The following is a 111,496-nucleotide window of genomic DNA, read 5'->3' as shown; positions in this document are numbered from 1 at the left end:
ACACATGGTCCAGCAGCTGGGTGCGGGTATACACGCGCTCAGGGTGGGTCATGAAGAAGTGCAGCAGGCGGTATTCGGTCGGGCCGATCGGCACCGGCTGGTCGTTGGCGAACACGCGGTGCGCGGCGCCGTCGATACGGATCACCCCAACCGCCACGCTGCCGTCTTCGTCATCGTCGCGGGCCCGGCGCATCACGGCCCGGATACGCGCCAGCAGCTCGCGCGCGGAGAACGGCTTGACCACATAGTCATCGACGCCGGCTTCCAGCCCACCCACCCGATCATTTTCCTCACCGCGCGCGGTCAGCATGATGATCGGTACTTCGCGGGTCAGCGCTTCTTTGCGCCAGCGGCGGGCAAGGTCCAGGCCGCTGGTGCCAGGCAGCATCCAGTCCAGCAGGATCAGGTCCGGCACACGGTCGGCAATGGCCGTCTGTGCTTCGCGGGCATCGCCCGCATGGATCGGCTCGTAATCCCCTTTGCGCAGCGCAAAGGCGACCATTTCGCGGATCGCGGGTTCGTCGTCGACGATCAGGATGCGTTTCTGCACAGGGCCACCGTAATGCTCATCAGATCGGGAATGACGTCAGTAGACTACGATTTGATGACAGGTTTGTGACCCACGGCGCGCAGATGTCATACAAACCCCCAAAGGGGTAGAGCCGACTTCAGTCGGCTCCCCAAATCCCGCCCCAATAAACCCACTCAGCGCCGTTCCAGCTCCGGATCATTCACCCCCTGCCGCCGCATCTCCAGCACCGTGGGGGTGATCGTCTCGATACGCGCATCCACCCGCGCCCGGCTGACATAGTCCAGCTCCGGCTGCCGCTTCAGTGCCTGCAGTTGCATCAGCGCCTGCTCCGGACGGCCGTTGAGATAGGCCGCCTCCGCATACGCCTCACTGGCCCGGTGGCCATCGCCCGCCAGTTCACTGGCCCGCGCGAAACGCTGTTGGAAGACCGGATCGTTGCCGCTTTGTGACAGCAGCGGCCGCAGCATCGCCTGTGCACGCTGGCCCGCCACCTGGCCGCCCTGTTCATTGAGGATCTGCGCGAAGGTCAGGGCGACCGGACGGCTGCCCGGATGCTGCCGCAGCAACTGTTCGAACCGCTCGTTGGCCTGGGCCGGATGCCCCGAACGCGATTCGGCTTCGCCCAGCGCCAGGCTTACCCACAGATTGGCCGGATCGGCATCGTGCAGCTCCGCCAGGGCGCGCGCTGCGCCGGCCGCCCCGCCGGTCCCGGTGGTCAGCTGGGCCAGCGCCTGCCCATACCGCTGCGCCGGGGTCAGGCCGCCTTTCTGGCTGCGTGACAGCGATTCGTACTCCCGCGTCAGCTCGGAAGGCGTGGGCGCACTGAGCACCCGCAGGCGCTCGCGGGCCCAGTCGAACTGGCCGCTGGCTCCGCGGCTGAGCGAGCCGACCGCTACCTGCATGCCTGGCGGCAGCAGCAGGTTCTGCCGGCGCGAGATCGGATCAGACAGCCCCGGGTCGCTGGGATTCACCCGTTCCTGGCGCACGCCACCGGGAACTTCGGTGGTCAGCACCACCGTGTCCTTCTTCATCTGCTCGGCGCGCAGCTTGGCCTCGCTGATGCGGGTGGTGTTGACCGGGTGGGTGCGCAGGAAGTCCGGCACGGTGTAGCCGCCGTCGTTGCCGCGCATCGAAGCGCTCATGCGCTCGAAGAAGCCGGCCATCGCATCCACGTCGTAGCCACTGCGGGCCAGGGTGCGGATGCCCAAGCGATCGGCTTCGGATTCATTGGAGCGCGTGTAGTCGATCTGCCGCTGCTGCATCAGGCCCATGCCCGAGGCGATACTGGCCATGGTCGCGTTGCCGGCCGAATTGCCGCCGGCCTGCTGCGCGGCCACCACGGCGGCCAGCATGCCCAGCAGGATCGGGATCTGGTCGCGCTGGGCCCGTTCAACACCGCGCAGCACGTGCTGCTGGGTCACATGGGCGATTTCGTGGGACAGCACGGCCGCCACTTCATCCTCGCGCTCGGCGGTCAGCACCAGGCCCGCGTTGACCCCGATATAGCCGCCCAGCGTGGCGAAGGCATTGATCTGCCGGTCCTTCATCATGAAGAACGTGTAGGACTGACGCGGCTGCGCGCTGTTGGAGCCCAGCCGGGTGCCCATGGTCTGCAGCCACTCGGTGACCAGCGGGTCGTCCAGCAGGTAGCCGTAGTTGCGCAGCTCCCGCAGCATCATCCCGCCGTACTCGGCCTGCCGTGCAGGGGTCAGCAGTTCACCCGCCGACGAGCCGATGTCGGGCAGCGATTCCTGCGCCTGCGCCAGCGGCATGGCCAGCGCGAGGGTCAGGGCGGCGGAAAGCAGCAACAGTCGCAAGCGGTCAGTCCTCGGGCAGCGTCCCACAGCGTGGCAGGCCGGGGGGAAACCTATCGTTAATCCACAGTGTTGCGGCCGTGGCGTGGATTTTCCATCAGGCCGCTACCATATACAGACAGTCGAACCGTCGTGGAGTTTCCCGTGAGCCAAGTTGAACAGCCTACCGGTGGCGCGCCCACCATCACCATTTATTCCACCGCCGTGTGCCCGTACTGCGTGGCCGCCAAGAACTTCCTCAAGAGCAAGGGCGCGCAGTGGACCGAGGTGCGCATCGACCTCGATTCAGTCGAGCGCGAGAAGATGATGGCCAAGACCCGCCGCACCAGCGTGCCGCAGATCTTCGTCGGCGACGTCCACGTGGGCGGCTACGACGACATGATGGCCTTGCACCGCGAAGGCAAGTTGGAACCGCTGCTGGCCGGGCAGGCGCAGGCATGAGCACGGCCGACGACAGCGCGGACAAGCTGGCCGAGTTCACCGCCTACCGCAAGAAGATGAACGAACGCATCCTGGCCGAGCCCAACCAGGTGGTGCGCCGCTTCTTCGCGCTGGACACGCAGACCTACCAGGCCGGCGCGTTGGATGTGAAGACGAAAGAGCTGCTGGGTCTGGTCGCCTCGATGGTGCTGCGATGCGATGACTGCATCAGCTACCACGTCGCCCAGTGCAAGGAAGCCGGTGTCAGTCGCGAAGAGTTCTTCGAGACCTTCTCGGTGGGCCTGGTGGTGGGTGGATCGATCGTGATCCCGCACCTGCGCCGCGCGGTGGACTTCCTGGACCAACTGGAAGCAGGCGCCGACGCCCCCGCCGCGCACGAGCACTGAGCCACGCCGCGGCGGGCCGCGTCCTTCCGCCCGGATCCGGTAGCGCCGAGCCACGCTCGGCGGCTTTCCGCTGCGCTCGCCGATCATGGATCGGCGCTACCAGACCCCGCAATGCGTCTGGTGACACAGCCCCTTCTGTTGAAGGGGCGCGCCGACAGGCGGGGGTAGAGGAAGAATGCGCGGGCAATTGTGCCTCTGCCGGCCTCACACTTTGGTCTATTTGGGGCCTTCGACCCGGCTGAGGCATAATTGCGGGTGAAACTTACCTGCGCCGGTGCACCGGGCACCCCCGGACGGCGTTTTTCCCCCAGTTCGGAATATCGATCAATGACGCAGAAAATCACGGTCATCCGCGGCGATGGCATCGGCCCGGAGATCATGGACGCTACGCTGTACGTCCTGGACAAGCTCAACGCCGGCCTGGAATACGAAGACGCCGACGCAGGCCTGGTCGCGCTGGAAAAGCACGGCGACCTGATGCCGGCGTCCACGCTGGAGTCGATCGCGCGCAACAAGATCGCCCTGAAGAGCCCGCTCAGCACGCCGATCGGTGGTGGCTTCACCTCGATCAATGTCAGCCTGCGCCGCCACTTCGACCTGTACGCGAACGTCCGCCCGGCGCATACCTTCCCGAACACCAAGTCGCGTTTCGAGAACGTCAACCTGGTGACCGTGCGCGAGAACACCGAAGGCGCCTACCTGGCCGAAGGCCAGGAAGTGTCGGCCGATGGCGAGACCGCGTTCTCGGGCACCCGCATCACCCGCAAGGGCTCCGAGCGCATCGTGCGCTATGCCTTCGAGCTGGCCCGCGCGACCGGCCGCAAGAAGGTCACCGCGGTGCACAAGGCCAACATCATCAAGTCGACCTCGGGCCTGTTCCTGGCCGTGGCGCGCGAAGTGGCGGCCAAGTACCCGGACATCGAGTTCCAGGAAATGATCGTCGACAACTGCTGCATGCAGTTGGTGATGCGTCCGGAACAGTTCGATGTGATCGTCACCACCAACCTGTTCGGCGACATCATTTCCGACCTGTGCGCCGGTCTGGTCGGCGGCTTGGGCCTGGCCCCGGGCGCCAACATCGGTGAGAACGCGGCCATCTTCGAAGCCGTGCACGGCACCGCGCCGGACATCGCCGGCCAGGGCAAGGCCAATCCCTGCGCCCTGCTGCTGGCAGCGGCACAGATGCTCGACCATATCGGCCAGCCCGAAAATGCCGAGCGCCTGCGCAAGGCCATCGTCGCCACGATGGAAGCCAAGGATTCGCTGACCGGCGACCTCGGCGGCACCGGCAACACCATGGGCTTCGCCCAGGCCATCGCCAGCCGCCTGTAAGCGGCCTGCGTCATCGGCTCGAGCGGGATCAGCGGGGCGCCTTCGGGCGCCTCGCTGCGTTTGCAGGGCAGGGCACTCATCTGTGCGCATTCCGCACAGATGGGGTGCGTTCAAGGGGCTGTTTGGTGCGTGGCCGCAGGGTCACCATGGCCGCACTTCCTCCCCATCCAGGTACACCCTCATGAACATTGCAGCATTCGGCCTGGCCAGCCTGATCGGCATGGCCGCCGTAGCCCCGGTCGCCGCCGCCGAGCCGGCCCATCCCACCATCCGCCAGATGGCCGGTGCCACCGCCATTGATGCCCTGCAGGCAGACAAGACGGCCATCGTCGTCATCGATTTCCAGAACGAATACTTCCCGGGCGGCCGCATGGTCATCCCGGATGGCACCACGGCCCTGAAGAACACCCGCCGCCTGATCGACGCCGCCGATGCCAAAGGCATCCGGGTGATCCACGTACAGCATGTGTTGCCGGCCGGTGCGCCGTTGTTCGCTGAAGGCGGCAAGACCGTGCAGTTCCACCCCGACATGCAGCCGCGCGCGGGCGAAACGGTCGTGCAGAAGGACAACGTCAGCGTGTTCGCCGGCCATTCGGCCGCGGTGATGGACAAGACCCTGAAGGATGCCGGCATCGACACCCTGATCATCACCGGCCTGCAGACCCACGCCTGTGTGTCTGGCGCGACCCGTGATGCCGCGGCCGCCCCGCGCGGTTACCGCGTGATCGTGTCGTCCGACGCCACGGCCACCCGTGACCTGGACCTGGCCACCGGCGCCAAGGTGGACCACAAGACCCTGCACGCAGCCAGTCTGGCCACGCTGGAAGATACCTATGGCGATGTCATGACCACCGACGCCATCATCGGTCTGGTCAACAAGGCCAGCGCCGTCGCGCGCTGATAAGCTGGCCGCGCCCGCAGCACGCGGGCGCTGGCCGGAGCCTGGCTGAGATGGACCATTTCGCCGCCCTGCGCGCGCTGCGTTCGATCGTGGAAGCGGGCAGCTTCACCGCCGCCGCCGAGCGCCTGGGCACCACCCACTCGGCGATGTCACGGCAGCTGCGGCAGTTGGAAGAGCACCTGCAGGCCCGCCTGCTGGATCGCAACAGCCGCCGTTTCTCGTTGACCGAGGCCGGCCGGCAGTATTACGCCGAGGCGGTCGAGCTGCTTGATCGACTGGAACTTGCCGACAATCGGGCGCGGGCCGGCCAGGTACAGCCCAGTGGGCGCCTGCGCATCAGCGTGCCCCAAGTGGTGGCCAGCCAGGAATTGCCGCACTGGCTGCCCGCGTTCCTGACCCGTTATCCGGATGTCGCGCTGGACCTGTGCGCCGATGACCAACTGGTGGATGTGGTGGGCGGTGGCTTCGATCTTGCCCTGCGCATTGCCCACGAACTGCCCGACAGCCAGATGGTGGCGCGCGAGCTGGCGCGGTGCGATCTCGTGCTGGTCGCCGCACCGGCGTACATCGCCCGGCACGGACTACCGCGGCAGGCTGCCGAACTGGAACAGCATGCCTTGTTGGCGTTCAGCCCGACCGCAGCGCGTGCGGCGTGGCAGCTGCACGGACCGCGCGGCGTGTCGCTGACGGTTGAACCCGGCCAACGGCTGTGCGTGGATGCCACCCCGGCCCTGTATGCCGCCACGCTGGCGGGCATGGGCATCACCCTGCTCACCGCCCTGACCGTGCAGGAAGACCTGCGCGCCGGACGGTTGATCCGCATCCTGCCGGCCTGGAACGGCGGCCGCCGCCACTACTTCGCACTGTATCCCCATGCACGCGCCATGGCCGCCAAAGTGCGCGTCCTGGTAGAGCACCTGCAGACCCACTACGCCGCACTGCAGGCCTCCCTCGACGCCCGCTGACGAATGGGCAGGTCGACATTGACGGTGAATGGGTGGGTAGCGCCGAGCCACGCTCGGCGAGCGCGCAGCGCGGCGCCTTTGCCTTCCCGCCGAGCACGGCTCGGCGCTACCGAAGCAGCATCACGAACACCCGAAGCCCGGTAGCGCCGAGCCACGCTCGGCGAGCGCGCAGCGCGGCGCCTTTGCCTTTCCGCCGAGCACGGCTCGGCGCTACCAAAGCAGCATCACGCAGACCCGAAGCCGGGTAGCGCCGAGCCACGCTCGGCGAGCGCACAGCGCGGCGCCTCTGCCCTTCCGCCGAGCACAGCTCGGCGTTACAAAAGCAGCATCACGCAGAACCCAACGCGCGCGATCAGCGCTGCTGGATCTTCGACAGCAGGCGCAGGAACTCCACGTACAGCCACACCAGCGTCACCATCAGGCCAAACGCGCCGTACCACTCCATGAACTTCGGTGCGCCCTGCTCAACACCGCTTTCAATGAAGTCGAAATCCAGCACCAGGTTCAACGCCGCCACGATCACCACGAACACGCTGAACGCGATGCCCAGGCCGCTGGCTTCATGAATCACCGGCACGTTGATGCCGAACAGGCCCAGCACGATCGAGGCCAGATACAGCAGCGCGATCCCGCCGGTCGCGGCCACCACGCCCAGCTTGAAGTTCTCGGTGGCCTTGATCAGCCCACTGCGATACGCGACCAGCAGCGCAACCAGCGTGCCGAACGTCGCCAGCACAGCCTGGAACACGATGCCCGGGAAGCGCTGCTCGAACACAGCGGAGATGGCGCCCAGGAACAGGCCCTCCACCAGCGCATACATCGGCGCGGTCACCGGCGCCCAGGTCTTCTTGAACACGGTGATCAGGGCCAGGATCAGGCCACCGACCGCGCCGCCGATGGCGTAGCCCATGCCCGCCGACGACAGCGTGCCGGCCATCTCGCCGCTGGTGACCAGCGCCTGGCTCCACGCAAACGACGCGGTCAGCACGGTCAGCAGCAGCAGCACGCCGGTCTTGTTGACCGTGCCATTGAGGGTCATCACCTGATCGCCGCGCGCCGAAACGGTGCCGCTGCCAAGGTCGAGGAAGGTGGACTCGGAAAGAGCCGGGTTGCCGCTGCGCATGTGCGTTCTCCGTGCGTGAAGGGGGTAGGGGGCCATCCGGCCGCTGCGCACGATCATAACGGACACGCTGCGCCCACGGCGTTGAGGGGCCCCGGCGCCTTGCAGATAAGGGGCTGAACCGACCGTTCTGTTTGACAGATCAACGCACGGTTGTTCACAATCCCCGTCTGCTCGTGGGCCCGGCCCCAGGCAGGATGCATCGCCGGGGTATAGCGCAGTCTGGTAGCGCGCCTGCTTTGGGAGCAGGATGTCGGGGGTTCGAATCCCTCTACCCCGACCAACCCATCGCCCTCGATAGAGCGGGTTGGTTAACCGGTTCGGGCGCCCGTAGCTCAACTGGATAGAGCACCGGCCTTCTAAGCCGGCGGTTACAGGTTCGATTCCTGTCGGGCGCACCATTTATCTCACCCTGCGTCTCCCGCATGTCCGTGCGTTGGCCCTGATGAAGGGGGAGCAAGTGACGAAGTTCCGCGCGTTCGCATTCGCAGTGGCCATGGCGCTGACGACCTCCAGCGTAGCCGCAGCCGCACCACGCGCGAACGCGGAAGCACAGCAGCGTCTGTGGGATCTTGTAGAGCTGCATGCGCAGAGTCGACATCAGCCCCGCCGATGCCACCCTCTCCCGGCTCACTCTGGACTGATCGCACGTCCCGGCAGCACTTTCTCCATCCGCACGTCACCGTCGGCCAGTTCTGCAACCTGGACCCAGCCGCGTCTCTCATAGAATTCCCGCGCTCGGCTCGCGTAGGCGGTCTCCAGCCAGATCCGCTCGTGATGCTGGAACAGGAACGCCTCTGCGGCGGCCATCAACACGCTGCCTAGTCCGCGTCCCTCCTGATCGGGACGCACGAACGCGGCGAACACGCAGGCGTCCTCGGCGTCCGCCATGGAAAAGCCGACGACCTCGCGTTCAACCTCGACGACCCACACGCAGGACGCTGCTCCGATCATCGCGAGCACCGCGTCGCGGGTAATGCCCCGCTCGGTAAGCTCGGCACGCGTCAGTATGTTCTCGCGCACGCCGACCCTCACGTCGAAGATCGCGTCCACATCGTGCGCCGTTGCCAGTCGAACAGCGCCCATTCCGTCAGTCATTGAAATCGCCTTTCCCTGTTGCAAGCAGCCAAGCATAGCGAATGACGCATTGTCGCTTTGCAACTTCCCTGATGGATGCCGCTGAGCCGCCACTGCCACGATAGCGGTGCTGATCCGCAACGATCAGCCGGGATTGCAGTCCTGATTTCAGAATGGCCGATCAAGCTCTGTTGTCGCCCTCGGGCACGGCGGAGAATGCATCACCCTGCCAGTTCCATGGCGGGCGATGCGCGGGGATGTCTCTCGATCCGCCGGTTTGTTCGGTCATTCTTGCCGGTACTGCAACCCGCATCGCCCGCCACCTCGTGCCTCGGTACAGGTGGCTTCATGCCATGCGAGGTCATCATGCCAGCGAAGATCGATGCGTTTGATCGCGTGTCCACGTTGATGGACGTCGCAGCGGGCCAGCCCGGCATCGCGCCGGCGCCGCAGATGCTGCTGTCCTGTCCTCGATGCGCCACCCTGGCGCTCAGTCACGCGCGCTGGTCCGAAGCGCGCATTGCGCACGCCTGTGGCTGCTCGCAATCCACCGTGCACCGTTTCAAGTGCGGCGTGCAGGCGACCGTGACCTACGAAGTCGGTGCTGCACTGGTCATGACAGCCCACCACCTGGGCCTGCAGGTGCCCACGTCTGGTTGCTGCGGCGGGCACCTGTGCGCACCTCGCAACGCCACGAAGGGGTCACACACTCCGCCGCGATTGCGGTGATCGCCAGCAGCGAAGTGGCCATGCACTCACAGACCGCCCGCGCCCCGGCGATCGATCACGCGTCCAACGATCACCACTTTCTCCAAGTCCCCCGCATCCAGCAGGTCATCGGGATAGCGCGACGCGTCCGGGTTGTCGCACACCACACGCACCTTGCCGTCCGGGGTCTTGAACAGGCGCCGGACCATCAGCTCCGGTTCTCCGCCGCCGCTGATCAGCAGATGCACGCGTCCGTCATGGATGCGCGTATCCGCCAGGTTGATCGCGATCTGATCGCCTTCGAACAGCGTCGGCGTCATCGCTGCGCCGGATATCGACAGCACGCGCACATTCACCGGCGCGGCGTTCTGCTGGGTGAACCAGTCGGCAGGATAGGGGTGATGCCTGCCCGTAGCGGCCAGCTCCACCGCAGGCCGATTGCCCTCGGTGGTGACGCGTCCGACCACTTCAATCACCGCGACATCCGGTTCGCGGTCGCGCAGCATCAGCGCGGCTTTGGCAGGCCGGATGCGATACAGCCCACCATCCTTGCTTGGGATTTCCATCTCCGGCAGATCGGTGCGCAGCTGTTCAACGGACACGCCGAACCAGGTGGCCAGCGGCCGCAGGGTCTTGTCCCGTGGGTCGGCAACCCCTCCTGCCAGCACGCGGTGGACGGTGGGTTGCGGCACCTCCACGTGGCGCGCAAGGGCGTTCTCGCTCAGTCCGTGGGCCTTCATCAGTTGGCGAAGGTTGATGGCCACTTTATGCATATATGAATTGTTTCGATGGCCCTGTAATTGAGATAGTTCGTTTATGTATTGAAAATGATATTCCCCAACGAATAGCATCTCCTGATGGTTATTCATTCCCCCCGCCACGCCGCCGTTGCGTTAGGCAACGCCTTGTGGAGCGAGGCTCGCATCGCCGCTGCGTGCGGCACATCACAGTCGACGATTCATCGCATCAAGCGCGGAACCCAGAAAACCGTCTCGTTCGAAGTAGGCACGGCACTGGTCTTTCTGGCGCAGCAGCAGGGCATCACCGTGGCGACTACGACACTCGATGTGCCGCTGTCGCTGCTGCCGCGTTCGCTCGCCGTCAGTTCGCACGCGGCGCCGAATCGCTAGGCGACGATGATCGATGTCACCGCAGACGGCACCGGCCCGCCGTTTGCCAAGGCGTTCATCAGCGGCAGGTAAGTGCGCCCCAGCTCGGCGCGCCGGGCGCTCAGTGTCTGGATCAACGCGTCGTATTCGCTCCGCATCAGTCGCGGCGACAGCGAGGCCTCAAGCCAGCAGGGAGGACGCAATGGCGGTCGGGATCTGTCGAGGGTCAGCATTCGCTGCTGGATGCGGAGGTCGGATATCAATCCGTCCAGTTCCCGCGATTGCATCAGCATGCGGGTGAGCCACCAGCCTGCGACAGCAGCATGGAAGCCCTCCGTCAGGTCGGACCGTGACCGCCGGGCAGGCGCGTCGAAGTGTGGAGTCAGGGGTAGGGAAGCGACCTGCTGCGATCGAATGCGGATTGGACGGAACGTGTTCATGCGTGGCTAAGTCAGATCATGGAAGTTCCACGCTGACACGGTCCACGGCGATGCTCCAGCCATGCACGGTGCCAAGACGCTAGAACGTCATTTCTGCTGCTGACAGCACCGGCGGGGCACGCGCGGGGAAGAGATGCAAAGCCTTGGGAGCCCTTGATCGTGTAGCTGGGCGGGCGGGGACATGGACAAGCGCGTCAACGCAGTCGATGCCCGTCGATGACCGGCAGTCAGGGGCGGATGGCGACAAGTGCCAGCGGGCGTGGTTGACGCCGCCTGAAGGTCGCTCCGCGACCTCGGATGTGCACGCGTGAATTGCCATCAAGAAAAGCTTGCAATTCCCGGGCGACTTCGTAAAAATAGCGGACTTGCTTCAGCACTCGTCGCTTTCGGGCACAGTCTGCAGCAGAGTTTCTGGTCTGGTGGCAGGCATCAACGCAACCAGATCAAACGTTTCAGTGGTGGCTGTAGCTCAGTTGGTTAGAGTTCCGGATTGTGATTCCGGTGGTCGGGGGTTCGAATCCCCTCAGCCACCCCACTGTTACAGGATCGTCCCTGCCGAAAGCAGGTCGATCATTGCAGTAAGGCGGGATGCAGGGTAAAGTATCCGTCTAGTTTTTCGGGCCGTTAGCTCAGTTGGTAGAGCAGTTGACTCTTAATCAATAGGTCCAAGGTTCGAATCCTTGACGGCCCACCAGACAGAAGCCACCAAGTTCGCTTGGTGGCTTTTTTCTTGGCTATCGAAATTAGTACTTGCAGGCCGTGTAGCGAACACGTCATAATTCGCCTCCCGATTTTCGGGCCGTTAGCTCAGTTGGTAGAGCAGTTGACTCTTAATCAATAGGTCCAAGGTTCGAATCCTTGACGGCCCACCAGACGAAAGCCACCAGGTCATCCTGGTGGCTTTTTTCTTGCGCGGCGTTCAGTGGCCGTCGTCAGGCGGGCAGGGCGAGCGTCTCGTGCGCCAGCGCCGGCATCTGGAACGTGAAGCGGGTGCCGTGCTCGGCATCGGACTTCACCGAAAGCGTCCCGCCGTGCGCCTTGGCGATCTCTGCGGCGATGTACAGCCCCAGGCCAAGGCCGGGGCGCGGCTCCGTCCCGATCTCTCGCGAGAACGGGGTAAACAGCTTGTCCACCTTGTCCGCGGCGATCACCCCGCCGTTGTGAACCTGTAGAACGAACTCCTCATCATCCGCATCGATGCTCAGCGTGATGGGTTCGTCGGCGGCGCCGTGCAGGGCCGCATTGGTCAGCAGGTTGGCCAGCAGTTGCGCCAGACGGTTGGCATCGCACAGCAGCGGACCGCCGAGCACGATGTTCGTCTGGATGTCGGTACGCCCGGTGGCGGCTGCGACTTCCTGCACCACCTGCATCAGCTGCGCGACGAGATCGGCGTTGGACGACAGCGTGACCGGAATGCCGCCGCCCAGTCGGCCGCGGGCAAAATCCAGCACGTCGTTCACCAAACCATCGATGCGCCCAAGGCTGCCGCGAATGCGTGCGAGAAACCGTTGCGCGCGCTCGGACAAGGGTTCCAGCTCCAGCAGCTCGGTGGCGACACTGGCCGCCTGCAGGGGGCTGCGCAGGTCGTGGCCGAGCACGGCGATGAACTGGTCGCGCAGCCCGGCGATGTCCTGCGCAGCGGACAGATCGGCAACGGCCTGCTGCAGTTTCAGCTCGTTGTGCAGGTAATTTCCGATCATCTCGGCGAACAGTTCCAGCGACCGGACCACATGCGCCTCATCGAAGGTGGCGGGCACCGAGTCGATGGCGCACAAGGTGCCGAAGAAGCTGCCGTCCGGCCGGTAGATAGGCACCGAGACGTAGCTTTCCAGCCCGTACATGCGCGGGGTGTGGTGCGTGGAAAAATGCGGATGTGCGCTCGCGTGCCCGAAGATCACCGGCTGCGGCACTTGGCGGATCTCGTTGCAGATCGTCGTTTCCAACACCAGCTGCCCGCCGACGCCCAGGCCGAAACCGAGCGTGTCGTAGGTCGCGCAGGCGATCCACTTGCTGTCGGTGACGCGGGCCACGGCCGCGAAGCGCGAACCGGTGATATGCGCCACGGTTTCAAGGATGCGGGGCACGGCGGCGATCGTGCCGATCTGCGCAATGTCCTTGAGGATGTCCTCGCCCAGCGATGATGCGTCCAGCTGCTGCATGGGAACGCTCGCCTCCTCGGCGGGCAGGTAGGGCTACGGAGAAGTAGGGGGGGCGGGATGCGGTCTGCGACTACGGGCCCATTCTAGAGCATGCCGTGCACGGCACCGGTGTGCCGGCCCCGGCGTGTCGCGGAAAGCCGGGCCCGCACAGGCTCTACCCAAGAAGGCCCTCGGGCTGCGACAATATCCGGCTGGACATTGCGAAAGTGGCGGAATTGGTAGACGCCCTGGATTTAGGTTCCAGTGCCGCAAGGCGTGGGGGTTCGAGTCCCCCCTTTCGCACCACCATACTGCTGGCCCCGCACGGGGGCCGGCGCGGCGCCTGTCAGGGCTGGCCGCCTCCCTGACTGGCCCCCGCTGGCAGTGCCGCCCGATATCGTCCAAACTAAAGGGCTGCGGCGGACGAGCGCCTTCAAACGCCGCGTCCGAACAACCCGTATTCGTCCATCACATCGAACCGGGGGCCAGAAGGGCCACCGGTGGCAGGAGTCAACATGCAAGCTTCGATCGAATCCACCGGCAACCTGGAACGCCGCCTGAGCTTCTCGCTGCCGGAAGATCGCCTGAACACCCACGTCAGTGGTCGTCTGGGCGAAATCGCGCGCACCACCCGCATCAAGGGCTTCCGCCCGGGCAAGGTGCCGGCCAAGGTGATCGAGCAGCGCTTCGGCGCGCAGGTCCGTGGCGAAGCCGTTGACGGCCTGCTGCGCGAAACCTTCGACGCGGCCATCCGCGAGCACGACCTGCGGGTCGTTGGCAGCCCGCGCATCGACAAGGGTGAGCAGGGCGAACTGTCGTTCGTGGCCACCGTCGAGCTGCTGCCGGAGTTCGGCAAAATCGACGTGACCAAGCTGAGCGTGGTCCGCCACGTGGCCGAGATCGGCGATGCCGACATCGACCAGATGATCGAAAACCTGCGCCAGCAGCGCCGTACCTGGGCCCCGGTCAGCCGTGGCGCACAGGAAGGCGACCTGGTCGCGCTGGAGACCTTCTCGCAGGCGGGCGACGAGCGCCTGCCGGCCGAAGGCACCGAGAAGGGCACCATCATCATCGGCCAGAACATGATGTTCGAGGCCATCGAGAAGGGCCTGGTCGGCTTGGCCAAGGGCGAAGAGAAGACCCTGGACGTCGATTTCCCGGCTGACTGGCGCGTCGAGGCCCTGGCGGGCAAGACCGTGCAGGTCACCGTGAAGGTCACCGAGGTGTCCGAAGAGTCGCTGCCGGTGGTGGACGATGCGTTCATCAAGAGCTTCGGCGTGAAGGCGGGTGATGTGGAGCAGTTCCGCAGCGACATCCGCGCCAACCTGGAGCGCGAGCTCAAGGGCGCGCTGATGAACCGCCTGCGTCGCGAAGTCGGTGAGCAGCTGATCGCCGCCTACAGCTCGGTCGAAATGCCGCCGCGCCTGGTCGAGAACGAAGCCCGCGCCATGCTGGCCCAGCAGGTGGACCAGATCCGCCGCAGCGGCCGCGATCCGGGCCAGGTGCCGGCCGATGCGCACGAAAACTTCAAGGACGCTGCTGGCAAGCGCGTGCTGGTCGGCCTGCTGGTCGGCGAAGTGGCCCGCATCAACGACCTGAAGCTGGAGCCGAAGCGTCTGAATGAAACCATGCGCCTGATCGCTTCGACCTACGAAGAGCCGGAGCAGGTCATTGAGATGTACCGCAACGACCCCCAGCTCATGTCGGGTCTGCAGAACCGCGTGATGGAAGAGCAGGTGATCGATTGGATCGCCGAGCGCGCCCAGCACACCGAGGAAACGCTGTCCTTCCAGGACGCGATCCGCGGCTGAGTTCTGCGCAAGCCAGGCCCCGCGCTGCAAGGCGCGGGGTAGTTCCCCCCAACACAGGTGCCTCACGATATGGACAACCGAACCAAAGCCCTCAATCTGGTTCCGATGGTGGTCGAGCAGACCGCCCGCGGCGAGCGCGCCTATGACATCTACTCGCGCCTGTTGAAAGAGCGCCTGATCTTCCTCGTGGGCCCGATCGACGATCACATGGCCAACGTGGTGGTGGCGCAGCTGCTGTTCCTGGAAGCGGAAAACCCGGAAAAGGACATCAGCATCTACATCAACTCGCCCGGTGGCGTGGTAACGGCCGGCATGGCGATCTACGACACCATGCAGTACATCAAGCCGGACGTGGCGACCATCTGCGTCGGTCAGGCTGCCTCGATGGGGGCCTTGCTGCTTGCATCGGGCGCCCCGGGCAAGCGGTATGCGCTGCCGAACTCGCGTGTGATGATCCATCAGCCGCTGGGCGGCTACCAGGGTCAGGCCACGGACATCGACATCCACGCCCGCGAAATCCTGACCCTGCGCGCCCGCCTGAATGAGATCCTGGCCAAGCACACCGGCCAGTCGCTGGAGACCATCGCGCGCGACACCGAGCGCGACAACTTCAAGAGCGCGGTCGAGGCAGCAGCGTACGGTCTGGTGGATCAGGTGCTGGAACGTCGTCCGGAAGACTCGATCCAGGCTGGTTGATCACAGCGCAACGGTCGGTTTTCCGACTGGACATGCAGGGTCGGGCAGGGCTGGTGCCCTCTCGACCCTGTGTTATTCTCGAATTGAACCCCCGTCGCACGGGTGGGGTAACTGGGTAAGCGAAGCATGAGCGAAGACCGCCAAGGTCGTTCCACGGACAGCGGCAAGATTCTTTACTGCTCGTTCTGCGGCAAGAGCCAGCACGAGGTGCGTAAGCTCATTGCCGGCCCGAGCGTGTTCATCTGCGATGAATGCGTAGAGCTGTGCAACGACATCATCCGTGAAGAACTCGAAGAGAAAGCGCAGTCGGCCCGCAGTTCGCTGCCCAAGCCGCGCGAGATCCTCGAGGTCCTGGACCAGTACGTGATCGGCCAGAAGCGCGCCAAGCGCACGCTTGCCGTGGCCGTGTACAACCACTACAAGCGCATCGAGAGCCGGCAGAAGAACGACGAGGTCGAACTGGCCAAGTCGAACATCCTGCTGGTCGGCCCGACCGGTTCGGGCAAGACGCTGCTGGCCGAAACGCTGGCCCGGCTGTTGAATGTGCCGTTCACCATGGCCGACGCCACTACGCTGACCGAAGCCGGTTACGTGGGCGAGGATGTGGAGAACATCATCCAGAAGCTGCTGCAGAAGTGCGACTACGACGTCGAGAAGGCGCAGCAGGGCATCGTCTACATCGATGAAATCGACAAGATCTCGCGCAAGAGCGAGAACCCGTCGATCACCCGCGATGTGTCCGGCGAAGGCGTGCAGCAGGCCCTGCTGAAGCTGATCGAAGGCACCGTTGCCAGTGTTCCGCCACAGGGTGGTCGCAAGCATCCGCAGCAGGAATTCCTGCAGGTCGACACCAAGAACATCCTGTTCATCTGTGGCGGCGCGTTTGCCGGCCTGGACAAGGTGATCCAGCAGCGTTCCACCGAAGCGGGCGGCATCGGCTTCGGGGCGAAGGTGAAGAGCAGCGAGCGCAAGCAGGAAATCGGCAAGCTGCTGGCTGAAGTCGAGCCGGAAGATCTGATCAAGTTCGGCCTCATTCCGGAGTTCGTCGGCCGCCTGCCGGTGGTTGCTACCCTGGAAGAGCTGGACGAGACGGCGCTGATCACCATCCTGACCGAGCCGAAGAACGCCATCACCAAGCAGTTCAAGAAGCTGTTCGAGATGGAGAACGTCGAGCTGGAGTTCCGCCCCGATGCACTGGCGGCGATCGCCCGCAAGGCGCTCAAGCGCAAGACCGGTGCCCGCGGCCTGCGCACCATCGTCGAATCGGTCCTGCTGGACACCATGTACGAACTCCCTTCGCAGGAGAACGTGACCAAGGTGGTAGTGGACGAATCGGTGATCGAGCACAAGTCCGAGCCGTACCTGATCTATCAGACGCCGCCTGCACCTGAACAGAAGGCAGCGGGCGCTGAGTGATTCTTTCAATCGATTGATTTGAAAGTTGTTTTTCGGAGCATCTTGCATCCGCACGCCGATGGCCCCATAACGGGGCCATCGGCTTTTTTGTCTCTGGCCCAGTGTGGACCGGAGATGGCATTCCCCCCTTCCTGGAGCCCCCATGGCCCGTTCCCCAACTGAGACTCTCGACCTGCCGGTACTGCCGCTGCGTGACGTGGTGGTGTTCCCGCACATGGTCATCCCGCTGTTCGTCGGCCGTGACAAGTCCATGCACGCGCTGGAAAAGGCGATGGAAGCGGACAAGCGCATCCTGCTGCTGGCGCAGAAGTCGGCCGAGACCGACGATCCGCAGGAGTCGGATCTGTACCAGGTAGGCACGCTGGCGCAGGTGCTGCAGCTGCTGAAGCTGCCCGACGGCACCATCAAGGTGCTGGTCGAAGGGTTGTCGCGCGTGCAGGTCAGCCATGTGGGCGAGCTGGACGGCGCGCTGCAGGGCCAGGCTGTGGAGATCCAGGCCGAGGACCCGCGCGAGGCACGTGAGATCGAAGCGATCGCACGCTCGCTGATGTCGTTGTTCGAGCAGTACGTGAAGACCAACCGCAAGCTGCCGCCGGAGCTGCTGCAGACGCTGGCGGGCATCGAAGAGCCGGCGCGTCTGGCCGACACCATCGCCGCGCACATCAGCGTGCGCCTGGCCGACAAGCAGCGCCTGCTGGAAGTGCTGCCGGTGGGCGAGCGCCTGGAAATGCTGGTCGGTCTGGTCGATGGCGAAATCGACGTGCAGCAGATGGAAAAGCGCATCCGCGGCCGTGTGAAGTCGCAGATGGAAAAGAGCCAGCGCGAGTACTACCTCAACGAGCAGATGAAGGCCATCCAGAAAGAACTGGGTGACCTGGATGATGCGCCGGGCGAGCTGGAAGAGCTGGCCCGCAAGATCGCCGAAGCCGGCATGCCCAAGCCGGTGGAGACCAAGGCCAAGGCCGAGCTGACCAAGCTCAAGCAGATGTCGCCGATGTCCGCCGAAGCGGCCGTGGTGCGCAACTACCTGGATTGGATCCTGGGCGTGCCGTGGAAGAAGCGCACCAAGGTGCGCAAGGACCTCAAGGCCGCGCAGGACACGCTCGATGCCGACCATTACGGCCTGGAGAAGGTCAAGGACCGCATCCTGGAATACCTGGCGGTGCAGTCGCGGGTCAAGCAGATGCGCGGCCCCATCCTGTGCCTGGTGGGACCGCCCGGTGTGGGCAAGACCTCGCTCGGCCAGTCCATCGCCAAGGCGACCAACCGCAAGTTCGTGCGCATGAGCCTGGGTGGCGTGCGTGACGAGGCCGAGATCCGTGGCCACCGTCGCACCTATGTCGGCTCCATGCCGGGCCGCATCGTGCAGAACCTCAACAAGTGCGGCAGCAAGAACCCGCTGTTCGTGCTCGATGAGATCGACAAGATGTCGATGGATTTCCGCGGCGATCCGTCGTCCGCGCTGCTGGAAGTGTTGGATCCCGAGCAGAACAATGCGTTCAACGACCACTACCTCGAAGTGGACCTGGACCTGTCCGAAGTGATGTTCGTAGCGACCTCCAATTCGCTGAACATTCCGGGCCCGCTGCTGGACCGCATGGAAGTGATCCGCATCCCCGGCTACACCGAGGAAGAGAAGCTCAACATCGCCATGCGCTACCTGGTGCCCAAGCAGATCAAGGCCAATGGCCTGAAGGCTGAGGAACTGGAGATCGATGCAGCCGCCATCCAGGACATCGTGCGCTACTACACGCGCGAATCCGGCGTGCGCAGCCTTGAGCGCGAGATCGCCAAGATCTGTCGCAAGGTGGTCAAGGAGATCGCGCTGGCCGGTCCGGGCGGCATGCCGAAGCCGGCCAAGCTGGCCAAGGGCAAGAAGTCGAAGAAGACCGCGCTGGTCAACGTCGACGGCAGCAACGTGGATACCTACCTGGGCGTGCGTCGCTTCGACTTCGGCCGTGCCGAAGAAGAGAACGAGATCGGCCTGGTGACGGGTCTGGCATGGACGGAAGTCGGCGGTGATCTGCTGCAGATCGAATCCACGCTGGTCCCGGGCAAGGGTCAGTTGATCCTGACCGGCCAGCTCGGCAACGTGATGAAGGAGTCCGCATCGGCTGCGTTGTCGGTGGTGCGCTCGCGTGCCGTGCAGCTGGGCATCGATGCCGGCTTCCTGCAGAAGCAGGACGTCCACGTGCACGTGCCGGATGGCGCGACGCCGAAGGATGGCCCCAGTGCCGGCGCTGCGATGGTGACCTCGCTGGTGTCCATCCTGACCAAGGTGCCGGTGCGCGCCGATGTGGCGATGACGGGTGAAATCACCCTGCGTGGCCGTGTCACTGCGATCGGCGGGCTGAAAGAGAAGCTGCTGGCCGCGCTGCGCGGTGGCATCCGGACGGTCATCATCCCGGAAGAGAATCGCAAGGACCTGGCGGATATCCCGGCCAACGTCACCCGCGACATCAAGATCATCCCGGTGAAGTACATCGAGGAAGTGCTGGAGCTGGCGCTGGAGCGTCCTCTCGCGCCGAAGAAGGCACGCAAGACCGCGCAGCGTGTCACGGTTCGCAGCAAGGGCAAGACAGCTTCCACCACGCGAGTCAAGCACTGATTGGTGCATTGTAATCGGCCGAAACCCGCGTCATTGCTGGGTTTCGGCTTGCGTGGGTGTAGGGCCACTGGTATAAAAGCAACACTCGCGAATCAGCTTGACCGAATTGAGCGAACCGATCCAACGCCCGCGTTCCAGTTGCATCGAACGTTGGCTTCCCTGGCTAATCCGCGGACCCCCGCATAAGGAGTTGTAGAGAATGAACAAGACCGAATTGATCGACGCCGTTGCCGAGACCGCCGACCTGACCAAGGCCGAGTCCGCCCGCGCCGTCGACGCCGTCGTTGCTGCCGTCACCAAGGCACTGAAGAGCGGTGATGCTGTGACGCTGGTCGGCTTTGGCACCTTCCAGGTCCGTGACCGCGCTGCGCGCACCGGCCGCAACCCGAAGACCGGCGACACCATCGCCATCGCGGCTTCGAAGAATCCGTCGTTCAAGGCTGGTAAGGCCCTGAAGGATGCTGTAAACTAAGCGGCTCGCTGGGGTGCTTAGCTCAGTGGTAGAGCGTCTCCTTTACACGGAGAGGGTCGGGGGTTCGAAACCCTCAGCACCCACCACAGCACCGCAGTAAAAGTTTGAAATGTGGAGCGGTAGTTCAGCTGGTTAGAATGCTGGCCTGTCACGCCGGAGGTCGCGGGTTCGAGTCCCGTCCGCTCCGCCAGTTTCAACGAGGCCTCCGGGTACATCCTGGGGGCTTTGTTTTCTCACCGGCCTGGCCGATGCGGAAACACGGTTTTGCAGTATGGAGCGGTAGTTCAGCTGGTTAGAATGCTGGCCTGTCACGCCGGAGGTCGCGGGTTCGAGTCCCGTCCGCTCCGCCACTGCATCGAAGTAAGGCCTTGTGAAAAACTTCTGAAAAAAGTGTTCATCGGGCTGGGCAATCAGATTATCTTCGGATAGAATGAGCGCCTGCAAAGTTTCAACGCGGAGCGGTAGTTCAGCTGGTTAGAATGCTGGCCTGTCACGCCGGAGGTCGCGGGTTCGAGTCCCGTCCGCTCCGCCACGAATGGAAAGCCCCTGGTGAAAGCCAGGGGCTTTTTTTATGCTTTTTGCGATGGGAGCCGATCCCTTTCGCCCGACGTGACGGATCTGGCCCCCATGCCGTGTGCGCGCCTCTTTTGGAGCCTGCCCTGAAGCGGGTTACACTGCCCGGCTCGCCACTCAGGCCATGATTTTTCCCATGCTGCAGAAACTTCGCGACAAGACCTCGGGCTGGATCGTCACCGTGATCCTGGGGCTGCTGATGATCCCGTTCCTGTTCGTCATCGACTCCAGCTATCTGGGTGGTGTCGGCGCACAGAACGTGGCCAAGGTATCCGCACCGCCATCCTGGTGGTCATCCGCTCCGTCCTGGTGGCCGGCCCGCCTGTTCTGGAAGCACAACGAAATCACCTCGCAGGAATTCCGCGAACGCTTTGAACAAGAGCGTGCCCGCGTGCGCCAGCAGCAGGGTGATGATTTCGATCCGCGTGCGTTCGAAAGCGTGGAGAACAAGCTCGCCGTGCTCGACCAGCTGGTCGACGAACAGGTCGTCCGTCTGGCGGGTGAGCAGGCTGGCGTGGTGATCGGTGACGTGGCCGTGCGCGAGTACATCGCAACGATCCCGGCCTTCCTGGGTGCCGATGGCAAGTTCAACGGCGACCAGTACCGCATCGCCCTGGCCAGCGGCAACCCGCCGCGCACGCCGGCGATGTTCGAGCAGCTGGTGCGCACCAGCCTGCAGCAGTCGATCATTCCGAGCGCGCTGCAGAATTCCGGCTTCGTCACCGAGGCAGAGACCGAGCGACTGCTGAAGCTGCTGGGCGAGACGCGTGACGTGGAGATCGCCATGCTGCCAGAGCAGCCGGCCGACACCGCACCGGTCACCGATGCGCAGATCAAGCAGTGGTACGACACGCATACCAAGGATTTCCGCCAGGCCGAGTCGGTCAAGCTGGAGTACGTGGAGATCAACGGGGCCACGCTGCCGCCGCCGGCAGCCCCCGATGAGGCCAGCCTGCGCAAGCGCTACAACGATGAGAAGGCACGCTTCGCCACGCCCGAACAGCGTCTGGCCTCGCACATCCTGATCAGCACCGGCGACGGTGCCGAAGCCAAGGCGGCCAAACTGGCGACCGAGGCAAAGGCAGCGGGTGCGGATTTCGCAGCGCTCGCCAAGGCCAACTCCGATGACACCGGCTCCAAGGAGCAGGGCGGCGATCTGGGCTGGGTGGATCGCGGCGCGATGGTGAAGCCGTTCGAAGATGCGGTGTTCGCGGCGAAGGCCGGCGACATCATCGGACCGGTGAAGACCGACTTCGGTTATCACGTGATCCAGGTGCGCGAAGTGCGCGGTGGCGAAGGCAAGCCGTTCGAGGAAGTGCGCGATCAGTTGCTGGCCGAGCAGATCAAGGCCGATGGCGAGCGCGGTTACACCGAGCTGGCCGGCCGCGTGGTCGATGCCACCAACAAGAGCCCGAGTGATCTGGCGTCGGCGGCGAAGACCGTGGGTCTGCCGCTGCAGACCGTGGGCCCGTTCACCCGCCAGGACGCGAGCGGCATTGCCGCCAATCCAGCCGTGCTGCGTGCCGCGTTCTCGGACGTCCTGGTACAGGACGGTACCGCGAGCGACCCCATTGCGCTGGACGAGAGCGGCAACCACAGCGTGGTGATCCGCGTGGCAGAGCACACTCCGGAACAGGCGATCCCGCTGGACAAGGCGCGTGAGCAGGTGACCGCCGCGATCCGCGCAGACCGTACCCGCCAAGCGGCAGAAAAGGCAGCCGATGCGCTGCTGGCCAAGCTGAAGGGCGGTCAGACCCTGCAGGGCCTGGCAGAGAGTGAAAAGCTGCAGGTCAGCCCGATGCCCGGCCTGCCGCGCACCCAGCCGGTGCCCACGCCCGAGATCAACCGTGCGGTATTCAGCGCCGCGCTGCCGACCGAAGGCAAGCCGAGCTACGGCAAGATCGACGTGCAGGGCCGCGCCGTGGTGTTCCACGTGACCAAGGTGACCCCAGGGGACCTGAAGGACGTGACGGCCGAGCAGCGCCAGCAGCTCAAGCAGCAGCTGAGCCAGCTCGATGGCATGGCCGCAGCGGATGCGTTCATCAAGTCCACCCGCAAGCGCTTCCTGGTGCAGACCACCGAAGCCAACCTGTAACGGGACGGGCGACATCGCAATGAAAAGGCCCGGCAACGCCGGGCCTTTTTTTGTGTGCTCGCGCATCCTGTCGCCGCGCCACGCCCGGCACACGCAACGATCCGGAAACGCCGACCCACGCTCGGCGGGGGCCTGCGCACGCAACGATCCGGTAGCGCCGAGCCACGCTCGGCGGAGGCCCGCACACGGATACATTCCGCCGAGCACGGCTCGGCGCTACCAGGGAATCGGCTATGCGCCCGGCGGGACCCTGCACACGGATACATTCCGCCGAGCGTGGCTCGGCGCTACCAAAGAATCGCGGCGACCTTCAGTCTTCGACGCGCAGCTGTGCGCCAGGCTTCAACACGCTCTGGCCGCTCAATCCGTTCAAGCTCAGCAGTGCCTTCACCGGCATGCCGTAGCGGCGCGCGATGGTCCATGCAGACTCGCCGTTGCGCACCGTGTGACGGCGGGTGCGTGGCCGATCGGCGACACTGGCCACCGTGCGTGCCACCACCGGTGCGGGCGACACGGCCGCCACAGCGGCAGCCGCCGTCTGGCCGGTCACGCTGCCCGTCGAAGCAATCGCTGCCACCGACGCCGTCTCCGGCGCGCTTACCGGCGCCAACAGGCGCACCGGCGCATTCTGCGGGCGGCCACGGCCATCCGCTGCGGGATTCAGCCGCGCGATGCGTGCCGGGTCCAGCGCACGCTGTGCGGCCCACTGCTGCACGCTGGTGCCGGCCGGCAGGGTGTGGCTTTTCAATACGGGCACCGTCCGGTCCAGCGACGCCATCACCGCCGGCTGTTCCTCGGCATTCTCCAGGACGCAGGCCAGCGCATGCAGCTTCTCCACATACGCGTGGGTGATCGGTGACATGCCGGGCAGATCGGCGGGCACGGCGTTGGTGGAGTTCATGCCGGCCTTGCGCAGGCCCTGCAGCACCCGGTATTCGCCGGCGTTGTAGGCCATCGTGGCCAAGCGCCAGTCGCCGCCGAACATGCCGTGCAGCGTCTTGAGATAGCGCACTGCCGCTTGGGTGGAATCGACAGCCGACAGGCGGCCATCGTAGCCCTCGCTCATCGGAACCCGATGGTTGCGGGCGGTGCTGGCGATGAACTGCCACAGCCCCGCGGGGCCCGCGCCACTGCGCGCATTGGGTCGGTAGCCACTTTCCACGAAGGGGATCAGCGCGAACTCGGTGGGCAGGCTGGCTTTGCGCAGCTCTTCCACCACGTAGCCAAACAGCACCAGCGCATCGTCGTTCTGGTTCGCCAGCCGCGCAGGCGCATGGGCGAATTGCTTCTGCCAGCGCGGGCTGGTCGCCTCGGCGTCGCAGGTCGGCTCAGCCAGGCCCTCGCGGAAGCTGGCGAAGATGTCCTGGCCATTGCGCACGCTGGGCGGCGGCAAGGTTGCAGGATCCAACGGAAGGGCGCCGAGACCGGCCATGTTCTGGCTGATGCCAGCACCGAGTGACTGCGCGTTTGCGGTCCCGGCCAGCCCCAGCAGAATCCCCAGGGCTAGCGGTAGACTTCGGCGCATCATGCGCGAAAGCCGTCTTTCCAGTGCCGAAGTCCGGCCATTACGTCGACATCGTCGTTGACCTCCCGCCCCAGGAAAGCCGCCACCGCAGCGCGTACGGGCGCGGTGTGGGTACGCAGGAACGGGTTGCACTGTATTTCAGTTGCCAGGGAAACCGGCAGGGTAGGGCGATCATCGCGGCGCATGGCCAGGGCCTCCTCTTGGCGTTGCCGCAGGGCAACGTTGGCGGGGTCGACATGCCGCGCGAAGACGGCATTTGACACGGTGTATTCGTGGCCGCAGCACAGGAGCAGCTGCGACGGCAGGGACGCCAACCTGCTCAGGGAACCGAGCAGTTGGGATGGCGTACCTTCGAACAGGCGCCCACAGCCCAGGCTGAACAAGGCATCGCCACTGAAAAGATGTTCATCAGTGTGAAACGCGACATGGCTGTGAGTGTGCCCGGGCACGGATACTACGTGGAACATCCGCCCCGCTGCCTGAACGTGTTCACCATCGGCCACGCGCTCGGTAGCCAGCGGAATGCGCGATTCCTGTGGCGCGATCACCCGGATATCGGGAAATCTGGCCTGCAGCGCGGCCACGCCCCCGATGTGGTCATCATGATGATGGGTGAGCAGGATGGCCTGCGGGCGCAGCCCATCGTCGGCTGCCGCCAGCACAGGGCCGGCATCGCCGGGATCGACGACCACGGCGGTGCCGTCATCGCCGACCAGGCACCAGATGTAGTTGTCCGCGAATGCGGGCAGGGTCATGAGTCGCATAGAATCGGACCATGCCCGTCCTGCCGAGTCTCCGTCAAGCAACGCCCGCCTCGTGGTTCGACAGTGAACCTGCGCAGCTTCTCTATGAATTGGAACAACAGCTGCTGTTGCCGCAGCTCGCCAGCCTGCCCAGCCAGCCTTGGTTGTGGGTTGCCCCCAGCCCGCGGTGGCTGGAGGGGGCGGCCCTGACCGGGCGTGGGTTGCGCCTGCACCCGGAGGGCGGAGGTTACGCAGGTGAGGCGCGCTGCGCGTTGCCGCTGCCGCTGCCCAACGAGAGCGTGTACACCATCGTCCTGCAGCATGTGACGGCCAGTAATGCGGCCCAACTGCTGGCCGAGTGCGAGCGTGTGTTGATGCCGGGCGGCCGGCTGTTCCTGAGCAGCCTCAATCCGTTCAGCCCCTACCGCACCCAGTGGCGCCGTCACGGGATGGTGGTGCGCACGCCGCAGCGCTTGCGGCAGCTGATCGACCGGGTGGGACTGGCATGTGGCGACACCCGTTACATCGGCCCGATGTGGCCGGCCGGCAGCGCGCGCTCCGGCAGCCTGGCGCCGCTGCGGGCCGCCTGTCTGTTCAGTGCGGAAAAACGCACCTTTGCCTTGCCGGGGCCCACGCCCCTGAAGGTACGCTGGGCCGGCCCGATGGCCACGCCCGGCATGACCCGATCGATTCTGGAACCGAATGAAGACCATTGAAGTACACACCGACGGCTCGTGCCTCGGTAACCCCGGCCCGGGCGGCTGGGCAGCCTTGCTGCGTTACAAGACGCATGAGCGCGAACTGAGCGGCGGCGAGCCGGATACCACCAACAACCGCATGGAGCTGATGGCGGCCATCTCCGGCCTGGAGGCGCTGAGCGAACCCTGCCAGATCGTGCTGTACACCGATTCGCAGTACGTGCGCCAAGGCCTGACCGAGTGGATGCCGGGCTGGATCCGCAAGAACTGGAAAACCGCGGGTGGCTCGCCGGTGAAGAACCGCGAGCTGTGGGAGCGCCTGCATGCGGCCACGCTGCGCCACCAGATCGACTGGCGCTGGGTGAAGGGACATTCCGGTGACCCCGACAACGAGCGCGTGGACGTGCTCGCGCGCGAGGCGGCCACCCAGGTGCGCGCGACCGGCAAGGCGGTAAACTGAGCCCATGCGTCAGATCATCCTTGATACCGAAACCACCGGTCTTGCCTGGCAGAAGGGCAACCGCGTCGTCGAAATCGGCTGCGTGGAGCTGTTCAAGCGCCGGCCCAGTGGCAACCACTACCACCAGTACCTGAAACCGGACGTGGACTTCGAGCCCGGCGCGCAGGAAGTCACCGGGCTTACCCTGGATTTCCTGGCCGACAAGCCGGATTTCGCCCAGGTGGCCGAGGCCTTCCTGGCCTTCATCGACGGCGCCGAGCTGATCATCCACAACGCCGCGTTCGACGTGGGCTTCCTCGACAACGAGCTGTCCCGCCTGGGACCGCAGTTCGGCAAGATCACCGACCGCTGCACCGTGGTCGATACCTTGGCGCTGGCGCGCGAGCGCTTCCCGGGCCAGCGCAATTCGCTGGACGCGCTGTGCAAGCGCCTGGGCGTGGACAACGCGCACCGCCAGCTGCACGGCGCGCTGCTCGATGCGCAGATCCTTGGCGAGGTCTACATCGCACTGACCTCGGGCCAGGATGATCTTGGCTTTGACATGGACGAAGACGGCGCCAAGCGCGTGGCCACCATGCAGGGCTTCGACCCGGCCAAGCTGCTGCCGCGCCCGCGCGTGCAGGCCACCGCCTCGGAACTGGAGGCCCATGCCGCCCGCCTGGAGCGCCTGCGCAAGAAAGCCGGCCACGCCATCTGGGACGGCTCGAAGATCGAAGAAGCCGCCGTCGCCTGAAAGCGCCCGGACGGTAGAGCCGGCTTCAGCCGGCTGCTTTCAGACGCTACGGTAGAGCCGGCTTCAGCCGGCTGCTCCAGCCGTTACGGTAGAGCCGGCTTCAGCCGGCTGCTTTCAGACGCTACGGTAGAGCCGGCTTCAGCCGGCTGCTTTCAGGCCCAGCCGACTGAAGTCGGCTCTACCAGGCAACACGGCAGCGCTGCCTGGGCTGGCGGTTGCTCAGTGGCAGCGCACCAGCACGACGGTGATGTTGTCCGATCCGCCGCCGTCCAGCGCCGCCGCCACCAGCGTATCCACGCATTCCTGCGCGCTCGCATCGTCGAAGGCCAGTGTGCGCGCGATACCGCTGTCATCCAGCTCTTCGGTGAGACCGTCGCTGCACAGCAGCAGCTGCATGCCCGGCCGCAGCTCGCCGGCCGTGGTCGCCACATTCAGATGCGCCGGGTCGGTCACCCCCAGCGCCTGAGTCACCACGTTGCGATGCGGATGCGCCCGCGCCTGTTCTGGCGTCAGGTTGCCCTGGGTCATCATCTCCTGCACCACACTGTGGTCCTGGCTCAGCTGCGCCAGCTGGCCGTCTCGCCACAGGTAGGCACGGCTGTCGCCCACCCACGCCACTTCGTAACGGTTGCCCTGCACGCGGGCAGCGACCACCGTGGTGCCCATGGGCAGCGTGTCGTTGCGGCGACGCGACGCGCGGATGATCTCTTCATCGGCGGTGCGGATGGCCTGGGCCAGCGGCGCCCCCCGGCGGATCTCGCGCACGATGGTTTCCCGCGCCAAGGCACTGGCCACCTCGCCACAGGCATGGCCGCCCATGCCGTCGGCCACCAGCCACAGCGCCAGTTCGCCATCACCGTAATAGGTGTCCTCGTTGAGGGCACGGCGCAGGCCGGGGTGGGTCAGGTGTCCGAATTCGATCATGAGTGGGGGGCAGCGAAAGGGGGGTCTACCAGGCAGTACGCCATCATCGCGGCGGGCAGGACATCCGACAAGCGCGGTAGTCAGGGAAGTTTCACTTTCCTGCGCGTGATGACTTGTGAATATCCGCGCATCCTCGTATCATGCGCGTCCCCGGTACGCCGGGGAAACGGAGAGGTGGCAGAGCGGTTGAATGTACCTGACTCGAAATCAGGCAGGCGTTTATAGCGCCTCGGGGGTTCGAATCCCCCCCTCTCCGCCAGATAAAAAAGAAAAGGGCTGCCCATCGGGTGGCCCTTTTCTTTTCCGCCCACCGGGGACGCATGCACCACGCGTTATCATCCCCCTCTGCTTCCAGAGAGTGCCTCCATGACTGCTGAAATCCTCGTTCCCGTCGCCTTCGGCGAGCTGCTCGACAAGATCTCGATCCTGCAGATCAAGTCCGAGCGCATCAGCGACGAAGGCAAGCTGGCCAACGTGCGTGCAGAGCTTTCCGCGCTGGAGAGCACCTGGATGTCCCATCCCGCAGGGGGCAAGGACGTGGCGCAGCTGCGCGCGGACCTCAAGGCCGTCAACGAAGAGCTGTGGGACATCGAAGACACCATCCGCCTGCAGGACAAAGCCGGCGACTTCGGTCCGACCTTCGTGGAGCTGGCGCGCAGCGTCTACCTGCGCAACGACGAACGCGCGCGGATCAAGAAGGCCATCAACCTGGCGCTGGGCTCGGTGTACGTGGAAGAGAAGTCGTACAAGGATTACCGCGCCAGCTGACCCGCCACAGTACGCCCGGCGTTACTACCGGGCTGGCCGGTCTGCCACGTAGCGCTCGAAGGCGGCGATCCCGTCCTCCACCGTGATCAGCTGCATCACGTCGTCGAACTCGATCTTCGTGCCCCATTTCAGCGCGCTTGCGTGCTTGCCGAGGAACTTCCGCGCGGCATCGTCATAGCGGTCCACGCAGTAGCGGCGATCCGAATACGGGCCGCTGCGGTGCGGATTGCTGGCCGCGTGCAGGCCCAGCACTTTCGCGCCCACGGCGTTGGCGATGTGCATGGGGCCCGAATCCGGGGTCATCACCAACGCGGCCCGCGCCAGCAGGGCGGGCAGTTGTTTCAATGTGTCCTTGCCCACCAGATCCAGCGCCGGCTGCTGCAACTGCGCCTGGATGGCGTCGGCGGTGTTGCGCTCCAACTCGCTGCGTCCACCGCACAGCACCACCCGCCAGCCGCGCGACGCCGCATGGTTGGCAACGGCCGCATAGCGGTCGGCATACCAGTTGCGGCGCTCATGGCTGGAGCACGGCGAGATCATCAGCACCGGGCGCCCGTCATCCTGCCACTGGGCCTGCGCCCACTCGTGCGCCGCGGGCGGCACCGCCAAGTCTCCCCAGCTGACCTCCGTCTGCTTGATCCCCAAGGGCTCGCAGAAGCTGCCGATCGCATCCAGTACGTGGATGCCCGGACGGTCCGGGATGCGCTCGTTGATGAACAGGCCATGCAGATCCTTGGAGCGGCTGCGGTCATAGCCGATCCGGCGACGGGCGGGAATGAAGGCCGACAGCACGTTGGCGCGAAAAGCGACCTGCATCTGCAGCAGCGCCTCGAATCGGCCCTCGGGCAGCTGCGCGCGCAGGGCCTTCATGCCGGCCAGCCCCGTCTTCTTGTCATACGGATGGAAGGTGACGCCGGGCAGGCCTTCGAGCAGTTTCAGCCCTATTTTGTCGATCACCCAATGTATCGGCGTGCCCGGACGCGCGGCCTGCAGGGTCCGCACCAGCGGCACCACGTGGGTCACATCACCCAGCGCGGACAAACGCAAAAGGCACAGGGAAGAGGACGTTGATGCCATGGTGTTGTTAGACTCGAAGGAATGGTCGCATTCGACGCCAATGAAGCGATGACGCCTTGCCGCGAAGGACGCGGCATGGGTGCCATTCTGTTCGACCGCGAACGGCTGCGGCAAGCCGACGCCAGCCTGTTCTCGCCGCAGCACTGGGGCGAGCGGGCGCGGCCGGTAGGCGAGGGCGGTCGCGGCAGCGCGTGGTTCGTGGATGCGCCCTTCGGGGCCAGCGTGCTGCGGCACTACCGGCGCGGTGGGCTGGTGGCCAAGCTGAGCCACGACCGTTACCTGTGGCGTGGCTCCCAGCGCACCCGCAGCTTTGCCGAATTCCGCCTGATGCGTGCACTGCGCGAGCTCAAGCTGCCCGTGCCCCGGCCCATCGCGGCGTATTACATGCGCGAAGGCCTGCGTTACCGCTGCGCGATCCTGATGGAGCGCATCGAGGGCGTACGTTCGCTGGCCGACCGCGCGCTGGTCGCCGGCCGCGGCGCACCGTGGGAAGAAACCGGGCGGCTGATCGCCCGTTTCCATCGCGCCGGGCTGGACCATGCCGACCTCAATGCCCACAACATCCTGTTCGATGGCAACGGCCATGGCTGGCTGATCGACTTCGACCGCTGCGTGCAGCGTATCCCGGCCACCGCGTGGCGGGAGCGCAACCTCAAGCGCCTGCTGCGCTCGCTGCTGAAGCTGCGCGGCGAACGCAGCACCGATGAAGTGGAAAAGGACTTCGCGCGGCTGCGCCGTGCCTACGACCTGGCCTGGAACCGGGGCACCTGATGGACTGGTCGCTGCGTTTCCTGGGCGTCGGCAATGCGTCGGCGGTGGAGCTCGGTTCGCCGATGTCGGTGATCGAGCGCGACGGACAGCCCTGGCTGACCATCGATTGCGGCGGTGAAGGCCTGACCGCGTTCCAGGCGCACTACGGCCACCTGCCGCAGGCGCTGTTCGTCACGCATGTGCACCTGGACCACGTGGCCGGCTTCGAGCGGTTGTTCGTGGATACCTTCTTCAACGCCCAGCGTCGCGGCAAAGTGCGGCTGTACGTGCCCGCGCCGGTGGTGCCGCTGCTGCACAGGCGTATCGGGGATTACCCCAACGTGCTGGCCGAAGGCGGCGCCAACTTCTGGGATGCCTTCCAGCTGATCGTGGTGGGCGATGCGTTCTGGCACGAGGGCGTGCGCTTGGAGTTATTCCCCGCACGCCATCACTGGCCGGAGACCGCCTATGGCCTGCGGCTGAAAGGGTCACTGACCTGGAGTGGCGATACGCGGCCCATTCCCGAAATGCTGGCGCGCTTTGCCGATGACAACGAACTGATTGCCCACGATTGCGGGTTGCACGGCAACCCATCGCACACGGGCGTGGATGACCTCGAGCGCGAATACAGCGCTGAACAGCAGGCGCGGATGATGCTGTATCACTACGCCAGCGCAGCGGATGGCGATGCGTTGCGCGCGCGCGGCCATCGCGTGGCGATGCCGGGCGAGTGCGTGCCGCTGGCCACCCCGACCGCCATGCAGGTCGCCTGACCCCGACCGGTTTTTCCGTGTGCAGTCCTGAGTCGCGCGATGCGTGCATCGGTAGCGCCGAGCCACGCTCGGCGGAATGTTTCCGCGTGCAGTCCCCCGCCGAGCGTGGCTCGGCGCTACGGGAATGTTTCCGTGTGCATTCCCCCGCCGAGCGTGGCTCGGCGCTACCAAGGGCAGGTAGCCGCACGGCATCGCGTTTCAGTGGCCCAAAAAGGTGGCGACCCCGCCGGCTGACCTCGGCGCCCGCGTCGATCGATACCGTTGCTGCCTTCCGGCCCTGGCGGGATTTTCGATCTAGCGTCGCGAGGGGCCGACGGGGCCGCCATAGAGACGTGGACAGCGGGAGTAGTGGCGCCGTGCGCCGAACCTCACCGGTCCTGGCTGCACATCGCAGAGCGACGGCAGGCGCGCATTCTAGCGCATGCGCCTACGCGTTAGCCAGAACAATGCAGTGAACCGCCTGTAACCCTTCAGTATGCAGCGGCGTCGCGAATTGCCTGCCGTTGCTAGAATCATCGGCGGAGGAACGGCCTCCCCCGCACCGGGTTGAAATGTCCAGGACGGCCTGGCCCCTGCAAAGGAGGCCGCCATGGCCTGGATCTATCTTTTGTTCGCTGGTCTTCTCGAAATCGTCTGGGCCGTTTCGATGAAACAGTCCGAAGGCTTCAGCAAGCTCACCCCGACGCTCATCACCCTGGTCGGCATGATCGCCAGTTTCTGGTTGCTGGCCGTGGCCATGCGTACGTTGCCACTGGGTACCGCATACACGATCTGGACCGGCATCGGCGCTGTCGGTGCGTTCGTGATCGGTATCGTGTTTCTGGGCGAGCAGGTGAGCGCGATGCGCATCGGCGCCGCCGTGCTGATCGTCTGCGGGCTGGTGCTGATGAAACTGTCGAGCAGCTGACGAGGCCGGGGTCAGGTCCGTTCGCGTAACCGAAGGGATCTGGCCCCGACAGGCGTAGTGCGATCACGCGCAGCGCTTCACCACGGACAGGATCACCGACCGCAGCTCGTCTTTCGCCTGCGCCTCGCTGATGTCGCCATCCACCGCGGCCTGCGACAGCGTATCGGCCGCCCCGAGCACGGCCCACATACCCGCAGAGGGCACGCCGTCCCTTCCAGCGAAGGGGGCGAAGATGCCTTCGCACTTCTCGATGAAGGCCTGCTGGTACCGGCGTTTCACCTCCAGCAATTCCGCGGATCCGCCCAACGCGGCTACCACCGCGGATATTTCGCGCCCTTGGGTGAGCACGCAGGCGACATAGCTGTCTGCCACCACGCGGGCCTTGTCCTGCAGCGTCGCACGCGCGGCATCAACCGCAGCATCGAAGACAATCGTCTGTCGCACGTCGTAGTCCTCGTACAGCGCCGCCAACAGACCGTTCCGCGTACCGAAGTGGTCGTACGCCACGGGTTTGGTCACGCCCGCAGCCTCGGCCAGGCGCCCCAGCGACAGGGCGTCGCTGCCCTCGTCGCTGATCAGCGCCCATGCAACGTCCAGCAGCTGCCGCGTGCGCTGCCCGCGTGGCAGGCGCTGGCGCGCAGGTGCTGCGGGTGCTGCATTCAACGGGGCAGGGTGCTTGGGCAATGCGTCAATCCTTGGGTGAAACGATGCGGCGCCCAATGTCGAAGGCGGTATCCAGATGCGCAGCGGGAAAGCCGGGATCCGACGCGAGCAGTCGGGTGGAGCTGATAACAGGGGCACCACAATAGTCGAAGATGCCGTGGTCGATCTGGGTCGTCATGGCGGTTGCGTAGCCATGGCGATCGATCATGCCCTGGTCCGCGCCGCCGTTGGCTACCAGATGCACCTGCAATCGCTGCAGCTTCTTGATGACTTTTCCCTCCGGGTTCTCTTCGTAGGCCCAGCCGTTGGAGAACACGCGATCGATCCAACCCTTCAGCAAACCCGGGAACGACCACCAGTAGATCGGGTAGACGATCACCAGCCTGTCCGCCCGGTCCAGGCGCGCGTGCTCATGGGCGATCTCCGGCGGCGCCGGCGCGCGCTTCTCGAAATAGGCGAGGTCGGCAGGCGAGAAGGCCGGATCGAATCCTTCGGCGGCCAGATCGGCGATTTCTACGGTGTCTGCAGCGTCTGCGCTGGCGATGCCTTCCGCCACGCGCTCAGCGATGGCGTGGGTGAGGGAGTCGGGATTGGGGTGCGAGATCACGATGAGGGTGTGCATGGACGTCCTGAGTGGTTGGTTACCATTAGTAACCTACTATCCGTAGGTAATCGTCCGGGCGCAACTACATGGATGGAACGCTGGCACCTCATCCCGTGCTGGTTCGTCGCCCGATGGGCCGGTAGCCCTGCCACTCCGGCTTCGGTGGCGTGCCTGACGGATTAGGCGTCAGGTGCACGTGTCTGCCGTTGAAATCGCTGAGCGCCAGGCAGTTGTCCACCTCACGCAGATCATCCTTGTGCAGTTGATCAGCGCCCTGCAGCAACTGCCTGCGTGCCTTCGCCTTCGCGCCGGCGGCGTCCGCTGCGACAAACAGGCCGAACTCGTGCAGCTCAGCCAGCGTGTCCTTGCGGTAACCGCCCATATTGACGAAGAAGAGGGTGAGCCCGGACGGATCCGGGCCATCGGCCAGGTGCACGTCGAATCCGTCCGCCCAGGTGATGTCCACGTAGCCATCCAGATGCAGGCTGGAGGGATCGCCGAACCATGCCTCGCGCAGCGCGGGATAGGCGTCCTGCACGCGGGCGACTGCCGCGAACTGCACATCGTGCAGCTCGATGTTGGCGCGGCCGGCCGTACCGCCGATGTAGAACTGGTACAAGCGCGGAGGAAAGAGCGAGGCAGTCGGCATGGCAGGCAGTCGATGCGGGAGCGAGCAGCCAGCGTAGCAGTGCCATGGTGCGTCGATGGCTCGGCGTTCGCGTGATGCACATGCCGTGGGTCTTACCGTGGAAACACGAACTTCATCGACGAGGAGTACCCGATGCGAACTTCTGCAACTGCGTCCGTGCACGGCGGTGGCGCCCGCCTGGTCATCTGGTGTGGTGGCCTGGCCGTGGCGTCGGCGCTGAGCGCCTGCGGTGCGGGCGCACCGCCCGACACTGGCGCGGCTTCATCGCCAGCGGAGTCCGTGGCGCCGGACGCAGATCAGCCCGCGCCCGCCGCCACGCCTGCAGTACAGCGACCGATGGACGAAGTGCCCAAGCAGAAGACCAATGCCGCAGGCGAGCGCGAATATCAGTTCAACAACGGCTGTGTGGTGGTTATCGAACCCAAGCGGGCCGTGGTGAAGACCGAAGGTCCGGAGTGCGCATCGCATCACCGTGACATTGCCCTGCTGTACGCCGCCGGCGACTGACCCCCGGTGGTGCCGACATTAGTCGGCAGCACGCATCCCGGTAGCGCCGACCCATGGTCGGCGAGCGCAGCGGCCGCCCTTGCGCCTGTGCGTCAAAAGCGTTGCCGACTGAAGTCGGCACTACCAAAGCGGGCACCATGCAACGCGGGTGCCGCGCACGCGATCCTGCCTGATCGGTAGCGCCGACCCATGGTCGGCGAGCGCAGCGGAAGTCCGTGCGCCTGTGCGTCAAAAGCGTTGCCGACTGAAGTCGGCACTACCAAAGCGGGCACCATGCAACGCGGGTGCCGCGCACGCGATCGTGCCCGATCGGTAGCGCCGACCCATGGTCGGCGAGCGCAGCGGAAGCCCGTGCGCGCAAAGCGGCCGCGCGGGACAAATAAAAAGGGCCGCCCGATGGGCAGCCCTTTTCATTTGTCTGGCGGAGAGAGGGGGATTCGAACCCCCGAAGCGCGGTTTAGACGCTTACACACTTTCCAGGCGTGCTCCTTCAACCGCTCGGACACCTCTCCGGATTCCCCTGCGGAACGACAATGCCGTTGCAGGGGCCGCAGATTCTAGCTGGCTGCGCGGCTGGACACAAGCACCTTCGGTGGCAGGCGGGGGGACTGGACAGGCGTGGCACAATGGACGTCCTGATGAAGACGGTGGCCTGATGTCCTATCTCGTCCTTGCCCGCAAGTGGCGTCCGAAGCGGTTTGCCGAGCTGGTGGGCCAGGAACACGTGGTCCGCGCGCTGACCAATGCGCTGGACAGCGGCCGCGTGCACCATGCTTTCCTGTTTACCGGTACCCGCGGCGTGGGCAAGACCACCATCGCGCGTATTTTTGCCAAGTCGCTGAACTGCGAACAGGGCACCAGCGCGGATCCGTGTGGTCAGTGCCCGTCGTGCCTGGATATCGATTCGGGCCGTTACATCGACCTGCTGGAAATCGATGCGGCGTCCAACACCGGCGTGGACGATGTCCGCGAGGTGATCGAGAACGCGCAGTACATGCCGTCGCGCGGCAAGTACAAGGTCTACCTGATCGACGAAGTGCACATGCTGTCCAAGGCGGCCTTCAATGCGCTGCTGAAGACGCTGGAAGAACCGCCGGAGCACGTGAAGTTCCTGCTGGCCACCACCGATCCGCAGAAGCTGCCGGTGACCGTGCTCAGCCGCTGCCTGCAGTTCAACCTCAAGCGCCTGGACGAAGATCAGATCCAGGGGCAGATGACCCGCATCCTGGCGGCCGAGGACATCGAAGCCGACGAGAGCGCGCTGGTGCAACTGTCCAAGGCCGCCGATGGCAGCCTGCGTGACGGCCTGTCCCTGCTCGACCAGGCCATTGCCTACGCCGGCGGTGCACTGCGCGAAGACGTGGTGCGCACCATGCTGGGGACGGTTGATCGCACCCAGGTCGCGGCCATGCTGGAAGCGCTGGCCGACGGCGATGGTCAGCGCCTGCTCAAGGTGGTGGCGGCGCTGGCGGAGTTTTCGCCGGACTGGAGTGGCGTGCTGGAAGCGCTGGCCGAGGCGCTGCATCGCATCCAGGTGCAGCAGCTGGTGCCGGGCGCGATCGCCGCCGACGGTCTGGACCTTGCCCGTTTCGCGGACAGTGTGCGGCCGGAAGTGGTGCAGCTCTGGTACCAGATGGCGCTCAATGGCCGACGTGACCTGTCGCTGGCGCCGAGCCCGCGCGCGGGCTTTGAAATGGCCGTGCTGCGCATGCTGGCCTTCCGTCCGGCCGCTGCGGTGCCGCCGGTGCCGCGTACGCCGGAAGGGGGCGAGGGCGCGCAGCCGGGTGGCTCGTCAGGGTCGGGGGTGAATCCGGGGCCGACGGGTATCGCGGCCGCTTCCGCGTCCGCGTCCGCCGAGCAGGGCGCGCCACAACCGAAGCAAGCGGCCCCCGTGGCCGTGAAGCAGGCAGCACCGGACCCTAAACCGGTGCAGGAACCACCGCCTGTGGAAGATCCGCCGCCGGCACCGCCCGTGCCGGTGGAAGAGCCGCCGCCATCGTCCCCGGATGATGCCGATCTGCCGCCGTGGCAGGTGCAGGCAGCCGAGGGCGATGATGAGCGTGATGCCGCCCTGGCGGCTGAAATGGCCGGCCCGGACGCCGCCATGGTGGCGCCGTGGCAGCCGCCGGCAGAGCCGGCACCCGCGCCGGCCACGCCGTTCCAGGCCGAAGGCATCGCCATCGCGCCGGTCGCGGCCAAGAAGGCGGATGCTTCGTCTGCAGCCGGCGAGCTGTCAGCGCTGGCGTGCGCCGAAGACTGGCTGGAGCTGGTGGCTGGCAGCGGCCTGAGTGGTCCCTCGCGGCAGCTCGCCGCCAATGCGGCCTTCATCAGTTTCCAGCATGGGGTCTTGAAACTGGGCTTGTCGCCCGGATTTGAATACCTGAGCTCCGAGCGCGCCTTGGGTGCGCTGTCGGAGATGCTGGGCAAGGCGCTGGGTTCGCCGCCGAAGATCGTGGTCGATACCACGCAGGCGTCGGCCGAGACCCTGCACCAGCGCTCGGACCGTCAGCGTGGCGAACGCCAGCAGGCGGCCGAGGCGTTTTTCATGGCCGATCCGGAAGTACAGGTGCTGATCCAACAGCACGGTGCGCGGCTCGTGTCCGAATCCATCCGTCCCTTTGAAGAGTAAAGAACCATGCGCGGCAATATCGCCCAGATGATGCAGCAGGCCCAGAAGATGCAGGAGAACCTGCAGAAGGCCCAGGAAGAAATCGCCAAGCTTGAAGTCACCGGTGCGGCCGGTGGCGGCATGGTCAGCGTCACCCTGACCGGTGCCAAGGAGTGCCGCAAGGTGCGTATCGATCCGTCGCTGCTGGGCGACCAGGAAATGCTGGAAGACCTGGTGGCGGCTGCATTCAACGACGCCTCCAACAAGGTCGATGCGGAGTCCAAGACGCGCATGGGTTCGGCCACCGCCGGCATGCAGTTGCCGCCGGGCATGAAGCTGCCGTTCTGAGCAGCGGCTCCATCACCTGCAGCGGGCCGTCAGCCCGCTCCATCGAAGCGCGACCATGACCGCCCCCCTGCTTGAACAGTTGATCGATGCACTGCGTGTGCTGCCGGGCGTGGGCCAGAAGACGGCCCAGCGCATGGCGTACCACCTGCTGGAGCGTGAGCGCGAGGGCGGCGAGAAGCTGTCGGCGATCCTGGCCCAGGCGATGGAGCGCATCGGCCACTGTGCGCAGTGCCGGGACTTCAGCGAAACCGAACTGTGCGCGACCTGCGCCAACGGCAGCCGCGATCGTGGCCAGTTGTGCGTGGTGGAGTCACCTGCCGATCGCCTGGCCATCGAGACCGCAACCGGTTTCCGTGGCGTGTACTACGTGCTGCAGGGGCGCTTGTCGCCGCTTGATGGCATCGGCCCGCGAGAGCTGGGGCTGGAGCAGTTGGACCAGCGCCTGGCGCAGGGCGAAATCGGCGAGATGATCATCGCCACCAGTGCCACCGTGGAAGGCGAAGCGACCGCGCATTATCTCGCGCAGTTGGCGCGTGCACGCACCGTGCGGCCCAGCCGCTTGGCGCAGGGCCTGCCACTGGGCGGTGAGCTGGAGTTCGTCGATCGCGGCACGTTGTCGCATGCGTTCGGTACGCGCAGCGAAGTGCGGGAATAACCATCATCGAGGCAGCCATGAGCAACGAAACGCTTTTCAGCAAGATCATCCGCCGCGAAATCCCTGCCACCATCGTCTATGAAGACGACGAGGTCCTGGGCTTCAACGACATCGCCCCGCAGGCGCCGGTGCATGTGCTCTTCATTCCCAAGCAGCACATCATCCCCACCCTGGATGACCTTCAGCCTGAGCAGGCCCACCTGATCGGCAAGCTGGCGTTGGCGGCCGCCTCGTATGCGCGTGACCAGGGGCTGGCGCAGGATGGCTACCGTATCGTCATGAACTGCCGCGAGAACGCGGGCCAGACCGTCTTCCACATCCACCTGCACCTGCTGGCCGGTGCGCCGCTGGGTCACTTCGGCGTGCCGGGCAAGTAAGTACGCCGTGCACGAAAAAGCCGCCCGAAGGCGGCTTTCTGGTCAGCAACGAAACGGCAGGTGGCTTACCACCAGCCGTAACGGCCATAGCCCCACGGGCCCCATGCAGGACCCGGACCCCACGGGCCATACGGGTAGGGCACCACGTCCACCTGACGCTGCACCGGCCACAGATAGATCACGTCGGCGGCAAGCTTGGGCAGGCGGTAGTCGTACTCGCCGATCTTGACGCTCTCGAAGCCGTCCACGCGGCCGATGAAGGTCACATCGCGGCCCTCTTCGAATACGGCCGGATCGTAGAAGCCGGCACGACAGGCCACGAACCGGCCATCGCTGGCGTCGGTCGAGGTGGAGGTCGGGCGGCCACTGGCGGTCAGCGGGCGCGAGATGATCTGGAAGCAGGTCTGGCCCTGCACCGGCATCGTCTCGATGATGCGGCCACCCCAGCGCACCGGCGCACCGACCTGCTGGGTCGATACCGAGTCACGGGGCGTGACGGGGTTGAACTGGCCCTGCAGCGGCTTGGGCGCCGTTGCGCAGGCGGCCAGTACAAGCGAAGCCGCCAAGGGAAGCAGAAGTTTCAGGTTCATGGTGTGGCTCCGGAAGTCGGACGATGCCTGCGCAGGTCGACCAATAATGAGGCGTGGTCGACGTGAGTGCCAGCGTAGCGCGCGTCGACGAAACGCTGGCTGAGCGCCAGCAATGCAGGGTCGCTCCGTTGGGCGTGAACGCGGCGTGCCCAGTCCATGGCGGGCTCGGCCGGTTCGCGTCCCAGACCGCGCCGCGCGTACCGCCGCCCAAGGCGGTGCCACGCGCGCAGCAGGGGGTCACGCTCGCGTTCGCCGCGTGCCAGCACCCACGCCATGGCACCGACGGCAAGCAGCGCGATGACCACGAAGCCGATGATCAGTTGCCCCGGCTTCAGGTCCGGCATGCCGAAGGTGCGCAGCAGATGCTGCTGGCGGTTGGCATCGAAGGACAGCACCAAGTCGTTCCAGCCACGCCGCAGCCAGTCCAGGGCTTGTCCGGTCTGCAACCACGCCCCCTGCACGCCGCCCGGATTGGCGCCCAGGCGATCGTCGAGGGTGTCGTAGATGCGCTCTGGTGCCACCGCAGCGGTGGGGTCCACGCGAACCCAGCCGCGCCCCGCCAGCCACACTTCGGCCCACGCGTGAGCGTCCATGCGGCGCACCACCCAGTAGTCGCCGATGGGATTGCGCACGCCGCCGGCAAAGCCGGTCACCACGCGTGCCGGCACCCCCGCATTGCGCATCAGCACCACGAAGGCAGAGCTGAAGTGTTCACAAAATCCCACCTTCTGGTCGAACAGGAATTCGTCCACGGCGTTGCGGCCCGGCAGCGGGGTTTCCAGCGAGTACGCAAACTCGGCGCGTATCCACTCCAGGCTGCGGCGTACCAGCGCGGCGTCATCGGTGCCGGCCTGCGCGCGCCATTGCCTTGCCAGTGCGGCGGTGCGCGGGTTGAAGTCGGCAGGCAGCTGCAGGGCCAGTTCGCGCTGGAACGGTGACAGGTCGCCGGCAAATACCTGCGGGGGGGCGGACTGCAGCGTCCATCGGGTCAGTGCGCTCAGCGGGCGGTCGCTGACCAGGCTGTAGTCCGCTGTCAGCCGGCTGCCTTCGGGCGCTGCGCCGGGCAGATCCAGCGCGACCAGCTGCCGGCGGTCGGTGGGTTCGTAATCGATGGTGTAGTCCCAGCGCTGCACACCGGGCTGCACCGCTGCCGGCGGGGCCTGTTCCAGGCCGCGATCGCGCTGCCAGCGGCGCCCATCGAAACGGCTCAGCACCGGGCCGCGCCAGTAGCGCTGTTCGGCCGCCGGCACCGGCCCGCGGAACTGCGCGCGCAGGGCGGGGGTGTCGTCGGCCATCAGATCCAGCCATTGCCCGGGTTCCATGCTGTCGGACAGGCCGGGTCGGGCGACCGCGCGCTCGGGCAGACCCCACAACGGCTGCGACAGCCGCGGGAACAGCCAGAACGTGGCCATCGCCAGCGGCAGGCCGATCAGCAACAGGCGCATCACCCCGCGCAGCTGCGTGCGCAGGGCCGGTGGCGGTGCATGTCCTTCGGCCTGTGCCAAGCGCTGCAAGGCCAGCAGAGCGCAGGTGCCGGCCAGTACCGCCAGCACGGTGGTGATCGGTCCCTGGTCCAGCAGGAAGGCGGCGAACGGCGCGAACAAAGCAAAGCCGAGCAGGCTGCGGGCATCACGCAGCGTGCGCAATTCGCTGGATTTGATCGCCAGCATGGCCGCCAGCAGGGCGCAGCCGGTATCGCGTCCAGGCCGCATGCCCATCTGCGCATAGATCAACGCCAGCATCGCCACCACCAGCAGCAATCGCACCGGCACCGGTAGCAGGCCGTGACGCGATACCAGCGCGGTCAGCACGGCCGTGCCGGCAATGGCCGACGCCAGCAGCGTGGGCAACTGCAACAACAGCGGAAGCAAGGCCAGCGCGGTGCTGGCCAATGCCCAGCCGCGTGCGTGGCGATCCAGCAAAGAGGCAGGTTCAGTCATGAGGCAGCAGCGCCAGCGCGCGCAGGCAGAGGTGATGATGGGGCGCGCCCTGGGCCGGCCCCAGCGGCGGCTGCCCTGGCAGCTTCAAGGTGTAGCGCCGTCCCTGGCGTTCGGCCAGGTCGACCCAGCGCGCCAGACGGGCAACACGTTGTTCTGTGCCCAGTCCCTGCAGGTGGCGCCAGTCCAGTACGGCATCGATGCCTACCGGTTTTTCGTACTCGCGTACCAGCAGCGTGTCGCGGCGCGCGGAATGCTTCCAGGAAATGCTGCGGCGAGGATCCCCTGCGCGATACGGACGCAACTGATGCAGCTCTTCGCCGGCGGCGTCCATGCGGCTGTGCAGCGGGTCGCTGCCCTGTTCGGGTAGTCCCGGTCCCTGCGTTTCCGCTTGTGGATACACCAGCAATGGCTGGTCCGGCCAGAACCATGCCCATGCGCGTACCAGGCCGAGCGGCTGCGTGGTGGACAGGCGGATGCGCTCCAGGTCCAGCCAACCGCGCTGTTCGGTCGGCAGGTCGAGCGTGGCTTCCACGCGGCCGCTGGCCGGCAGCGTGACCCAGCTGCGGGCATCACCATGGTCCAGCTGCAGGCCAGGGCGGTTGCGCTGTTCGCGCTGCGACAAGGCCAGCCGCAGCCGCAGGGGCTGGCCGGCCGGCACCGGCTCGGCGGCCACCGCATCCAGGCTTACCCCGGAGAGCGCAAGGTGGGCGCTGATCGTGCTGGCTACTGCCGCGCCGGACAACAGCAGGGCCAGCAGCAATGCGGGATTGTTGTTGTAGTTCAGCGCCCCCAGCAGCATCGCCAACAGCAGCGCCGCGACGAACAGCCCGAACCGCGTGGGCAGCACGTAGATGCGCCGCCGATGCAGTCGCTGTGGCAGGGTTTCAGTTTGACGCGGCTGGGCAAGCGCCAGCAGACGCTGCCGACGCGAAGGCGCAGGCGCGTTCAATCCACCGGCACCGTCTGCAGAATGGCGCGTGCGAGCGCAGGACCGGCGGAGGATTCCGCCTCGCCCACCAGGCGATGGCCGGCGACCCCAATGAACAGCGTCTGCACATCTTCGGGCACCACGTGCGCACGTCCCAGCAGCAAGGCATGGGCCTTGGCCGCGCGCAACAGGGCCAGCCCGGCACGCGGCGACAGGCCCACGCGCACGCCGGCATGTTGGCGGCTGCGGGTCAGCAGGGCCTGCACGTAATCCACCAGCGCATCGCTGACGTGGACCTGCAGCACGGCATCGCGCAACTGCCGTACCTGGTTGTCGTCCAGCTTCGGGGTGGCGCGCGCGATCAACTCGCGTCGGTCCACGCCACGCAGCAGCTCGCGTTCGGCATCCACGTTCGGATAGCCCATCGCCAGCCGCAGCAGGAAACGGTCCAGCTGCGAATCCGGCAGCGGGAAGGTGCCCGAGAGGTCCACCGGGTTCTGCGTGGCGATCACGAAGAACGGGTCGGGCAGGGCATGGGTCTGCCCGTCCAGCGTCACCTGCTGCTCGGCCATCGCTTCCAGCAGGGCGCTCTGCGTACGGGGCGGGGCGCGGTTGATTTCATCGGCCAGCAGCACGTGGGTGAACACCGGTCCGGGATGGAAGGCGAACTCGCGGCTTCCGGGATCGAGGATCGACACGCCCAGCACATCGGCAGGCAGCAGGTCGGAAGTGAACTGCACGCGCTGGAAACCGAGCCCCAGACTGGATGCCAAGGCGTGGGCGAGGGTGGTCTTGCCCAGGCCGGGCAGGTCCTCGATCAGCAGGTGCCCGCCGGACAGCAGCGCCACGAAGGCCAGCCGTACCTCATGGGCCTTGCCCAGCACCAGCGAATTGACCTGCTCTTGCGCAGCATGCAGGGCCTGAAGCAGTTCATCGGTTAGCATGCGGGACACGCGGGGCGAAGATTCCATCGTCGTCTCTGGCTCGGTCTTCCTTCGATTCTATAGAGCAATGCAGGGCGAACAACGCGCACGCACGATATTTCTGTGGTTATGGACGCTGATCACGGCTGTGAAGCTGGTCGTGGCGGCGCGTCTGCCGTTGTTCGTGGACGAAGCGTTTTATTGGCAGGAAGGTCAGCATCTGGCCGCTGCGTATTCCGATCTGCCCGGGCTCACCGCATGGTTGGCGCGGGTAGGCGTGGAGATCGGTGGCCATCACGTGCTGGCGCTGCGGCTGCCGTTCCTGGCCATCGGCGCCTGGCTGCCGTGGGCGGTCTCGCGCATTGCCACGCGCTGGTTCGGCAATGTCGCCGGCTGGCAGGCAGGCAGCCTGACGCTGCTGATGCCGCTGTCGGCCACGCTGGGCATGCTGGCGGTGCCGGACGTGCCCATGGCGATGGCGGCGGTGTTGTGCCTGGGTGCCGGTGCGCGCCTGCTGCGCCAGGTTGACGCCGGCGCGGCGGTACGGCTGGCGCTTGGCCTGCTGATCGGCGCCTTGAGCCATTACCGTTTCATCGGCGTGATCGCGGTGGGCTTCGTTGCGCTGTTGTTGATGCCGCAGGGCCGCCGCATGCTGCGCGATCCGCGCATCTGGGTGGCACTGGCGGTGGGCGTGCTCGCATGGCTGCCGTTGCTGGCGTGGAATGCAGACAACCACGAGGCCGGCCTGAAATTCCAGGTGGTGGATCGCCATCCCTGGGATTTCCAGTGGTCGGGGCTGTGGTTCCTGTTGATCCAGCCCATGCTGGTCACCCCGTTGCTGTGCATCGCGATGTGGAAAGTGGCCGTGGCCGGCACCCGCGCAGGCGACGGCGCGCGCGCGCAGTGGCGCTATTTCGGCCTGGTGGGCGGGGTGTCCACGCTGGCGATCTTCGTGCTGGGCTTCTTCACCGACGTGGAGCGCATCAGCTTCCACTGGCCGCTGCCGGGGTACCTGGCGCTGCTGGTGGCCGTGCCGGTCGTACTCAACGGTTGGCCGCGCTGGCTGCGCCGTACCGCCTGGTGGACCGCAGGCGTTGGTCTGGCATTGGCCTTCAGTTACTACCTGATGGTGTCCTCACCGGCCCTGCGCGAGCAGCTTGCCGGCTACAAGTATTACCCGCGCAACTTCGCCGGCTGGGAACCGCTGGCCGCAGCAGTGCGCGATGAACTGAAACAGATGCCGCCGGAGACCAAGGTGCTGGCCGGTAACTTCAAGGTCGGCGCGGAACTGGGCTTCCAGCTGGGCAATGCGGAGATCGAGGTGCTGCCGCACCCGTTGAACGACAAGCACGGCCGGAGTGTGCAGCTGGGACTGTGGGGCCTGTTGCATGAGGGTCGGCGCGATGGCCCGCGCTTGCTGGTGCTGTCGCCCAGCGACCAGCGTTACCGCGAACTGTTGGACCGCTACCACGCCATCTGCACGCAGGTCGGCCCCTTGCCGCCGCCTCGCGTGGTCAGCAACGATCACGGTTTCCAGCGTTTCCTGCTGTTCCGCTTGCCGCCGCAGCGCGACGAGCGGCCGTGCGTGACCCCCGCGATGGCGTGGTTCGATACGCCGTCCTCGGGCGACCGCGTGGATGCACAGATGCCGGTTAAGGGATGGGCATTCAAGGACGGGGTGGGGCTGTCGCGCGTGGAAGTGCTGGTGGATGGCCGCTACGTTACGGACGCGGTGTACGGGCGCACGTTCGATATCCGTCCGGCCTGGCCGCAGTCGACCGATCCGCAGCATCCGCAGGTGGGCTTCGACGCGCGCATCGACACCACCACCCTGGCACCCGGCCGGCACTGGCTGGGCCTGCGGCTGCACGGTCACGACGGCAGCGTGGAGACATGGCAGGAACAGCCGTTCGTGGTGCCTGCGCGGTAGGGCGACAGCTGCCGGGATTCCGGTTGGTGAGGCCGGGCCTGGGCGCTCAGGGAACGGCGAAACCGGCCTGCCGCAGCAGCCCGCACAGTGCGATCAGCGGCAGCCCGACCAACGCGGTGGGATCGCGGTTCTCGATCGCGTCGAACAGGGCGATCCCCAGGCCCTCGCATTTGAAGCTGCCGGCGCAGTCGAGTGGCTGTTCGGCGTCCACGTAGCGCGCGACCTCCGCCGCCTGCAGATCGCGGAAGCGCACGCTGGTGGTGTCCACTGCGTGCAATTGCTCCGCATTACGCATCAGGCAGATCGCGGTGTGGAAGTGCACCATCTTGCCGGACATGGCCGCCAACTGCGCCTGCGCGGCCGGCACACTGCCGGGCTTGCCCAATGGATGGCCGTCCAGATCGGCGACCTGGTCCGATCCGATCACCCAGGCGCCCGGGTACCGCTTGGCGACCTCCGCTGCCTTGGCTGCCGCCAGCCGCACCGCCAGCGCACGTGGAGGCTCGCCAGCCAGCGGCGATTCATCCACGTCGGGCCGTACGCAGTCGAAGGGCAGGGCCAGCCGTTGCAGCAGCGCGCGGCGGTAGGGGGACGTAGAAGCCAGCAGCAGGGTGCTCATGCGGCATGATGACAGTCTGGGCGGGCCAGTCTGGCCCCTGCGCGGCCCCTGCGACAACCCTGAAGTCATCGGCATTTGACAGGGGCGGCGGCGATCCTTAACATTCAGCGGCTTATGTCCGCGAACGTGCCCGAAACGCTGGATGCTTGGCGGATGGTCGCAGCGCGAAGGCGCTTCGACGGCCAAGTCGATCTGGCTCAATTCACCCGCCTGCAAGGCCTCGTTGCCGATGCGGAAGGTCAGTGCACGTTTGCGCTGGAATTCTCGCACGACGACATCCTGCGGGTATCCTATGTGGAATTGACCATCGATACCGAGCTGCCGCTGATCTGTCAGCGCAGCCTGCAGCGTTTCCTGCTGCCGGTGAAGCTGGTGCAGAAGATCGGCCTGATCCGCGAGGAAGACGAGGAATCGTCGCTTCCGGAAGACTTCGAGGCTTTGCTGGTGCCGGTAGATGGCCAGTTGGCACCGTTGGAGCTGGTCGAGGACGAGTTGGTGTTGGCGGTTCCGGTCGTAGCCCTCTCGCCCGATGGCGAAGCAGTCGAGCGCGAATGGGCACCGACGAAGGAAGAAACGGACAAGGTCAACCCGTTCGCGGCGCTGGCCTCTCTGAAGAAAAAAGATCCGTGATGTCGAGTTCGCTCGACTGACGAATTTGCAGCCGGGTATCGTCGGCGGCTGCGGCGAAAGCGAAAAGTGTGCTGGACGCTGGCGTCCTGTGCGACGAAACGACGAAGAAAATCGAACCGAGTTTGGAGCAATCCCATGGCTGTGCAGAAATCCCGTGTTACCCCGTCCCGCCGCGGCATGCGCCGTGCGCATGACGCCCTGAGCGCAAAGCAGCTGTCGACCGACCCGACCACGGGCGAAGTGCATCTGCGTCACCACATCACTGCCGATGGTTTCTACCGCGGCAAGAAGGTCATCCAGACCAAGACTTCTTCCGTCGAAGAAGATTGATGTGAGTGAAGGCCGCTGCCGTCCAGGCAGCGGCCTTTGCCGTATCTTCCCGGGTTACCGTCTGCGGTTACCCGCGCAACAGGAATGTCGATGAGCAAGCGGATCTACTCGAGGATCGCGGGCACCGGTAGCTATTTGCCGGAGAAAGTGCTGACCAACGCCGACCTGGAACGCATGGTCGAGACGTCGGACGAGTGGATCGTTTCGCGCACCGGCATCAAAGAGCGGCACATCGCCGCTGATGAAGAAACCACCAGTGACCTCGGCTACCACGCTGCGGTAAAGGCACTGGAAGCAGCCGGCATCGATGCCAGCCAGCTGGACATGATCGTGGTCGGTACCACCACGCCCGATCTGATTTTCCCGTCCACCGCGTGTCTGATCCAGGCCAAGCTCGGTGCGAGCGGTTGCCCCGCTTTCGACGTCAATGCCGCCTGTTCCGGCTTTGTGTTCGCGTTGAGCGTGGCCGACAAATTCATTCGTTCCGGTGATGCACGCCACGTGCTGGTCATCGGTGCGGAAACCCTCACCCGTATCGTCGACTGGAAAGACCGCACGACCTGCGTGCTGTTCGGTGACGGTGCCGGTGCGGTGGTGCTGAAGGCCGATGAAGAGACCGGCATCCTCAGCACCCACCTGCATTCGGATGGCAGCAAGAAAGAACTGCTGTGGAATCCGGTCGGCATCTCCGTCGGGTTCGGCAAGGGTGAAGAAGCCCGCGGCGCGATCCTGATGAAGGGCAACGACGTTTTCAAGTACGCAGTGAAGGCGCTGGACTCGGTCGTCGATGAAACCCTGGCAGCCAACGCGCTGACCAAGGACGACCTGGACTGGCTGATCCCGCATCAGGCCAACCTGCGCATCATCGAAGCGACGGCCAAGCGCCTGGACCTGTCGATGGACCAGGTAGTGGTGACGGTCGACCAGCACGGCAACACCTCGTCGGCTTCGGTGCCGATGGCGCTGGATCACGCGGTGCGTTCGGGCCGTGTGGAGCGTGGTCAACTGCTGCTGTTGGAAGCCTTCGGTGGCGGCTTCACGTGGGGTTCGGCGCTGCTGCGTTATTGATAACCCTCTGTCACGACATCGTTATATCGTCGTTGCGGCCCTTCGGGGCCGTAGTGCGTTATGGAGAAACCCCATGGTCGAACCCATCACCCTCGAAGGCCAGCGCGCTTGGCTGAAACAGTACGGGGAAGGCAGTCGCGCCGTTGCGCTGGGCCTGCTCAATTTCATCGCCAATCGCTTCCATCTGGATGCACTGCGCCCGCCGCCGCACCGCGGGGGTGATGCCGCTGCGCGTACCGAGGCGCGTCGGTTGGGTGAGTTGCAGGCGCAAGGGGTGAACGTGCCCGCCGTGCTGGGCAGTGGTCACGCCGCGCTGGTGCTGGGCGACAACGGCAGCTCGTTCAATACCTGTCTGCGAGAGGCCGATGACGCCGGTCGTGATCGGCTGGTGGCTGCTGCGATGCAGGCCATGGCGGACGCACATGCGCAAGGTGCCTACTTCGGTCAACCGCTGCCGCGCAATCTCACGTGGGATGGCGAGCATGTCGGCTTCATTGATTTCGAAGAAGATCCGCTGGAAGTGATGGACCTGGCGCAGGCGCAGGCCCGTGACTGGCTGATGTTCGGCTACGGCGTGGCCAAGTATTACGCTGACCGGCCGCAGCAGTTGCAGGCGTTGATGGCCGCAGCGATGGACGGCGCGAACGAACCCGTGCGTGAGCACGCGCATGCGGTGACCGGCCGCCTGCAGCACGTCGCCAAGGCCAGCAAGAAGCTCGGTCGCTCGGCGCGTGCGCTGGCCAACGCCATCCTGATCGTGCACGGGGCTACCACGCTGGGCGTGCTGATGGTGCTGATGGTGTGCGTGGACTGGCTGGCCGACGGCCACCTGGACCTGCTTGAACTGCTGACCTGACCGACCGGGCTGGCGGCCTACGGCCGAGCCGACCTCCCGGCAGAACCTAGGGTAGAGCCGACTTCAGTCGGCTGCCTTGCCCGCCGCGCGCCGCACACATTCCGCCGAGCACGGCTCGGCGCTACCACCGCACCCAGCTTCCCGGCAGAGCCGACGGTAGAGCCGACTTCAGTCGGCTGCCTTACCTCCCGCGCGCCGCATACATTCCGCCGAGCACGGCTCGGCGCTACCACCTGCGAGCTCCCGCCCGTGCCCCGGTGCGCCCCCTGCATACGCGCACGTACAGACGGCCGACGGCAATCGCCTTTATCATGGCCTGCTTCGATTAAACCAAGCGGATGACCGCGTGACCGATTCCACTCTTGCGTTCGTGTTCCCCGGCCAGGGCTCCCAGTCTGTGGGCATGCTGGCCGAGTTGGCTGAGCTGCACCCGCAGGTGCGTGAGGCGTTCAGCGAAGCATCCGATGGCGCCGGCGTCGACCTGTGGGCGCTGTCCCAGGGTGGTCCGGAGGAAATGCTCAACCGCACCGAATACACCCAGCCGGCCCTGCTGGCGGGCAGCATCGGGGTGTGGCGCACATGGCAGGCCCTCGGCGGCGCACAGCCTGCCGTGCTGGCCGGCCACAGCCTGGGTGAGTACACCGCGCTGGTTGCCGCTGGGGCGCTGAGCCTGCACGACGGTGCCCACCTGGTGCGCCTGCGTGGCCAACTGATGCAGGAAGCCGCGCCGGCCGGCGTGGGCGCCATGGCTGCCGTGCTCGGCGCCGAAGACGCCCTGGTGCTGGAGGTCTGTGCCGAAGCCGCTGGCAGCCAGGTGCTGGTGCCGGCCAACTACAACTCGCCCGGCCAGATCGTGATCGGGGGCGACGCCGCTGCAGTGGATCGCGCGCTGGCGCTGCTCGCTGAGAAGGGCGTGCGCAAGGCGGTCAAGCTGGCTGTCAGCGTGCCCTCGCATACCCCGTTGATGCGCGAAGCTGCCAACCGCCTGGCCGAAACCATGCGCGGCCTGGCCTGGCAGGCGCCGCGCCTGCCGGTGGTGCAGAACGTGGATGCCAAGGTGCATGACGGCGTGGAAGCCATCGCCCAAGCGCTGGTGCAGCAGTTGTACCAGCCGGTGCAGTGGACGGGCTGCGTGCAGGCGCTGGCCTCACGCGGTGTCACCCGCATCGCCGAATGTGGCCCGGGCAAGGTGCTGACCGGCCTGATCAAGCGTATCGACAAGACCATCGACGGCCGTTCGCTGGCTACCCCGGGCGACGTTGAAGCCGCCCGTGAGGCATGGTCGGCCTGACCCCTTCCCGTTACCCGCCGCGCCGTGCCGTCCTGGCAGGGCCGTGCGCGGGTTACCGAACTGTTTCGAGGACTCCATCATGAGCAAGCCCCTGCAGGGTGAAATCGCACTGGTCACCGGCGCAAGCCGCGGTATCGGTGCCGCCATCGCCGATCTGCTGGCCGCCCAGGGCGCCACGGTGATCGGCACGGCCACCACCGATTCCGGCGCTGCCGCCATCGGCGAGCGTCTGGCGGCACAGGGCGGCCATGGCCGCGCGCTGAACGTCACCGACGCCGCTGCGCTGGACGCCGTGCTGGCCGACATCGCCAAGGAATTCGGCGCGATCAGCATCCTGGTCAACAACGCCGGCATCACCCGCGACAACCTGCTGATGCGCATGAAGGAAGAGGACTGGGCGTCGATCATCGACACCAACCTGACCAGCGTGTTCCGCACCAGCAAGGCCGTCATGCGCGGCATGATGAAGGCCCGCAAGGGCCGCATCATCAACATCGCCTCGGTGGTGGGTGTGACCGGCAATGCCGGCCAGGCCAACTACGCCGCGGCGAAGGCCGGCATCATCGGCTTCTCCAAGTCGCTGGCCAAGGAGATCGGCTCGCGCGGTGTGACCGTCAATGTCGTCGCGCCGGGCTTCATCGATACCGATATGACCAAGGCATTGCCGGACGAAGCGCGCGCTGCGCTGGTAGGCAACATCGCCCTGGAACGCCTGGGTTCGCCGGAGGATATCGCCCATGCGGTGGCCTTCCTGGCCAGCCCGGCGGCAAACTACATCACCGGAGAAACCCTCCATGTGAACGGCGGCATGTACATGCCGTAAGCACCGGGCGCACGGACCGCGCCGCAAGTGGTTGATCTGGATCGCATTTTGCAAGCATGCAAGGCGCTGCCGGTTTCCACTACACTATCCCACGGCCATCGCCACCGATGGCGTCTTTTTTGAACCACTACTCCATCTGGAGCGATACCCCATGAGCACCATCGAAGAACGCGTCAAGAAAATCGTCGTCGAACAGCTTGGCGTCAAGGAAGAAGAAGTCGTCACCACCGCATCGTTCGTCGATGACCTGGGTGCCGATTCGCTGGACACCGTTGAACTGGTGATGGCGCTGGAAGAAGAGTTCGAGTGCGAAATCCCGGACGAAGAAGCGGAGAAGATCACCACCGTCCAGGCGGCGATCGACTACGTCAAGGCACACATCAAGAACTGATGTACGGCCGCTGGTGCGCGGAGACGGCCTGCCGTACCCGCGCACGGCACCCCATGGGGCCGCGCATGCGGCCCTGTGTGTTTGCATGGTTCCACAAACTGAGCACCACCCCGCGTCATACCCGCACCACCTTCGGGTCAGGAGAGAGCAATGAAGCGTCGCGTCGTCGTTACCGGCATGGGCATGGTTTCGCCACTGGGCAATGACCTGGCCAGCAGCTGGCAAGGTATCACCGAGGGCCGTTCGGGCATCGGCCCGCTGACCCACGTTGCAGACTCCTACCTGGACCGTTTCACCACCAAGATTGCAGGTGAGGTCAAGGATTTCGACATCACCGCCGACAACGAACTGTTCGGCAAGTACCGCGTGTCCGGCAAGGACGCGAAGAAGATGGATCCCTTCATCCACTACGGCCTCGGCGCATCGTTCATGGCGCTGGCCGATTCGGGTCTTGAGATCAACGAAGGCAATGCCGAGCGCATTGGCGCCATCGTCGGCGCCGGCATCGGCGGCCTGCTGGGCATTGAAGAACAGACCATCGACTTCCACGAAGGCAAGAAGATCTCGCCCTTCTACGTGCCGAAGACGATCATCAACATGTTGCCGGGCCAGCTGAGCATCATCGCCGGCCTGAAGGGCCCGTCGTTCTCGGCGGTGTCTGCGTGCGCCACGTCGAACCATTCCATCGGCACCGCGATGCGCATGATCCAGTACGGCGATGCCGACGTGATGGTCGCCGGTGGCGCCGAGCGGGGCTCCTCGCCGACCGCACTGGGCGGCTTCTGCGCGATGAAGGCGATGTCCACCCGCAATGATGCCCCGACCGAAGCGTCGCGCCCGTGGGACAAGGACCGCGATGGCTTCGTGCTGGGCGATGGCGCCGGCATCCTGATCCTGGAAGAGTACGAGCACGCCAAGGCACGCGGCGCGAAGATCTACTGCGAACTGGCCGGCTTCGGTGCCAGCTCGGATGCGTACCACATGACCGCCCCGGCAGAGAGCGGCGAAGGCGCCGCGCGCTGCATGGTCGCGGCCATGAAGGACGCGGGCGTCAACCCGGATCAGATCGGTTACCTCAACGCGCACGGCACCTCCACGCCGCTGGGCGACCTGGGCGAGACCATGGCGATGAAGACCGCTTTCGGCGACCACGCCTACAAGATGCTGGTCAGCTCCACCAAGTCGATGACCGGCCACCTGCTCGGCGCCGCCGGCGGCGTGGAAGCCATCTTCTCCGTGCTGGCCCTGCAGGACGGCGTGATCCCGCCGACCATCAACCTGCACCAGCCGGGCGAAGGCTGCGACCTGGACTACGTGCCCAACGAAGCGCGCCAGGCCAAGGTCGACGTGGTGATGTCGAATGGCTTCGGATTCGGCGGCACCAACGGCACCCTGGTATTCAAGCGCGCCTGAGCGCTACCGCCAAGCTACGGTAGAGCCGACTTCAGTCGGCTGCCGTAGCCCTCAGGGCGGCCGCCACTGCCCGCCCCTGGTAGAGCCGACTTCAGTCGGCTGCCGTAGCCCGCAGCGCGGCCGCCACCGCCCGGCCCTGGTAGAGCCGACTTCAGTCGGCTGCCGTAGCCTTCGGTGTGACAACTACCGCTTCGCTCGCCGAGCATGGCTCGGCGCTACCCTCCAGGCTCAGGCTTCCGCACCATGCCCGATCCGACCCCACGCTCAGGCTTCCGCGCCATGCCCGATCCGATCCTGATCCAGTCCCTGAGCACCCCCGTCGATCTCCTCGCCCTGCAGCAGGCCGACCCGACGCGGTTCCCGTTGCTCATGGAATCCACGGCATCGGGCACCGCCCAAGGCCGCTGGGACCTGCTGCTGGTCGCAGGCGAGGAATACCAGCGCCTGGACGCCGACGGCGTCACCCGCGACCACCACGGCCGCGCGCACGACGGCAGCTTCCTCGACGCCCTGGACGGCGCGTGGCACGCCGAGCGTCTCCCGTCGTCCACCGACCGCAGCCTGCCGTTCCGCGGTGGCTGGGCGCTGCTGCTGGACTACGAACTGGCCAGCCAGATCGAAACCGTGCTGCCGCCGATGCCCCGTACAGACGGCCAGCCCACCGCGCTGGCCCTGCGCTGCCGCGCCGCGGTGCTGCACGACCACCAGCAAGGGCGAAGCCACCTGATCGCCGAAGCCGGCCAGGAAGCGGTGCTGGAGGCCCTGCGCGCGCAGCTGACGCAGCCGCAAGCCGAAGCAGGGGAGGGCTGGCAACCGCCCGTCAGCGTCGAAGAAGACGCGCCCACCCGTTTCACCGACGGCGTGCGCCGGATCATCGACTACCTGCGTGCCGGCGACGTGTTCCAGGTGAACCTGTCGCGGCGCTGGTGCGCACGCTTCGCCGAGCCGGTGAGCCCGCAGGCGCTGTACGCCCAATTGCGCCGCGCCAACCCCGCGCCGTTCGCCGGCCTGTTCACCGGCCATGGCCGTCACGTGGTCAGCTCATCGCCCGAACGGCTGGTATCGGTGCACGGTGGCCATGCCCAGACCCGCCCGATCGCCGGCACCCGTCCGCGCTTCGATGGCGACGACGATGCCGCCCGCATCCAGGAGCTCGTCGGCCACCCCAAGGAACGCGCCGAACACGTGATGCTGATCGACCTGGAGCGCAATGACCTGGGCCGCATCTGCACCCCCGGCAGCGTGGTGGTGGACGAACTGATGACCGTGGAAAGCTACGCCCACGTGCACCACATCGTCAGCAACGTCAGCGGCCAGCTGCGTGCGGAGGTAACGCCCGGCCAAGTGATCGCCGCCACCTTCCCCGGCGGTACCATCACCGGCTGCCCGAAGGTGCGCTGCATGCAGATCATCAGCGAACTGGAGCAGGTGCCACGCGGTGCCTACACCGGCGCCTTCGGCTGGCTGAACCGCGACGGCGACCTGGACCTCAATATCCTGATCCGTACCGCCGAAGTGGACGGCCACGAGGTCAGCTTCCGCACCGGCGCCGGCATCGTCGTCGATTCGGAGCCCGACAAAGAACTCGACGAAACCCGGGCCAAGGCCCGCGGACTGATGCGCGCCCTCGGCCAGACCGGCTGACCGCACCCGGTAACGACGGCCGCTTTACCCGGTAACGACGGCCGCTGGCCGTCAGCTGTTGCCCCGGCGCCGCTCACGCCGCGCACGGCTCGGCCTGCACGTTCGCGGTATCCTGTTCTCCTGATTCAAATCCCGAGGTAATCCATGGCGGCAGCCAAGCGCGGGTGTCTGTTTGTCGTAGGTACGCTGATCATCCTGGGCGCCATCGCAGTCGGTGCCGGGGCCTGGTTCTACTACGAACAACGCCAATTCGCCGATACCCCGCTGACCCCCAGCGAGGAGAGCATGGTCATCGCCAGCGGCGATGGCTTCAACACCGTGCTCGGCAAGCTGCGCACCGCCGGCGTGGACGAAGGCCAGGACGCGCAGTGGCAACTGCTCGCGCGCCAGCTCGATGCTGCCGGCAAGCTGAAAGTAGGCGAGTACGCGCTGGACGCGTCGCTGACTCCGCGCGAGCTGTTGCTGCGCATGCGCCAGGGACGCGTACTGCAGCACCGCCTGACGATCATTGAAGGCTGGAACATCCGCCAGGTGCGCGCCGCGCTCAAGCGCGCTACGCCGCTGGTGCACACCACCGATGATCTCGATGACAGCGCGCTGATGCAGCGCCTCGGCTTCGGCGGCGAGCACCCGGAAGGCCGTTTCCTGCCGGAAACCTACGTCTACCAGCGCGGCGACACGGATCTGGACGTGCTCAAGCGTGCGCATGCCGCCATGGAGAAGGCCCTCACCGAGGCCTGGGAAAATCGCGCCGACGACCTGCCGATCAACTCGCCGTACGAGCTGCTCACCCTGGCCTCGATCATCGAGAAAGAAACGGCCTTGGCCAGCGAGCGTCCGCAGATCGCGGGGGTGTTCGCCCGTCGCCTGAAAATGGGCATGCGCCTGCAGACCGACCCCACGGTGATCTACGGCATCGGCCCGGCCTACGACGGCAACATCCGCCGCGTGCACCTGACCACCGACACGCCGTACAACACCTATACCCGCACCGGCCTGACGCCGACCCCGATCGCCATGCCCAGCCGTGATGCGCTCAATGCGGCCGCGCAGCCAGCGCCCGGCAACACGCTGTACTTCGTGGCGGTGGGCGATGGCAGTGGCGCGCACATTTTTTCGGCCAGCTATGCAGAGCACAACGTGGCCGTAGCGCGTTACCTGCAGCAGCTGCGCCAGAACCGCAGCAAGGAGATCCCGGCGCAATGAGTTCCGCGCTACTGCGCCACCCGCGTTTCGTCAGCCTGGAAGGCGGCGAGGGCGCTGGCAAGACCACCGCCATCAATGCCATCCACGCCGCCCTGCGCGCGCGCGGACACGAGGTCGTGCTGACCCGTGAACCCGGCGGGACGCCCCTTGCCGAGCGCATCCGCGCCATCGTGCTCAAGCCCGACGCCGACATCGCCGACGAACCGCTGAGCGCCGAGGCCGAGCTGCTGCTGGTATTTGCCGCACGCGCCCAGCACGTGCGCCAGATCATCCAGCCCGCCCTGCAGCGCGGTGCCTATGTGGTGACGGATCGGTTCACCGATTCCAGCTATGCCTACCAAGGGGGCGGCCGTGGGCTGGAGGCCGACTGGATCGCCGACCTGGAGCGCCGCGTGGTCGGTTTGCTGCCCGGCCTGACGCTGCTGCTCGACGTGGATGTGGATGTCGGCCGCGCACGCGCCAACAGCCGCGACATGTGGCCGGACCGCATCGAAAACGAGCAGGACGATTTCTTCCAGCGCGTACGTGAAGTCTTTCGCGACCGCGCCCGCCACGATGCACAGCGGTTCGCGCTGATCGATGCCAGCCAGCCGCAGGACCGCGTCGCTGCCGATGTGGTGGCGCGCGTTGAGCAGTGGCTGCACGAACAGGAGCGCGCATGAGCACGACACCCCTCCACGGATTCTCACCGTGGCAGCAGCGCGCCTACGACCAGATGATTGCCGCACTGGATGCCGGGCGCCTGGGCCATGGCCTGCTGATCTGCGGACCGGCCGGGCTGGGGCAGCGTGCCGTGGCCGATGCGTTGGCGCTGCACGTGCTGAGCCAGGGCGGTGGCCCGCAGGCCGAGCGTACCCGGCAGCTGATTGCCGCCGGCACCCACCCGGACCTGCAGATCATCAGCTTCATTCCCAACAAAAGCGGCGACAAGCTGCGCACCGAGATCGTCATCGAACAGGTGCGCGAGATCGGCCAGAAGCTCTCGTTGACCCCGCAATACGGCGTCGCCCAGGTGGTCATCGTGGATCCCGCCGATGCGATCAACCGCGCGGCCTGCAATGCGCTGCTGAAGACCCTGGAAGAACCGCAGCCCGGCCGCTACCTGTGGCTGGTGAGCAGCGATCCGGCACGGCTGCCACAGACCGTGCGCAGTCGCTGCCAGCGGCTGGAGTTCAAGCTGCCGCCGCGCGAAGAAGCGCTGGCTTGGCTGCAACAGCAGGGGCACCGTGAAATCGATGCCCTTGAAGCGCTGGACGCCGCGCGCGGCCACCCCGGGCTGGCCGATTCCTGGCTGCGCGAAGAGGGGCTGGAGCTGCGCCGCGAAGTCACCAAGGACCTGGAACAGCTGGCTGCCGGCCGCACCGGAGCCGTAGCGCTGGCGCAGAAGTGGACCGGCGATGACGATGCCGCGCTGCGTCTGCGCTTCGCGGCGGACCTCGCGTTGGCCCAGGCCAGCAGCGATGGCTTGACCGCGCCGGAGCGATTGCACAAGCTGGCAGCCTGGTTCGACGCTGCCAACCGGACCCGCGACCTGCTGCGCACCACCGTGCGCGCGGACTTGGCCGTGGTGGAACTGTTGCTGGCCTGGAACAAGGTCAACGAACGGCAGCACCCAAGGGGTAATCGATGAGTGCCACCAACGCCCGACAGGGCATCCTGTCCCTTGCCGTCAAGGACAAGGCCGCGCTGTACAGCGCCTACATGCCGTTCGTGAAGAATGGCGGCGTGTTCGTGCCTACGCCCAAGCGCTACTTCCTGGGTGATGAAGTGTTCCTGCTGCTGACCCTGCCCGATTCCAGCGAGCGCCTGCCGGTGGCTGGCAAGGTGATCTGGGTGACCCCGGCCGGAGCGCAGGGCAATCGCACGGCGGGCATCGGCGTGCAGCTGGCCGACGGCCAGGAAGGGGAGAGTGTGCGGCACAAGATCGAGACGCTGCTGGCGGGTCTGACCACGTCGGAAAAGCCGACGCACACGATGTGAAATCGGCAATGTGAAAAGTGTTGACGCTCTCGGAAAAGTTCCTATAATGAGCGGCTCAGCAGCATCGGGCGGTTAGCTCAGCGGTAGAGCATTGCCTTCACACGGCAAGGGTCACAAGTTCGAACCTTGTACCGCCCACCATGATTCAGTCGAAAAAGCCTCCGGAAACGGGGGCTTTTTTGTGTCTGTGGGGCTGAGACGTGGGCGATGCGGAAGATGACAAAGAAGTCGCGGGAAATAACTGCCTTGGAGAGAATGCGACCGCCAAGTCGTCGCGCCGGACGCTGATTCGGCGCCGCAGGGTAAATGCGATTTGCAGGCAGCGGATTTCTATCTTCGACCCATCTTTCCAGTAAAAAAGCCGACTGTCCCGATGACCGTGAGCACGGCGGACTCGCGGAGGGCTGATTCGCTCGATGGGTACGTTGCGTGAACCACGTCAAAACGCGACTATGCAGGCACTGCCAATGGAAGGGGGTGCGGTATGTTGAAGATTCCGAAGAAAGTCTTGGATCGATGGCCCACGACGGTCAAGCCGCTGGTCGCCGTAGCGATATCCCACAAAACAAAAGATGTGTCCGAAGCGGATACCGTAACGCTGGTAAAAGACATGCTGGCCGAGGTATTCGGCTATGACAAATACAACGAACTGACCAGTGAGCAGCAGATCAGGGGCACCTTCTGCGACTTGGCCGTCAAGATCGACGGAAAGATCCGCGTCCTTATCGAAGTTAAAGCTGCTGCCATTGCGCTCAATGAGACGCATCTAAGGCAAGCGATCAACTACGGCGCCCATGAAGGCATCGAGTGGATAGTGCTGACCAACGCGCTGGAGTGGCGCCTTTACCGGATCAAGTTTGGTCAGCCCATTGAGTACGAACTTGTTTCATCGTTCTGCGTTGCAGATGTGAATCTGAAGAACGAGGAAGATCAGCGCCGCTTGTTCCTGCTCTGCAGGGAGGGCATCACGTCCGACGCGATGGGCCTCTATCACCAGCACATCTCGGTGCTCAACAAGTTCACCGTGGCCCAGGTGGTATTGGGTGAGCCCGTTGTTGCAGTCGTGCGCCGAGAGCTTCGCCGCCTTTTCCCTGAACTCAAGATCGAGTCCGAGGCAATTGTTGAATTGCTGAACAACGAGATCCTCAAGCGAGAGGTATTGGACGGAGAGAAGGTCAAGGACGCCCAACTGCGGATACGCAAGGCACAGTCGAAGAGCGCGAAGGAGCAAGCCAGCAGGCAATCCGTGCGTGAAGCTCAGGCCGTGCCCGAGGCCTGACATAAAGAAGGTGCGCCGTTCATCAACTGTCCGAGAAAAGCCCGAATGAGGCTGGTTCGTTGGTCCCGTGCGATGCAGTAGAAAAGCGTTAGCTCAAGCACGCCCGGTGAGCCGCCGGGCTTTGCTTTCTGATCAAACCCTGAGCCGAATTGGATCTTAGCGAAACGAGCTAATCGTCAGCCATTCCGTTTTCTTGGGTCGAGTTGCTTGGTGCGCGTACGCTTGAACCTGGGTCCCTTTTACGTCTCTTTCGGGACTTGCTCTCCACGGACGCCATTACCGCATCCGGCACGTCGATGACGACGTGCAGGCCGAGCTCAGTCAGCACGGTGAAGAGCTTCTCCCACTGAACGGTGCCGCCGCCACGTTCCACTTTGGCGAGGAAGTTCTCGCTGACGCCGATTCCTTCAGCGGCGTAATCCTGCCGCATGCCTTGCTGCTTGCGCGTGGCGCGCACCAAGGGTCCTAGATCCTCGGGTCGGTGCAGCCTTATCTTCATCGGGAATCCTTGCGATCGTGCGGATTTTCAGCTTCATCGACGTCGGCGGGTGATTTTCCCCACGATCGTAAGGATTTTCAGTTCAGCCCACGTGTGCCGGGTTGTTGGGTCTGCGGAAGCTTGCGTAGGTCGGGCCATGGATGTCGAGCTTCATCAGCCTCGTTGCGTGTCGCATGCTCCTCGTGCCAATGAACACGCCCTCTCAGCGCCTCTGCGAGGAAAGGTCGAGTGCAGGGGAAACGCGTCGATTCGACCTGATGCGATGGGCACGCATCCGCAACTGCTACTTCCCAACTTTCCTCATGGACGCAGGCACTTACCGCTGCGCACGATAGCCACGCTGTCACCACGGGGTGGCAGCCGGGATTGGCATCCTGTCAGAAGAAATCCGTGAAGCTCTGTTATGCCTTCTGGGCACGGCGGAGAATGCACTGCACTGCCCAACGGTTACACGGTGGGCGGTGCGGGGGATCCCTGATCCGCCGGTTTCTCGATTTCTTCTCCGGTATGCCAACCCGCATCGTCCGCCACCTTGCGCACTCGCGCGGGTGGCCTCAACGCATGCGAGGTCCTATCGATGACAGCCGAACAGCCCTTGGGCAGCGCGCGTGTGGCGGCGCTGCTGGGCGAGCAGATCCACGACGTGCCGTCTTGTTTCATTACAAAGCTGGAGCGTCGGCTGCAGGAGTTTGAACGGCTGATGCCCGTGGTAGATCATCTCAGCCATCGAAGGGTCGTGCCCGCTGCGCCGGCCGCCGTAACCCCGTCTTTCGAGGACCTGGAGCGGCACGGTAAGGTCGCCGTTCCCCTGCGCGTGATGCAGGCACTCGATGCGGCACTGGAGATTCTCCATGCCGAACAGATAGCGCGGCGCGATGGCGATGACGGCACATTGTTGGGTGATCATCTGCTGGAGGGGTTGCTGATCGCCGGCCGCGAGTTGATCAAGTCATCGGCAGGCACGCAGTTGTCCCTGCGATGACGGGTTCCTCACCGTCCAGTTCGAAAGCGCGCGCACGCGTGGCCTGATCCAGAGCGCGTCACCGACGCGCCGTAGATGCTGGTTGCGATGCCTTGATGGCATGGAATCTGAGGGGTGTCGCTGGCTCGTGGGAAGCGGGACGGCCAGCGGCCGTCACTACCGAAAGCTGAGGCGTAGCCGGAAGCCAAAACGCATACGGGGCCGCATCCGTTGGGATGCGACCCCGTTACCTGCTTACTTGGGCAGCGCGTACGCCACCACGTAGTTGCCGCGCGGGGTATGCATGAAGTGGTGTCCCGTTGCGGTGATCACCAGATACTCCCGGCCGCCTTCTTCGTAGATCATCGGCATGGCTTGGCCGCCGGCGGGCAGCGGGGCCGACCACACGGTCTTGCCGGTGGTGATGTCGATGGCGCGGATCAGGTCATCGGTGGCTGCGGCGATGAACACCAAGCCGGATTTGGTCACCACCGAGCCACCGTTGTTCGGTGTACCGATGACGATCGGCAAGCCGGTCGGCAGGCCGAACGGGCCGTTATTGCGGGCGGTGCCCAACGGGCGGTCCCACACGGTGCGGCCATCGCGAACGTCAATCGCGCGGATGCCGCCGTACGGGGGTTCCTTGCACAGCATGCCGGTGAACTTCATCTGCCAGCCGGCGTTGACGTCCACCGCAACCGGCAATCCTTCCTGCGGATCACCAGCGCCTTCGCCGTGTGCCTTGTAGCCCGGATCGTTGATGATCTGCGGCGCCTTCCAGCCCTTCTTGTCGGCCTCTGCACGCGTCACCAGACGGGTGTAGTTCGGCATGTCGTTGTAGTTGGCGATGATCAGGCCACGGGCCGGATCCAGCGCGACGCCACCCCAATCCGATCCACCGTTGTAGCCGGGATAATTGATGATCGGCTTGTCCACGCTGGGCGGGGTGTACTGACCGCGATAATCCGCCTGGTGGTACTGGATACGGCACGCCAGCTGATCCAGCGGCGTCAGACCCCAGGTTTTCTCCGGCGTCATGTCACCCTTGGCCAGGCTGTTGAACAGCGAGAACGGCTGCGTTTTCGAGCGCGCTGCCGGCTCGAACCCACCCTGCGGTACAGCGCGTTCTTCCACCGGGAACAGCGGCTTGCCGGTCTCGCGGTTGAGCACGTACACGTCACCGCTCTTGGTCGGGAAGATTACGGCCGGCACGCGCGTGCCATCGGCCTGCGGATAATCGAACAACGTAGGCGGTGAGCCCGGATCGTTGTCCCATACATCGTCGTGCGTGTTCTGGAAGGTCCAGCGCGGCTGGCCGGTTTCCACGTCCAGCGCGGTCAGCGACGGCGAATATTTAAGCTCTTCTGGTGTGCGCTCGGAGGAATAGTAATCACCCGACGCATTGGCCACCGGCAGGTAGACCAGGCCCAGCTTGTTGTCGCCGGTGAACGAGCTCCATACATCCGGCGAACCGCGCTTGTAGACGTCCGTGCCGGTACGCGGTGCCGTATCCATCGGCGTTGCAGCGTCCCACGCCCACTTCGGCTTGCCGGTGCGCACGTCGTACGCCTTGGTTACGCCGGACGGGCCGTACGCGCGCTGGCCGTCGATGGTGGTGTGGCCAACGATCAACGTATCGCGCACCACGACAGGTGCGGAGGTGATGGCCACGTAGCCCTGGTAGACCTCGCCCATGCCTTCGGTCAGTTTCACTTCGCCGTTGTTGCCGAAGGATGCGCAGCGCTTGCCGTCACGTGCATCCAGTTCGATGATCCGTGCATCCAGTGTGCCCACGATGATGCGGGCCGCGCAGGCACCACCGGTGGCGGCGACGTCGGTGTTCGGCGCGGCGGCGGGCTCTGCGAAGTAAGCCAGCGAGCGGCAGGCCGGGGTATACGGCACGGCCTTGGAGGTCACGCCGGGGTCGAAGGTCCACTTGGTCTTGCCGGTGGCGGCGTCCAGTGCGGTCACCGTGTTGAGATAACCGCAGACGAACAGCGAATCGCCGATTTTCAGCGGCGTGTTCTGTACACCCCAGCGCGAATCTGTGGGTGTCTTGCCGACTTCCGCGGTCCAGGCAACGCTCAGATTCTTTACGTTTTCCGGGGTGATCTGACTGGCCAGCGAATAACGCATGGTGGCCTGGTTGCCGCCGTAGCTGGGCCAATCGGAGGAGGGCAGTGCACTGTCGGTGCCTTCGCCGGTACCGGCTTCGAACACGTTGCCGGCGATGGCGGGCACGTTGTCTGCTTCGGTTACGCCGTGCGGCACGAATGCCAGTCCAGTGGCGACCAGGAAACCCGCCACCAGCACGCCGGTCACTACACCGGCCTTGCGGCGGCTGACGCGCGCATGCAGCGTGGGCAGCAGCAGTGAGAACGCAATGGCGAAGACCAGCACCAGCGCAAAGCGCGGCACCCACGCCCAGTAACGCGTACCGGCTTCCCAGATGGTCCACGCCAAGGTGATCAGGAACATGGCGCCAAACCACAGCGAGGCCGATGGTCGCCTGCGTGCCAAGGCGATCGCACTGGCCAGGCTGAGTACGCCGGCGATGGCGTAATACCAGTTGCCGCCCAGTGATATCAGCCAGATACCGCCGCCGATCATGTACAGGCCGAATGCGCCCAGTATCAGTGACAGTAGCCACCTGCCTGCGCGAGTGATGGGTTTTTCCGAGGAGTTCATTTTAATTCCGAGGGAGGTGGACGTCCCTGTGACCCATCCGGACCGTCTTGCGGTGCGTGGTGGAGGGAACCGATGGCCAGGTAACTGCGCGGTTTGCACAGAGGCATGGCGCCAGATGCCATGCCCTCTCCGCATGACCGTGCAAGGCTATGCCTGCCGGGGTGAAGAGGGCATGGAATTTGGACCCTGTTTCATGCGAATGTTTTGCAGCATCAGGCGGCTTGCACGGACGCGGGTTGTTGGCGAAACAACAGGTCGTGTCGAAACCGCTATGCGCCATTTCTTTTGAATAAGCGGAGCGACGACAATGGACAGAACCGACACAGGGAAATCGAACGCTTCGGATTACTACGCATTCCGAATCAAAAAGCGCGACGCTCGCTACATCGCGGCGATTGTGATTTTCTGTTTATCTGGAGCGAGGCCGGGGAGTTGTCCGCCCTGTTTCAGCGACTTGGTGGGTCGGTAATCTAAGCCTCTCTTCGGACCCCTATTCAGCTTCCGTCAAAAATATGAATACGTTCAGCTGATACGCTTTCGGCTTGGTTTAGGCCGCGCAGAAGCGCAAGGAGTTTCATGTCCTTGGAAGCGGTGGTGTACACAAGCCGGGTCAGCAAGCGTATCGACCCCCATGAGCTTCAGGCGCTGGTATCCGATGCCGAAGCATTCAACAGCGGTGCCGATGTCAGCAGCGTGTTGCTGTTCGACGGTGGGCGCTTCCTGCACTATCTCGAAGGCCCTGCCAGGGGCCTCACCGATGCGTATGGCCGCGTGCGGCAAGCCAGCCGCCATACGAACATCATCGAAGTCGCCAAAGGGGTGGCCGGAAAGCGGCTGTTCCGTCACTGGCCGATCAAACGGTTCGATGTAGACAGCATAGTGCTGGGGTCCATCGCACGTGCTGACTGGTCCGGCTTCCTGCAGGGGCACCATCGCCCCGGTGCGGTGGATCACCTGCTCGATGTGGTGAATCGCCGACTGGATCCCGCATAAGGGTTATCCACCCTCATCAGCCTGCACGACATTGACCCGACTCCATCGGCGTGCGATAGAAACGCATGACGCGGGTTACCAACGGAGTTGGGGATGAGTGCAGGGACGATGGCGGTCAGAGGGTATTGGTTGCTGGGCACGCTGGCTGTGGCCGTCGCGATATGGGGCGTGTTTTTCAAGCGCGATGCGGCAGCTGAGAAAGTGGCTACGACACATGCGATGTCGGCCAGTGAAGCTTCATCGGGCGTGTCATCGGATGCTGGGCGTGTGCAGACCCCCGGCACCTCAACCCTACCGCTGGCAGGTGATCCGCAGCCGGGCATGCACGGGTGGGTCCAGGGCTATCCGTGGGATCCGGCGCGGCCCGGAATTGCGATCAGTGAGGCGGATGCAGCGTGGCTGGACAGCCACGGTTTTCCGGGCGTGGATGTGGAGATGCGCCTACGTGGCCTGCCGCTGCCGACGCTGCAGGCTCTGGCCAACAACGGAAATGAGCCTGCCAAGGCAATCTATGCGTACCGCATCGCGCGGCAGGGCGCACCACGCGCACAGGTGCTTGAACTGCTTGAGAGCAGTGCCAGGGCGGGTTCCGTCTATGCATTGAAGACCGCAGGCGATATCCACATGCTGGTGGAGGGGTTCCAAGATCCCGCGATGGCGAACGCCTACTACATGTTGCAGGCACGGGCGGGCGATCAGGCGGGCTTTGCACAAGGCACCCTCATCGACTATCACCTGGCCCCCGAACAACGTTTTCGCGCGCGCGTGCTCGAGCAGGTGCTGTGGGATCGCCTCGCGCTCTCCGAACACGCCGATTCTCCGGTCAGGCCAGGCTATGACGAGTTTGTCGAAACTGTCTTCGCGGCACCGGGCGAAGGCCCTTGATGCAGCGCACCGTGCATTCCGCCTAGATCGATCTAATACTGGAGCCATCAATCCGGTTTGGGGAGGGCAGGGCATGGCGCTGGGCAGGAAACTGATCGCTGTGGCAATGGCAGCAACCCTATCGTTCGGCGCGCTCGCAGCGCCTGCGGGTCAAGACAGCACGAACGCGATGTCTGGCAATCCCATCCTGCCCGGCTGGTACGCCGATCCAGAAGCCGCAGTGTTCGACAATACCTATTGGATCTATCCCACCACCTCGCGCCCCTACGCGGAACAGGTGTTCTTCGATGCGTTTTCCTCGCCGGACCTGGTGACCTGGACCAAGCATTCCGCCGTATTGAAGATCCAAGCCATCAGCTGGGCCAAAGAGGCGCTGTGGGCACCGTCGGTGGTGGAAAAGGACGGCAAGTACTACTTCTTCTTTTCCGCCAATGACATCAAGAACGATGACGAAGTCGGCGGCATCGGGGTCGCCGTGGCGGACAAGCCGGAAGGCCCGTTTCGCGACTATCTGGGCAAGCCGCTGATCGGTACCTTCCATAACGGCGCACAACCGATCGATCAGTTCGTCTTCAAGGATGACGATGGCACGTGGTACCTGATTTACGGCGGCTGGAAACACGCCAACATTGTGCGCTTGAAGGACGACTTCAGTGCTCTGCAGCCGTTGCCGGATGGGACGCTGTACAAGGAAATAACGCCCGCGCCGGAATACGTGGAGGGCTCGCTGATGTTCAAGCGCGATGGACGCTATTACTACATGTGGTCCGAAGGCGGATGGGGGGAGCCGGACTATGCGGTGGCCTACGCCATCGCCGATACACCCACCGGTCCGTTCAAGCGTATCGGCACGATCCTGCAGCAGGATCCGGCCATCGCCACCAGCGCCGGCCACCACTCGGTGATCCATGCGCCGGGCAGCGAAGACTGGTACATCGTCTACCACCGCCGCCCGTTGGGTGAGACCAGCCGCCACCACCGCGCGACCGCAATCGAGCGCATGTCGTTCGACGCGCAGGGGCACATCCTGCCGGTGAAGATCACGCACGAAGGGGTCAAGGCACATCCGCTGAAGTGACAGGAGGCACTGGGTGCTGGCGTGGGCGGTCGAGCGCATAGGGTGAGCGGCGTGGCGAGCGTGTCGCGTTCAGTCCACTATGCGGATCGACCCTTCTGCTTTTCCACCTGACCACAGGCAACCGCCACCATGGCCGATCCGTACAACAGCGCAGCGCGTCCTTCCACCGGTCACCTGCTGGATGATTCCATGGTCACCACCGCGCTGGAGCTTCCGGGCTTCCGCGTGGTGCGCAACCTCGGCGTGGTGCGCGGCATCACCGTGCGCTCGCGCTCCATCGTCGGCAACTTCCTGGGCGGCATCCAGACCCTGTTCGGCGGCAACATCACCATCTATACCGAACTGTGCGAGCAGGCCCGCGAAGAAACGTACCGGGACATGGTCAAGCACGCGCGCGTCTTGGGCGGTAATGCGGTGATCGCCATGCGCTACGACGCCACCGACATCATGACCGGGCTGACCGAGGTGCTTTGCTATGGCACGGCCGTGGTGGTGGAGCCCATTCGCTGACAGGTCATACGGGACTCTGAATCGGGGCTGGAGGTGCGGGTGGCGTGGGCACCGATCAGGCGGTGCCGCCCCGTGAGATGATCTGAACAACCTCGCTGCAGCGGAGAATGCTTACACATGGACGTCCGCTACACGAGCACGACAGAGGGAATCGACTGGGACGCGCTCGCCGCTCTGTTGAGCCGGGCAGGGCTGGGAAATCGACCTCCCGCAGTGCTCGAATCCCTCTTCCGGCAGAGCCAGGTCACGGTGTTTGCGTACGACGACGGCCAGTTGGTCGGGGCGGCGCGCGCGCTGTCCGATTACACGCTCTGGTCTGTTGTTTTTGATGTCGCCGTAGATCCCGCGTGCCAAGGCAAGGGCATCGGTGCAGCGCTCGTCAAACGCATTCTGCAGTTGGCGGGCACGCCGAATGCCATGCTGAAGTCGAATCCGGGCAAGGAGCGGTTCTACGAGATGCTGGGATTCGAGCTCATGCCGCTGGGGATGGAACGCAGGTCGTGATGTTGTCTTCAGGGCAGGCGCTGCCGCCGTAACCAGCGCGCCGCTTCTGCTTCCGCGTCATCCATCAGCGGCAGGGAATCAACGCGCTCGTCAGGCTCGATCGGGCCGCCATGGACCTGCCCGGTTCGGTCTACGAATGATGTCGTGGTCAGCTGCAACACCGTCCCATCCTGCAGCGTAAAGCCCGCGTTGCCGGTTGAAAGACCATGGGTGGGCGTACAGAAGCTGCGCGTGCGGGCTAGGCCGCGGAAGGCAAGCACCACCGCTTCACCCGAACTGGCGGTGTGATGGGAGCTGAGCACCGCGACAGGTAGCCGGCCAAGATCGCTTACCTGTGCAGCACGCTCGGTCATGCGGTTGCGCCACGCGGTACGGCTGCCATCCCGCCGCTGGAACCAGCCCAGAGTCTGGCCGCGCAGCAGGGGTTCCAGACCGTCCAACATCGGCCACATATTGCCGCCCCGGTTCTCACGAAGATCGACGACCCACGCGTGCACGCCTGCGCGAGTTCCGGCCTGCAACGCATCGGTTATCGAGGCGGTGTAGCGCGCTCGAAGCGCACGGTCGCTACCGAGGAAGCCCGGTACTTGGATAGAGCCGAGGCCACTATCGAGCAGTTTCCACGTCGCGGGCTTGAACACCGCGTGTTCTTGCTGCGGCAGCGCCGCTAGACGATCGGGGTCCAGCAGAACGCTGTGCCGGTCGCCCAACGCTCTCAGCACTTGGCGAATGGCGCGCCGTGCCTCACCGGACGTCGCATCCTCACGGGGCTGCCACTGTGTGCGGAAATCATCGGGGAGTTTCGCGGCGTTGAGTGCATTGCCGGCGATGACGTCCATCGCCTCGCGGTACAGCGCAATGCCCGGCGCAACGGGGGTAGTCGAAGGATGCAAGGTGACGCCCTGCAGTGCATACGCGCCGCCGCCGCGCACCGAGGTAACGACCTCCACGCGCGTCGTACGCGGCGAATGCTCAACGGCCAGCCTCAGGCCTTTCAGGTCGGCAGGCCCCTCGATCCGGCGACGAACTCGATCAAGTCGCCGCCAGCCGTCGTAGGACGCCAGTGATACCAACAGCGTCGTCGAATCGTCCACGCTGCCCGTATCCACGTCGAGCACGTACTGGCTGGCGTCGCCTGCCTCTGGGCGCAGTGCGTACGCGTAGCCGCAGATCTCTCCTGGTTCGGACACAACGCGTATCACCGCGCCGCGTGCGGATTCCGGGCTCCCGGCGAAGCTCTGAGTGCACGGTGCACCGACGTTGGCTATGCCCGTGCGCCACGGCTTCGGTACCGTCCATGCGATCCAGGCAGCGACGCAGAACACGAGCAGTGCGGCTACAGCAGCGGCGGACACCACTAGCCTTCGCAACAGGCCGCGGCGTCGTTTCTTCAAGTGCTTGTGCGCGCGCATGCTGCAACCCATTCCGTCCTTGGCAGAGCGCTCAGTCTACTGCCGCCGCCGCTCGTCATGCTGCAGCTCTGGCGAGTGGAGGATGCGATGAAAGCCGTGCCGGACGTCTATGTCAGCACGGCTGCCAGCGCACCGGATGCGGCTGAGGCCTGCGTTGCTACACTTCCGCGTTGTCAGTGATCTCAGGGAAGCAGGGCAGATGGATGTAGTGCGACATTTTCTCAGCACCGCGGTGGTGGGGGTGCTGGCAGTTGTTGGCGTATCACCGGCATTGGCAGCGCAGCACGGCGTCGAAGGGCCGGCGGTGTACTACGTCAGCCATACGATCAGCAGTGAGACCGCCGAGGATGGTGAGGTCTCCAATATCGGCTATTACCGCGCAGACCTGCACGCGTCGCGTCGCGGATCTGCGCAGCTGGAGCTGGCTCCCCTCTGGACGCAGCAGGTCGATGCGTCGGGCGTGACGCGTTATCTGCTGGATCTGCAGCCAGGCGCGGATGACGAAGTTCTCGATGTACTGACCGACGGGTTTGCCGCGCCGCTGACGAAAGACGGTGAGCCGGGACCGCTGCGTGCAATGGACCAGAACGCCTGGTCGGTGCTGACGAAGGCATCACCCAACGAGGCAGGCGCGTTGCTGGCAACGTATCAGGCTCCCGGCCTGCGCCCGGTGCCGCTGCCTGCATCGGTGGCCGTCGGTGACCGCATCAGCGGCTGGCAACGTATCGAGCCCTACGGCAACCTGAAGACCACGCTGCGCGTCATCGAGGTGACGGACACGGCGGTGTTGATGGGCATGACACTCGACGGCGCGGGCGCGGGCGCGGGCGCGGGCGCGCACGGCGACGGGCGAATGGTGGTACAGCGCGTTGATGGCATGCCGATCGAGCTGCGCATGGAAGTAAACCTTTCGGGCAGCAAGGGACAGCCGGCGACCCGTCATCGTGTCCATCTGGCCGACATGCGCCATGACCTCATGCTGCAGATGGCGGACGAGGTGGAGAGCTACGTCAGCTATGTCGAGCAGATCAATCAGCAGCTTGCCAGGCCGCCCTTCAGCGCGCCGTCCCCGGCGTCGTCTGCGTATACCCACCATCCCGCGCCATTGGGTGCGCTGGAGGACTACATGGTCGGTGCGGAGGTACTTCCCGCACTGGCGCCGCACATGGGGTCGCTGTGGATCCCTGCAGAGACCGGCAGCGGACGGTGGTTGGCCATCGGTGCGCGCATGCCCGCCTCCACCCCTGCAGGCGCGCGTCGAAGCGAGCACGAGCCCATGCTGATGTCGCGGCTGCATACCGTTGAGATGTTGGACGCACAGGCGGCACCGATCATCGGCCTTGAAGCCCGGCTTGTTACGCCGACCTTGTTCTTATCAGGGAGGTACTCGGCCGCACAGAACGAGCTGAGTTTCCCGTTCCACCTGCCGCTCGGTGCTTCGCGCGCGCTGTTGGGGCAGGTGGAAGCCGTACGCATGTCGGTGGATGCCGAGGTCTACGCCTTCGATACGTCGGAGACCCTTGAGGCAGGCGCGCTTGCTACACGCAATCCCGATGCAACGCTGCTGAGGCCCTCTGCCCACCGTGTGACGCTGGTGCAGGGACGGCAGACGTGGAAACAGAAGACGGGGCTGTACACGGTGGTCGTGCCACTCGATTCGGACGGCAAGGAGATGCCATCCGAGCAGATATCGGTCGCTCCGCTGAAACCCGCGCAGCCCAACCGGCTCGCCGAGCTGCCCCTCGCATGGGAGAACAGCACGTTGCCCATCCGCACTGAAATCGCGACGCCCCGGCCGATTGCCCGACTGCAGGTGCGGCACTACCGGTGGACGTCGATCCCCGTCCAGTGGACTTTCCCGATGTATCCCTGACGGCTGGGATGGATGTGCGTTCCGTGGCGTGGTGCCTGCTGGCGGCCTGAGCGGCCGTCAGCGGGCTGACACGCTGTGCCGTACTGTCGCGTCACTCTTCGCCTTGTTGCGAGAGACTCACCCGGCCATCCTGCTCGATGAATCGAAGTTCCGGCTTTCCTTGGTACGTCGTCAGCATGGCGGCGGAGTCGTTCTGATGAATGACAAACAAGGATGCACCCGCATTCTCGTTCGCCACTACCTTGAAGACTTCTTTGCCGTTCCCTGCGCCGTCCAGCGTCAGCACTGCCTCGTCGCCGAGGTCAACGGTGAGGTAGCCTCCGCGCTCATTCCCGTCCGGGCCGTTCAGCAGGATGCCGGATGCAGGCGCCACACGCTCTTCTCTTCTGCCCAGGATCATGGGGCCGTTTACAGGCGCACCTATCTCCACGCGCGATACGCCTGATGCGTCCCTGACGATCAAGCCTCGGGCTTCTATGACGCGAGCCGGGTCGTTTGCCTGATCCGCCCGGTGAAGGGCGAACAACGAGATGCCCACGGCGGTCAGCGAGATTGCACTATTGAGCAAGAGTCCTTTCACAGCCTTCTCCAGAAGTCATGGCGTGGTCGGTCATGATCTGCGATGAGTACTGCGTGCAGCAACGCCTGCCTGCTACAGCGTCGTGGACATCATCGTCAGCGCTCGAACCACGCCGGGAACATCACCGGCCTTGCGTCCGCATGTCGCCTTGTCGGTGCAATGTGCCTGGACTAGGATCATGGTTCAAGGTGAACATGGATGTTGACTATGCGTGGCACAGCGGCTCTTCTCGTCATGGCGCTCTTCAGCTCGGATGCGCAGGCAGCGACGATCTGGGAAGGTACCAGTACTTATTCGATCACCACGGGGTCGGGGGACGTTCTCGGAACGAGTGGCGCAGCGGTCGCCCTGTCCGCCGAATCAACGGGTGAGCATTCCTTCGTCGGCGCGGTTGCTTCGTTGGACGCTGGTCCTTTTCGCGGAAAGGAAATTCGCTTGGCCGGCAATCTCACGGTTACCCAAGGGAGGGGTCAAGCCGCGATCTGGGTTCGTGCAGATGGTCCTGATGGACGGTTGGGTTTCGCCAACTCGGGTCGTGAACCCGTTCGCGCCCATGAGGGGCCACTCGCGCGCGAGGTGCTGCTCTATGTGCCGGTCGGCACGACCCGCCTCAAGTTCGGTGTGACATTGAACAGCGTCGGGCATGTGGAAGTAGAGAATCTCAGGTTGACGCAGGAGGCAGTGAGTTCGGTCGGGATTACCGCTAATGACATGCTGACGTACGCGCTTCCCATCATTCGCGCCGAGGCACTGAACGCGGGTAACGTCAATTGGTCTGCCGAAGAGACGGTCCAGCTGTCGCCGGAGCTTAAGGATCTTCCTGCGCAGGAGGCGTATAGCAGGCTGCGCAAGGTGCTGGATGCCTTGGCAGATCGCCACAGCCTGCTTCAGATGCCAAGGGAGGCCCTCGCTTACCGCCAGAGCGCGGTTGCGAGCAGGCCCATCGAGTCCAGGTTGATGCAGGATATCGGCTACGTGCTGGTGCCCGGCCTGCGTGGAAACAATGCGGGCGCCGGTGCCACATTTACCGCAGAGCTCTGCGAGCGGATCACCACACTCGCGCCAGCCTCATCAAAGGGCTGGATCCTCGATCTTCGTCAGGACACGGGCGGCAACATGTGGCCCATGCTCAACGGGCTGCATTCCTTGCTGGGGTCCCACGATGCGGGAGCATTCCGCAATCGGGACGGTGCCGTGACACGCTGGCGCTCGCGGCCCACGCCTGGATGCAGTGTGGACCTCTCCCGTAGTCCCGTGGCCGTGCTGGTGGGGCCGAAGACGGCGAGCTCCGGGGAGGCCATCGCCGTGGCGTTCAGGGCACGTCCCGGAACCCGGTTCTTTGGGCAGACCACAGCAGGGCTCGCGACGTCCAATCGTGGCTTCCCGCTTCCAGATGGCGGCATGCTTCGGTTGACCGTCGGGGCAATGCTCGACCGTGATGGTGAAGCCTACCCCCAAGGCATCGAGCCGGAGCATCTGGTGCCCCGTGATCAGGACGCCGTTGAGGTTGCCGCAGCGTGGCTGCGCTCGATGCCCTGAACGCGTGGCGTATCTCAGCCGCAGCGTTCGGCGCGCTGATCGCTGTGACGTAGGCGCCAGCAGGAGGCCAGCATCCTTTCTTCCGAATCCGCAGCGGGACGACGATGCGTTAGCCGGGTCAGGCCGTCAGCCAGACCCGGATCAACGACACCAGCTTGTCCACGTCCAGCGGCTTGGCCACGTAGTCGTTCGCACCCGCCTGGATGCATTGCTGCTGATCATCGGGCATCGCCTTGGCGGTCAGGGCGATGATCGGCAATGTGTCGAAGCGCCCGTCCTGGCGTATCTCGCGACTCGCGGTCAGGCCATCCTTGACCGGCATCATGATGTCCATCAGCACCAGTTCAATGGGCGCAGGACCGGTGACGGCAGCGGTCAGGACATCGATGGCCTCCTGGCCGTTGCGCGCGATGGTGACCTTGCAACCGTGTGGCTCGAGCACGTTCATCAGCGCATAGATGTTGCGGACATCATCCTCCACGATCAACACGCGGCGTCCTTCCAATGCAGTGTCCCGGTGCTGCGCGGTGCGGAGCATGCCCTGTTTGGATTCCGGCAACTCGCTGACCACCTGGTGCAGGAACAGCGTCACCTCATCGAGCAGACGTTCGGGTGAGCGCGCGCCCTTGATGATGATGGAGCGGGAGTAGCGGCCCAGTCGCACTTCTTCGGCGGTCGACAACACCCTACCGGTATAGACGATGATCGGCGGCAGGGCCTCCGCGCTCTGCGCGCTGAGCATCTCCAGCAACTCGAATCCCGACGCATCGGAGAGCGTCAGGTCCAGCACCATGCAGTCGAAGGAATGTTCGCCCAGCGCCTGGAGGCACTCCGCCGCCGAACGCGCACCGATCGTTTGCACATCCGCCAAGGCCAGCAGCTCGCGCACGGCATCCAGCTGGACGGCGTCATCTTCAACCACCAGTACCAGGCGCGGACGCAGCGAAAGGCGGCGCTCCAGAGACAGCAGCACGCCGGCGAGCTCATCGCGGGTGGCAGGCTTGCCGAGGAAGCCCACCGCGCCCAGCGACAGCGCCTTGCGCGAGTGATCCAGCGCGGACACGACGTGGATGGGGATATGCCGCGTATGCATATCGCGCTTGAGCACGTCCAGCACGGACAGACCCGATTGGTCGGGCAGGCCGACGTCCAGCACGATGGCATGCGGCAGCTCTGCGCGCGCAGCCGCCAACGCTTCGCCTGCCGTCTGCGCCACGCGCGCGCGGAAGCCCATCTCGGTCGCCAGGTCGCTGACGATCTGCCCGAAGGCGATGTCGTCCTCGACGATCAGGATCAAGCCGCGCTCGGTGCTGTCGGCTCTGTGGCCTCCGCCGCTGGTCGGACGCGGCTCCGGTGTCGCCGCCGGGGTGTTGGCAACGTACGTGGCGCGAGCGGATGCTGCGGCCGTGACCGCTACGGAGACAGCAGGGCGCGCTGCGGTCGCCAACCGGGTCGCAACGACCAGCCGGAAGCAGCTGCCCTTGCCCGGCTCGCTCTCCACGGTGATGTCGCCGCCCAGCAGACGTGCAAGCTCCTGCGAAATGGAAAGCCCCAAGCCCGTTCCGCCGTAGCGACGGCTGATCGATCCATCAGCCTGCTGGAATGCCTCGAAGATGCGCGTCTGCTGCTCGGGTGCGATGCCGATGCCGGTATCGGTCACCGAGAACACGATGTGGCCATCGCCGCTGGCCGAAGCGGAGACTGTGACGCCGCCCTGTTCGGTGAATTTCAAGGCGTTGGACAGCAGGTTCTTGAGGATCTGCTCGATGCGCTGGCGATCGGATTCGATCACCGGCGGGCAGTCGGCTGTCATCAGCACGTCCAGCGACAGGCCCTTCTCACTGGCCACAGGGCCGAGCAGGGCCGCGATGCCGGACAGCAGCTTCTCCACGCCGAAACGCTCGGCATGCACCTCGATGTGGCCGGCCTCGATCTTGGACAGATCGAGGATTTCGTTGATGAGCACGAGCAGGTCCGTGCCGGAAGAATGGATGGTCCGCGCGAACTTCACCTGCTCTGCGGTGAGATTGCCATCGCGGTTGTCGCCCAGCAGCTTGGACAGAATGAGCGCGGAGTTGAGTGGCGTGCGCAGCTCGTGCGACATGTTGGCCAGGAACTCCGACTTGTACTGGCTGGCACGCTGCACCTTGTGCGATTCGGCCAGGATGGCGGCGTTGGCGCGCGCGAGTTTGTCGCGCTCTTCCTCGAGTTGCTGTGACTGGTCGAACAGCTGGCTGTTGGTCTGCTCCAGCTCGGCCTGCTGTTCCTCCAGCTCGTGCTGGCTGCCGCGCAGGGCACGGCTCTGCTCCTCGAGTTCCTCGTTGGAAACTTTCAGCTCCTCGCTCTGCACCTGCAGCGCTTCGGTCTGCCGCTGCGTCTGCGCCAACAGCTCGGAAAGCCTTGCCCGGTAGGCCGCTGACCGCAAGGCGACCGCCATGTCGGCGGAGGCCAGTTCAAGCAGTTCGACGACCTCTGTCGGTACCGCTCCGAAGAAGCCCAGCTCGATGACCCCGCTCACCTCGCCCTCGTGGATGCTGGGAGCGATGACCAGGTGGCGCGGCTGCGCCTGCCCAAGACCCGAGCCCACCGTGAAGTAGCCCGGCGGCACATCCGATACCACCAAGACGCGTTTCTCATCCACCGCACGACCGAGCAGGCTGCCGCGGTCACGCTGCACGTTGGCGCCGTCGGGGGAGGACGCGGCGCCCACCGCGCCGATCTGGCGGAAGCCCGTGGTTGCCGGTTCGAACAGCATGCCGGCCTCTGCGCCGGTAAAGCGCGTCAGGAAGCCGAGGCTGGCGCGTGCCAGTGCGACGCTGTCCAGGTCGCCACCGGTGGCGGTGGCCAGCTCCAGCCGACCCCGCTGCAGCCAGGCATCGCGCTCGCGTGCCCGCGTATGGCGGCGGAGCAGGAAGGCGATGAAGATCGTCAGCACAATGCCCAGCACGGCGCTTGCCGCACCCGAGCTCAGCGCTGCGCTGTAGGCAGATTCCATCTCTTCCAATCGCCGGGCGCGCTTGTCCAGTTCGACTGCGCCCATGGCGGCCAAGCGCGCACGGATGTCATCCATGGCCGCCTTGCCGCGATTGGAGCCGACCACGGCGAGCGTGGGCTCCAGCCCCTGCGTGCGACGCACTTCGATCGTCTCGTGCAGTTCGTCCAGCTTGTCCTGCACCCTGCGGGCCAACAACTTGAGCCGGTCCCGTTGCGCCGGGTCATCGGCCAAGGCTTCCTTTACCGCCTCCAATCGCGTGCTGGCCACACCCAATGCGGCCCGGTAAGGCTCGAGGTAGTTGTCATCGCCGGTGAGCAGATAGCCGCGTTGGCCGGTTTCGGCATCCTGCACCGATGAGAGGACATCCGCCAAAGCGGTCATCGTCTCCTGGGAGCGGATCACCAGCGCGCTGCCCTCGCGGATGGTGTGGATGTTCTTGACCGCCAGGAACCCGCTGGCGAGGAAGAACACCATGACCGCCAACAGCGGCCACAGCGTGCGGGAGGCAGTTCCGGTCTGGATCGCTGCGCGGGGTTTGGGCGAGGAGGGCATGGCGTGGCAAGGGGCGGCGGATGCAACCGGTCAGATTAGCACGGTGGGGTGGGTGACCGGTGGCTGGGTTGGGGCGGGGTTGTCGGACTGGGTTTGCGGTGCGATTGGTTGCCGGGTGGTAGCGGGGTGCTCAACGGCGCCGTGCGCGTGAGGAAAATGGCACCGGTCGAACCGATATCCACTCTCGGAGAAGAAGGCGGGGATCGGTAACGATTGGATCAGCGTGACCGAACGATGTGGGCTTGCTTCACACTAGATATTCGACTTCATGTCCCTCTCTAAGTTGCGACATGAAACGCGTGGACAATTCTCAGCAGATGAGATGATGCGACGGTATGCTTTCCAAGCTGTGCAACTAGGGAGAGATTGAGCATGAGTGACGAAGACGATTCTGTTGAACAGCTTGAAATTCTCTTCGCGCAGTCCGAGTCATTGCGTTCCCAAGTGCTGCAGATCATCGATCTGCCGCTTTATCCAAGAGACGCGCGCTGCCGTACAAGCGCTTTGCTATGTTCGCTGTCACTAGACCATTGCGACGGCGCGTTGTCTCTGCTTGCTCAAGGAATTTTCCCTTCAGCCCTGGTAGTTCACCGCGCGCAGTTTGAGGCAGTGCTTCGTGGGGTATGGGTACTCTACGGCGCTAACGATGGGCAGGTGGGGAAGCTTGCATCCCATCTGGACCCGATCAGTGAGCAAGCTGCAAAGAGCCTGCCTGGAGCCAAAGAAATGATGGACGTTCTGGCTAATAAGGCTCCGGCACCGGCCTACGACGCTATTCAGGAGTTCTCCCAATACAATCTCAAGGCACTCAATTCGTACGTGCATGCAGGCATCCACCCGCTGAGATCGCACGAGGAGGGCATGCAGCCTGAGCTCGTTGTCCAGGCGCTGAAGAACATCAATGGAGTGGGCGTATTAGCTGCCTTGCAATTGGCAGTTCTCACCCGGGTTCCTGATCTGCAGGCAGCTGTTCTGGCTATCAGCGAGCAGCACCGAGATGTGCTGAGGTTTAAGGATAATGAATAGGATTTGTGCGTCTTGATGTGGACGTCCATACCTTCGGCTAGCCACAATATCTCTCAGCTAAGCTGTTCATCTCCATGATTTCCTGCGAAGGGAAGGGGCAACTCTTGGATTACGTCTGCCTCTGGACGAAAGCAGGCGCCTGGCCGGAAAAATCGGCACGACTATGGAGTGTCCGTTTCTGAACCGTAGCCAATGATCGCAAGCACCCTGCCCATCTGTCGAGTGTCCGGCCAAACAGCTTTGGACGTCTACAGGTCATCTTGTTAGTCGGAGAGGGTGGCATTAAGATCGAGCCGATCAAGTAGCGGGCGCAAGCGATGCGCAATGGATACCCCCTACGGTGGGAGCGAGGTATTCTCCGCGATCTAGTTTTTGCATCGAGCGAGCATCATGGTTAATCGAAGAAAACTAAAGAGCGTTCATGAGGGGGCAGTGCTTCGCCAGTTTACGACACATCTGGAGAGCGTTGGTATCTCCCTAGATATCTTGGAAAGGCCGGAACCTCCAGAGGCAATCGTCAAGCTAAACGGTGAGGTTACTTGGATTGAGATTACGGATGCGTTCCTAGACCAGGATCATGCGATTAGCCTGACGTCTGCCGCAGCTGATGACATGGCGCACATCTCTGATGACGGCAGGCTCGTTTGTGATCCAGATGCAATGTTCTCAAGCGTGCTTCACTCTGTTATTTCGGCGAAGTACGAAAAAGCATCGATGCGTTCAATTGCCAATGATCTTGGCCCCGGCATCCTTCTAGTGGGAGTCTTTACCCCATTTACAACTGCCGAAGTCGTGTCACATGAAGAGAGTGGTGCAATCGCCGAGTTGGTCTCAAGCAACTCTATTGCAGTGTTCAAAGCGATCTATGTCTACGACGGCACGGGCAAACGAAGCTTCCATGCCCTGTTTCCTCGATAGAGATATCAGTTCATCGAAGCTGGATCTCGTTTGCAAGTCGGCTTAACTTAGGCGGTAGAGATACATGGAAAGTAATGTCGATACCATCGCTAGTGATCTGATGCTAAGGTCTGGTGCCATGGCTGCAGGCGCATCTGTGGATTCGAAAGACTCACTTCACCCCGACGTGGATTCGTTCGTTCGTCAAGCCCTGAGGGTGGGGAGTGAACTGATGACGTCCTGTGCTTGCCTTGCAACTGGTTCAAACGATCTTGCAGTTAACATACTAGCGCGGTCCATAATTGAGTTCTCGATCAAAACACACTGGGCCACGCTGTCGTCTGAGAATGCGAGGCACCTTCTGGCGCTGTCTGCGGAGCAAGTCAAGACCATTTTCACGGTCAACGCGCGGACAGGGATCGCAAAGATTGTTGATGGGCAAGGGAATGATTGCACTGCCGAATTTTTGTCTAGCGGCCGCGCGGCGCGTGGGCTAAGGCAAGTTTCGGTAGAGGTGATGGCGCGAGAAGCAGGCTTACTTGACTTGTACAACATCTTCTATCGCTTCCAATCTATGCACACTCACGGCAATGAGATTTCTGGCGCTACGTCCCAGACCAGCCTCCTTGCCTTGAACTGCGTGGGTGCTTTCTCTGTCTTGCTTGGGCATATTGGCGTGCGATGGCTGGTGCATCGAACCCGCCCAGACCACGAAGAGATACGCGTCCTTCTTGGGCTAAATGATAGCGTGGCTCCCTAGCGGCCTATTTGTGCCGAAAACGCTACGGCTAGGCTCAACTTCGGCATGGCGAGGGCCGCTTCGGGTAGTACGGTGTCACGCCTCATTGGCGGGCATCGGCCTACCCGCTGAATATGCTCTTGCCTCGGCTCCGACGCCACCGCCGAGTTCGACTACAATCCAGCTTGATGGACGTAGATCGTATGCCTCGGTGCGAGCATCTAGGCTTCTTGCACATCGAGCCCACCAATCATGCCTGACGTACCCACCCCAGATTTCGACGATCCGAAAGAAGTCCTTGCATTTTTTGGACTCGCCGTATTTGCTGCAAATCTCTTGGAATCTAGCTTCATCAACTGGACTGTCGCGCTGCGTCTTGGAACTATCTCTGGAGCAACCCGCCAAGACTTCGATACCGCCTTCGGCCACTTCGAGACAAGAACGCTCGGTCAGCTTCTCAAAGCAACTCACTTGCTGACGGCCATTCCAGCTGGAATGGATCTCGTTTTGACCAGAGCCCTTTCTGAGCGAAACCGGCTAATCCATCATTTCTTCCGAGAGCATGCGGCGAACGCCACGCATCCGGCGGGGAAGAAAGCAATGAAAGTGGAGCTGAGCTCCATGATTGAGTTGTTCGACCATGCCGATGAACTCGTGACGCCAATCTACCACTCGTTGTGGGAAAGATTCGGTGTTGACGAGGCTATGATTGAGCGAGAGCTTACTAAGCTAATCCTCGAAACGGAGGCGAGGTATAGTGCACTCTGACGGCTAGTCAAGCCACTTCATGTCGTTAAGTGATTAAGGTCTTTGCGAATGTCCGCTCTTGGCCGAAAGCGGATCCGTCGATGTCAGCAATTCCGTCGCGGGAACAGACCATTTTTCAGGCGCTGAAGAGCATGAAAAACTCTCGCTTGAGTCAGCGCACTCCCGTCAGCGAACGTAGTTGTACAGAGTAGCCATCGTGCGGGTGAATGCGACCCACCTGCAGGTGTTGAGAAAGTACAGCACCGCCTCCGTGTTCGTCCCCGCTCATCGTTGCAGCCATGTCAGGGCACAACCCAATCCTAGCCAACCCTCAACCCCCTCAACAACAGATCGAGCGCTGCCTTCGCCTGCACCAGACGCACGTCTCCGTCATCGCCTTCCGCAATCCAGAACGCGGCCTCGGCGAGGCTGCCGTAGATCAGTGAGGCCAGCGCCAATGCATCCACCTTTGCAATCACGCCGCGCTCGATGAGCCCTTCGATGAGCCGTTGCATCGACGTCACGCAGTAGCGCTGCGAATCCGGTGAGGCACCGCCCAGCACGGCACGTGCATCGCGCAACACGATGCGCTGGATGTCCGGCTCCAGCGCCATGTCCAGGTAAGCGCCGCATCGCTGACGGAAGCCTTCCCACGGGTCTTCCATCTGGTCGCTGATCGCCTGCAGACGTGCGTCGGTCTCTGCATCGATCTGGTCGACCACCGCTGCCAGCAGGCCGCGCTTGTCCCCGAAGTGGTGGTACAGCGCGCCACGCGTAAGCCCTGCCTGGGCCGTCAGGTCATCCATGGAGGTCGCGGCATAGCCGTGTTCACCGAAGACCCGTCGAGCGGTGGAAATCAGGCTGGCACGGGTTTGTTCCATCTCTGCACGGGTGCGGCGAACCATCGGAGCTCCTGGTGGTGGGCATGCATGATCGTTTACATACGTGGCGTATGAATGTAGCCTCTTATTCATACGCACTGTATGTATTGTCATGTCCAAGCCTGCATGAGGCAAGCGCGGGCCCTTCTGGAGAACCCAATGGCAACGCCTTACCGCGAGCTCTTCGACACGCCTGGCACCCGCGCCCTCGCTTTGGCCGGGCTGATTGCACGCGTACCACTGCCGATGACCGGCATCGGCATCATCACCCTGCTGTCCGCCGTAAAAGGAAGCTATGCGCTTGCAGGCGCGGTGTCGGCGGTGTTCGTTTTCACCTATGCCGTTGTGTCACCGCAGGTCTCGCGGCTGGTCGACCGGCACGGACAGGGCAGGGTGCTTCCCCTTGCCACGGCCATCAGCATCGCCGGGCTGTTGCTCCTTGCCGTCAGCACCTTCGCGCAGGCGCCGGACTGGATGCTGTTTGCCGGTGCCCTGCTTGCGGGGTGCATGCCCAGCGTCTCGGCGATGGTCCGCGCACGTTGGACCGCGCTGCACCGGGGGCGCCCGCAGTTGCAGACCGCGTTCGCCCTGGAAACGGTGTTCGATGAGCTCAGCTTCATTGCCGGCCCGCCCATTGCGGTTGCGCTGTCGATCGGGCTGCTGCCGCAAGCGGGTGTGCTGGCGGCGGCTGTGCTGCTGGCTGTCGGAGTAGCCGCACTGGTGGTGCAGCGGGGCACCGAGCCTGCCGTGGAAAACAACGCCCTGGCACGGGGCAGACAGCGGTCGATGATCACCTTGCCAGGTGTGCGCTGGCTGGTCCTGCTGATGCTGGCAATGGGCCTTATTGTCGGCACCATCGACATCACCAGTGTTGCCTTCACTGCATCCCTTGGCCAACCCGCCGCAGCCAGCCTCGTTCTTTCCGCATACGCCCTCGGTTCCTGCGCGGCAGGATTGCTGTTCGGCGCGCGGGTGTTCCCGTTTCCCCTGCATCGGCTGCTCTTGTGGAGCGGCATCGCTACCGCGCTCACCACGCTCCCGCTGCTGTACGTCGCGGCTGTTGGTCCGCTGGCATTGGCGGTACTGGTTGCCGGTTTGTTCTTCGCGCCGACCATGATCGTCGCCATGTCGTTGATTGAACGGCAGGTGCCCGCGCATCGCGTTACCGAGGGCATGACCTGGCTGCTGGCCGGCCTGAATGTCGGCGTGGCGGCAGGCGCTGCCTCCTCGGGTCAAGCGGTGGATCGCATGGGGCCGTCGGCCGGGTTCGTCGTTGCGCTCTGCGCGGGCGGCCTCGTGCTGATCAGTGCCCTGATGGCCAGCCGCACACTTGCGCGCTTGGATCGCGTTGAACCCATCGCGCGAACCGTCACCGACGCCGGTTGATATCGACTCCTGTCCCGTTAGAGGTCACTCCCATGCCCACCCCCTCGTCGGCGGCCGCCCAGCCGCTCGCGCGTCATCCCTGGCTGGCCGTTTCGGCCGTAGGCCTCTCCACATTTTCCGTCGTCACCACCGAGATGTTGCCGGTGGGATTGCTGACTCCCATTGCCGACGCGCTCGGCATCAGTGCCGGCGATGCTGGCTGGCTGATCTCGCTGCCCGCACTGCTGGCGGCAGTGTGTGCACCGTTGCTCGTCATCGCCGCCGGCACGCTTGACCGCCGACTGATCCTGCGCGCACTGCTGGCGTTGCTGGTGGTGGCCAACCTTGCATCGGCGCTGGCACCAGGCATCGGATCGATGCTCGCGGCGCGGGCGCTGGTGGGGCTGTGCATGGGCGGCGTGTGGGCCATCGCGGGCGGGCTGGCTGCACGTCTGGTGGCTGCACACCGCGTCGGCCTGGCGACCTCGATCATCTTTGGCGGCGTGGCGGCGGCCTCTGTGCTGGGTGTCCCGCTGGGCACGATGATCGGCGAAGCGCTCGGCTGGCGCGCCGTATTCTTCGCGATGTCGGCGTTCAGTGCATTGGTGTTGCTGCTGCATCTGGGCGTCATGCCCGCACTGCCCGTAGCACTGGGTACGACTGCGCGGCTGTTTCTGCAGCAACTGGGCAATCGTGCCTTGCAGGTGGGACTGCTGCTGACCTTGCTGCTGGTGTCCAGCCACTTCATGGTGTTCACCTTCGTGCGTCCCTTGCTTGCGGCCTGGTCCGGCATCGATGCACGCTGGATGGGCGCGTTGCTGTTTGCCTACGGCGTCGCAGGGATTGCCGGCAACTTCGTCATGGGCCCACTCGCTGCGCGTCGTACGTGGCCGGCAGTTTTAGCGCTTTCGGTCGGGTTGCTGTTGACGCCGCTGCTGCTGTTGTCCGTTGGTACGTCCTTTGGGGGCGCTATCGTCGTGCTGGTGGTGTGGGGACTGACGTATGGAGGCGTGTCGGTGGGTCTGATGACCTGGATGATGAAAGCCGTCCCCCGTGCCATGGAGGTTGCCGGATCGTTGTATGTGGGCGTGTTCAACATCGGTATTGCGGCCGGAGCCTGGGCAGGAGGCTGGTGGCTGGATCGCACCGGGATCCAAGGGAATCTGTGGATTGCGGCAGCGCTGTCACTGGCCGCACTGATCCTCTGCCTGATTGCGCGCTACCTGCCGCGCGCTGTGCCGTGGGTGCGGGGGTAATCGTCTTGGGCGTGGGAGCGTCGTAAAGAATGGGGTCATCAAATCTGAGTTGGTTGAGCAGCCACGCCTACATCGGAAGAAGTTCCTGACTGTGCGTGCCTGGCGCCAGCGCGCTCAAGCAGTCGGCGGCATGCGCCGACTGCTTGAGGCACCTACGAGCGTATGGAGTTGCTGTGCGGATGCGCGGTCAAGGTGCCGCGTGGGTCTGAAACACTTTGCTGATGACCAGCCACTTGCCATCGATCTTCAGCAGGTGGAAGAAGTCAGTGAACGAGAGGCCCGACATTCCATTGGCATCAATGCGGGCGCTGGCCGCTGTGCCGACGATTTCGATTCGGGTGACTTCCGCCTCAGCGTCAGGAGAGGTGTGGAAGTGCGTGTCGATACCTTCAAACAGCACCGTGATGGCGCCACCCGACAGCTTGCCCTCGGGGTCGATGCTGTACATCGTTGCTTGCGGGGCGAATGCGGGCTTCATGATGCTGCTCTGGCCCTGCCTGCAGCCCGCGATGTACTGGTTCAGTACCTCCGCGATGGCGCGGTAATCCTGGACGTAGGTTGATTCGGTCATGACTGTTCCTTGATTGACGTGGTGGGTTGAGGCCGTTCGGTACGCTTTCGCGTCAGTTGGCGAGCGTCGGCCAGTCGGTGTAGCCCTTCTCACCATTCCCGTAGTACGTATCGCGCGGCGCGACGGCGAGCTCGGCACCTTCTTTCAATCGACGCACGAGATCCGGATTCGCGATGAACGGGCGGCCAAACGCTACGGCATCGATCTTGCCCTCTTCCCGACGCTTCACTGCCAACGCCAGGTCGTAGTTGTTGTTGCCGATATAGGGGCCGCTGAAGAGGGCGCGCAGTGCGTCCAGATCAACGTCTTCCGGCACCACGCGCGAGGTTGCCGTGGCGCCTTCCACAAAGTGCAGGTAGGCCAGTTGGAATCGGTTGAGCTGCTCGATCAGGTAGCCGTAGGTCTTCATCACCTGGCTGTCCAAGGGCGTGTTGCCTGCATCAGGCGTCACCGGCGAAATCCGGATGCCGACCCGGTCGTGACCCCAGACCTCAACCACTGCAGCCGTGACCTCCAGCGTCAGTCGGCTGCGATTCTCGATGGTGCCACCGTACGCGTCGTCACGTTGGTTGGTGGAGTCGCGCAGGAACTGGTCAAGCAGGTAGCTGTTGGCCGAATGCACTTCCACACCATCGAAGCCGGCGCGCTTTGCGCATTCGGCGGCATGCCGATACTGCTGGATGATGCCCGGAATCTCGGACGTCTCCAGCGCACGGGGCGGCGAGACATCGAGCATTCCCTTCGCGGTAAACGTGTGCCCTTCTGCCCGGATCGCCGACGGTGCGACCGGCTGGGCTCCATCCGGCTGCAGGTCGACGTGGGAGAAACGCCCCACATGCCACAGCTGGCAAACGATCAGGCCACCGGCCGCGTGTACTGCGTCGGTCACTACTTTCCAGCCGGCCACCTGTTCTTCCGACCAGATACCGGGCGTCAGGTCGTAGCCCCGCCCCTGAGCGGAGATGTTGGTGGCTTCACTGATGAGCAAGCCGGCGCTGGCCCGCTGTGCGTAGTACCGCGCATGCATCTCGTTCGGCACACCATCCGCGCCCATGCGGCTTCGCGTCAGCGGCGCCATGATGATCCGGTTCGCCAGCTTCAGCGCGCCTAAGGCTACCGGAGAGAAGAGATCGTTGGGAGAGGTGCTGGGCATCATCGCTGTTCCTTTCGGCAACCGGGTTGCCTGCTGAATTCATTTGATTTCAGGAGTATGCGAGCGTGCGATAATGACGTGAATAGACACAACGGGAGATACGGTATGGACCATAAGTTCACAATCCGGTCTGCAGCGCAGGGGGACAGTGCGGCAAATGGTCACTCTGCTCCCCCGGTGTATCTGCAAGGACTCCTGACGTTCGAGTCAGTGGCCCGACACCTGAACTTCTCCAAGGCGGCAGGCGAACTGGGCGTTACCCCGACCGCGGTGTCCCGCACCATCAAAGCCCTGGAGGCGCAGTTGAATGTCCGGCTCTTCAACCGGACCACGCGCAGCGTCAGCTTGACCGAAGCGGGGGCGTCACTCAGCGCCACGTTGTCCCCCGCGCTTGCGCTGATCAGGAGTTCCTTGTCAGAGACGCTGCAGGCGACCGATCAGCCATCTGGCACCGTGCGGGTCAATTCTTCCTACGTGGCCTACCGGACGTTGATCGAGCCGCATCTTCCCGAGTTCCTCGCCAGGTTTCCCTTGATCCACGTCGAGATATCACTGGACAACGTGCTGGGCGACATCGTCAGTAGTGGCTATGACATCGGCATCCGCATGGGAAAAAGAGTGCAGAACGATATGGTCGCCAAACAGCTCGGGGCTGCGCAGAAACGAATCGTGGTGGCTGCGCCAGATTACTTTCAGGGGCGGACGGAGCCCAGTACGATCGACGATCTGCTGCAGCATGACTGCATACGACAGCGCTACTCCGGGGGAGGACGATGGTTCGACTGGAAGTTCGATGCCGATGGGCAGACAGTCCAGATCGAAGTTCATGGACGCCTCCTCTTCGATGAAATGAAGTCTGTCGTGGATGCCGCCGTCCAAGGCCAAGGTATCGGCTTCGTGTATGAGGATTTTGCGAGGCAGGAGTTGGCGGGCGGCCGATTGCAGCGGGTCCTGCAACAGCACAGTGGAATGGATGACGCGTTCCATCTGTACTACCCACATCGAACGCATATGCCCGGCAAGCTTCGTGCATTCATCGATTTCATGACGGACAAGAATGCAGCGTAGCGAGCGGGGTCGAGCTGCTCAGGGGCGATAGCCGCAGCTCGCGGGCCACGACGGCTACATCGCCCTGATCAGGAAGGTAAAGTCCCCCGCATCGATGCCACTGTGCACTTCAACTTTGTACGCAGCCTCAGGTGCCTGCAAGCGTGCGGGTAAAGAACGCCACCAGCTTGTCGAATGGAATCAGATCCACGCGATCGTAGAGATCCACGTGCCCTGCGCCGGGTACCAGGTAGAGCTCCTTCGGCTGTCCGGCGAGCGCGTAGGCCTGCTGGCTGAACTCCAGCGAATGCGCCTTGTCGCCGGCGATGAACAACAGGGGGCGCGGCGAGATGGTCTCGATGTCAGTGAACGGATAGAAGTTCATGAAGCGCACCTCGCTGGTCAGCATGCGGTTCTGGGTGGTTTCCAGCGTACGCCCCTGCGGAATCGAGATGCCGCGCGGCGTGCGGTAGAACGCCCAGAACTCCCGCGTCACCGGATCGGCGTCGGCCGGCAGTTCCACGGGCAGATAGTCGAGGAATACTCCCTGGCCCGTGGTGAACTCCGCATAGCGCTGCTCCGCTGCTTTCGCCAACAGGTCCTTGCGCTGCTGCAGCGATACCGAATTCCCCAGGCCGTGGCGTGTCACCGCGCCCATGTCGTACATGCTCACCGTGGCAATGGCACGCAGGCGTGGATCCAGTTTCGCAGCGCTGATGGCAAAGCTGCCGCTGCCACAGATGCCGAGCACGCCGATCCGGCTGCGGTCGACGAAATCGCGGGTCCCCAGATAGTCCACGGCCGCGCTGAAGGCTTCGCTGTACATCTCCGGCGCCACCAGATTACGCGGCTCGCCGGCACTCTCGCCCCAGAAGGGCAGGTCGATGGCCAACGTCACGAATCCGTGTTCTGCCAGTTTCTGCGCGTACAGCAGGGAGCTCTGTTCTTTGACCGCTCCCATCGGGTGGCCCACGATCACCGCGGGCAAGTTGCCGGTGGTGGCAGCTGGATGCGTGGGGCGCACGAGGCTGCCCACGACCTCCATGTGGTACTGGTTCTTGAAGCTCACTTTCTCGATGGTGACGTCATCGCTTCGGTAGAAATTGTCTGCGCCGGTCGGCATGGTGGCTCCCATCGCGGTGAATGTGCTGGCGGTGAGCGCCAGCAACAGGGCAAGGTGTTTCATCGGGTCTACTCGGTAAGAGGGCAGGGCGGCGTCGCACAGGAATGGCGCAGTCCACGGTAGCCGCCCGCAAAGTCCCTGATTAGCCGGTGCACCGTTGAAGGCTTACTGAGCCCTGCTCACCAATCGCGGTGATACTGTCGGTCACCACGTAGGCGCCTGGGCGGAATCAGCAATGGCAGGGTTCAAGACCAATGATCTGCAAGCCTTCCTCGCTGTCGCGCAGGAGCAGAGCTTCACCAAGGCGGCCGCCAGGCTGGGCGTCTCGGCTTCGGCGCTTAGCCACACCATGCGGCAGCTGGAAGAACGCCTGGGTGTGCGGCTGCTGGCGCGGACAACGCGCAACGTGGCGCCCACCGAGGCGGGCGAATGCCTGATGCGTTCCATCGCCCCGCATTTCGATGCCATCAGTGCGAGCGTGGAGGCGCTTGGTGATCTGCGCGACCGACCGGCGGGAACCCTTCGCATCACCTGCAGCGACGATGCCATCGAGATGGTGATCCGTCCGCGGCTGGCCGCCTTCCTGGCGGCCTATCCGGACATTACGCTGGAGTTCCATGTCGATTACGGCTTCTCCAATGTCGTGCTGGAGCGGTTCGACGCGGGGATCCGCTTGGGTGAGGCGTTGAGCAACGACATGATCGCGGTACGCATCGGTCCGGATTGGCGACTGGTGGTGGTGGGTTCGCCGGCGTACTTCCAGCGTCACACCATGCCTACCACGCCGTATGACATCACCGGGCTGCCCTGCGTCAACATCCGCCACCGCCCGACGGGGAGCATCTACGCCTGGGAGTTCGGGAAGGACGGGAAAGAGTTCACGGTGAAGGGTGAGGGGCAGCTCGTTTTCAACAGCATGTACCACGTCATCAACGCGGCCGTTGATGGTATCGGCCTGGCCTACGTCACCGAGGATCTTGTCGCTTCGCACATCGCCCGCGGTGAACTGGTACAGGTATTGGATGCATGGTGCCCGACGTTCGCCGGTTACCACCTCTACTACCCCAACCGCCGCCAGCCATCGCCTGCGTTTTCGGCGCTCGTCAACGCGCTGCGATACCCGGCGTGACCGTCGTACGCGCGGTCATCGCGGCCAGCAGCGCCCCGACCACCAGCACGACAGCGCTGGCGATGAAGGTGGCGCGGTAACCGCTGCCGTCGAACAGCAGCCCGCCTACCGTGGAGCCCAGCGCGATCGCCAACTGCACGATCGCCACCATCAGTCCACCGCCGGCCTCGGCATCATCGGGCAGCGATTTGGCCAGCCAGGCCCACCAGGCCACCGGCGCGGCCGTAGCCACCAGTCCCCTCGCTGCAAGCAGGACGAACACCGCGCTGCCGGACTGTCCGAACACCGTAAGGGTGAGGGCGATGGCGGCCATCACCAGCGGAATGATCGTCAGGGGGCGGTACACACTGGTCTTCATGAAGCTACCGATCAGCACGGTGCCGATGAAGCCCGCCACGCCCAGCGCCAGCAGCATCAGGGACAGCGTGGCCACATCCACCCGCGTCACGGTCTCCAGGAACGGGCGCAGATAGGTGAACAGCATGAACTGTCCACAGAAGAACACGCCCGCAGCTGCCATGCCACGCAGCACGAGTGGCCGCGTCAGCACGGCGAAGACGCTGGGCGTCACGCCGGAGCGCGTTGCTACCTTCAACGAAGGAAGGCTGATCCACTGCCAGACCAGTGCGACCAGCGCGATCGGTACCAGGCACATGAAAGCACCGCGCCAGCCGATGATGCCGCCCAGGTAACTGCCCAACGGTGCGGCAATGACGGTGGCCAGCGCGTTGCCGCCGTTGAACACCGCCAGCGCCTTGGGCACGCTTTGCGGTGGCACCAGCCGCATCGCGATGGCGGCGGACATGGACCAGAAGCCACCGATGACGACGCCGATCAGTGCCCGTCCGACCATGTAGACCGGGTAGTTCGGGGCAAGGCTGACGATGACGCCGGAAACGCCCATCAGTACCGTCAGCAGCAGGAGCAGGGTCTTGCGGTCCAGGTCCCCCGCGATGCGACGGATGGACAGGCTGGTGATGACGGCGAACGCGCCCGAAATGGCGATGCCGTAGCCCGCCCACCCCTCGCTGACGCCGAGCGAGGTCGCGATGGGGGTCAGCAGGCTGACCGGCATGAACTCCGATGCGATCAGCCCGAACACGCACAGGGTCATGGCGAAGACACCGGCCCAGTGTGCGGGGGCGTCGGCAACGGGAGCGGGTACACGCTCCGCAGCGGCGGATGTGGTGACAGGATTCATGGAAAACAGCCTTCGGGGGAGTCAGGGTGCTGCCGCAACATGGGATGCGACAGCATCCGGCGCGCTGCACCGGAGGCCATGATCTCCCGCTCCATCGCCTCCGATAAGGGGGGCTGATCTGGATGAACTGTTGAGTGATATTCAGGAGTCAGCGCGCTGGCGATGGGCGGGCCATCGCGCGGGCTCAGCGCAGTACGTTCTCGGCATCCACCAGCTGCACATCGTGCATCAGGTTGAGGTACGCCTCGTAGTACGGCTTGTGCGATGCGCCGACGATGGCCAGCAGGCGCGTGCCGGGCGCGTGACCCAGCACATCACGGATGTTGGCGACCATGCGCAGGTTGCGGGTTTCCCAGTAGCCCACGTAATTGCGCCCAAAGCCCTGCGATGACGGCTCCATCAGCGCCGCGCCGAAGTCACTGTGATACGTCTGCAGGGCGGCTTCCGGCGCGTTGTACGCGCGGTAGATCGCCAGCAGGCCGCCGGGCTTGCCGAGATTGGCATGCAGCGCATCATCGGCGTCAGAGCGCGCCTTGGTATACGGGTTGTCCCATGCCTTCATGATGGCTTCGCCGGAGGCCTTCTCCAACGCCTTCGGTGTGGCTGAGTCGGCGGTGTGGTCATCGACCGCCCACACGCGCTCCAGGCCGAGCTTTGCAGCCAGCGTAGCGGCGATAAGAATCGACTCGTCGCGCCGTTGCAGGCGTTTGTCCAGGTAGGCGACCAGATCATCGGTCAGGCCGTCGGCCGCGATACGCTGCGGCGGGGGAAGACGCAGCCATTGCACGATGGCGGAATTGCGTTCGCCGGCCGCCAGCAGCACCAGGGCCAGTCGGCGTCGCTGTGAGGAGGTGGGCGTGCTGGGCAGGCTGGCCAACAGTCGCTCGGCTTCGGCGTTCGCCGCAGGCACGTCCAGGCCGGCAGCGATCTGCGCAGGGCCGGTATCCGGGCAGTAACTGTCGATGCTGTCGACGTAGCGGGACGGGAAGCGCCGCATGTAATCGCACTGCAGGCCGGATACCGCCTCCACCGCGATGGCGTCCGGCTTCCACGCCGTCAGGCGCTCCATCAGGGGTTCCAGCTGGGCGGGGGTGAAGGTGTCCGGCAGCCCGGACAAGTGGGGCGAGCCGAGCACCAGCACCTCATTGGCGCGGCCCGCTGGCGGACCCTTCAATGTCTCGGGGTGGAAGTCGGGCTGATAGCCGGGGCTGGCTGCCAGTGCGGTGGCGCTGCACAGTCCAAGGATGAAACTACCGCCGATGCGCCTGATCATGCTGCTTCCTCTGCAAAGGCCGATGCCTTGCCTGTGGCCGATGCTGGGCGACACGGAGCGTGGACGAAAGCCCCTTTGGTCATTGCAACCATCCCGCTGTTTGCCGCATCGCCGGCATGCCGTCAGGACAGGTCGTGTAGATCTTTTCCTGAAGCAGGTCCCAGCGTCCAGTCCGAGAACGTGACACGGAGGCCCCCGCGTTTCGGGCTGCACGCCATCGGACCCACCTGGTATTGCGCGGCAATGGGCACCGGGCAGAGTCGAACCAGGGGCCAGTGTGTGCCGTCCGCAGAAACCTGCAGCCGCAGCACGCCGGCGTCTACGGTGGCGCGCATCCAGAAGTCCGTGGGGTCGCCCGGGTAGGGCGCCGTTGCCCAGTCGGATACGCCATCGGTGCGGACGCTGCTGAGCATGGCCCGTCCGTCGCTGAGTTCGATGCCGGCTTTGATCCAATGCTGCTCGTCGACGCGCACCATGATGCCGGCCTGATCGTAGAGTTCCTGGTAGTCACCGCGTACACGCAGCTGGCAGGTGAAGCGAGCCGGGGCCTTCACCGCAAGGAAGTGACCGTTGTCATGGGTGAATCCGTAGTGGGTTTCGCGCCAGAAATCGGTGCCCGGTGCGGTGACGACCTGAAGCTGGCCGTCCGCATCAAGCGGGTGTTCTGCCGGCGCGTTGTGCCAGATGCCGTGCTGCAGTGTTGGGTAATGCATGTGGGTGCTCGTCGTCTATCGTTAAGCGGTCGGTTCATGCGGTGAGGTGGGCGGCGGGTTGCGCGGGCGACTCACACGCCGCCAGTGCGCGGCGTCAGTCGCAGCAGCTTCCCCTCGACCCCATCGGTGAGCACATGGATCGACCCATCAGGAGCGACCTTGACATCGCGTATGCGCTCATCGAGGTCAGCCAGCAGCAGCTCCTGTCCCACGATGCGACGGCCATCGCGCAGCACACGCCGCACCGCGCGCTCCTTCAGTGCAGGCACGAGCAGGTTGCCGCGCCACGCGGGAAACAGGTCTCCGTCGTACACCGCAAGGCCCGCCGGCGCAATCGAAGGTGTCCATTCGAGCATCGGGTCCCGGTAGCCCTGCAGGCGGCGGAAAGGCGTCACGCGGGCGAAGGGATAGTCGATGCCACCCGTGACGAGCGGCCAGCCGTAGTTGCCGCCCGCCACGATGCGGTTGATCTCATCGCCGCCGCGGGGACCGTGCTCTGAAAGCAGTAGATCGCCGGTGGTGGGGTCGATGGTGATCCCCTGCGCATTGCGATGGCCGAGGCTGTAGAGTTCCGGCGCGGTACCGGGCTGGCCGATGAAGGGATTATCGGCGGGCGGGCGGCCTTCGCGGTCGATCCGGATCACGGCGCCCAGGTGGTTGGCGGGATTCTGTGCTTCCTCACGCCGCGCGCTGCCGTCGCCGACCGTCAGCACCAGCGTGCCATCGGCAAGAAACGCGATGCGGCCGCCGTTGTTGCCGGCACTCGGTTTTGGCGTTGAATCGAACAGGACGCGGACCTCCTCGATCCTGTCGTTGGCAAGGCGTGCACGTACCACGCGTGTGCCATTGGCCGACGCCACGCCGTAGCCCATCGTCAGGTACAGCCAGCCGTTCTGGTCGAACTGCGGGTCCAACGCGATGTCCATCAGGCCGGCGGTGCTGCCCTGCCGGAAGATCGGGGCCAACCCGTCCAGCGCAATCTCCGAACGGGTGCCATCGGCGGCGATGGCCAGCAGCCGTCCGCCCATCTCCGTCACCAGCACGCGGCCATCGGGCAGGAACGCGAGTGACCAGGGGCGGTTCAAGCCGCTGGTGACCGTCTGGACCTGGTAGCTCGCAGCAGGCGTGTCGACCGGCCTGTCGCCGGCAAGCGGCACGGTGGTGAAGAACAGCAGGGCAGGGACGAACAGCAGCACGGCGGCCAGCACACCATGGCGCCACGGCCACCCCGGTGCGGTCGCCTGCGCTGTGCCACGCCCCGGCGCGCTCATCGTGGCGTACAACACACCGCCGACCCCGCCTGCCAGTGACATCAGGATATGGCCGAGTGGACCACGCGTTCCGGGCAGGGCCGGCATGGGAATCACCGAACGCATCATCCAGAACGCCACCCACACACCGGCCAGAGAGGCGGCAGCGAACACGCCGTTCCGCCATGCACCGGGGGTGATGCGCATGATCCGATGCGCCACCACGATGGCAGGCAGCAGGGAAGCGAACGCAATGCCGGTCATGACCGGGCCGAACATCGCCAGGTCTTCCAGCGTGGTCCACACCCGCAGAGCCGCAGGCAGGGGAATGCCGAAGCCCGACAACTCACCGAGGACGAGCTGCGTCTGCACGATGCTGGCCACAACACCGGTAACTGTGGCGGCAGCCAGTAACGCGGCGATGTGGGGGAGGTAGCGCTGGATCTTCAACCTGTCGTTCCTCTTTCAGGATCGGCATTGCCGTCTGCCCCCATTCTAGGGGGCGAGGGGCGTCTGCACGGCTGACGGACGCCGCAGGCAGGGATCCTGGACGTTCCAGGCGACCGGTAGCGCCGAGCCATGCTCGGCGGCGTGCTAATCGCCAGGCACGTCGTACATCAAGCCGCCGCGGTTCTTCAGTGCGATGGCGCGCCGGTCTGCTGCAGATACGCGCTGAAGTGCGGCGTTCTCCGGTAGAGCCGACTTCAGTCGGCTGCCGTCGCCAATGCAGCCGACTGAAGTCGGCTCTACCAGTGCATTCCGCGCATTCCGCGCACCATGCATTCCGTGCATTCCGCGCATTCGGTGCATTTCGTGCATTTCGTGCATTTCGTGCATTTTGATGCGCTACGGTGGGATGCCGGGTTGCTGGGCACGTGAGGTGAGCCTGCCGTTGCGGTCGCCGCGTGCGGCGCGGCATCACTCCGATCCGCGCCCAGCAGGCGGCACGACCTGCACCACCACCTTGCCCTTGGCGCGTCCGGCGTCCACGTAGGCCATCGCGTCGGCCGTGGCCTCGAAGGGAAACACTTTATCCAGCACGGGGCGGATGCTGCCTGCTTCGATCAGCGAGGTTATTTCGCGCAGTTGCGGGCCATCAGCGCGCATGAACACGAAGCGGTACTCGACTCCTTTGCGCTTGGCCTTGCGCCGAATGCCGCTGCTCAGCAGGCGCATGACCTGTCGAAGCGGCCAGGACAAGCCCTGTGTTGCGGCAAAGGCGGGGGTAGGCGGCCCCGAAATGGAGATCAACATTCCGCCGGGTTTGAGGACGGTCAGCGACTTCTCCAGCACGTCGTTGCCCAGACTGTTCAACACGACGTCGTAGTCGTGCAGGAGGTCCGCGAAATCCTGTGTCCGGTAGTCGATCACCTGGTCCGCACCCAGCGCCTTCACCCACTCCACATTGGCGGTGCCGGTGGTCGTGGCGACGAACGCGCCCAGATGCTTGGCGAGTTGGATGGCGATCGTACCCACCCCGCCGGAGCCGGCGTGGATGAGTACTTTCTGGCCCTTCTTCAAGTGTGCGGTTTCCACCAGCACCTGCCAGGCGGTCAGCGCGACCAGCGGCACCGAGGCGGCTTCTTCCCAACCGAGATTCGTTGGCTTCAGCGCAACACTGGCCGCCTTCACCGCGATGCGTTCGGCGAAGGTGCCGATGCGATCCTGGTCGGGGCGGGCATACACCTCATCGCCGACGTTGAACTGCTGCACCGCACTGCCAACGCGGACCACGGTGCCGGCGACATCGTTGCCGAGCGTCAACGGCAGCGTGTAGGGCAGGATCAGCTTGAACTCACCGCTGCGGATCTTGCTGTCCAATGCGTTGACACCGGCGGCATACACCTGGATCAGGACATCGTCTTCCCGCAGTGCCGGCTCCGGCACGGAGGCGATGTGGCCCACTTCCTTCTTGCCATGGCGGTCGATGATGAAGGCTTTCATTGCAGGTGTCCTGTTGGGTGGATGCGGCAGGCCGGTGTACGTGGAGCAGAACGCGATCGCCGAAGCGACGCGGTCACGCGGGTCAGTCGCCGCTGCGGTAGCGTTCGGCAGCGTGCGCTTGGCGGATGTCACCGAGCAATGCCTGGCGTGATCCCTGCAGGGCATCCCAACGCGACGCGTCGTGCAGCGGCGGGATGGTCACCTCTTCACGGCGGTCAAAGCCCATCAGGGCGGCGTCCACCAGTTCGTTTACCTCCATCAGGTCGGGAAGCGTGTCGGGGTCGATACCTGCTCGCGACCAGATTTCCGTTCGTGTTCCAGCAGGCAGCACGGCCTGCACATGGACGCCCTTTGGGCCCAGTTCCAGCTGCATGCCCTGCGACAGGAACAGGACAAAGGCCTTGGTTGCACCGTAGAGCGTCATGCCGAACTCCGGGGCGAGTCCAACGACTGAGCCGACATTGATGATGGCGCCTTCACCGGCGGCGGCGAGACGCGGGGCGATCGCGGCGGCAAGCCGTGCCAACGCCAGCGTGTTCAGCGTGAGCAGGCGCTCAATGCCCTCTGCGGACTGCTCGAGGAAACTGCCCGTCTGTGCCATGCCGGCGTTGTTGACCAATATGCCGATCCGGGTGTCGTCGCGGAGTTGCGCCTCGACCCTGCGGAGGTCATCCGGGTGGGTGAGGTCTGCGGTCACCACGTCGATGGCCACGGCAGTTTCCTTGCGCAGTCGTGCGGCAAGTGCCTCCAGGCGCGCGGTATCGCGGGCCACCAGGACGAGTGCGTGGCCGCGCCGTGCGAAGCGGTCCGCGTAGACGGCACCGATGCCGGAGGAGGCACCGGTGATGAGGACGCTGTGTGCAGTGTTCATGCGGTAGGTCTCTGATGTTCGGGATCGGGGGAGTTATGCGGCGTATGCGGCGGGGTGCCTTGGATAGTCGGTGTAGCCTTCGGCGCCTCCGCCATACAGCGTGGCGGGATGGAGTGGAGCGAGCGGCGCCCCGGTCTTCAGTCGTTCCACCAGATCCGGATTGCTGATGAAGGCGCGTCCGAAGGCCACCAGATCCGCTTTGTTCTCTGCCACGTGGCGGGTTGCGAGTTCCAGGTCATAGCCGTTGTTGGCCAGATAGGTCTGCTTGAAGCGTCGGCGCAACGCGCTGAAGTCGAACGGCGCGACATCGCGCGGGCCGCCGGTGGCGCCCTCGACCACATGCAGGTACACCACGCCCAAGCGGTTGAGGTGGTCGACGATGTAGTCGTACTGCGGCTGTGGGTCGCTGATCGAGATAGCGTTGGCCGGCGACACCGGCGAGATGCGCACACCGGTGCGGTCGGCACCGATCTCTTCTGCCACCGCAGCGGTGACGTCGAGCAGCAGTCGCGCGCGGTTCTCGATGGAGCCACCGTACGCATCGGTGCGTTGGTTCGCGCCGTCCTTGATGAACTGCTCAAGCAGGTATCCGTTGGCGCCGTGGATTTCCACGCCGTCGAAGCCTGCGGCGATTGCATTGGCCGCGGCCTGGCGGAAGTCGTTGACGATGCCGGGCAGCTCGTCGATCTCCAGCGCGCGCGGTTCGGATACATCGGCGAAACCGTTGTTCACGAAGGTCTTGGTCTGCGCACGCAGGGCAGAGGCTGACACCGGAGCGGCACCGTTCGGTTGCAGGTCGACATGTGAGATGCGGCCGACGTGCCACAGCTGCACGAAGATCCGCCCACCCTCGCGGTGCACGGCGTCGGTGACCTTGCGCCAGCCGTCGATCTGGTCCTGGGTGTACAGCCCGGGAGTGTCCTGGTAGCCCTGCGCCTGGGCAGAAACCTGGGTGGCTTCGGTAATGATCAGGCCCGCCGACGCGCGCTGTGCGTAATAGGTGGCGGCGAGATCGGTGGGCACCAGGCCGGGTCCAGCACGGTTGCGCGTCAACGGCGCCATGACGATGCGGTTGGCAAGCACCAGCGGGCCCAGAGCATGGGGGTCGAACAGCGATGGGGTCGCCATGGAATGTCTCTCTCTTGGTGATGACGGGGGCCAACCGGGTCGCTTGGGCGTGCCGGCTCTGGCTGACGAGAGCAATGATGATGACCGTAATCTTAAATGTCAATGGTTTGATTATGGGCATCATCTATGGGTGATATAGTGCTTCCACGCACATGGCCGCACTGAGGGAGTACCCCCGCAATGAAAGTCAGCAAGGCACAGGCGCAGGCCAACCGCGCCCATATCGTTGAGGTCGCCTCCGCGTTGTTTCGCGAAAAGGGCTATGACGGCGTGGGCGTCGCGGACCTCATGGCCCATGCCGGCTTCACCCACGGCGGCTTCTACAAACACTTCGGTTCCAAGGCGGATCTGATGGCGGAAGCAGCGGCGTGCGGCTTTGCCCAGTCACTCGCGGCGGCAGGTGACGGTGGCTTGGATGCGTTTCTCGGCCACTACCTGTCACGCGCGCACCGTGACAACCCGGCCGTGGGCTGCACGATGGCCGCGCTGAGCACCGATGCTGCGCGCCAGCCCGATGCGGTCAGGGCCGTCTTCGCCGAAGGAATCGAGCGCCAGGTGTCCGCACCGATGCCGGATGCGGATGCCTCTGCGGCGGTAGCGGAGGGCAGGTCACGTGCGCAGCGGATCGCCCTGATTGCGCAGGCGGTCGGTGCGATCGTGTTGTCCAGGGCGTGCCCGGATGATTCGCCACTGGCCGATGAGATACTCGAGGCCTGCCGCCATGCGGTGCTGGCGGATGAATCAGCACGCGCTGCTGTCTTTCAGGGCTGAGCGCGCGCCGGGCCCCCGAACATCGCGTTGTCTGGCGCCCGGTGCATCTTCGTACCGCCCCAGGCGCCGCATCCACCCCCTCGCCAGCCACAGTCGGAGTAAACCATGACTTTCAAAGCGCTTCTCGCCACCCAGACCGGTGACCGCATCGCAGCTGACGTCGTAGAGCTCGACGAACATGACCTGATGCCCGGTGACGTCACCGTTGCCGTGGAGTATTCGACGGTCAATTACAAAGATGCGCTGGCCCTGAGTGGACATTCCCCGGTGATCCGTAAGTTCCCGTTGATTCCCGGCATCGACCTGGCGGGCATCGTAGAGAGCTCCGGCCATGCCGGTTTCTCTGCGGGTGACCGCGTACTGGTCAACGGCTGGGGATTGAGCCAGACCCACCATGGCGGTTTTTCGCAGAAAGCGCGCGTACCCGGGGAATGGTTGGTCAAGGTCCCCGAGGCATTTTCCACGCAGGATGCGATGGCGATCGGAACGGCCGGCTATACGGCGATGCTGTCCGTGCTCGCGCTGGAACACGGTGGATTGACGCCCGACCACGGCGACGTGCTGGTGACGGGGGCGAATGGCGGGGCCGGGTCCATCGCGATCGCGCTGTTGTCCCGGCTCGGTTATCGCGTCGTGGCGTCGACAGGGCGCCTGCAGGAAGCGGAGTATCTGAAGGAACTCGGTGCCGCTGAGATCATCGACCGTGCCACGCTCTCGGCGCCGGGTGCGCCCATCGCGAAGGAGCGCTGGGCCGGCGCCATTGATGCCGTGGGCAGCCACACGCTTGCCAATGTACTGGCCCAGATCCGCTATCGCGGCGTCGTGGCGGCGTTCGGGCTGGCGCAGGGGGCGGATCTGCCGGGTTCGGTGTTGCCCTTCATCCTGCGCAATGTGACCTTGGCCGGCATCGATTCGGTCAATGCACCGTACGCCGCGCGCGAACAGGCCTGGGCACGACTGGCCACGGATCTGGACCTGCACAAGCTTGCCCGCACCACCCGGATGATCGGCCTGGCGGACGTTCCCGGACTGGCGGCGGACGTGCTGCAAGGGCGTGTGCAGGGCCGCACGGTGGTCGACGTCAACGCATAAGGGGCGGAACAGGGCATGCAGTGAGAAACTGATCTCTCGGATATCTCGATAATCGTGACCGGGGTCTCAAAGTTAATCCTCAAGATAATCTGCGAACTGCCGTTACAAACTTCACAGCATCCTGCTCTCCCTGCTGCGGCCTTCGTTCGTCCCCACGCCATCGCGTCGCCCCGCCGTGTATCTGCACGGCCCAGCCCTTCAGCCTGTTGGACCCGAGGACCCTGCAATGCCCAGCCCATCTGTCGGTACCCGGGTACCCGCACGCCTCTCTGCCTTTCTGTTTCGACCGTCCGCCACCCGGCACGCGGCGGCGGACGCGGCGGCGCGCAGGGACCAGGACCTGCAGGCGCAGGTCGATGCACTGCACCGGGTACAGGCGGTCATCGAGTTCGGGTTGGATGGCACCGTGCTGAAAGCCAATGCCAACGTGCTGGCGACCCTCGGCTACACGATGGAAGAGATCCAGGGGCGGCACCATTCCATGTTCATGGAGCCGGAGCAGGCGCGCAGTGCAGCGTACAAAGCCTTCTGGGAAAAGCTGGGCCGTGGCGAATTCGACGCGGGTCAATACAGGCGGGTGGGCAAAGGCGGGCGTGAAATCTGGATCCAGGCGTCCTACAACCCGGTCTTCGACAGCAAGGGCACGCCCTGCAAAGTGGTGAAGTTCGCCACTGACATCACGGAAGAACGGCAACGTGCCGCAGATGTCGCGGGCCAGCTTGCCGCGATCAACAAATCGCAGGCGGTCATCGAGTTCAGCCTGGACGGGCGTATCGAGACCGCCAACGAGAACTTCCTGGAGACCACGGGCTACTCGCTCGATGAGATACGCGGCAAACATCATTCCATGTTTGCCGACCCCGTTTATGCCCAGAGTGCCGAATACCGCCAGTTCTGGGAGAAACTCGGGCGCGGCGAATACGACGCGGGACGCTATCGCCGGTTTGGCAAGGGTGGCCGTGAGGTGTGGATCCAGGCCTCGTACAACCCGATCCATGACATGGATGGGCGGCCGTTCAAGGTGGTCAAGTACGCAAGCGATATCACGGCGCAGGTGCTCGAGTCACAGGCACTGCAGCAGGCGGTGGACCAGACCCGGGACGTGGTCGCCGCCGCGCAGGGCGGTGACCTGAGTCGCCGCATCGACCTCAACGGCAAACGCGGCGCGATCGGCGAGCTTTGCCAGGGGATCAACCTGCTGGTCGAGTCGATGGCCGGCATGATCGGGCGGATCAAGGCATCCGCGGATGCGGTCGCGATGGGCGCAGGCGAGATCGCGGAAGGCAACGATGACCTGGCACGGCGAACCGAGCAGCAGGCAGCGTCGCTGGAGGAAACCGCCGTATCGATGCAGGGCCTGACCGCGGCCGTGCGGCAGACCGCAGACAGCGCACAGCAGGCCAGCGAGCTGGCTGGCGCGACGGTGCGGGTGGCCGAACAGGGCGGTCAAGCCGTGCATGACGTGGTCTCGACCATGTCGCTGATCGCGGCGTCTTCGCATCGCATCGGCGACATCATCGGCGTGATCGACGGCATCGCGTTCCAGACCAATATCCTGGCATTGAATGCTGCGGTAGAAGCGGCGCGTGCTGGCGAGCACGGGCGTGGATTCGCCGTGGTTGCATCGGAGATCAGGTCGTTGTCGCAGCGGTCGGCTACCGCCGCCAGCGAGATCAAACAGATCATCAGCGATTCGGTCGGCAAGGTCGGCGCCGGCAGCACGTTGGCGCAGGGGGCAGAGCGCACGATGGACGACATCGTCCAGAGCGTGCGGCGGGTCAACGATCTGATCCGCGGCATCAGCGCGGCCGCTCAACACCAGAGCGAAAGCATCGTGCAGATCAACCAGGCGGTGGATCACATCGACGAGGGAACCCAGCAGAACGCGGCATTGGTCGAGGAGGCATCCGCGGCGGCGCGCAGCATGGAAGAACAGGCGACGCAGCTGCTGGGCACGGTGGCCGCGTTCCGCACCGAGGCATTGTCCCGCTAGCGCGGGCAGCATTGATACGTGCTGGGTATCAATGCTGGCAGACAACGGTATTGGCCGTTGTTCATCCGGTCGTTCAGGCTGGACGCATGCATACCCCTGTTTCTTTCCAAGGCCAGGTTGGCCTCATCACCGGCGCCGCAGGCGGCCTTGGGCTCGCTTACGCGCGTTTGCTGGCGGGTCGTGGCGCAACGGTCGCGATGCACGATGTAGGCGCCGATACCGATGGCAGAGGCCTCGATGCGACCCGCATCTCCCGTGCAGCGGAGCAGTTGCAGGCGCAAGGTCGCACGGTCAGCAGTCACTGCCTGCCCATCAACACGCGCGCGCAATGCCACGCACTGGTCGACGACGTGCTGCAGCAGCACGGACGCCTGGACTTCCTGATCCACAACGCGGGCTGGGTGGCCTACCAGCCGGTGCAGGACGTAGACGAAGCGCAGCTGGAGCACACGCTGCTTATCGCGGCCAAGGCGCCGCTGTGGTTGGCACAGGCGGCATGGCCGAGCATGCGCGCCAATGGAGGCGGGCGCATCGTGGTGACGACGTCTGATCGGGCGCTGTATCCGCAGCATGTGCAGCAGGGGCTGGTCAGCTATGCGATGGCAAAGATGGCTGCTGTCGGACTGGTCAACGTGCTGGCCGCCGAAGGGGTTGGGGACAACATCGTGGTCAACGCGATATCGCCGGTAGCGAAGACACGCATGTGGGGGCACCAGGGCGAGCCTGATGAGCTGCACCCCGATGCGGTGGCCACGGGCGTTGCGTGGCTGGCGTCCACCCGTTGCACGGAAGGCGGCTGGATCCTGCGTGCGAGCAACGGGCAGTTCCACGCCACGCGCGCAGGCGAAGCGGCCGGCGTGGATTATCCGCGCGATCTGAAGGCGATCGCGGTCGACACGGTTGAAGGATTCAATGCCGCGTGGCCACGCATCGCGTTGACCAACACCGAGTCGCGCTCGACGCATTCCGGCTGAGCGCTGCTGATACCCTGAGTGCCTTGTCTGCAAGGCGACCGCCATGATCGATCTCCGTCTGCTGCGCCAGTTCGTGGCCGTGGCAGAAGAGCTGCACTTCCATCGTGCCGCGGCGCGCCTGCACATGTCCCAGCCACCCCTCACCGCTGCGATCCGCCGCCTCGAAGAGCACGTGGGTGCCATGCTGGTGTTGCGCGGGCACAGGACACTTGGGCTTACGGCTGCCGGGAAAGTGCTGCTCGTCGAAGCACGACGCACCTTGCAGCAGGCCGACCATGCGCTCGCTGCGACCCGCGAAGCGGCAGCGGGGCGCACCGGCGTGGTGCGCGTGGCGTATGTCGGCAGTGCGCTGTACGGCAGCCTGCCGCAGCGGATCCGATGCTTCCGGCGGAGTCATCCGGGCGTGCGCCTGGAGCTGCGCGAGGCGACCTCATTCCAGCAACAGGCGATGCTGCGCCAAGGACAGATCGATGTCGGCATCCTCATCCCCCCGCTTCCCTCTTCCGCAGACCTGCGGCTGCACGCGTTCGACAGCGACACGTTGGCGATCGCACTGCCCCGCGATCATCCACTCGCCGCCCGCGCCTCATTGCAGGTGGCCGACCTTGCCAGTGAGGAGTTTGTCGGCTGGCCGGCGGCCGAAGGTGAGGGTTTCCACGCGCACGTGATGCAGCAGTGCAGTGCTGCAGGCTTCATACCCAATGTCGTGCAGGAGGCGCACGGCATGCACGCCGTACTTTCGCTGGTGGCAGTGGAAACCGGGATTGCGATCATCCCGGCCAGCATGGTGGGCTTCCGCGCCGCCGAGATCGCCTATGTCCCCTTGTCGGCGCCGGTGACCACGTTCGATCTGTGCTTCTGCACCACTGTGCTGAACGATGCGCCGGCGTTGCAGGCCTTCCTGCACGCGGCAGATGGTCGCATGGTGGCCAGCGGCTGACATCCAGCGCGCGGGCGACGCATATGACTCTTCAAGGGCGAATGCTTCGTCGCTAGCGTCTGATCACAGGTTCCGGACACTCAAAGGATGATGTGATGACCGCGCACTACGACAACATGGTGGATCAGTACGTGGCCTACGCCAGCTCCTCGCCCACCCGGCCCATCGAGATGCGCACCATGCTGCAGTTGGCGGGCGAGATCGAGGGCAGGTCGGTGCTGGATCTCGCCTGTGGGTCCGGCTATTACGGACGCGAGTTTCTTCGCCACGGTGCCGGCCGCGCGCACGGGGTAGATCTATCGCAAGGCATGATCGACTACGCACGCGCGCTTTCCGCGGACCGCGGTGACGACATGACCTTCGAGGTGAATGATGTGACCGCAATGCCCGCAACGGCGGAGCACGACATCGTGCTGGCGGCCTATCTGTTCAATTACGCGCAGTCGCTGGACGCGCTGCAGCAGATGTTCGAATCGGTGATCCCGCACGTGAAGCGTGGCGGCAGGCTGGTGGTGCAGACGCTCAATCCGGAATTCAGGATGGCGCTTGGCAACTATTCTGCTTACGGGGTGAAGGCGATCGAGGAGGTGCCGTGGCGGGAGGGTGCACGGCTGGTGTTCGAGTTCCCTGGCTCGCCCCCGGCGCGGATCACCAACTACCGGTGGGCGAGAGAACACTACGAGCATGCGATCCGGTCAGCGGGGTTCCGTGCTGTCAGCTGGCATGAACCGCATCTGTTGGAAGCGGATATCCGCGGCCGTCCTGCCGGCTATTGGGAGGGCTACGTACACAACTGCATGTCGGTGAACCTGGTGTGCGAACGTTGACGCATCAGCGCCGGGACAACACCCGGTCGAGTGCATCCATCGCGCGCTGTGCCACCGTGCCGACATCCTCTGCCTTCAAGGCATCGTTGAATACTTCCAGGCCCACCGGGCCGGAATAGCCCATGTCCTGCAGCGCATCCAGCAGTTCGGGAAGTGGCCAGATGCCTTCACCCGGCAGGCAACGCGCATGGCGGGCGGTGTCGATCATGTGGCCGGGCAGGGGCTGCTGCTGCACGTCACTCAGTTGCACCAGCGCGATGCGGTGCGCGGGAATGCCGTGCAGGTCGTCGACGCTGCGGCCTGTGGCAAACAGATGGAATGCGTCGACGACGATGTCGAGATTGTCAGCGTCCACCGCCTGTACCTGACGCCACACGGCGGGGAGCGTGGAGTTGAGCACACTCCACGCCATCCCTTCATACGCGATGCGCAGTCCTCGTGATCCCGCTTCCGCGCACAGCCAGCGCAGATCCGGCCCGACGCGATCGCCGATGCAGCGCGTGTCGGTGGAGGCGGGTACCAGCACCGTCCGGGCCCCCAATGCAGCCGCCAGATCCAACAGGCCGATGGCCTCGTGGCGTTTATCGCGGCGATGCGGGTCGGGTGCACCGTCAAAATCGAGGAGCACCTGGACGTCGGTAAGTCCCATCGCGGTGTCCTGCAGCGCGGAACGCACTGCAGCGGCCGACGTCGGCTCTACATCCTGGCGCCATATCTCGACCTGATCGAACCCGGCGGACGCTGCGGCCGCGAGCTTCTGCGAGGTGCCGCCGCCAAGCAGCACGGTGTTGAGGAAACGAGGGGAGGTGGTGAGCCGCATCAGGCGAGGGTACCGACGCTGGGATGCAGGCGGTGTCGACGTGGCACGCGCCATCCAGAGCCGGCAATCGACGAAGGCCGATCGCCGACCGCGCACGCCGATCAGCGACGGTCGCGTTTGATCCAGGCCCGCACGAACAACGCGATCAGGCCACTGAAGATGACCCAGGACACAAGGTCGAACAGGCCGTCGCCGAGCAGCGCGCTGACCAGCCCGATGAGGCTGGCCAGCGTGATCCATGCAGGTGCGATGAAAGGACTCTTCATGCAACCTCCTGGGTCTGCGCACGTTCGATCTCCGCTACGCGGGTGGCAGTGCTCCCGCGCTTGAACCAGAGGTACAGTCCGCTGATCAGCACAGCGATGGTCAGCAGGTCCATCAGCGCCCACAGGATCTTCAGCGGCAGCTTGCCGTAGTCGCCGAAGTGCAGCGGCTGGCTCAGCAGCAGCACGGTCATGTAGGTGGGCAACTGCGGCTGTGCCGTCAGGGCGCCGGTCTGCGCATCTATCAATACGGGCCGATACAACCGCTCGGTCACCGGCGAATCGCCCTGCATGAACACGCCATAGTGGTGGTCACCGCTGTAGCCGGTACCGGGGAAGCTGACGAACGCCGGGCGCATGTCCGGCTCGGCCGCGCGCGCGGTGTCTACCGCGGCCTGCAGCGATGCAAGCTGCGTCGGCTTGGGCTGGCCGGCGTAGCGTGCAGCGAACTCGCCCAGTTGCTGCGTCTGCCAGGCCTGTTCCAAGGGCTTGGCCAGCGTGTTGATGGCGCCGGTAAGGCCGACGACCAGCGCCCAGCCGAGGGTAACGATGCCGATCACGTTGTGCAGGTCGAGCCAGGCAAGACGGCGGCTGCGGCCCGTGCGCAGCGTGCCGAAGCGCTGCTTGCGCATGAAGGGGCCGTAGAGCACCAGCCCGGACACGATGGCGACAACGAACAGCAGCCCCATCGCGCCCATGAACAACAACCCCGGCAGCCCAAGGAACAGATCCGTGTGCAGGCGGTACAGGAAGTACATCACGCCTTCGTTGAACTGCGGTGCGGGGACCTGTTCGCCACTGACGGTGTTCAGCAGCACGGTCTGCATCTGCGGCGCGGGCGTGTCGCTGCGCGCACCGGTATTGACGTACATCAGCGGTGCATCGGGGTCCCAGCCGACGAACAGGGGCACATTGCCGGGAAAATGCTGCAGGGCGGTCTGAACCTGCGCATCCAGGTTGCGGATCGGTGCATCGGCAGGGGCAGCGGGAATCTCGGGGTCAGCGCCGGTGAGGTGCCCGATCTCATGGCCGAAGATGAGGGGCAGGCCGGTCAGGCAGAGCAGCAGCAGGAACAGCGTGCAGACCAGGCTTGTCCATTTATGGACGACGAACCAGGCTTTGATGGCGGAACGTTGCATGGAGCGGAAAGTCTCGGTCGGCGATGGGCGGAGGGCCAATAGGCGGGCGCCGGGACGCTTGCGTGTCCCTCTTGGCACGCCGGAATGAAACAGGCAGTTGTTGCACAATATATAACGATAAGCCACCGGGCCGATCCGACGGTGTCGTGACGACCTCTCGACGCAGGACGGCAGCAGCGGCAAGCATGGTGCTCGACTGCTGGGGAGCTCCTTCCGATGCCTGTCTCTGCTTCGTATGACGCGTTCTGCCGCTACTATCTCGCGCTTGAGCGCGCGTCCCCCTCTCGTTCACTGGAACGATGCACGCTGCTGGAACTGGCCGGTGACCTGAGTGGCCGCGATGTAGTGGATCTTGCATGCGGAGAGGGGTGGTGCGGTCGCCAATTGCTCGCCGCCGGGGCGAGGTCAGCGCTGGGGATCGATATCTGCACCAGCATGATCGCTGAAGGTCGTGCAAGATCGGCCGACGAGGGCGACCGCATGACGTTCCTGCACGCAGATGTGATGGATGTGGAGCGGGATGGCCAGTTCGACATCGTGACGGGGGCCTGGTTGCTCTGTCTTGCGAAGACCCGCAACGAGCTTGCAGCGATGTACGCACAGGCAAGGCGCCTGCTGCGACCTGGTGGCTGTTTCATCGCGGTGGTCAACAACCCCCAGTACCGTCACACCGGCAGCATCAACCCCGCCACACATGCGCAGGTGCTTGAGTGCGTGAGCGGCGAGGGTCATCAGCGCATGCGCATCCGGTTCGGTGCCCGGGAGGATGCGGTCGTCGTGGATTACAACTGGGATACGGCCAGCCATGAGGCCGCGGCCGAACAGGCAGGCTTCCACGAGAGTGTCTGGATGTGGCCAAAGGTGACCCCCGACATTCGTGCGAAGCATCCGGCGGGTTTCTGGGATGAATACGAAACCAACTGCGCGCGAGCCTTCTTGCGGGTGCGGTGCTGAACCGATGTCATTGTGTACCGCGCGCCATCATATTCAGTTTCAGGTCGCCTGCGCGCAACGTGCTGTCCGCCGCCGAAACCTGTACATGGCGACGCAGCGGGACCCCCACGCGTGTGAACATGGCGTCCGACGCAACGGACTGGGTCAGATAACCGTCCCCTGAGGCCCTCAATCCTGGGTGATCCGCGCTGGCCGGGGATGCGATCGAGCGTGACGACGCCGTAGGTGGCGGACTGTGCAGTTGCCACGTCGCCGTCGTGGCCCAGCGGGACGGTGAGCTGCGACTATCCAGCTCTGTCGCCATTCCCTCAGCCGTGACGGCGTCAGCCTTGATGGACAATGCGCGCGGCAGCGCCGTAGCCGGGTTCAGGGAGCAGTGCATCCCCGCAACCGCAGGCGTCTGCTACGGATGAAAAAAGTTTCATTTGGCGTCCACGCGTCCGTGCGGGGGTTTTCTTCTATATTCGCGGCACGCAGGATGCGGCGTGGCCGGCACCGCCGTGGCATGGCCCCTGACGCGTCGCATCGGATTCGTCCGAAAACTCCCCGATTTCCTTCCCCCGCAGGAAAATGTCCAATGGTTTTTCCATGTTTCGGCAGGCTGGTCCTCGCCGCCACCCTTTGCTTCATTCTCAACGGGTGCACACAGAAAGAGGCCGCCCCCGCCGCCGCGCCGCGCGACGTATCGGTGATGACCCTGCAGGCCCGGGCCGTCGCATTGGACCAGGAGCTGCCGGGACGCACGGTTGCCTTCGAAGAATCGGATGTACGCCCGCAGGTTTCGGGTGTGTTGCTGAAGCGGCTGTTCGAAGAGGGGGCTACCGTGAGCGCGGGTGATCCGTTGTTCCAGATCGACCCGTCGTTGTACCAGGCGGCGTTGAATGAAGCGGCGGCGAACCTGCGCACGGCGCAGGCCACGGCCGTGACCGAGCGCTTGCGCGCCGGGCGGTTGCAGGCGCTGGGCCAGGAGCAGCTGACCTCCCAGCAGGCGGTGGACGATGCGATCGCCACGGCCAAGCAGGCCGACGCGGCGGTGGATGGGGCCAATGCGGCCCTGCAGACCGCGCAGACCAATCTACGGTTCGCCGCGGTGTCCGCACCGATCAGCGGGCGGGTGGGGCGGGCGCTTTTCACTCCGGGCGCGCTGGTGACTTCCGGCCAGGCCGAGCCGCTGGCGAAGATCCAGCAGGTGGATCCGATGAATGTGGATATCACCCAGTCCAGCAATGAGTTCCTGGCGCTGCGCCGTGCCATTGCCGAGGGCGGCGTGCAGGCATCGGCGACGCCGGTGACATTGAAGCTGTCCGACGGCAGCGCGTACCCGCTGCAGGGCACGCTGGAGTTTGCCGATCTGGACGTGGACCAGGATACCGGCAGCATCACCCTGCGGGCGACCTTCCCGAACCCGGACGGGCAACTGCTGCCGGGCATGTACGTGCGTGCGATGGTCGGGCAGGGCACGCGCCAGCAGGCCGTGCTGGTGCCGCAGGCCGTGGTCGATCGCAGTCCGCGGGGAAACGCGCTTGCCTGGGTCGTGGGTGCTGACGATGTGGTACGCCAGCGGGAATTCCGCACCCTGCGCGCGGTCGGCGACCAGTGGCTGGTGGCGGATGGCCTGAAGGCCGGGGAGCGCATCGTCATCGGCGGCCGGCAAGGTCTCGTGGATGGGGCGAAGGTGGCGGTGACGGACGCCAAGGACGGCGCCAAGGTTGCCGTGGCGCCCGCCGATACCGCAGCGAAGAAAGGCTGACCTGCGCATGCTCTCCCGATTCTTCATCCACCGTCCGATCTTCGCCTGGGTACTGGCGATCTCCATCATGGCCCTGGGCAGCATCGCGGTCCTGCAGTTGCCGGTGGAGCAGTACCCCGACATCGCGCCTCCCCAGATCAACATCACCGCCAACTACACCGGTGCGTCCGCGCAGACCGTGGAAGACAGCGTCACGCAGGTGATCGAGCAGCAGATCAAGGGCATCGACCACCTGTTGTATTTTTCTTCCAGCAGCTCCTCTGCAGGGCAGGCACGCATCACGGTCACCTTCGACCAGCAGGCCGACCCGGACATCGCCCAGGTGCAGGTGCAGAACAGCGTCAACCAGGCGATCAACCGCCTGCCGCAGGAAGTGCAGCAGCAGGGCGTGACAGTAGCCAAGTCGCAGGGCGACTCGCTGATGGTGGTCGCGCTGTATGACACCACCGGCAAGATGCAGCGGGTGGACGTGTCGGATTTCCTGTCCAGCAGCGTGCAGGATCCGATGAGCCGTATCCCGGGCGTCGGCGAGATCGATGTGTTCGGCGCGCCGTATGCGATGCGCATCTGGATGGATCCCCATCAGCTCCGTGCCTACAGCTTGATGCCGAGCGATGTGCGCAGCGCCATCGAGGCGCAGAACACCCAGGTGACGGCCGGCGAGCTGGGCGGGCTGCCGGCGATGGACGACCAGAGCCTCAACGCCACGGTGACCTCGCAGTCACGGCTGCAGACCCCGGAGCAGTTCCGCGCGATCATCCTCAAGACACTGCCTAATGGCGCGGCCTTGACGCTGGATCAGGTCGCGCGCATCGAGATCGGTGCGCAGGGCTACACCATGAGCAGTTTCCTCAACGGGTACCCGGCCGCCGGCTTCTCGGTCACCCTGGCCTCGGGTGCCAATGCCCTGCAGACCGCCGATGCCGTGCGTGCGGAGATCGAGCGCCTGAAGTCGACGTTCCCGCCGGGCCTTGAGGTGGCGTACCCACGCGACAGCACCCCGTTTGTACGGGTGTCGGTGGAAGGGGTGGTCCATACGTTGATCGAGGCGATCATCCTGGTGGTGGTGGTGATGTTCCTGTTCCTGCAGAACCTGCGCGCGACGCTGATCCCGGCGATCACGGTGCCGGTGGTATTGCTGGGAACCTTCGGGGTGCTGGCCGTCGCCGGGTTCACGATCAACACGCTGACGCTGTTCGCGATGGTGCTGGCGATCGGTCTGCTGGTGGACGATGCGATCGTGGTGGTGGAGAACGTCGAGCGCATCATCCACGAAGAAGGGCTGCCACCGGCCGAAGCCACCGAGCGCTCGATGGGCGAGATCACCGGTGCGCTGATCGGCATCACCGTGGTGCTCGGTGCCGTTTTCCTGCCGATGGCGATGTTTGGCGGAGCCACCGGCATCATCTACCGGCAGTTCTCGATCACCATTGCGTCGGCCATGGTGCTTTCCGCGCTGGTCGCGTTGACCCTGACCCCGGCACTGTGCGCCACCCTGCTCAAGCCCGCCGACAAGGAGCGCCCGCCGGGACGCTTTTTCCGCTGGTTCAACGGTCGGGTGGAACGCACCCAGGCCTCCTACCGTGCCGGCCTGGCCCGCGTGGTCGGTCGGCCACGGCGCTGGATGGTCTTCTATCTGCTGGTGGTCGTAGCGGTGGCGGGCCTGTACCTGCGCATGCCGACCGGCTTCCTGCCCGTAGAGGACCAAGGGCTGGTGATGTTCCAGTTCACCACGCCGGAGGGTACGCCCATGGCCAAGACCGAAGCATTGGGCGAGGACATCGGACGTTACTTTCGGGAAAATGAAAAGCACAGCGTGGATGTCGCCTTCGTGGTGGTCGGTCGCAACAATGCCGGTACAGGGCAGAACGCGGGCCAGGGGTTCCTTGCGCTGAAACCGTGGAGTGAGCGCGATGGGGACACCAGCGCCGATGCGATCATCGCCCGCGCCAACGCGCACTTCCGTGCTGTGGCCGATGCCCAGGTCAACGTCCTGTCGCCGCCTGCGGTGCGCGGGCTGGGCCAGTCCAGCGGGTTCGAACTGTGGCTGCAGGACAGCAGTGCGGCGGGCCGCGAAGCGCTGAAGGGGGCGCAACAGCGCGTGGTGCAGGCGGCCAACGAGGACGCCGGCCTTTCATCGGTGCGCTTGAATGGACTGGGCGATCGCGCCCAGCTGCAGGTGGATATCGACCAGGCCCAGGCGAGCGCCCTGGGTCTGGCGCAGGCGGACATCAACACCACGTTGTCGGCCGCCTGGGGCGGAACCTACGTGAATGATTTCCTGGACCGCGGCCGGGTCAAGCGCGTTTACATTCAGGGCGACGCCCCGTACCGGGCCGTGCCCGATGACATCAACCAGTGGTATGTGCGTGGCAGCGATGGGCAGATGGCATCGTTTGCCAGTTTTGCCCGCACGCATTGGGAGCGCGGACCGCAGCTGCAGCAGCGCTTCAACGGCCTGCCGGCGATGCAGCTGCAGGGCAGTGCCGCCCAGGGCAGCAGCTCGGGTCAGGCCATGGGCCGCATGACGCAGTTGGTGGCCCAGGAAGAGGGATTCGGCCTGCAGTGGAGCGGCCTGTCCTACCAGGAGCAGCTCTCCAGCAACCAGACGATCTGGCTGTACCTGGCGTCCATTGCGTTCATTTTCCTGTGCCTCGCGGCGCTGTATGAAAGCTGGACAGTGCCGGTGGCGGTGCTGCTGGTGATTCCGCTGGGCGTGCTCGGCACCGTGTTGGCGACCACCGTCGCAGGCTTCGTCAACGACATCTATTTCCAGGTCGGCATGTTGACCACCATCGGCCTGTCCGCAAAGAACGCGATCCTGATCGTGGAATTCGCCGAGGCCGAGTACCGTGCCGGACGCTCTGCGGTGGATGCGGCACTGGAAGGGGCGCGCCTGCGGCTGCGGCCCATCGTGATGACCTCGCTGGCCTTCGTGGCCGGCGTAGTGCCGCTGGCCCTGGCCACGGGTGCCGGGGCGGTGAGCCGGCGCGAGATCGGTATCAGCGTGATCGGCGGCATGGTGTCCGGCACGCTGTTGGCGATCTTGATGGTGCCGTTGTTCTTCGTGCTGGTGCGCGGTCTGGGCCGGCGGAAAAAGAGCGCCTGAACGTGAGTGGCCGTGCCGTTCAGCACGGTCATCGTCATGTCATCGGCGGATCACATGGCGGTCGCCGGGGCGGACTTAGGGTGGGTGCACCCGCCCCCAACGGAGTTCCGCCATGTGGCTCATCGACCGCCTGCTTCCGCACACTGCACTACTGGCAACGCCAAGCGATGCAGGGCCGATCGAAGAGGGACCGGATGCGCCTCCCGAAGCAGGCGCCCGGCGCCTGACCTTGAAGCGCCCCGTACGCGCAGGTCGCTTGGCGATCTCGCCCTGGCAGAAGGTTGCCGCCCCGAGCCGCCGCAGCAGGCACTGACCTGGTGTCTATCGGTCGGCCGGGTGGTTGACCCCGTCATTGGTGGGTACCACGCCCAGCCCGAACGGATCGATGCCCTCCAGGCAGGCCACGTTGTAGCCGTACTCATGCGGATTCGAGCGCCGACGGTGGTGGGTGTAGATTCCGCAGACATCGCAGAACCAGTGCTCGGCCACGTGGGTGTTGAACTGGTAGAGACGCAGGTGGGCGTGCCCCTGCAGGATCTCGATCCCGTTTTCAGCCACGGTGGCCGCGATGGCGCCACGACGCCGACACAGCGAGCAGTCACACCGGCGCGGATCGACGATGCCATCGGGCAGATGCAGGCGCAATTGCACAGCGCCGCAATGGCAACTGGCGGTGTGCCATTCGTTGACTGCCACAGCCGAAACCTCTTTGATGCCCATGATCCCTCCCGATGCGTGGCGTCATTCTGCCCGAAGTATCTCCTGTCGCGTCGTGCCACTCCCGGCGGCTACCGGGACGCCACCGGTCCGCGCGGCGGCCATTCCTGAACGCCCTCGGATTTCCCCGGCACCTCGCTTGTGGCTAACTAGGCGCCCCAAGATGAATGCGACAGGTCCCCGTGAAGGCAGCAGGCCGTTGGAGTATCGGAACCCTCATGCTGCTGGCGACCCTGTGGGTCGCTGGACTGGTGTTCTATCAGGTGCCGGGACCCGGCTGGTTGGCGGGATGCGCGGCGCTGCTCTGGTTGCTGGCGGGTGGTTGGATGTCGGTGCGCGTAGCGCGCGGACGGGCGGGACGCAGGCTGCCCGCGGCCTACGGACTGTGCATGGTGGCCGCGGCACTGACGTGGCTGGGCCTGACGCCGCGACAGGACCGCGCATGGGCTGACGACGTTGCGCAGCGGCTGCACGTGGCCTCTTTCGACGGTCGGAGGGTCGTGCTGGACAACGTGCGCGA

At 64.8% G+C, this 111,496-nt stretch carries 104 protein-coding genes, 13 tRNA genes and 1 other RNA gene (2 of these 118 cut by a window edge); 77 read left to right on the top strand and 41 right to left on the bottom strand.

Going from position 1 to position 111,496, the window contains the following annotated elements:
* Positions 1-550: the 5' portion of a phosphate regulon transcriptional regulator PhoB gene (gene phoB, locus IFT58_RS13155; protein ID WP_188324906.1), read on the bottom strand. The gene continues 140 nt to the left of window position 1, outside the view; the window shows 550 of its 690 coding nt (coding positions 1-550); the start codon lies at positions 548-550; its stop codon lies beyond the left edge, outside the window.
* Between the two features lie 155 nt (positions 551-705).
* A complete protein-coding gene (locus IFT58_RS13150) occupies positions 706-2,349 on the bottom strand; it encodes a M48 family metalloprotease (RefSeq protein WP_249405696.1) in 1,644 nt (547 codons plus the stop codon).
* A 141-nt stretch (positions 2,350-2,490) separates the two neighbouring features.
* On the opposite strand from IFT58_RS13150, the gene grxC reads away from it, so the two are divergent.
* The 5 genes from grxC (at position 2,491) to IFT58_RS13125 (ending at position 6,371) form a co-directional block, all read left to right on the top strand.
* Complete coding sequence (gene grxC / locus IFT58_RS13145; RefSeq protein ID WP_192095397.1) at positions 2,491-2,787, top strand: glutaredoxin 3; 297 nt, start codon at positions 2,491-2,493, stop codon at positions 2,785-2,787.
* Positions 2,784-3,173, top strand: coding sequence for a carboxymuconolactone decarboxylase family protein (locus IFT58_RS13140; protein ID WP_188324903.1), 390 nt, complete (start codon positions 2,784-2,786; stop codon positions 3,171-3,173). Before grxC ends, IFT58_RS13140 begins: the two co-directional genes overlap by 4 nt.
* Positions 3,174-3,500: 327 nt before the next feature.
* The gene (locus IFT58_RS13135; RefSeq protein ID WP_188324902.1) at positions 3,501-4,505 is read left to right on the top strand and encodes an isocitrate dehydrogenase; all 1,005 of its coding nucleotides are present in this window, start codon (positions 3,501-3,503) and stop codon (positions 4,503-4,505) included.
* 181 nt (positions 4,506-4,686) lie between these two features.
* Positions 4,687-5,406, top strand: a complete 720-nt coding sequence (locus tag IFT58_RS13130) for an isochorismatase family cysteine hydrolase (protein ID WP_192095396.1) — start codon at positions 4,687-4,689, stop codon at positions 5,404-5,406.
* 50 nt (positions 5,407-5,456) lie between these two features.
* Positions 5,457-6,371 (top strand): LysR family transcriptional regulator, encoded by a 915-nt coding sequence (locus tag IFT58_RS13125; RefSeq protein ID WP_192095393.1) that lies wholly within the window; start codon positions 5,457-5,459, stop codon positions 6,369-6,371.
* Positions 6,372-6,723: 352 nt separating this feature from the next.
* On the opposite strand, the gene IFT58_RS13120 is transcribed toward IFT58_RS13125, so the two are convergent.
* A complete protein-coding gene (locus IFT58_RS13120) occupies positions 6,724-7,494 on the bottom strand; it encodes a Bax inhibitor-1/YccA family protein (protein ID WP_188324899.1) in 771 nt (256 codons plus the stop codon).
* 203 nt (positions 7,495-7,697) lie between these two features.
* On the opposite strand from IFT58_RS13120, the gene IFT58_RS13115 reads away from it, so the two are divergent.
* Positions 7,698-7,774 (top strand) — tRNA-Pro (locus IFT58_RS13115).
* A 41-nt stretch (positions 7,775-7,815) separates the two neighbouring features.
* Positions 7,816-7,892: transfer RNA gene (locus tag IFT58_RS13110), tRNA-Arg, on the top strand.
* Between the two features lie 229 nt (positions 7,893-8,121).
* Here the strand turns inward: IFT58_RS13110 and IFT58_RS13105 are convergent.
* Positions 8,122-8,589 (bottom strand): GNAT family N-acetyltransferase, encoded by a 468-nt coding sequence (locus IFT58_RS13105; protein ID WP_197974622.1) that lies wholly within the window; start codon positions 8,587-8,589, stop codon positions 8,122-8,124.
* 345 nt (positions 8,590-8,934) lie between these two features.
* On the opposite strand from IFT58_RS13105, the gene IFT58_RS13100 reads away from it, so the two are divergent.
* Positions 8,935-9,297 carry a helix-turn-helix domain-containing protein gene (locus IFT58_RS13100; RefSeq protein WP_192095391.1) on the top strand — a complete coding sequence of 121 codons (363 nt, stop codon included), beginning with the start codon at positions 8,935-8,937 and terminating at the stop codon, positions 9,295-9,297.
* A 26-nt stretch (positions 9,298-9,323) separates the two neighbouring features.
* Here IFT58_RS13100 and IFT58_RS13095 read toward each other — a convergent pair whose 3' ends face one another.
* On the bottom strand, positions 9,324-10,145 hold the full coding sequence (locus tag IFT58_RS13095; RefSeq protein WP_192095389.1) for a LexA family transcriptional regulator: 822 nt from the start codon (positions 10,143-10,145) through the stop codon (positions 9,324-9,326).
* Between IFT58_RS13095 and IFT58_RS13090 the strand changes: the two genes are divergently transcribed.
* Complete coding sequence (locus IFT58_RS13090; RefSeq protein WP_192095387.1) at positions 10,134-10,406, top strand: hypothetical protein; 273 nt, start codon at positions 10,134-10,136, stop codon at positions 10,404-10,406. The two genes, IFT58_RS13095 and IFT58_RS13090, sit on opposite strands and share 12 nt — an antisense overlap.
* Here the strand turns inward: IFT58_RS13090 and IFT58_RS13085 are convergent.
* Positions 10,403-10,825: a hypothetical protein gene (locus IFT58_RS13085; RefSeq protein ID WP_192095386.1), complete on the bottom strand. Its 423-nt coding sequence runs from the start codon at positions 10,823-10,825 to the stop codon at positions 10,403-10,405. The genes IFT58_RS13090 and IFT58_RS13085 overlap by 4 nt on opposite strands.
* A gap of 458 nt (positions 10,826-11,283) precedes the next feature.
* Here IFT58_RS13085 and IFT58_RS13080 point away from each other — a divergent pair.
* The 3 genes from IFT58_RS13080 (at position 11,284) to IFT58_RS13070 (ending at position 11,697) form a co-directional block, all read left to right on the top strand.
* Positions 11,284-11,360, top strand: a tRNA-His gene (locus tag IFT58_RS13080).
* 83 nt (positions 11,361-11,443) lie between these two features.
* Positions 11,444-11,519: transfer RNA gene (locus IFT58_RS13075), tRNA-Lys, on the top strand.
* Between the two features lie 102 nt (positions 11,520-11,621).
* A tRNA-Lys gene (locus tag IFT58_RS13070) sits at positions 11,622-11,697 on the top strand.
* A 60-nt stretch (positions 11,698-11,757) separates the two neighbouring features.
* Here the strand turns inward: IFT58_RS13070 and IFT58_RS13065 are convergent.
* Positions 11,758-12,984: a GAF domain-containing sensor histidine kinase gene (locus IFT58_RS13065; RefSeq protein WP_192080912.1), complete on the bottom strand. Its 1,227-nt coding sequence runs from the start codon at positions 12,982-12,984 to the stop codon at positions 11,758-11,760.
* A gap of 200 nt (positions 12,985-13,184) precedes the next feature.
* Here IFT58_RS13065 and IFT58_RS13060 point away from each other — a divergent pair.
* From IFT58_RS13060 to IFT58_RS13010, 11 genes are all read left to right on the top strand, one after another.
* Positions 13,185-13,269 (top strand) — tRNA-Leu (locus IFT58_RS13060).
* Between the two features lie 209 nt (positions 13,270-13,478).
* Positions 13,479-14,774: a trigger factor gene (gene tig, locus IFT58_RS13055; RefSeq protein ID WP_192095384.1), complete on the top strand. Its 1,296-nt coding sequence runs from the start codon at positions 13,479-13,481 to the stop codon at positions 14,772-14,774.
* A 69-nt stretch (positions 14,775-14,843) separates the two neighbouring features.
* On the top strand, positions 14,844-15,470 hold the full coding sequence (clpP, locus tag IFT58_RS13050; protein WP_188324886.1) for an ATP-dependent Clp endopeptidase proteolytic subunit ClpP: 627 nt from the start codon (positions 14,844-14,846) through the stop codon (positions 15,468-15,470).
* Positions 15,471-15,596: 126 nt separating this feature from the next.
* The gene (gene clpX / locus IFT58_RS13045; RefSeq protein ID WP_188324885.1) at positions 15,597-16,886 is read left to right on the top strand and encodes an ATP-dependent Clp protease ATP-binding subunit ClpX; all 1,290 of its coding nucleotides are present in this window, start codon (positions 15,597-15,599) and stop codon (positions 16,884-16,886) included.
* A 142-nt stretch (positions 16,887-17,028) separates the two neighbouring features.
* Positions 17,029-19,494, top strand: coding sequence for an endopeptidase La (gene lon, locus IFT58_RS13040; RefSeq protein ID WP_188324884.1), 2,466 nt, complete (start codon positions 17,029-17,031; stop codon positions 19,492-19,494).
* A 199-nt stretch (positions 19,495-19,693) separates the two neighbouring features.
* Positions 19,694-19,966, top strand: coding sequence for an HU family DNA-binding protein (locus IFT58_RS13035; RefSeq protein WP_042613351.1), 273 nt, complete (start codon positions 19,694-19,696; stop codon positions 19,964-19,966).
* Positions 19,967-19,977: 11 nt separating this feature from the next.
* Positions 19,978-20,052, top strand: a tRNA-Val gene (locus IFT58_RS13030).
* A 27-nt stretch (positions 20,053-20,079) separates the two neighbouring features.
* Positions 20,080-20,156, top strand: a tRNA-Asp gene (locus IFT58_RS13025).
* An 83-nt stretch (positions 20,157-20,239) separates the two neighbouring features.
* Positions 20,240-20,316: transfer RNA gene (locus IFT58_RS13020), tRNA-Asp, on the top strand.
* A gap of 105 nt (positions 20,317-20,421) precedes the next feature.
* Positions 20,422-20,498, top strand: a tRNA-Asp gene (locus IFT58_RS13015).
* 177 nt (positions 20,499-20,675) lie between these two features.
* Positions 20,676-22,634, top strand: coding sequence for a peptidyl-prolyl cis-trans isomerase (locus IFT58_RS13010; protein WP_192095382.1), 1,959 nt, complete (start codon positions 20,676-20,678; stop codon positions 22,632-22,634).
* Positions 22,635-22,944: 310 nt separating this feature from the next.
* Here the strand turns inward: IFT58_RS13010 and IFT58_RS13005 are convergent, their stop codons facing one another.
* Together IFT58_RS13005 and gloB are read right to left on the bottom strand one after the other, a co-directional pair.
* Complete coding sequence (locus IFT58_RS13005) at positions 22,945-24,162, bottom strand: lytic transglycosylase domain-containing protein (protein WP_192095380.1); 1,218 nt, start codon at positions 24,160-24,162, stop codon at positions 22,945-22,947.
* The gene (gene gloB / locus IFT58_RS13000) at positions 24,159-24,923 is read right to left on the bottom strand and encodes a hydroxyacylglutathione hydrolase (protein ID WP_192095378.1); all 765 of its coding nucleotides are present in this window, start codon (positions 24,921-24,923) and stop codon (positions 24,159-24,161) included. The genes IFT58_RS13005 and gloB overlap by 4 nt, the downstream gene beginning before the upstream one ends.
* A gap of 11 nt (positions 24,924-24,934) precedes the next feature.
* Here gloB and IFT58_RS12995 point away from each other — a divergent pair, with 11 nt between their 5' ends.
* From IFT58_RS12995 to dnaQ, 3 genes are read left to right on the top strand one after another with little or no spacing between them, the layout of a single operon-like run.
* Entirely contained in the window at positions 24,935-25,618 is a 684-nt protein-coding gene (locus IFT58_RS12995) for a hypothetical protein (RefSeq protein WP_188324880.1), read from the top strand.
* Complete coding sequence (gene rnhA, locus IFT58_RS12990; protein ID WP_188324879.1) at positions 25,605-26,060, top strand: ribonuclease HI; 456 nt, start codon at positions 25,605-25,607, stop codon at positions 26,058-26,060. The genes IFT58_RS12995 and rnhA overlap by 14 nt, the downstream gene beginning before the upstream one ends.
* A 4-nt stretch (positions 26,061-26,064) precedes the next feature.
* Positions 26,065-26,793 carry a DNA polymerase III subunit epsilon gene (gene dnaQ, locus IFT58_RS12985; protein ID WP_192095377.1) on the top strand — a complete coding sequence of 243 codons (729 nt, stop codon included), beginning with the start codon at positions 26,065-26,067 and terminating at the stop codon, positions 26,791-26,793.
* Positions 26,794-27,012: 219 nt separating this feature from the next.
* Here the strand turns inward: dnaQ and IFT58_RS12980 are convergent, their stop codons facing one another.
* The gene (locus tag IFT58_RS12980) at positions 27,013-27,717 is read right to left on the bottom strand and encodes a protein phosphatase 2C domain-containing protein (RefSeq protein ID WP_188324877.1); all 705 of its coding nucleotides are present in this window, start codon (positions 27,715-27,717) and stop codon (positions 27,013-27,015) included.
* Positions 27,718-27,885: 168 nt separating this feature from the next.
* Here IFT58_RS12980 and IFT58_RS12975 point away from each other — a divergent pair.
* Positions 27,886-27,976: transfer RNA gene (locus IFT58_RS12975), tRNA-Ser, on the top strand.
* A 107-nt stretch (positions 27,977-28,083) separates the two neighbouring features.
* On the top strand, positions 28,084-28,485 hold the full coding sequence (locus IFT58_RS12970) for a DUF6165 family protein (RefSeq protein WP_188324876.1): 402 nt from the start codon (positions 28,084-28,086) through the stop codon (positions 28,483-28,485).
* A gap of 24 nt (positions 28,486-28,509) precedes the next feature.
* Here IFT58_RS12970 and IFT58_RS12965 read toward each other — a convergent pair whose 3' ends face one another.
* A complete protein-coding gene (locus IFT58_RS12965) occupies positions 28,510-29,562 on the bottom strand; it encodes a glycosyltransferase family 9 protein (protein ID WP_192095376.1) in 1,053 nt (350 codons plus the stop codon).
* Positions 29,563-29,583: 21 nt separating this feature from the next.
* Here IFT58_RS12965 and IFT58_RS12960 point away from each other — a divergent pair, with 21 nt between their 5' ends.
* Positions 29,584-30,333: a 3-deoxy-D-manno-octulosonic acid kinase gene (locus tag IFT58_RS12960; RefSeq protein WP_188324874.1), complete on the top strand. Its 750-nt coding sequence runs from the start codon at positions 29,584-29,586 to the stop codon at positions 30,331-30,333.
* The gene (locus IFT58_RS12955) at positions 30,333-31,085 is read left to right on the top strand and encodes an MBL fold metallo-hydrolase (protein WP_192095375.1); all 753 of its coding nucleotides are present in this window, start codon (positions 30,333-30,335) and stop codon (positions 31,083-31,085) included. Before IFT58_RS12960 ends, IFT58_RS12955 begins: the two co-directional genes overlap by 1 nt.
* A 220-nt stretch (positions 31,086-31,305) precedes the next feature.
* Here IFT58_RS12955 and ffs read toward each other — a convergent pair.
* Positions 31,306-31,402, bottom strand: an RNA gene (gene ffs, locus IFT58_RS12950) — signal recognition particle sRNA small type.
* Positions 31,403-31,674: 272 nt separating this feature from the next.
* Between ffs and IFT58_RS12945 the strand changes: the two genes are divergently transcribed.
* Entirely contained in the window at positions 31,675-31,992 is a 318-nt protein-coding gene (locus tag IFT58_RS12945; RefSeq protein ID WP_192095374.1) for a multidrug efflux SMR transporter, read from the top strand.
* 63 nt (positions 31,993-32,055) lie between these two features.
* Here IFT58_RS12945 and IFT58_RS12940 read toward each other — a convergent pair whose 3' ends face one another.
* The 3 genes from IFT58_RS12940 to IFT58_RS12930 form a co-directional block, all read right to left on the bottom strand.
* Complete coding sequence (locus tag IFT58_RS12940) at positions 32,056-32,655, bottom strand: TetR/AcrR family transcriptional regulator (protein ID WP_197974627.1); 600 nt, start codon at positions 32,653-32,655, stop codon at positions 32,056-32,058.
* Between the two features lie 25 nt (positions 32,656-32,680).
* Entirely contained in the window at positions 32,681-33,277 is a 597-nt protein-coding gene (locus IFT58_RS12935) for an NAD(P)H-dependent oxidoreductase (protein ID WP_192095372.1), read from the bottom strand.
* 88 nt (positions 33,278-33,365) lie between these two features.
* Positions 33,366-33,908, bottom strand: coding sequence for a DUF1543 domain-containing protein (locus tag IFT58_RS12930; protein ID WP_192095371.1), 543 nt, complete (start codon positions 33,906-33,908; stop codon positions 33,366-33,368).
* Positions 33,909-34,040: 132 nt separating this feature from the next.
* Between IFT58_RS12930 and IFT58_RS12925 the strand changes: the two genes are divergently transcribed.
* Positions 34,041-34,415 (top strand): hypothetical protein, encoded by a 375-nt coding sequence (locus IFT58_RS12925; protein ID WP_192095421.1) that lies wholly within the window; start codon positions 34,041-34,043, stop codon positions 34,413-34,415.
* A 419-nt stretch (positions 34,416-34,834) separates the two neighbouring features.
* On the opposite strand, the gene IFT58_RS12920 is transcribed toward IFT58_RS12925, so the two are convergent.
* Positions 34,835-34,927 (bottom strand) — tRNA-Ser (locus IFT58_RS12920).
* 143 nt (positions 34,928-35,070) lie between these two features.
* Here IFT58_RS12920 and dnaX point away from each other — a divergent pair.
* Genes dnaX through IFT58_RS12900 form a run of 4 tightly spaced genes read left to right on the top strand, consistent with a single transcriptional unit; the run spans position 35,071 to position 38,403 of the window.
* The gene (gene dnaX / locus IFT58_RS12915) at positions 35,071-37,044 is read left to right on the top strand and encodes a DNA polymerase III subunit gamma/tau (protein WP_192095370.1); all 1,974 of its coding nucleotides are present in this window, start codon (positions 35,071-35,073) and stop codon (positions 37,042-37,044) included.
* 6 nt (positions 37,045-37,050) lie between these two features.
* Positions 37,051-37,371 (top strand): YbaB/EbfC family nucleoid-associated protein, encoded by a 321-nt coding sequence (locus IFT58_RS12910; RefSeq protein WP_192080928.1) that lies wholly within the window; start codon positions 37,051-37,053, stop codon positions 37,369-37,371.
* A 55-nt stretch (positions 37,372-37,426) separates the two neighbouring features.
* Complete coding sequence (gene recR / locus IFT58_RS12905) at positions 37,427-38,026, top strand: recombination mediator RecR (protein WP_188324849.1); 600 nt, start codon at positions 37,427-37,429, stop codon at positions 38,024-38,026.
* Positions 38,027-38,043: 17 nt separating this feature from the next.
* A complete protein-coding gene (locus tag IFT58_RS12900; RefSeq protein ID WP_192095368.1) occupies positions 38,044-38,403 on the top strand; it encodes a histidine triad nucleotide-binding protein in 360 nt (119 codons plus the stop codon).
* Between the two features lie 65 nt (positions 38,404-38,468).
* Here IFT58_RS12900 and IFT58_RS12895 read toward each other — a convergent pair whose 3' ends face one another.
* Genes IFT58_RS12895 through IFT58_RS12880 form a run of 4 tightly spaced genes read right to left on the bottom strand, consistent with a single transcriptional unit; the run spans position 38,469 to position 42,805 of the window.
* A complete protein-coding gene (locus tag IFT58_RS12895) occupies positions 38,469-38,993 on the bottom strand; it encodes a Slp family lipoprotein (RefSeq protein ID WP_188324847.1) in 525 nt (174 codons plus the stop codon).
* Complete coding sequence (locus IFT58_RS12890) at positions 38,990-40,933, bottom strand: DUF3488 and transglutaminase-like domain-containing protein (protein ID WP_192095366.1); 1,944 nt, start codon at positions 40,931-40,933, stop codon at positions 38,990-38,992. Before IFT58_RS12890 ends, IFT58_RS12895 begins: the two co-directional genes overlap by 4 nt.
* Complete coding sequence (locus tag IFT58_RS12885) at positions 40,926-41,882, bottom strand: DUF58 domain-containing protein (protein WP_249405695.1); 957 nt, start codon at positions 41,880-41,882, stop codon at positions 40,926-40,928. The genes IFT58_RS12890 and IFT58_RS12885 overlap by 8 nt, the downstream gene beginning before the upstream one ends.
* Positions 41,879-42,805 carry a MoxR family ATPase gene (locus IFT58_RS12880; protein WP_192081056.1) on the bottom strand — a complete coding sequence of 309 codons (927 nt, stop codon included), beginning with the start codon at positions 42,803-42,805 and terminating at the stop codon, positions 41,879-41,881. Before IFT58_RS12880 ends, IFT58_RS12885 begins: the two co-directional genes overlap by 4 nt.
* A gap of 67 nt (positions 42,806-42,872) precedes the next feature.
* Here IFT58_RS12880 and IFT58_RS12875 point away from each other — a divergent pair, with 67 nt between their 5' ends.
* A complete protein-coding gene (locus tag IFT58_RS12875) occupies positions 42,873-44,714 on the top strand; it encodes a glycosyltransferase family 39 protein (protein ID WP_192095364.1) in 1,842 nt (613 codons plus the stop codon).
* Between the two features lie 46 nt (positions 44,715-44,760).
* On the opposite strand, the gene IFT58_RS12870 is transcribed toward IFT58_RS12875, so the two are convergent.
* Positions 44,761-45,333 carry a Maf family nucleotide pyrophosphatase gene (locus IFT58_RS12870; RefSeq protein ID WP_192095362.1) on the bottom strand — a complete coding sequence of 191 codons (573 nt, stop codon included), beginning with the start codon at positions 45,331-45,333 and terminating at the stop codon, positions 44,761-44,763.
* A 114-nt stretch (positions 45,334-45,447) separates the two neighbouring features.
* Here IFT58_RS12870 and IFT58_RS12865 point away from each other — a divergent pair, with 114 nt between their 5' ends.
* The 15 genes from IFT58_RS12865 (at position 45,448) to IFT58_RS12795 (ending at position 58,244) form a co-directional block, all read left to right on the top strand.
* On the top strand, positions 45,448-45,963 hold the full coding sequence (locus tag IFT58_RS12865; protein WP_188327348.1) for a YceD family protein: 516 nt from the start codon (positions 45,448-45,450) through the stop codon (positions 45,961-45,963).
* 135 nt (positions 45,964-46,098) lie between these two features.
* Positions 46,099-46,293, top strand: coding sequence for a 50S ribosomal protein L32 (rpmF, locus tag IFT58_RS12860; protein ID WP_042613380.1), 195 nt, complete (start codon positions 46,099-46,101; stop codon positions 46,291-46,293).
* A 90-nt stretch (positions 46,294-46,383) separates the two neighbouring features.
* A complete protein-coding gene (locus tag IFT58_RS12855; protein ID WP_188324843.1) occupies positions 46,384-47,361 on the top strand; it encodes a beta-ketoacyl-ACP synthase III in 978 nt (325 codons plus the stop codon).
* Between the two features lie 73 nt (positions 47,362-47,434).
* On the top strand, positions 47,435-48,217 hold the full coding sequence (locus IFT58_RS12850) for a serine/threonine protein phosphatase (protein WP_192080934.1): 783 nt from the start codon (positions 47,435-47,437) through the stop codon (positions 48,215-48,217).
* Positions 48,218-48,563: 346 nt separating this feature from the next.
* On the top strand, positions 48,564-49,508 hold the full coding sequence (fabD, locus tag IFT58_RS12845; protein ID WP_192095360.1) for an ACP S-malonyltransferase: 945 nt from the start codon (positions 48,564-48,566) through the stop codon (positions 49,506-49,508).
* Positions 49,509-49,587: 79 nt separating this feature from the next.
* Positions 49,588-50,331, top strand: coding sequence for a 3-oxoacyl-ACP reductase FabG (gene fabG / locus IFT58_RS12840; protein ID WP_188324840.1), 744 nt, complete (start codon positions 49,588-49,590; stop codon positions 50,329-50,331).
* Positions 50,332-50,482: 151 nt separating this feature from the next.
* Positions 50,483-50,722, top strand: coding sequence for an acyl carrier protein (gene acpP / locus IFT58_RS12835; protein WP_188324839.1), 240 nt, complete (start codon positions 50,483-50,485; stop codon positions 50,720-50,722).
* 150 nt (positions 50,723-50,872) lie between these two features.
* Positions 50,873-52,135, top strand: a complete 1,263-nt coding sequence (gene fabF / locus IFT58_RS12830) for a beta-ketoacyl-ACP synthase II (protein ID WP_188324838.1) — start codon at positions 50,873-50,875, stop codon at positions 52,133-52,135.
* A 279-nt stretch (positions 52,136-52,414) separates the two neighbouring features.
* The gene (locus tag IFT58_RS12825) at positions 52,415-53,779 is read left to right on the top strand and encodes an aminodeoxychorismate synthase component I (RefSeq protein WP_192095359.1); all 1,365 of its coding nucleotides are present in this window, start codon (positions 52,415-52,417) and stop codon (positions 53,777-53,779) included.
* Positions 53,780-53,923: 144 nt separating this feature from the next.
* On the top strand, positions 53,924-54,985 hold the full coding sequence (mltG, locus tag IFT58_RS12820; protein ID WP_192095358.1) for an endolytic transglycosylase MltG: 1,062 nt from the start codon (positions 53,924-53,926) through the stop codon (positions 54,983-54,985).
* A complete protein-coding gene (gene tmk / locus IFT58_RS12815) occupies positions 54,982-55,647 on the top strand; it encodes a dTMP kinase (protein WP_192080938.1) in 666 nt (221 codons plus the stop codon). Before mltG ends, tmk begins: the two co-directional genes overlap by 4 nt.
* Positions 55,644-56,615, top strand: a complete 972-nt coding sequence (locus IFT58_RS12810; RefSeq protein ID WP_192080939.1) for a DNA polymerase III subunit delta' — start codon at positions 55,644-55,646, stop codon at positions 56,613-56,615. The genes tmk and IFT58_RS12810 overlap by 4 nt, the downstream gene beginning before the upstream one ends.
* On the top strand, positions 56,612-56,965 hold the full coding sequence (locus IFT58_RS12805) for a PilZ domain-containing protein (protein ID WP_188324833.1): 354 nt from the start codon (positions 56,612-56,614) through the stop codon (positions 56,963-56,965). Before IFT58_RS12810 ends, IFT58_RS12805 begins: the two co-directional genes overlap by 4 nt.
* Positions 56,966-57,031: 66 nt before the next feature.
* Positions 57,032-57,106 (top strand) — tRNA-Val (locus IFT58_RS12800).
* 343 nt (positions 57,107-57,449) lie between these two features.
* Positions 57,450-58,244: a type I restriction enzyme HsdR N-terminal domain-containing protein gene (locus tag IFT58_RS12795; protein ID WP_192095356.1), complete on the top strand. Its 795-nt coding sequence runs from the start codon at positions 57,450-57,452 to the stop codon at positions 58,242-58,244.
* 169 nt (positions 58,245-58,413) lie between these two features.
* Here IFT58_RS12795 and IFT58_RS12790 read toward each other — a convergent pair whose 3' ends face one another.
* Positions 58,414-58,743: a helix-turn-helix domain-containing protein gene (locus IFT58_RS12790; RefSeq protein WP_192095355.1), complete on the bottom strand. Its 330-nt coding sequence runs from the start codon at positions 58,741-58,743 to the stop codon at positions 58,414-58,416.
* A 577-nt stretch (positions 58,744-59,320) separates the two neighbouring features.
* Here IFT58_RS12790 and IFT58_RS12785 point away from each other — a divergent pair.
* Positions 59,321-59,725, top strand: a complete 405-nt coding sequence (locus IFT58_RS12785) for a hypothetical protein (protein ID WP_192095354.1) — start codon at positions 59,321-59,323, stop codon at positions 59,723-59,725.
* A 234-nt stretch (positions 59,726-59,959) separates the two neighbouring features.
* Here the strand turns inward: IFT58_RS12785 and IFT58_RS12780 are convergent, their stop codons facing one another.
* Positions 59,960-62,392 (bottom strand): membrane-bound PQQ-dependent dehydrogenase, glucose/quinate/shikimate family, encoded by a 2,433-nt coding sequence (locus IFT58_RS12780; RefSeq protein WP_192095352.1) that lies wholly within the window; start codon positions 62,390-62,392, stop codon positions 59,960-59,962.
* Between the two features lie 576 nt (positions 62,393-62,968).
* On the opposite strand from IFT58_RS12780, the gene IFT58_RS12775 reads away from it, so the two are divergent.
* From IFT58_RS12775 to IFT58_RS12755, 5 genes are all read left to right on the top strand, one after another.
* A complete protein-coding gene (locus IFT58_RS12775; RefSeq protein ID WP_192080945.1) occupies positions 62,969-63,385 on the top strand; it encodes a BLUF domain-containing protein in 417 nt (138 codons plus the stop codon).
* A 93-nt stretch (positions 63,386-63,478) separates the two neighbouring features.
* Positions 63,479-64,270 (top strand): hypothetical protein, encoded by a 792-nt coding sequence (locus IFT58_RS12770; RefSeq protein ID WP_192095350.1) that lies wholly within the window; start codon positions 63,479-63,481, stop codon positions 64,268-64,270.
* Between the two features lie 169 nt (positions 64,271-64,439).
* Positions 64,440-65,348, top strand: coding sequence for a glycoside hydrolase family 43 protein (locus IFT58_RS12765; protein ID WP_249405694.1), 909 nt, complete (start codon positions 64,440-64,442; stop codon positions 65,346-65,348).
* A gap of 129 nt (positions 65,349-65,477) precedes the next feature.
* Complete coding sequence (locus IFT58_RS12760; protein WP_192095345.1) at positions 65,478-65,858, top strand: YbjQ family protein; 381 nt, start codon at positions 65,478-65,480, stop codon at positions 65,856-65,858.
* Positions 65,859-65,975: 117 nt separating this feature from the next.
* Entirely contained in the window at positions 65,976-66,362 is a 387-nt protein-coding gene (locus IFT58_RS12755) for a GNAT family N-acetyltransferase (RefSeq protein ID WP_192095343.1), read from the top strand.
* Positions 66,363-66,370: 8 nt separating this feature from the next.
* Here IFT58_RS12755 and IFT58_RS12750 read toward each other — a convergent pair whose 3' ends face one another.
* Positions 66,371-67,774 (bottom strand): S41 family peptidase, encoded by a 1,404-nt coding sequence (locus tag IFT58_RS12750; protein ID WP_192095341.1) that lies wholly within the window; start codon positions 67,772-67,774, stop codon positions 66,371-66,373.
* A gap of 199 nt (positions 67,775-67,973) precedes the next feature.
* Here IFT58_RS12750 and IFT58_RS12745 point away from each other — a divergent pair, with 199 nt between their 5' ends.
* A complete protein-coding gene (locus tag IFT58_RS12745; RefSeq protein WP_192095339.1) occupies positions 67,974-69,647 on the top strand; it encodes a hypothetical protein in 1,674 nt (557 codons plus the stop codon).
* Between the two features lie 91 nt (positions 69,648-69,738).
* Here IFT58_RS12745 and IFT58_RS12740 read toward each other — a convergent pair whose 3' ends face one another.
* Positions 69,739-70,227 carry a hypothetical protein gene (locus tag IFT58_RS12740; RefSeq protein ID WP_342029563.1) on the bottom strand — a complete coding sequence of 163 codons (489 nt, stop codon included), beginning with the start codon at positions 70,225-70,227 and terminating at the stop codon, positions 69,739-69,741.
* A gap of 198 nt (positions 70,228-70,425) precedes the next feature.
* Here IFT58_RS12740 and IFT58_RS12735 point away from each other — a divergent pair, with 198 nt between their 5' ends.
* Complete coding sequence (locus IFT58_RS12735) at positions 70,426-71,766, top strand: S41 family peptidase (protein WP_192095338.1); 1,341 nt, start codon at positions 70,426-70,428, stop codon at positions 71,764-71,766.
* A 118-nt stretch (positions 71,767-71,884) separates the two neighbouring features.
* Here IFT58_RS12735 and IFT58_RS12730 read toward each other — a convergent pair whose 3' ends face one another.
* Positions 71,885-75,313 carry a response regulator gene (locus tag IFT58_RS12730; RefSeq protein WP_192095336.1) on the bottom strand — a complete coding sequence of 1,143 codons (3,429 nt, stop codon included), beginning with the start codon at positions 75,311-75,313 and terminating at the stop codon, positions 71,885-71,887.
* Positions 75,314-75,685: 372 nt separating this feature from the next.
* On the opposite strand from IFT58_RS12730, the gene IFT58_RS12725 reads away from it, so the two are divergent.
* The 3 genes from IFT58_RS12725 (at position 75,686) to IFT58_RS12715 (ending at position 78,743) form a co-directional block, all read left to right on the top strand.
* Entirely contained in the window at positions 75,686-76,339 is a 654-nt protein-coding gene (locus IFT58_RS12725) for a hypothetical protein (RefSeq protein ID WP_192095334.1), read from the top strand.
* A gap of 432 nt (positions 76,340-76,771) precedes the next feature.
* The gene (locus tag IFT58_RS12720; RefSeq protein ID WP_192095332.1) at positions 76,772-77,257 is read left to right on the top strand and encodes a hypothetical protein; all 486 of its coding nucleotides are present in this window, start codon (positions 76,772-76,774) and stop codon (positions 77,255-77,257) included.
* Between the two features lie 970 nt (positions 77,258-78,227).
* On the top strand, positions 78,228-78,743 hold the full coding sequence (locus IFT58_RS12715) for a hypothetical protein (protein ID WP_192095330.1): 516 nt from the start codon (positions 78,228-78,230) through the stop codon (positions 78,741-78,743).
* Positions 78,744-79,042: 299 nt separating this feature from the next.
* Here the strand turns inward: IFT58_RS12715 and IFT58_RS12710 are convergent, their stop codons facing one another.
* A complete protein-coding gene (locus tag IFT58_RS12710; protein WP_192095328.1) occupies positions 79,043-79,627 on the bottom strand; it encodes a TetR/AcrR family transcriptional regulator in 585 nt (194 codons plus the stop codon).
* Between the two features lie 135 nt (positions 79,628-79,762).
* Between IFT58_RS12710 and IFT58_RS12705 the strand changes: the two genes are divergently transcribed.
* Positions 79,763-80,989 (top strand): MFS transporter, encoded by a 1,227-nt coding sequence (locus IFT58_RS12705; RefSeq protein WP_192095326.1) that lies wholly within the window; start codon positions 79,763-79,765, stop codon positions 80,987-80,989.
* Positions 80,990-81,021: 32 nt separating this feature from the next.
* Positions 81,022-82,224: an MFS transporter gene (locus IFT58_RS12700; RefSeq protein WP_192080957.1), complete on the top strand. Its 1,203-nt coding sequence runs from the start codon at positions 81,022-81,024 to the stop codon at positions 82,222-82,224.
* Positions 82,225-82,411: 187 nt separating this feature from the next.
* Here IFT58_RS12700 and IFT58_RS12695 read toward each other — a convergent pair whose 3' ends face one another.
* Together IFT58_RS12695 and IFT58_RS12690 are read right to left on the bottom strand one after the other, a co-directional pair.
* Positions 82,412-82,795, bottom strand: coding sequence for a nuclear transport factor 2 family protein (locus IFT58_RS12695; RefSeq protein WP_192095324.1), 384 nt, complete (start codon positions 82,793-82,795; stop codon positions 82,412-82,414).
* 52 nt (positions 82,796-82,847) lie between these two features.
* On the bottom strand, positions 82,848-83,951 hold the full coding sequence (locus tag IFT58_RS12690; protein WP_197974621.1) for an alkene reductase: 1,104 nt from the start codon (positions 83,949-83,951) through the stop codon (positions 82,848-82,850).
* Positions 83,952-84,053: 102 nt separating this feature from the next.
* On the opposite strand from IFT58_RS12690, the gene IFT58_RS12685 reads away from it, so the two are divergent.
* On the top strand, positions 84,054-85,016 hold the full coding sequence (locus IFT58_RS12685) for a LysR family transcriptional regulator (RefSeq protein ID WP_192095321.1): 963 nt from the start codon (positions 84,054-84,056) through the stop codon (positions 85,014-85,016).
* A gap of 127 nt (positions 85,017-85,143) precedes the next feature.
* Here IFT58_RS12685 and IFT58_RS12680 read toward each other — a convergent pair whose 3' ends face one another.
* Complete coding sequence (locus IFT58_RS12680; protein ID WP_192080961.1) at positions 85,144-86,181, bottom strand: alpha/beta hydrolase; 1,038 nt, start codon at positions 86,179-86,181, stop codon at positions 85,144-85,146.
* Between the two features lie 172 nt (positions 86,182-86,353).
* Here IFT58_RS12680 and IFT58_RS12675 point away from each other — a divergent pair, with 172 nt between their 5' ends.
* Positions 86,354-87,247 carry a LysR family transcriptional regulator gene (locus IFT58_RS12675; protein ID WP_192095319.1) on the top strand — a complete coding sequence of 298 codons (894 nt, stop codon included), beginning with the start codon at positions 86,354-86,356 and terminating at the stop codon, positions 87,245-87,247.
* On the opposite strand, the gene IFT58_RS12670 is transcribed toward IFT58_RS12675, so the two are convergent.
* The 7 genes from IFT58_RS12670 to IFT58_RS12640 form a co-directional block, all read right to left on the bottom strand.
* Positions 87,222-88,448: an MFS transporter gene (locus IFT58_RS12670; protein WP_197974620.1), complete on the bottom strand. Its 1,227-nt coding sequence runs from the start codon at positions 88,446-88,448 to the stop codon at positions 87,222-87,224. The genes IFT58_RS12675 and IFT58_RS12670 overlap by 26 nt on opposite strands.
* A gap of 184 nt (positions 88,449-88,632) precedes the next feature.
* Complete coding sequence (locus IFT58_RS12665) at positions 88,633-89,721, bottom strand: DUF5694 domain-containing protein (protein ID WP_192095317.1); 1,089 nt, start codon at positions 89,719-89,721, stop codon at positions 88,633-88,635.
* A 122-nt stretch (positions 89,722-89,843) separates the two neighbouring features.
* Positions 89,844-90,434 (bottom strand): DUF1349 domain-containing protein, encoded by a 591-nt coding sequence (locus IFT58_RS12660; protein WP_192095315.1) that lies wholly within the window; start codon positions 90,432-90,434, stop codon positions 89,844-89,846.
* A gap of 71 nt (positions 90,435-90,505) precedes the next feature.
* Entirely contained in the window at positions 90,506-92,134 is a 1,629-nt protein-coding gene (locus IFT58_RS12655) for a PQQ-dependent sugar dehydrogenase (protein WP_197974619.1), read from the bottom strand.
* A gap of 468 nt (positions 92,135-92,602) precedes the next feature.
* A complete protein-coding gene (locus tag IFT58_RS12650; RefSeq protein ID WP_192095313.1) occupies positions 92,603-93,628 on the bottom strand; it encodes an NADP-dependent oxidoreductase in 1,026 nt (341 codons plus the stop codon).
* 82 nt (positions 93,629-93,710) lie between these two features.
* A complete protein-coding gene (locus IFT58_RS12645; RefSeq protein WP_192095311.1) occupies positions 93,711-94,499 on the bottom strand; it encodes an SDR family NAD(P)-dependent oxidoreductase in 789 nt (262 codons plus the stop codon).
* Between the two features lie 33 nt (positions 94,500-94,532).
* Positions 94,533-95,627 carry an alkene reductase gene (locus IFT58_RS12640; RefSeq protein WP_192095309.1) on the bottom strand — a complete coding sequence of 365 codons (1,095 nt, stop codon included), beginning with the start codon at positions 95,625-95,627 and terminating at the stop codon, positions 94,533-94,535.
* Positions 95,628-95,807: 180 nt separating this feature from the next.
* On the opposite strand from IFT58_RS12640, the gene IFT58_RS12635 reads away from it, so the two are divergent.
* The 6 genes from IFT58_RS12635 to IFT58_RS12610 all read left to right on the top strand — a co-directional run bounded on the left by IFT58_RS12635 (position 95,808) and on the right by IFT58_RS12610 (position 102,224).
* The gene (locus IFT58_RS12635; RefSeq protein WP_192080969.1) at positions 95,808-96,398 is read left to right on the top strand and encodes a TetR/AcrR family transcriptional regulator; all 591 of its coding nucleotides are present in this window, start codon (positions 95,808-95,810) and stop codon (positions 96,396-96,398) included.
* Positions 96,399-96,503: 105 nt separating this feature from the next.
* Positions 96,504-97,490 carry an MDR family oxidoreductase gene (locus tag IFT58_RS12630; protein WP_192095307.1) on the top strand — a complete coding sequence of 329 codons (987 nt, stop codon included), beginning with the start codon at positions 96,504-96,506 and terminating at the stop codon, positions 97,488-97,490.
* A 226-nt stretch (positions 97,491-97,716) separates the two neighbouring features.
* Entirely contained in the window at positions 97,717-99,483 is a 1,767-nt protein-coding gene (locus IFT58_RS12625) for a methyl-accepting chemotaxis protein (RefSeq protein ID WP_192095305.1), read from the top strand.
* Positions 99,484-99,569: 86 nt separating this feature from the next.
* Positions 99,570-100,457, top strand: a complete 888-nt coding sequence (locus IFT58_RS12620; protein WP_192080972.1) for an SDR family oxidoreductase — start codon at positions 99,570-99,572, stop codon at positions 100,455-100,457.
* Positions 100,458-100,500: 43 nt separating this feature from the next.
* On the top strand, positions 100,501-101,397 hold the full coding sequence (locus IFT58_RS12615) for a LysR substrate-binding domain-containing protein (RefSeq protein WP_192095303.1): 897 nt from the start codon (positions 100,501-100,503) through the stop codon (positions 101,395-101,397).
* A gap of 95 nt (positions 101,398-101,492) precedes the next feature.
* Complete coding sequence (locus IFT58_RS12610) at positions 101,493-102,224, top strand: class I SAM-dependent methyltransferase (protein WP_192095301.1); 732 nt, start codon at positions 101,493-101,495, stop codon at positions 102,222-102,224.
* A gap of 4 nt (positions 102,225-102,228) precedes the next feature.
* Here IFT58_RS12610 and IFT58_RS12605 read toward each other — a convergent pair whose 3' ends face one another.
* From IFT58_RS12605 to IFT58_RS12595, 3 genes are all read right to left on the bottom strand, one after another.
* Positions 102,229-103,044 (bottom strand): sugar phosphate isomerase/epimerase family protein, encoded by an 816-nt coding sequence (locus tag IFT58_RS12605; protein ID WP_192095299.1) that lies wholly within the window; start codon positions 103,042-103,044, stop codon positions 102,229-102,231.
* A gap of 101 nt (positions 103,045-103,145) precedes the next feature.
* Complete coding sequence (locus tag IFT58_RS12600) at positions 103,146-103,310, bottom strand: hypothetical protein (RefSeq protein ID WP_188324793.1); 165 nt, start codon at positions 103,308-103,310, stop codon at positions 103,146-103,148.
* Positions 103,307-104,446, bottom strand: a complete 1,140-nt coding sequence (locus IFT58_RS12595; RefSeq protein WP_192080975.1) for a PepSY-associated TM helix domain-containing protein — start codon at positions 104,444-104,446, stop codon at positions 103,307-103,309. Before IFT58_RS12595 ends, IFT58_RS12600 begins: the two co-directional genes overlap by 4 nt.
* Before the next feature lie 216 nt (positions 104,447-104,662).
* Here IFT58_RS12595 and IFT58_RS12590 point away from each other — a divergent pair, with 216 nt between their 5' ends.
* The 3 genes from IFT58_RS12590 to IFT58_RS12580 all read left to right on the top strand — a co-directional run bounded on the left by IFT58_RS12590 (position 104,663) and on the right by IFT58_RS12580 (position 110,259).
* On the top strand, positions 104,663-105,400 hold the full coding sequence (locus IFT58_RS12590) for a class I SAM-dependent methyltransferase (protein ID WP_192095297.1): 738 nt from the start codon (positions 104,663-104,665) through the stop codon (positions 105,398-105,400).
* A gap of 577 nt (positions 105,401-105,977) precedes the next feature.
* Complete coding sequence (locus tag IFT58_RS12585; protein ID WP_192095295.1) at positions 105,978-107,150, top strand: efflux RND transporter periplasmic adaptor subunit; 1,173 nt, start codon at positions 105,978-105,980, stop codon at positions 107,148-107,150.
* 7 nt (positions 107,151-107,157) lie between these two features.
* A complete protein-coding gene (locus tag IFT58_RS12580; protein WP_192095293.1) occupies positions 107,158-110,259 on the top strand; it encodes an efflux RND transporter permease subunit in 3,102 nt (1,033 codons plus the stop codon).
* 321 nt (positions 110,260-110,580) lie between these two features.
* Here the strand turns inward: IFT58_RS12580 and IFT58_RS12575 are convergent, their stop codons facing one another.
* The gene (locus IFT58_RS12575; RefSeq protein ID WP_192080979.1) at positions 110,581-110,979 is read right to left on the bottom strand and encodes a GFA family protein; all 399 of its coding nucleotides are present in this window, start codon (positions 110,977-110,979) and stop codon (positions 110,581-110,583) included.
* 215 nt (positions 110,980-111,194) lie between these two features.
* On the opposite strand from IFT58_RS12575, the gene IFT58_RS12570 reads away from it, so the two are divergent.
* On the top strand, positions 111,195-111,496 hold the 5' portion of the coding sequence (locus IFT58_RS12570; RefSeq protein WP_192080980.1) for a DUF4105 domain-containing protein. It continues 676 nt past the right edge of the window; only the first 302 of its 978 coding nucleotides appear in the window; the start codon lies at positions 111,195-111,197; its stop codon lies beyond the right edge, outside the window.

Origin of the sequence: Stenotrophomonas sp. CFBP 13718, assembly GCF_014842145.1 — a bacterium.
Classification (GTDB): domain Bacteria; phylum Pseudomonadota; class Gammaproteobacteria; order Xanthomonadales; family Xanthomonadaceae; genus Stenotrophomonas.
The sequence above is the reverse complement of the archived record's forward strand: the minus strand, read 5'-3'. Positions and strand labels throughout refer to the sequence as shown.

Bases quoted from the DNA above. Each gene is read 5' to 3' on its own strand.
- IFT58_RS13140 (WP_188324903.1), top strand. From the start codon at position 2,784: ATGAGCACGGCCGACGACAGCGCGGACAAGCTGGCCGAGTTCACCGCC.
- IFT58_RS13135 (WP_188324902.1), top strand. From the start codon at position 3,501: ATGACGCAGAAAATCACGGTCATCCGCGGCGATGGCATCGGCCCGGAG.
- IFT58_RS13130 (WP_192095396.1), top strand. From the start codon at position 4,687: ATGAACATTGCAGCATTCGGCCTGGCCAGCCTGATCGGCATGGCCGCC.
- IFT58_RS13125 (WP_192095393.1), top strand. From the start codon at position 5,457: ATGGACCATTTCGCCGCCCTGCGCGCGCTGCGTTCGATCGTGGAAGCG.
- IFT58_RS13120 (WP_188324899.1), bottom strand. From the start codon at position 7,494: ATGCGCAGCGGCAACCCGGCTCTTTCCGAGTCCACCTTCCTCGACCTT.
- IFT58_RS13105 (WP_197974622.1), bottom strand. From the start codon at position 8,589: ATGACTGACGGAATGGGCGCTGTTCGACTGGCAACGGCGCACGATGTG.
- IFT58_RS13100 (WP_192095391.1), top strand. From the start codon at position 8,935: ATGCCAGCGAAGATCGATGCGTTTGATCGCGTGTCCACGTTGATGGAC.
- IFT58_RS13090 (WP_192095387.1), top strand. From the start codon at position 10,134: ATGGTTATTCATTCCCCCCGCCACGCCGCCGTTGCGTTAGGCAACGCC.
- IFT58_RS13095 (WP_192095389.1), bottom strand. From the start codon at position 10,145: ATGAATAACCATCAGGAGATGCTATTCGTTGGGGAATATCATTTTCAA.
- IFT58_RS13085 (WP_192095386.1), bottom strand. From the start codon at position 10,825: ATGAACACGTTCCGTCCAATCCGCATTCGATCGCAGCAGGTCGCTTCC.
- IFT58_RS13065 (WP_192080912.1), bottom strand. From the start codon at position 12,984: ATGCAGCAGCTGGACGCATCATCGCTGGGCGAGGACATCCTCAAGGAC.
- tig (WP_192095384.1), top strand. From the start codon at position 13,479: ATGCAAGCTTCGATCGAATCCACCGGCAACCTGGAACGCCGCCTGAGC.
- clpP (WP_188324886.1), top strand. From the start codon at position 14,844: ATGGACAACCGAACCAAAGCCCTCAATCTGGTTCCGATGGTGGTCGAG.
- clpX (WP_188324885.1), top strand. From the start codon at position 15,597: ATGAGCGAAGACCGCCAAGGTCGTTCCACGGACAGCGGCAAGATTCTT.
- lon (WP_188324884.1), top strand. From the start codon at position 17,029: ATGGCCCGTTCCCCAACTGAGACTCTCGACCTGCCGGTACTGCCGCTG.
- IFT58_RS13035 (WP_042613351.1), top strand. From the start codon at position 19,694: ATGAACAAGACCGAATTGATCGACGCCGTTGCCGAGACCGCCGACCTG.
- IFT58_RS13010 (WP_192095382.1), top strand. From the start codon at position 20,676: ATGCTGCAGAAACTTCGCGACAAGACCTCGGGCTGGATCGTCACCGTG.
- IFT58_RS13005 (WP_192095380.1), bottom strand. From the start codon at position 24,162: ATGATGCGCCGAAGTCTACCGCTAGCCCTGGGGATTCTGCTGGGGCTG.
- gloB (WP_192095378.1), bottom strand. From the start codon at position 24,923: ATGCGACTCATGACCCTGCCCGCATTCGCGGACAACTACATCTGGTGC.
- IFT58_RS12995 (WP_188324880.1), top strand. From the start codon at position 24,935: ATGCCCGTCCTGCCGAGTCTCCGTCAAGCAACGCCCGCCTCGTGGTTC.
- rnhA (WP_188324879.1), top strand. From the start codon at position 25,605: ATGAAGACCATTGAAGTACACACCGACGGCTCGTGCCTCGGTAACCCC.
- dnaQ (WP_192095377.1), top strand. From the start codon at position 26,065: ATGCGTCAGATCATCCTTGATACCGAAACCACCGGTCTTGCCTGGCAG.
- IFT58_RS12980 (WP_188324877.1), bottom strand. From the start codon at position 27,717: ATGATCGAATTCGGACACCTGACCCACCCCGGCCTGCGCCGTGCCCTC.
- IFT58_RS12970 (WP_188324876.1), top strand. From the start codon at position 28,084: ATGACTGCTGAAATCCTCGTTCCCGTCGCCTTCGGCGAGCTGCTCGAC.
- IFT58_RS12965 (WP_192095376.1), bottom strand. From the start codon at position 29,562: ATGGCATCAACGTCCTCTTCCCTGTGCCTTTTGCGTTTGTCCGCGCTG.
- IFT58_RS12960 (WP_188324874.1), top strand. From the start codon at position 29,584: ATGGTCGCATTCGACGCCAATGAAGCGATGACGCCTTGCCGCGAAGGA.
- IFT58_RS12955 (WP_192095375.1), top strand. From the start codon at position 30,333: ATGGACTGGTCGCTGCGTTTCCTGGGCGTCGGCAATGCGTCGGCGGTG.
- IFT58_RS12945 (WP_192095374.1), top strand. From the start codon at position 31,675: ATGGCCTGGATCTATCTTTTGTTCGCTGGTCTTCTCGAAATCGTCTGG.
- IFT58_RS12935 (WP_192095372.1), bottom strand. From the start codon at position 33,277: ATGCACACCCTCATCGTGATCTCGCACCCCAATCCCGACTCCCTCACC.
- IFT58_RS12930 (WP_192095371.1), bottom strand. From the start codon at position 33,908: ATGCCGACTGCCTCGCTCTTTCCTCCGCGCTTGTACCAGTTCTACATC.
- IFT58_RS12925 (WP_192095421.1), top strand. From the start codon at position 34,041: ATGCGAACTTCTGCAACTGCGTCCGTGCACGGCGGTGGCGCCCGCCTG.
- dnaX (WP_192095370.1), top strand. From the start codon at position 35,071: ATGTCCTATCTCGTCCTTGCCCGCAAGTGGCGTCCGAAGCGGTTTGCC.
- IFT58_RS12910 (WP_192080928.1), top strand. From the start codon at position 37,051: ATGCGCGGCAATATCGCCCAGATGATGCAGCAGGCCCAGAAGATGCAG.
- recR (WP_188324849.1), top strand. From the start codon at position 37,427: ATGACCGCCCCCCTGCTTGAACAGTTGATCGATGCACTGCGTGTGCTG.
- IFT58_RS12900 (WP_192095368.1), top strand. From the start codon at position 38,044: ATGAGCAACGAAACGCTTTTCAGCAAGATCATCCGCCGCGAAATCCCT.
- IFT58_RS12895 (WP_188324847.1), bottom strand. From the start codon at position 38,993: ATGAACCTGAAACTTCTGCTTCCCTTGGCGGCTTCGCTTGTACTGGCC.
- IFT58_RS12890 (WP_192095366.1), bottom strand. From the start codon at position 40,933: ATGACTGAACCTGCCTCTTTGCTGGATCGCCACGCACGCGGCTGGGCA.
- IFT58_RS12880 (WP_192081056.1), bottom strand. From the start codon at position 42,805: ATGCTAACCGATGAACTGCTTCAGGCCCTGCATGCTGCGCAAGAGCAG.
- IFT58_RS12875 (WP_192095364.1), top strand. From the start codon at position 42,873: ATGCAGGGCGAACAACGCGCACGCACGATATTTCTGTGGTTATGGACG.
- IFT58_RS12870 (WP_192095362.1), bottom strand. From the start codon at position 45,333: ATGAGCACCCTGCTGCTGGCTTCTACGTCCCCCTACCGCCGCGCGCTG.
- IFT58_RS12865 (WP_188327348.1), top strand. From the start codon at position 45,448: ATGTCCGCGAACGTGCCCGAAACGCTGGATGCTTGGCGGATGGTCGCA.
- rpmF (WP_042613380.1), top strand. From the start codon at position 46,099: ATGGCTGTGCAGAAATCCCGTGTTACCCCGTCCCGCCGCGGCATGCGC.
- IFT58_RS12855 (WP_188324843.1), top strand. From the start codon at position 46,384: ATGAGCAAGCGGATCTACTCGAGGATCGCGGGCACCGGTAGCTATTTG.
- IFT58_RS12850 (WP_192080934.1), top strand. From the start codon at position 47,435: ATGGTCGAACCCATCACCCTCGAAGGCCAGCGCGCTTGGCTGAAACAG.
- fabG (WP_188324840.1), top strand. From the start codon at position 49,588: ATGAGCAAGCCCCTGCAGGGTGAAATCGCACTGGTCACCGGCGCAAGC.
- acpP (WP_188324839.1), top strand. From the start codon at position 50,483: ATGAGCACCATCGAAGAACGCGTCAAGAAAATCGTCGTCGAACAGCTT.
- fabF (WP_188324838.1), top strand. From the start codon at position 50,873: ATGAAGCGTCGCGTCGTCGTTACCGGCATGGGCATGGTTTCGCCACTG.
- IFT58_RS12825 (WP_192095359.1), top strand. From the start codon at position 52,415: ATGCCCGATCCGATCCTGATCCAGTCCCTGAGCACCCCCGTCGATCTC.
- mltG (WP_192095358.1), top strand. From the start codon at position 53,924: ATGGCGGCAGCCAAGCGCGGGTGTCTGTTTGTCGTAGGTACGCTGATC.
- tmk (WP_192080938.1), top strand. From the start codon at position 54,982: ATGAGTTCCGCGCTACTGCGCCACCCGCGTTTCGTCAGCCTGGAAGGC.
- IFT58_RS12810 (WP_192080939.1), top strand. From the start codon at position 55,644: ATGAGCACGACACCCCTCCACGGATTCTCACCGTGGCAGCAGCGCGCC.
- IFT58_RS12805 (WP_188324833.1), top strand. From the start codon at position 56,612: ATGAGTGCCACCAACGCCCGACAGGGCATCCTGTCCCTTGCCGTCAAG.
- IFT58_RS12795 (WP_192095356.1), top strand. From the start codon at position 57,450: ATGTTGAAGATTCCGAAGAAAGTCTTGGATCGATGGCCCACGACGGTC.
- IFT58_RS12790 (WP_192095355.1), bottom strand. From the start codon at position 58,743: ATGAAGATAAGGCTGCACCGACCCGAGGATCTAGGACCCTTGGTGCGC.
- IFT58_RS12785 (WP_192095354.1), top strand. From the start codon at position 59,321: ATGACAGCCGAACAGCCCTTGGGCAGCGCGCGTGTGGCGGCGCTGCTG.
- IFT58_RS12780 (WP_192095352.1), bottom strand. From the start codon at position 62,392: ATGAACTCCTCGGAAAAACCCATCACTCGCGCAGGCAGGTGGCTACTG.
- IFT58_RS12775 (WP_192080945.1), top strand. From the start codon at position 62,969: ATGTCCTTGGAAGCGGTGGTGTACACAAGCCGGGTCAGCAAGCGTATC.
- IFT58_RS12770 (WP_192095350.1), top strand. From the start codon at position 63,479: ATGAGTGCAGGGACGATGGCGGTCAGAGGGTATTGGTTGCTGGGCACG.
- IFT58_RS12765 (WP_249405694.1), top strand. From the start codon at position 64,440: ATGTCTGGCAATCCCATCCTGCCCGGCTGGTACGCCGATCCAGAAGCC.
- IFT58_RS12760 (WP_192095345.1), top strand. From the start codon at position 65,478: ATGGCCGATCCGTACAACAGCGCAGCGCGTCCTTCCACCGGTCACCTG.
- IFT58_RS12755 (WP_192095343.1), top strand. From the start codon at position 65,976: ATGGACGTCCGCTACACGAGCACGACAGAGGGAATCGACTGGGACGCG.
- IFT58_RS12750 (WP_192095341.1), bottom strand. From the start codon at position 67,774: ATGCGCGCGCACAAGCACTTGAAGAAACGACGCCGCGGCCTGTTGCGA.
- IFT58_RS12745 (WP_192095339.1), top strand. From the start codon at position 67,974: ATGGATGTAGTGCGACATTTTCTCAGCACCGCGGTGGTGGGGGTGCTG.
- IFT58_RS12735 (WP_192095338.1), top strand. From the start codon at position 70,426: ATGTTGACTATGCGTGGCACAGCGGCTCTTCTCGTCATGGCGCTCTTC.
- IFT58_RS12730 (WP_192095336.1), bottom strand. From the start codon at position 75,313: ATGCCCTCCTCGCCCAAACCCCGCGCAGCGATCCAGACCGGAACTGCC.
- IFT58_RS12725 (WP_192095334.1), top strand. From the start codon at position 75,686: ATGAGTGACGAAGACGATTCTGTTGAACAGCTTGAAATTCTCTTCGCG.
- IFT58_RS12715 (WP_192095330.1), top strand. From the start codon at position 78,228: ATGCCTGACGTACCCACCCCAGATTTCGACGATCCGAAAGAAGTCCTT.
- IFT58_RS12710 (WP_192095328.1), bottom strand. From the start codon at position 79,627: ATGGTTCGCCGCACCCGTGCAGAGATGGAACAAACCCGTGCCAGCCTG.
- IFT58_RS12705 (WP_192095326.1), top strand. From the start codon at position 79,763: ATGGCAACGCCTTACCGCGAGCTCTTCGACACGCCTGGCACCCGCGCC.
- IFT58_RS12700 (WP_192080957.1), top strand. From the start codon at position 81,022: ATGCCCACCCCCTCGTCGGCGGCCGCCCAGCCGCTCGCGCGTCATCCC.
- IFT58_RS12695 (WP_192095324.1), bottom strand. From the start codon at position 82,795: ATGACCGAATCAACCTACGTCCAGGATTACCGCGCCATCGCGGAGGTA.
- IFT58_RS12690 (WP_197974621.1), bottom strand. From the start codon at position 83,951: ATGATGCCCAGCACCTCTCCCAACGATCTCTTCTCTCCGGTAGCCTTA.
- IFT58_RS12685 (WP_192095321.1), top strand. From the start codon at position 84,054: ATGGACCATAAGTTCACAATCCGGTCTGCAGCGCAGGGGGACAGTGCG.
- IFT58_RS12680 (WP_192080961.1), bottom strand. From the start codon at position 86,181: ATGAAACACCTTGCCCTGTTGCTGGCGCTCACCGCCAGCACATTCACC.
- IFT58_RS12675 (WP_192095319.1), top strand. From the start codon at position 86,354: ATGGCAGGGTTCAAGACCAATGATCTGCAAGCCTTCCTCGCTGTCGCG.
- IFT58_RS12670 (WP_197974620.1), bottom strand. From the start codon at position 88,448: ATGAATCCTGTCACCACATCCGCCGCTGCGGAGCGTGTACCCGCTCCC.
- IFT58_RS12665 (WP_192095317.1), bottom strand. From the start codon at position 89,721: ATGATCAGGCGCATCGGCGGTAGTTTCATCCTTGGACTGTGCAGCGCC.
- IFT58_RS12660 (WP_192095315.1), bottom strand. From the start codon at position 90,434: ATGCATTACCCAACACTGCAGCACGGCATCTGGCACAACGCGCCGGCA.
- IFT58_RS12650 (WP_192095313.1), bottom strand. From the start codon at position 93,628: ATGAAAGCCTTCATCATCGACCGCCATGGCAAGAAGGAAGTGGGCCAC.
- IFT58_RS12645 (WP_192095311.1), bottom strand. From the start codon at position 94,499: ATGAACACTGCACACAGCGTCCTCATCACCGGTGCCTCCTCCGGCATC.
- IFT58_RS12640 (WP_192095309.1), bottom strand. From the start codon at position 95,627: ATGGCGACCCCATCGCTGTTCGACCCCCATGCTCTGGGCCCGCTGGTG.
- IFT58_RS12635 (WP_192080969.1), top strand. From the start codon at position 95,808: ATGAAAGTCAGCAAGGCACAGGCGCAGGCCAACCGCGCCCATATCGTT.
- IFT58_RS12630 (WP_192095307.1), top strand. From the start codon at position 96,504: ATGACTTTCAAAGCGCTTCTCGCCACCCAGACCGGTGACCGCATCGCA.
- IFT58_RS12625 (WP_192095305.1), top strand. From the start codon at position 97,717: ATGCCCAGCCCATCTGTCGGTACCCGGGTACCCGCACGCCTCTCTGCC.
- IFT58_RS12620 (WP_192080972.1), top strand. From the start codon at position 99,570: ATGCATACCCCTGTTTCTTTCCAAGGCCAGGTTGGCCTCATCACCGGC.
- IFT58_RS12615 (WP_192095303.1), top strand. From the start codon at position 100,501: ATGATCGATCTCCGTCTGCTGCGCCAGTTCGTGGCCGTGGCAGAAGAG.
- IFT58_RS12610 (WP_192095301.1), top strand. From the start codon at position 101,493: ATGACCGCGCACTACGACAACATGGTGGATCAGTACGTGGCCTACGCC.
- IFT58_RS12605 (WP_192095299.1), bottom strand. From the start codon at position 103,044: ATGCGGCTCACCACCTCCCCTCGTTTCCTCAACACCGTGCTGCTTGGC.
- IFT58_RS12600 (WP_188324793.1), bottom strand. From the start codon at position 103,310: ATGAAGAGTCCTTTCATCGCACCTGCATGGATCACGCTGGCCAGCCTC.
- IFT58_RS12595 (WP_192080975.1), bottom strand. From the start codon at position 104,446: ATGCAACGTTCCGCCATCAAAGCCTGGTTCGTCGTCCATAAATGGACA.
- IFT58_RS12590 (WP_192095297.1), top strand. From the start codon at position 104,663: ATGCCTGTCTCTGCTTCGTATGACGCGTTCTGCCGCTACTATCTCGCG.
- IFT58_RS12585 (WP_192095295.1), top strand. From the start codon at position 105,978: ATGGTTTTTCCATGTTTCGGCAGGCTGGTCCTCGCCGCCACCCTTTGC.
- IFT58_RS12580 (WP_192095293.1), top strand. From the start codon at position 107,158: ATGCTCTCCCGATTCTTCATCCACCGTCCGATCTTCGCCTGGGTACTG.
- IFT58_RS12575 (WP_192080979.1), bottom strand. From the start codon at position 110,979: ATGGGCATCAAAGAGGTTTCGGCTGTGGCAGTCAACGAATGGCACACC.